Here is a 99,292-nt window from a genome sequence, read left to right as displayed (position 1 = left end):
TTGGCCGCACCGCGGCACATATTCTGGGGTTAGATGTGATCGCGATTGAGCGCCCCGGCTATGGGGCCAACCCATTGGAAAAAGACATGGACCCTGTGGACCGGGCGATGCGTCAGGCCAAACGCGCTATGGATCATGCGGGTTGGAAAAAAGCAGTGATTATGGGGCAAGATATTGGCACCCATTTCGCCTTTGCCTTCGCCCGCACATTCCCGCAGCACAGCATGGCATTGATCTCCGGGGCCACCACCCCGCCCATGGGTGGCATGGATGACACCGAACATATGCCCAAGCTGCACCGGGTAAACGCCTGGGCCGCACAAAAAATGCCTGCCTTTATGCACTGGATCGTCAATGTGGGCATTGGTCAAATTCAGAAAAAGGGCGTGGACATCATCCCGCAATTATTATTTGCAGATGCAGAATTTGACCGGGATCGCTTAAGCCAAGCCAAATATCTTGCGGCGCTTGAAACAAGCTTTGCGTTGGTCACCGCCCAACAAGGCTTGGGCTTCACTGACGATATGCGCCTGACCAATTTCGATTGGTGGGATTGGCTGGATGATCTGGACCTGCCCGTGCATTTGTTCCATGGGCAACAAAGCCAAACCGTTGCGCAAGCGGCAGTTGAAAAAATGGCTCAAAGATTGCCGCAAGCCCAATTGCATCTGGTTGAAGATGCGGGCCATTCAATGCCCTTCACCCACGCCAATTTGCTTTTGCGACAGGCATTGCGCGCAGGCATTTTAAGCGGGTTCTGACCCCATTTTTCATAATCTATACCAAATGGTAGTGTTGGAAAAAATTATTGTCTGCTAGCGCAAGACAAAAGGAGAGATTTGATGTGGGATTTTAGTTTTTCAAAGTCGATGGGATTGATGCGGCAAACCGCACCCTTCTTGCTGTTTCGGATGGCGGTCTATTTTATTGTCGCCGTTTCTATCGTGCTGATCACCGGCACCGGGGCGGGCATTGGCTATGGCGTCGGCTTTATGGGTGATGCCGATTTTCAAGGCACCACCACTTTTTGGGGTGGCGGCATCGGCTTGGCACTCACCTTAGGCATCATCTTTTTCCTGCGTGAATATACGCTCTATATGGTCAAAGCTGGCCATATCGCGGTGATGATCGAAGCTTTGGACGGGCGCGAATTGCCACAAAATCAGGTCGCCTACGCGCAAACCATCGTGAAAAACCACTTTGGCAAAGCCTCAATTTTGTTCGGCATCGACCAATTGGTGAAAGGCGTGATCAACGCCATCACCGGACTTTTGCAAGGCCTGATGTCTTTGCTGCCTATTCCAGGATTGGACCGGATTATGGGCGTGGTGCGCGCTTATCTTAAAGTGGCCGTTGGTCTGCTCGACGAAGTGGTTTTGGCGCATATCTTACGCACAAATGCGGAAAACCCTTGGCATGGCGCGCGCGAAGCATTGGTGCTTTATGGACAAAATGCAAAGCCAATGATGATCAACGCTGCATGGGTCACCATGTTTGTTTATCTGCTGTCCTTCCTTGTGTTTTTGGTGATGTTGGCCCCTGCCGGGTTGGTGGTCTATTTAATGCCTGGCGCATGGTCTGCTGGTGGCATTGTGTTTGCCATTCTGTTCGCATGGGCGGTCAAAGCCGCCTTGATCGAACCATTCGCCATCGCCTGTTTGCTGCAAGCCTTTTTCAAGGTCACCGATGGGCAAGTGCCGAACCCTGAATGGGAAGAGCGTTTGGAAGGCGCATCCAAGAAATTCAAAGAATTGGGCAATAAAGCCGCAGGCTGGGCTGGCATGGGTCCGAAAGACCCGCAACCAGAACCAACCAAGCCCGCCTAGGGAGGAAAAATGAAAAAACTTGCCATGATCACCATTGCCAGCTTGGCAATGGGCGCTACCGCTGTGTCTGCACAAGAGGCGGGCCGCACCATTATTGTGATGGACGGTTCCGGCTCCATGTGGGGGCAAATTGAGGGCGTACCAAAACTGCAAATTGCACGCGAAGCTGTGGCCGATCTGTTGCCGCAATTGGAAGCAGACCGGGCTTTGGGCCTCGTCGCCTATGGCCACCGTCGCCGGGGCGATTGCAGCGACATTGAGGTGTTGGTGCAACCTGCCTTGGGCCAATCTGAAGCGATTATTGATGCCGTCAATGAAATGCGGTTCCAAGGTAAAACACCGCTTTCCGCCGCGGTGCGACAAGCTGCCGAGGCGCTGCGCTTTTCTGAAGAGCCAGCGACCGTTGTGCTTGTGACCGACGGGCTAGAAACCTGCGCAGCGGACCCCTGTGCCCTCGGCATCGAGTTGGAGGAAGCAGGCATTGATTTCACCGCGCACGTAATCGGTTTTGGATTGAGCCAAGCAGAAGGCGCGCAAGTTGCCTGTTTGGCGCAAAATACGGGTGGTCAATATGTGTCCGCGAAAGACGCCGATGGCCTGACCACCGCACTCAATCAAACCGTTGGGCAAACAGCCGAGCTGGCTGAGCCTGAGCCAATTGATCTGCCTACCGCGAAACTAACGGTAGATAAGCAAAGCACGCCGATCACCACAGCCATTGAAGTAAGTTGGGACGGGCCAAATGCTGAAGATGATTTCATCGACATTGTCTCGGCCAAAACGCCTGAACAAGCTGGCCTCGACTTTATCTATACGGCCAACGGCAATCCGCAATTGTTCAAAATGCCCGCCACGCCCGGCGACTATATTTTGCGCTATCGTTGGACAGGTCGCGCTGGCTGGGACACGATTGCCACCCTCGCCATCACCGTAACTGAAGCTGAATTTGTGCTCGACGCACCACAATCCGCCGAACAGGGGGAGATGGTCGACGTGACATGGAAAGGGCCAAACAACGCCGATGATTATATCGACACGATAGAGCGTGGGGCCACCCGCACCGATGGTGAAGTCACCTATGCTTGGGCCCGCGATGGCAATCCGGCCCAATTGCAAATGCCTATTACACCGGGCGAATATGATCTGCGCTATGTGGTGCAAGGCGAGCAAGGTCGCTCTGTTGGTTTGGTCGTGCCCCTCACGGTTTTGCCAACAACGGCAAATTTGGTGGCGCCTGAGCAGGTGAGACCCGGCGATGAGTTTGAAGTGCAATTCAACGCGCCAAACACCTCTGGCGACTGGGTCGATATTGTGACCCCCGGCTATGAAGAGTTTAGCGGCGAGATCACTTATTTCTATACGGAACACGCCCAAAATGGTGTGGGCCGCCTTACCGCCCCCACTGAAGAAGGCACCTTTGAGTTGCGCTATGTGTTGGAAGGGCGCGATGGCCGCATTGTGCTTGTGCGCAAACCGCTCATCGTCACTGCAAGTGCCGACGACACAACATTCTCAGAATAGGAACCAAGATGATGAAGATGAAAATTTCAGCCCTTTGCTCATTCATTCTACTCACCAGCGCCGCTGCCATAGACGCGGCGCCGATTGTGCCGCAAGACGGATTGTGGCGCGGCGATGCCACAGGTGGCAGCGTGGAAGATTGCAACCCCATGATGGAAAATATGTTGCAAAATAATGGTGCTTTCACCCAGAAAGGCGAAACACGCCGCATCGAATGGGGCGGCAAATTTGACCCGAATTCAATGAATATTTTCAACGAAGAAGGCGCACCCATGGCATGGGAAAGCACAGGCGAGAACAGCTATAAGGGCAAGATTTTTGATGGCTCAAGCTGCGCCAATGCTGACACCAGCAGCTGCACCCGCGTGGGCGCAACCGTGACCATGCAATTGATCTCCCCCACCAAAATTGAAGGCACCACATTGGTGGAGCTGGGGACGTTGATGGGCGACACCGAAGCAATGGCCGCGCTCAAGCAAATGGGCATGGCCGATTGCAAAGTGAATGTCACTTATGACGTGCAACGCGTTGGCGACTAAAGCAAAGGCGGCCTTGGGCCGCCTTCTTACTATATTGGCTGTGTGGTGCGTTTGAGATAATCAAGCGCGTCCGCACTGACTTGATCTATCAAAAGCTCAAAACACTTTTGATGATAGGCGTTTAGCCAGTCGCGCTCGGTCTCGGTCAAACGTTCTGGCAACACGGCGCTGGTTTCGATGGGCATGTAGCTTAGGGTCTCAAAGCCGTAGAAACCGTCACCTAAGTCGATGATCTCAAACAGGTTTTCGATGCGGATGCCATATTCTCCGGCCACGTAGTAACCGGGTTCGATGCTCAGCACCATGCCGGGCACCAATTCCACATCGTTGAAGGCGCGGCCGATGCGTTGGGGTTGTTCGTGGACGGAAAGATTGTGGCCGACCCCGTGGCCCGTGCCGTGATCATAGTCTTTTTTGATTGACCAGAGCGGCGCACGGGCGATGGCGTCGATGTGATGGCCGAAAGATTTTTGCGGAAATTTGAGCGTCGCCAGCGCCAAAAATCCACGTAAAACTCCAGTATAATTTTCGCAAAACTCAGGCGAAGTTTTACTAAAATTATAGGTGCGGGTGCTGTCGGTTGTGCCGTCAGCAAATTGACCGCCGGAATCGTGCAAATAAATCTCATTTGGGTCGAGCGCACGATTGGATTGTTTGGTGACTTTATAGTGGCACATGGCACCGTTCGGCCCAGCCCCGGAAATCACATCAAAGCTGAGTTGTTCAAAGCCAGGCAGTTGCGCACGCAGCTGTTCGATCTTTTGCGTCACCTCCAGTTCGGTGACGGGATCCCCCGCTGCAAAGCGTTCAGCGACATTCGCGTGCAACCATGCGCCCAACTCGGTCCAGGCAATGCCATCGCGCTTGTGACAATCGCGCATCCCGCCCAGCTCGGTGGCGTTTTTGATCGCTTTGGTCAGGGTGATGGCGCTACGGCCATGTTTGATCTGGCTGCTCTCGCCCGCCGCGAATTGCACAGCCACGGGGGTGAACAAGGGATCAAACCCTAAGACTTTGTCGCTGGCCGTATGGTTCGCAATGGCCGGCAAAAACCGTTCTGGTGCGCAAATTTCAACGCCATCCAGTTCGAAGTCAGTCAAGTCCTGTGGCACCTTTTGCGGATCGACAAACCATTGCACAGCCCCTTCGCGATCCAAAGTCAGGAACGAATTGATAAAGGGGTTATAGGCAATATCACTGCCGCGAATGTTCAGGAGCCACGCAATATTGTCCGGCTGATTTTCCACCAGCACATCAATGTCTTGCGCCACCAGATGCGCTGCAATGCGTTGCCGTTTGATGGCGGAGTGTTCGCCGCTCATTTGTTCGCCAAATGGGCGCGCTTTGTCAGCGACGGCGGCGGGACGATCAGTCCAGAGCTGGTCGATGATGTTGTCTTCCGTGGCGATCAGATGATTGTGCGACTCTGCCGCCGCTTCGGTCAGTTCTTGATGCCAACTGGCGGGGATATGCATGGGGTCAAAGCCGATGCGCAGGCCGCGCTGCTCTGTGGTTTTGAGCCAATCGGCCAACGGCTGGTCATGCAAATGACGATAAGAGAACAAGCCCTCGGGACATTGCTCGCGCACCTGCACCGTGTAGCGGCCGTCCACAAACAGGATCGCCTGATCCTGCGTGATCAGCGCCAACCCTGCGGAGCCGGAAAAGCCTGTGGCCCACATGAGGCGCTTGTCGCAATCGGCGACATATTCAGCCATATGGGCATCAAAGCGCGGTACAATCAGCGCATCCAAATCTTGGCGTTTCAGTGCGTCACGAATATCGCTCAGGCGCTTCGCTTGGGGGGAGCTATTCAACATGGGAAGACTTTCATTCAATCGGATCACGATGGTGACACGCCACTTGACCCTTTGCCGGGTCGCCCTTCAATAGCGGCAATGTGGTTTTGCACACATCTGTTGCGAGAGGGCAGCGCCCATGAAAGGCGCACCCGGTGGGAATGTTGAGTGGGCTGGGCAATTCGCCTTTGAGGGGAATGGCGTTGCCCTTATCGTCTGGGTCGAGCGAAGGGGCCGCACTCAACAAAGCTTCGGAATAAGGATGGCGCGGCGCGGCAAACAATTCTTTCGCCGGGCCGATTTCTACAACGGACCCGAGATAAATCACCGCCACCCGATGCGACACATGTCGCACCAAGCGCAAATCATGCGCCACAAACAAAACGGTCAGCCCCAATTCTTCCTGTAAACCAAGCAGCAAGTTCACCACTTGCGCCTGCACCGACACATCGAGGGCGGAAACCAGTTCGTCGGCGATTAGCACTTCCGGCTCAACGCTCAGCGCGCGGGCGATGGCGATACGCTGGCGCTGGCCACCGGAAAATTCGTGCGGAAATTTGTCTGCTGCATCTTGCGGCAGGCGCACCAGCTCCAGCAATTCGGCAATGCGGGCGGGGATGTCGCGTTCGGCGCGCATTTTGTGGACACTCAACGCCTCGCGCAACATGTCCCCCACCCGCATCCGGGGGTTCAAAGAAGAATAGGGATCTTGAAAGATCATCTGTACCCGGCGGTTATAGTCGCGCTGGGCCTTGCCTTTGGCATTGAGAATGGTCTCGCCATAAAACTCAATCTCACCTTGCTGCGGTTGATAAAGCCCGGCCAACACCCGCGCCAAGGTGGATTTGCCACACCCGCTTTCGCCCACAATGCCAAGCGTCTCCCCTTTTTCCAACCGCAGCGAGACGCCATTGAGCGCCTTCACTTTTTGCTGCGGCCGCCGCATCACCACATCTGCCAGGGAACGATTTTTGGCAAAATGCAGCACGATATTTTCAGTTTTGAGAACTGGTGTGGATAGCGTTTGGGTCATGATTGCCCCCCTGCCCCATCGGGCGCTTGGGTGGGATTGAAACAGGCGACTTGATGCTGGGTGCCTTCAAGCGGCGGCTTTGTTGTTGCGCAAGCGTCCACAGCATGGGCGCAGCGCGGGGCAAAGGCGCAGCCTTTTGGCAAGTTCATCAGGCTGGGCGGCGTGCCCGGCAACGAAAAGAGCGGGGTGCGCGGCTCGACATTTTCTGGCACCGACTGCAGCAGGCCCATGGTGTAACGATGCAACGGGTTGCGCAGCACATCGCGGGTGCTGCCCTTTTCCACCAGCTTGCCGCCATACATCACCGCCAGCCGATCACAGGTTTGTGCCGCGACACCCAGATCATGGGTCACCAAAATCACCGACATGCCCAGTTCTTGCGACAGGTCCAAAATCAACTTCAGAATTTGATTTTGAATGGTCACATCAAGCGCGGTGGTGGGTTCATCCGCCAACAGCAATTTTGGTGATGAGGCCAAGGCAATGGCGATCATCACCCGCTGGCGCATCCCGCCGGAAAATTGATGCGGATAATCATTCAAGCGTCGCGAGGCATCGGGAATGCCCACCAATTCCAACAATTCGATGGCGCGATGCTGCCGTGCTTTTTTGTCCAGCTCGGTATGGGCCACCAAATTTTCTTTGATCTGCACGCCCACGGTTAGCAATGGGTTGAGCGAGGACATTGGCTCCTGAAAAATCATCGCAATATCTTTGCCGCGAATTTTGCGCATTTGCGCTTCGGGCTTGGTGACCAGATTTTCGCCTTGCCACATCACTTCGCCCGTCACTTCGCCATAGCGCCGTGCCAGCCCCATGATGGACTGCAGGGTGATGGATTTGCCCGAACCACTTTCGCCCACAATGCCCAGCACTTCGCCTGCCGCGAGATCAAAACTAACCTCATCGACTGCACGGAGTTTTTGGCCACCAACATGGAAGGACGTGCTGAGATTTTTGACCGAAAGAAGGGGTGAATTTGATTGTGTCATATCTGTCCCCTATCCCCGTGGCCGCATCAGATCGGTGATGCCGTCACCCACCAGTGAGAAGCCCAACCCGGTCAACACGATGGCAATGCCGGGCATCAGGCTGAGCCACCATGCGGTGGTGATGAAATTGCGCCCTTCGGCAATCAGAACGCCCCATTCAGCCTGTGGCGGTTGCGCGCCCAAACCGAGATAGCCAAGAGAGGAGCCGAGCAAAATGGCCAGCGCCATATCGGTCATCCAATAAACAATCACCGGGGTGATGGCGTTGGGCAGCAAATGGCGGAAAATAATGCGGCGATCGGAATAGCCCATCACCTTGCCCGCCGCCGCATAGTCATTTGCCATCTGGCCCATAATTTCGGCACGCATCAGCCGTGCATAATAAACCCAACCCACAAGGGTGATGGCGATATACATATTGGTGAGGCCCGGCCCCAACACGGCGACCACGGCGATCACCAACACCAAAAAGGGAAAGGTGATGATCGCATCGACGCAGCGGCCAAAAATCATATCGGCCACGCCGCCATAATAGCCCACCAACGCGCCAACAAAAATGCCGATGGCCAAGCAAAAGATGGTGGCGAACAGTGCCATTTGCATATTGACCGAATAGGCCCAGATCACCCGAGAAAAAGTGTCTCGCCCCAAATTGTCGGTGCCAAAACAATGCAGCGCCGAAGGCGGTTGCTTGATTGCCGTGTAATCAAACACATTCGGATCGTAAGGCGCGAACAGATCTGGAAACAGCGCCAGCGAAATCGAGCTGATCAGAATAAAAAGGCCAAGCAAAAAGCTGGGGCGCTGAAGCGCCACCAATTGCGATTTACGCGGCAAGCGGAAAAGAAGTTTTTTGACCATTTACGCCACCCGCAATCTGGGATCGAGCCAAGCCTGGATCATATCCGTGAGCAAAAAGATGATGGAGACGAGCACCGCGAAAGTGAGCGTGAGGCCCTGAATGAGTGGATAGTCGCGGGCAAAAATGGCATCGAGCATCAAACGGCCTACGCCGGGCACCGCAAACACAGTTTCGGTCACCAAGGTGCCGCTCATCAAATTGCCGATGGATAGGCCCAACAGGGTGACAGTGGAGATCAGTGCATTGCGCAACACATGGCGGCCCAGAATGATCCGCTCCGGCAAGCCTTTGGCGCGGGCGAACTGCACATATTCCGCATCCACCACTTCTATCACCGAAGAACGCAAATTGCGCATGATGATTGCCGAGGTGTAGAGCGCCACGGTGAGCGCGGGCAAAAGCAAATGATACATATGTTCAAGAAATGTCGTGCCATATCCGCCCACTGGAAACCACCGCATGCGCGCGGCCAAAAAGGTGAGCAACAGCAAGCCAATATAAAAAACCGGGGTGGATAGCCCCACCTGAAAGATGGAGCGAATGCTGGTGTCGACCCAACTGTTGCGGTTCAACGCGGCGACAAAGGCCAACGGCCCGGCGATCAACAAGGAAAACAACACCGCATAAAGCGTGAGGAATCCTGATGCGGGCAAACGCTCAATAATCACTTGAGTGACCGGCGCTTTCAGCAAGATGGAATCACCCAAATTGCCAGTGAAGACATTTTTGACAAAGATGCCAAACTGCACCCAAAGCGGTTGGTCTAATCCCAATCGCTGGCGGATTTGCTCAAGCTGTTCGGCGGTGGCTTTTGCATCGGCCATGGCAATGGCCGGGTCGCCCGGCAAGGCGCGCACCAGCAAAAAGATGATCACCATCACGATCAGAAAAGTCGGGATGATTTGCAGCAACCGCGAAAAGAAGTAGGAAATGGTCGACATAGCTGTTCTCAAAGGACATGTGAGCGCCAATGCGCCCACATGCCAAGGTTAGGGTCAGGTGGATAAAGACCCATAGGAGGAGGCCCTAACGTTCGATCCAAGTGGACGCGAACTCATTATTGCCCAATGGGGTTTGCACATAGCCCTGCACATCAGCGGACAAAGCGACCGCAAATGGCGTTTCATACATAAAGAGCAATGGCGCTGCTTCATTGTAGATCGCCTGCATCCGCGCATATTGCTCGGCGCGTTTTGCTGGATCCATTTCCACATTGGAGGCTTCATAAAGGCTGTTGAACTCTTCATTGTTCCAGCCTGTGCCCACAGCTTTTGCCGTTGGGTAATAGCCCAACCAGCCTGCTACCTGCGCCGGGTCGTTCACATCATTCACCCAGCCATAGGTGTGGATGTCAAACTCGCCCGAGCGGTTTTTCGCGCCCCGGGTTGGCCCATCGACCTGTTCCACATTCAAATCAATGCCGATCTGTGACCACATTTGCTGCAACGCGCTCAAAATGATTGCATCGTCAGCCGAGCCTGCCAGAATGGTCAGGGTCAATTCGGTGCCATCCGGCACGCCCGCCTCGGCAATCAAAGCTTTGGCTTTGTCCAAATCATATTGATAAATCGGGCCATTATCAGTGGCCAATTGGGTGGTGGACGCCATCAGGCCAGATGAAACTGGCTTGCCCGCCCCTTGCAGCACCAATTGTACCAAAGCTTCCTTATTGGTGGCATAGTTGAGTGCCTGACGCAGCATCACATCTGCCAGCGGATTGGCAGAACCGTCGGCACGGGTTTCGCGGGTATTGATCGGTGAATAGATGATGCGGGTGGACGGGAACAGCTCCATATTGATGTTCTCATCCGCTTCCAATTCACCAACGCGGGCAAACGGGATAAATTCAGCCGCATCGACTTCACCAGCCTGCAGCTTCAAAATGCGGGTCGCATCATCAGGGATCACAAGGAAGTTGATGCCATCCATATAAGGCAAGGGCTCACCGTCTTCACCATCGCGCCAATAATGCGGGTTCGCGCCAAATTGCATCAAGGTGCCGCGCTGATGGGATTTCATCATGAAGGGACCGGACCCGACAAAGCCGTCAATCGCGATGCTTTGGGCTTTTTCCTGATCCGTTTCGCCGCTGGCCGCCTCAAACGCATCAGCCGAAACAATGGCCGTGTTGAACGTGGCCAACATCAACACAATGGTTGGGTCTGGCTGGTTCAGACTGATGGTGATTTGGTTGTCATCAGAGGTCACCTCTTCAATGGAGCTGAGCAATCCGGCCCATGGGCTGAGATCGGCATCCGAAGCACGGGTGAGCGAAAAGACAACATCTTTGCCCTCAATCGGTGTGCCATCAGAGAACTTGATGCCATCACGAAGGGTCAGCGTCACGCTTTGCCCGTCTTCGGCCACATCATAGCTTTCGGCCAAGCCAGCGGTTACGGTTTTGCCGTCCGCCTCGGTGCGCAACAAGGTGTCGTAAAGGTTGGTGACCATCCAAATATCTGGATTGCGGTCAGCGTAAATCGGGTCGATCAGCGTGGAATCATCATAGCGCGCAAAGGTCAAAGACCCGCCGCGTTCAATGGCCATGCTGGGTACTGCTGAAAACATTGCGGCGGCAGCTACAGTCGCCATCAATAGTTTTTTCATCCTAGTTTCCTCCCTCAGAGATGAATTTTACACTATTGCAGATTGTATCCAATCCAAACTGCTATCTGATTATAATTTAGTCAAGCTAAAATTTATTTTAGTAAAACTTAAGGGGTTGTGTTTGCGTGCGCAGCCATGCACATTGGCGCATCGATTTATTTACGCCGATGTTTGAAAGGCCTGTCCCGTGCAAGATGCCCGCCCTGAACCCAGCAATGAAGAAATTGGCTTTGCCATCAGGCGGCGGCGCAAAGCGCTGGGCAAAACGCTTGTGGAAGTGGCAGAGGCAACCGAGCTGACAGTTGGTTTTATTTCGCAAGTGGAGCGCGGCATCAGTGCGCCTTCCCTCTCCTCATTCATGCGGATTGCTCGGGTGCTCAACACCTCAATTGAGCAATTGCTGAATGTGAGTGAGCCGTTTGAACCGCTTACCAAAGCTGAGCACCGCCAAAGCTACAGCTTGGGCGAAAATGGACGCTGGTATGAAAAGCTGGGGCCGGGCTTTTCCGGCGCGCTTTTTTACCCCTGCATCATCCACCGCCCGCCTGGGCATGTGGCTGAGATGATGCAACATAAAGGCGAAGTGTTTTGCTATTTGATTTCCGGCGAGCTGGAATATCATCTGGGCGACAAGATTTTTGAAATGAAACCCGGCGACACGATCCATCACGACACCAGTGAAAAGCACTTTTCGAAGGTCGTGAGCGATGAGGAAAGCGTGGAACTTTGGGTGAGTTCCCACCCCATGACCAGCCATTAAATCTTAAAATCAAAACACCCACAAAACAGATTGACCGATCCAATTATATCAATTATTCATGATATATGGATATATCACAATCAACCCAGGCATTCGCCGCCCTCAGCCAAGCCACACGGCTCGAAGTGTTCCGCCTGCTGGTGAAGGCCGGCGACGACGGTCTTATGGCCGGGGAAATTGGCGAAAAGCTGCAGGTCAAACAAAACACCATGTCGGCCAATCTTTCTGTGTTGCTAAATGCAGGCTTGGTGAAGAATAAGCGCGAAGGCCGCACCATTCGCTATTATGCGGATATGGACGGGGTCACCGCCATGCTTTCCTTTTTGCTGGAAGATTGTTGCGGCGGCCAGCCGCAATTGTGCCAGCCCTTTATTCAACAAATCACCTGTTCAACGGACAATTGTAATGACGCGTAAAGCTGCTCACATTCTCATTCTGTGCACGGGCAATTCTGCCCGTTCTATTTTGGCTGAAGGACTGATCAACCATCTTGGCGCCCCAGATTTCGTTGCCTATTCCGCCGGATCACAGCCCAAGGGCGAACCACACCCGCAAGCGCTCAAAACACTCGAAAAGCATAAGATCAACACAGGCTTTGCCCGGTCTAAAAGCTGGGACGAGTTTGCCGGAGCCGACGCGCCAGCGCTCGATTACATCATCACCGTTTGCGACAATGCGGCGGGCGAAACCTGCCCGATTTGGCCCGGCAAACCAACCACAGCCCATTGGGGCATTCCTGACCCGGCAGACGTCACCGCGCCGCCAGAGGCAGTGGAGGCCGCATTTGATATGGCCTATGCCCAATTGCACGCGCGCATTTCGCGCTTCTTGGCACTGCCATTCGATCAACTCGATCCAACTGCCCTAAAGCAAGAAATGATGGCCATCGGCCAAATGGAAGAGGTGGCCTAGATGTCTACACAAGATCAAAGCACCGTGCCCGGCGGCATTGGTACATTTGAAAAATATCTCTCCATCTGGGTGGCCCTCGCCATCATCGCCGGCATTGGCCTTGGTCAAGTGATGCCCGGTTTGGTGCAATTTCTTGCACAGTTGGAAGTCGCGAAGGTCAATCTGCCTGTGGCCATTTTGATTTGGGCGATGGTCTATCCGATGATGGTATCGGTCGATTTCAGCTCCATCAAAGATGTGGCGAAAGAACCGAAAGGCCTAGCGATCACCTTGGTGGTGAACTGGCTGATCAAGCCCTTCACCATGGCGATTTTAGGCGTTGCCTTTTTCAAATATATTTTTGCCGCCTTCATCACCCCTGCCGAAGCGGATAGCTATATAGCCGGGCTGATTTTGCTGGGCGCTGCCCCCTGCACCGCCATGGTGTTTGTGTGGTCACACCTCACCAAAGGCGATGCGAACTACACACTGGTGCAAGTCAGCGTCAACGATCTGATCATGATCTTCGCCTACGCCCCCATTGTGGCGGTGCTGTTGGGCGTCACCAATATTCCCGTGCCGTGGGACACGCTGGTGTTGAGCGTGGTGCTTTATGTGCTGGTGCCGCTTGTGGCGGGTTATCTCACCCGTAAAGCGCTGATCGCCCGCGCCCACAATGTCGCCGCCGTCGATGCGTTCACCGCCAAACTCAAGCCCGCTTCCATCGCCGGGCTGTTGGCCACTGTGGTGCTGTTGTTCGGCTTTCAGGGCGATGTCATTTTGGCCAACCCGCTGCTGATCCTGTTGATTGCCATTCCGTTGCTTTTGCAATCCTACGGCATTTTTGCTCTGGCCTATTTGGCCGCGTGGAAAATGAAGGTACCCTTTCGCATTGCCGCCCCTTGCGCCCTGATCGGCACCTCCAACTTTTTTGAGTTGGCGGTGGCCGTGGCGATCGGCTTGTTTGGCCTCAATTCCGGCGCAGCGCTGGCAACGGTGGTCGGCGTGCTGGTGGAAGTGCCTGTGATGTTGTCGCTGGTGGCTTTGGCCAACCGTACAAAGCAACATTTCCCCGGATAGCAAAACCATGACGGACAAAAATCTTGATATGCCCAATCTGATCGCCGACCAGTTGCACCCGATTGACCACAGCCAATTGTTCGCGGCGCAACCCGCCCATCCGGTACGCGTATTGATGCTCTATGGCTCCTTGCGCCAACGCTCCTTCTCACGGCTTTTAACCGAAGAGGCCGTGCGGATTTTGGAAGCTTTGGGCGCCGAGGTGAAACTCTTCAATCCCAAGGGTCTGCCGTTGGTGGATGAAGACAATGTCGAGCACGAAAAAGTGCAAGAACTGCGCGAGCTGTCACTCTGGTCAGAAGCGCAGGTCTGGTGCTCGCCGGAACGGCACGGCAATATGACCGGGCTGATGAAAACACAGATCGACTGGCTCCCCCTCGCCCCCATTGGTGGCGTGCGCCCCACCCAAGGCCGCACTTTGGCATTGATGCAAGTCTGCGGCGGCTCACAGAGTTTCAACACCGTCAATCAAATGCGGGTGCTGGGCCGATGGATGCGCATGATCACCATCCCCAACCAATCCTCGGTTCCCAAAGCTTTCAATGAATTTGACGAAACGGGCCGCATGTTCCCCTCCCCCTATTACAATCGGGTTGTGGACGTGATGGAAGAATTGATGAAATTCACCCTCCTCACCCGCGGCACTGCCGCCTATCTGGTGGACCGCTATTCCGAGCGGGTGGAAAGTCGTGAGGAGCTTTCACAGCGGGTCAACATGAAGGCAATATAGCCTACTGCCTCGCCTGCGGCCAAGCCGACAGATCGGGTTGGATTGCATCCAGCTTTTTCATCTCATCAAAGATTTGCTCGCGGACCCAGCGGTGGGCGGGGTTGTTGGTGGAACGTTTGTGCCAGACGCCGACAATTTTAACGACGGGGACATGCATGGGCGGCACAAAGATATCGAGCTGCATTTGATCAGCCCATTTTTGGCCCAGCTGCCAGGGGATCAGCGCGATCATGTCGCTTTCGCTTACCACCCGGCAGACGCCTGAAAACACCTGCAAGGTCATGCCCACTTTTCGCGTGCGGCCAAGTTTTGCTAAAGCGGCATCGCCCATGGCGGACGAGTTGCCTTCTGGGGAAAACAGCGCATGGCGCAGGCCGCAGAATAAATCCAGCGGCATCATTTCGCCTGCTTTGATGTTGGCTTTTTGAAGCGCAGGATGATTTCGTCTTGCGATCACGGCAAAAGCTGAGTGAAACAGAAACTCTTTCTCCGCCCAATTGCCCACAGGCTCATCTGGGATTAACGCCAAATCGGAACTGCCCTGCTCCACCGTTTGAACATAGCGATGGGGCACCAAATCGATCAGTTTGGGCTGGATGTTTGGTGCAGCGCTTGCCATGTCGTTGGCGAGGATTGGCATCAAAAGTTCTGCGAAAAAATCAGATGCGGCAATACGGAAGTCCACATGCTCTGCCGCTGGGTCAAAAGATTTCGGCTGCGCGAACAGTGCCTCGAGCCGATCCATTTCCTCCCGCAAGGGTAACGCAATTTTTTGCGCATAGTCGGTGGGCACCAAACGGTTGCCCCGGCGAATAAACAATTGATCATCAAGCGTGTGGCGCAAGCGCGAAAGCGCACTGGACACTGCGGATTGCGACAAGTTCAGTTTTTGTGCCGCCTTCACTGTGGATTGCTCGCGCAACAGCGCGTCCAACACCCGCATCAAGTTCAGATCAAAAGTCGCGAAATTCATGTGATCAATAACCTAAATAAGCAAAATCAATTTGGCTTATTTTAGCGCCAGTTTTATCAATTGAGCAATGGGAGAGCTCTGGTTCAGAAAATGGAGGAGGAAGAATGAGAGATTTATCAAAATGGTTTTTTGCCGCAGGCGCGCTTTGTGCGTTGGCGGGCATGGCGTGGGGCATTCAAATGTCCGCCACCCATGATCACACACTGTCGCCCGCCCATGGGCATTTGAACTTGATCGGTTTTGTGACGCTCACAATTTACGGCATTTATTACGCGCTTACGCCTGACGCTGCCCAATCAAAACTCGCCTCCATCCATTTGGGCATCAGCCTTTTGGCGGTGATTCTGTTGGTGCCGGGCATCGCCATGGCCATCAGTGGCGCGGGTGAAACATTGGCCAAGGTGGGTTCCGTTGTCACGATCGCCACAATGGGGCTGTTCATCTTTATGATCCTGCGCCATGGTGTAGGTGCGAAACAATAGCCAACCGAAAGGACAGACAAATGAGCCCAAAAATCAAAGTTTATCACATACCCGTTTGTCCTTTTTCGCAACGGCTTGAAATCTTGCTGACCCTTAAAGGTCAGCGAGATGCTGTTGAATTTCACGTGGTGGATATCACCAAACCGCGCGACCCTGAATTGCTGGCCAAAACCCGAGGCACCACCTCCCTCCCCGTTTTAGAAACGGCGAATGGTGACATTTTGAAAGAAAGCCTGGTGATCCTGCGCTATCTTGATGAGGTGGTGGGGGACACCCAAATTCGGCAGCAAGATCCACTGCGTCATGCGGTTGAAAATATGCTGATTGCCTTTGAAGGTCCGTTGACCATGACGGGCTATATGATGGTGATGAATCAAAAGCCGAATGATCGGCAAGGCTATGTCGATAAAATGCTTCAACATTACCGCAATTTGAATGATTTTCTCGCTCATCATAGCCCAAACAACACCTATTTGTTTGATGAGTTTGGGCTGGCGGAAGCCGTTTATACCCCGCTCTTTATGCGCTTTTGGTTCCTTGATTATTATGAGGAATTTGACATTCCGCTGACGGACGAATTTGCGCGCCTGTTGAAATGGCGCAATGCTTGCGTTGCCCATGAAGCCACCCAGCAAGTGAGCCGCGAAGAGATTGTGAAACTGTATTATGATTATGCGCTTGGCGCAGGCAATGGTGCCTTGCTTGAAAGTCGCGAAAAATCCAGCTTCGTGTTCACGCCGGATTGGCGCGAGCGGCCTTGGCCACCTAAGGATAAATATAACCACCTCGCCAGCGATCAGGAGCTAGGCTTAACCGGCTAATTTTTGCGTCAGCAACTTCGTGGCTTCATCCGATAAGAGCTGCGCCAACACGGTGCCCTTTTGGCTGGCTGTGTTGCGGTGCGGCTCGATCAGCGCAATATTGCGAAAAGCACGATCCACCTTTACGCGCCGCAATTGCACATCCGTGCCGCGCTGCGCCTCTGTCTTGGTGTAAATCTCGGGCAAAAGCGCCACGCCAACCCCCGCGGCAGCCATGGCGCGGATTGCGTCCAAACTGGTGCCCTCATATTCGTCCGACAAATAGCCGCCAACTTGCCCGGCCAATCCGGCCACAATGTGCGACAGGCGGTGTTGCGGGCCTAAAGTCAAAAAGGTGCGATTGGCCAGCTTTTCCAAACCGATAGGGGCGCTACTTTTTGCCAGCGGATCATCAAGCGCCAACGCAGCCCATAGATGCTCTTTAAACAAGGGCGTCGCCAAGCCAGAAGCATGATCTTCTGGCGTTGAAATGATCATATCCAACCGTCCCGACCGCAATCCTTCGTCCAAATCTCGGGTGCTTTCTTCGCGCACCACCAGCCGCAAATCTTGGTAATCGGAATGCAAGCGTTTGACCACATTGGGCAGCAGATAGGGGCTGATGGACGGCAAAACACCGAGTCGCAACCGGCCCTCAAATGCGCCACCGCCGCTGGCCGCTGCGCGCAAATCTGCCATATCGCGCAAAATCAAACGTGCCCGCCGCACAATTTCGCGCCCCTCTTCGGTTGGCGTGGCCCCGCGCCGATCGCGGTGAAAGAGCGCTACGCCCAGATCAGCTTCCACTTCTGCCAATTGCGCAGAAAGGCTTGGCTGACTGACATGTAATTTGGCCGCCGCCGCGCCAATTCGGCCCACATCGGCAACCGTCACAATATATTCCAGCTGGCGGATGGTTGGCCGTATCATAGCTTCATCCTATGAATGTTAACGTTTATATATATTTGTATTTATAGTCAAACTCCGTCAAGAGCAATGCCGGTTTAGTCCTGCAGCGTCTTGAAAGGAGCTTTAATGTCCATCTCCGTTGAAATGTTGGCCAGCAATTTGATGGCCCCCACAATCTTGTTTTTTGCGCTCGGCTTGGTGGCCGCTTTTGCCCGCAGCGATTTATCTATTCCCGAGGGTGCTGCAAAGGTCATGTCTATTTATTTGCTCTTGTCCATTGGGTTTAAGGGCGGCGTGAGCGTGGCAGAAAGCGGCATTTCTGGCCAATTGCTCGCCAGCTTGGCCGCCGGAGCGCTCTTGTCCCTCTTGCTGCCCGTTTTGGCCTATGCGCTGCTGCGCGCCATCACCAAACTGGACCGGATCAACGCTGCCGCTGTGGCGGGGCATTATGGCTCAATTTCCATCGTCACCTTCGTCACCGCCGCCAGCCTATTGGAAACCAGTGGCATTGAAAGCGAAGGCTATCTGGTGGCTGTTGCTGCGATTATGGAGGCCCCCGCCATCATATCTGCCCTGTGGCTCGCCGCGCGAGACAAAAGCCAAACCAAACTGGACACGGGCCTAGCCCGGCATATTTTGGCCAATGGCTCCATTGTGTTGCTGGTCGGCGCGTTTCTGATCGGGGCAATCACTGGCAAGCCCGGCTTGGCGCAAATCGAGCCCTTTATCGTGCTGCCCTTCACCGGCATCCTCTGCCTCTTCTTGCTGGATATGGGACTTTCTGCTGGGCGGAGCTTGCTTTCAAATCGCGGCGATCTCTCTGTGGGCCTTTTTGCGTTTGGTGTGCTGATGCCCTTGCTCGGTGCTTTGATCGGTTGGATCGTGGCCCAACCGATTGGGCTATCCACCGGCGGCACATTCCTTTTCATGGTGCTGAACGCGTCAGCCTCCTACATCGCCGTACCCGCCGCCATGCGGCTTGCGCTGCCGCAATCAAAATCAGGGATCTATCTGTCCCTTTCCCTCGGCGTGACCTTCCCCTTCAACCTCACCATCGGCCTGCCCATCTACCTCGCCCTCGCCATGGTATAACAAATTTGCAGGCGCCATCTGTGGCGCCTGCTCTGTTTGATTGAACCAACAAATGCTAGCCTAAGCACAGAATCGGCGCGGAATGGCAAAAATTTCGATCTGCTTTGTTCCAAAGCAACTCGCGGCCGTAGGCCGCGAAAATTAGCGCTCGCCTCCAGGGAGGCACTCATATTTGTGTTGAAGAAATAGGCGTGACGCCGTGTTTGGCGCCAGAGCAATGGCTTGAGCATATGACGCTCTTGCTTCATCAACACGGCCTAGCTTAGCCAACATATTGGCCCGCGCTGCGTGCAAAGGCTGAAAGCCTTCTAGCTGTTCTGCAAGCTGATCAAGCTTTTGCATCGCAATATCGACATGGCCAATTTCAGCCAAAACAACCGCCCAGTTTAGGGCAACGATTGGCGTGGGCTCGAATGTCCAAAGCGTCTGATAGAGCAGTGACATTTGCACCCAATCTGGTGTTGGCCTCATCATATGGCAATCCGCAATGGCAGCCTTAATTTGGAATGGTCCCGGATGTTGCCGGGCAATCGCTTGCTGTAAAATTGCCTGCCCTTCATTCAACTGATCGGCTTGCCAAAGCCGATCATTTTGGTCTTCGATCGGTACATTTCTACCTTCGGCATCTACTCGCGCAGGCTTGCGAGCTTGCGTAAGCAACATGAGCGCCAGCGCCCCCTCAATCTCAGGATCTTCCGGCTGTAACTGCGCCAACAGTCGCAAAAGAAAAATGCCTTCGCGGCAAAGGTCTCTCGCTTGGTCTTCCTCATTCACATATCCCGTTGTGAAAATGAGATAGAGTGTCGAGAGCACAGTATCCAAGCGATCCGCCCATTGGTCGCGATCAGGGATTGCATAGGCAATACCCTTGGATTTAATCTTGGCCTTAGCCCGCGTTAGCCGCTGGCCCATCGTTTGTTCATTGTCTAAAAAAGCTGCTGCGATCTCGCGCGTGGTTAAATTGCAAACGGTGCGCAATGTAAGCGCCACCCTAGATTTTTCCTCTAATGCAGGGTGGCAACAGGTAAAGATAAGTCGGAGACGTTCGTCCGGAATCTGCTCCGGCGTTTCGGGCTCGGCATAGTCGAGACTGATCTGGCCTAAATTATCCGCTTTTTGTGCTTCGCGCGATTTTGCACGTATACGGTCAATGCCCTTATTCAGCGCAACCTTCATCAACCAAGCGGTTGGTACATTTGGAATACCCGATCTCGCCCAATGGCCGAGCGCGGAAATCACCGCATCCTGCAGCGCATCTTCTGCCAACTGAAAATCATCAAAGCGAGAAATTAAGCCTGATAAAAGCCGCCCCTTATCGCGGCGCATGACCTCATCGATGGCCTTTTGCACGGCAATAGCTTTTGGGGCGACATTTTTCATATAATTATCCCGCCGGGTTGTAATCCATGAGCGGGCGCACTTCGATGGTACCAAAATGTGCTGAGGGAATAAGAGCCGCATATTTCAGCGCCGCATCTAAATCAGGCACATCAACCACATAATAGCCGCCCAAATGCTCGCGCGTCTCGGCAAATGGCCCGTCCATGGTTTCAACTTTTCCTGATTTGATGCGCAGCGAAGTTGCGGCTTCAATGCCCTGCAAACCTTCGCCTTCACACAACACACCATCAGCCTTCATTTGCTCGTTCGCGGCAAAGAAACCGGCCATCATCTCATCAAACTCTGGCGTGCCATATTGTGGTTCTTGTTGCGGGTTGTTGTAGATCAACAGCATATATTTCATGGAATGAACTTTCTTATTTTCTTCTGTTATAGGCCCAGCAAATTAACGCCAAGGCAAACCATGGCGTTCAGAGCAGCAAGGATGTTCGTGCCATTACCAACATATCTTAGAGGGTGCCCAGCATTGTTGATCTTCAACCCAAATGGGTGCGCCAAACGGCCAATAACCAGAAGCACACCAGAAATGTGAAGATAGATTGCTGGCGCGCCCATACCTTCAGCAAGGATCATCAAAATCAGAATAAAGCCCGACCATTCAGCACAATTGCCATGTTGGCGGATACGCTGCAGTAAAGCTTGATCGCCACCATCACCAATGGACTGACCAAGTGTTGACCGCATCGAGGTCACACGAAACCAAAGGGCTAGCCAAATCAAAGTAACAATCAACGCGTAAATTGGGGTAGTTGAGAACACCATCATATTTCCTTTCAAATGAGTGGTTCATGCCCCAAGGACGTCTGCACTTTTGATTTTTCGACATGGATCCAAAATTTTTTTGAACTTTTTGCAATGACTTGAACACAAACACACCCGTAGCGGCGTGGGCGTCCAGTTATCATACGTTTGTATAATAGCCAACTGTTTGTTTATAAATGATTTTTAGTATTGTGGCGCGCGAGATCGTTTAGTTTGTGCAATTGCCGCCTGCCAGCCAATGCCCACCACCAACCCTGCCACCACAAAGCCCACAAAGGCGGCGAGATTTACGTCGACCATGGTGAACAGAAATGTGGACACAACGCCTAAACAGAGTGAGGCGACGATGGTGCGGGGCATTTTGTGCGGCACAAAGAACGTGGCCCACACAGCGGGCAAGAAAGCGACAAGGGCGCTGAAAGCGGCGATGACGCTTTGCAGCATATCGCCCAACAACCAGGCCAGAAGGCCGATAAACACAAACAGCGCAGCGACCAGCAGGCGCAGTTGCGGCACTTGCAATTGGCTGCGTTGGGCCCCGCTCATTAGGGGCATGATGAAAGTGTCGATGGTGGACATGATCACCGCGATCAGCAAAATATCGGCCAACCAGGGCGCACTTTCCGGCATCAGCGCGCGCAAGGTGCCGCTCATGTCGCCGATGAGTGTGGAATTCACCCCAAGCCAATAAATGATCAAATAGCAGATGCCGCAAAGCGGCGCGCCGATCAAAAAGCCCCAGCGGGCCACATTCAAATCTTTCGCCACCACCATGCGCTGCCAATTGTCCACGGCTAACACGGCGCTGACAGGGATAAACAACCACACGCCCACCAGAAGTGGCCAGCGATAGGGCCCCAAATCCCAAAAAGGCGCTTGCGGCGTGGTTACGGCACCAAAATTGGCCAGAAACAAAGCGACCATGCCGCCAACGATCAATAGCGCTTGGAAAATATCTGTACGGGTGGCCGCGCGATAACCGCCAAAGGCGGTGTATCCTCCGGTCACCAATGTGGAGAGCAAAATTGCTTGCCCCGTGCTCAAGGTGAAAATCGAGCTGAGCAAGGCGGCCAGTGCCAACAATTGCACGGCGGCCCGCAACAAAAACACCGAAGCAATCGGTAACCACACGCCAAAAGGATGTTTGATATTGTGCGCCAGCACGATCAAGTCCACCAGGCCCGATGCACCATATTGTTGGGCGAAACGTTGTACAAAGGGCGCCAAGAATGCGCAAAGAAATAGACCCAACATATAGGCAAGCGCAAGCGACAGGCCGATGACTAGGCTGGCTTGCGAAAACAACATGATGGCCACAAAAGTGCCCACACCCATATTGCCGCAAACAACGCCTGCAAGGGTGGCCGCAAAGCCGCTTTGGCCATCATTAAAAATATAGGCATTGCGGCTGATTTGCCGTGCGCTCAGCAAGGCATAAGCCAATGGCCCAATCAACGCCGCGGCCAAAATCAGCCCAAACCAAAATTGACTATTCATTCAAACCTGTCCCCATCGCCGCCACCTTATGCGAAAACAGGAACGTGCGTCTAGCCAGCCCAAACGCTAACCCAGACAAAATCTGGGCAGGTTGATGCCAATAAACTTTTCGATCCACCCCATTTGGGGGAGGCCAAGTCCCCTCACCTGCGGCATGGAGAAAGCGCGGGGGCATTTGCATAAAGGGAAATTATGACCAATCTCATCATTGGCATTGTCATTCTGATTGGCGGCTATATCTATTTGCAAAATCGGCTTGCCGCCGCGAAAAACGCGGTTTCAAACGCATATGCTGGCATTCAAATACAATTGAAACGGCGGCATGACTTGGTGCCTGCTTTGGTGGATGCGGTGCGCAGCGCCATCAAACATGAAGAAAATTTGTTCGACCAAATCTTGGCGGTCCGACAAGAGGCAGTGACAGCGCTTGACCAAGAAATTGAGAAGGTCGAATTAGCAGAAGCAAGCCTAACCCAAGGCTTGCGCGACTTTTTTGCCTATGCCGAAGATCACCCCGAAATCACCGCCACGCAAAACATTTCTGAATTGCAAAAGCAGTTGGAAGAAACCGAAGATCAAATCGCAGCATCGCGACGGCTCTATAATGGTAATGTTGAGCGGTTTAATACCCAATTGGATGCGATCCCATCAAATTGGGTGGCGCAAACAATGCGGTTGGAGAAAGCCCCATTTTTTGGCCTCAGCGCCAAAGACGCGAAATCAGCAGCTCAAATGCCCAAAATTGATCTGCCTGGTGCCCAATCATGAACGAACCTCGCACCCATTGGGACCCGATTGAGGGTCAAATCAGCATCGAAACGCCCGAGCTTTCCACGATCAAGCAAGGCATTGCTTTGCCCATGTGGCTGAAGCGGATTTTGCCGCTCGCTGCTGCGCTCAGCTTTGTTGGCGTCATCATTGAGGGCTTGGTGATGGGCAGTTTCCCCATTTACAGCACGGTGGCAGCCACCGTTTTTATGGGGGCCTTTTTGCTGGCCGATCATTTTGAAAATGAACATGGCCGCAAAACCATCAGGCGGGTCAAAACGGCACAAAGCCAAAATTGGAGCTATACGCCCAAATTAATGGAACGGCGACTAAACTATGTGGCGACAAGCACCAGCGATGGTGTTGATCGCCGGGCCACATCTGCTAAGTCCGAGCGGGCCGAAAAGATTGAGGCCGAAGTGCCCGAACTCACCAAAGTGCAAGTGGGCGCTTATGTTGGGGCTTATTTTGACGGGGAGTTTTGGGGCGACAGTCGCGAGGACCATTTGCCCTTTTGGCTGGCCATCGGTTCCATGCAAATGGAAGCGGGCTTAGCGGCAAATCCGGCGCTACGCCGCGATAATTTTGGCGGCCAAGGGGGATTTGGCCAGTTTTTCAGCCTACTCGGCGCCTACAAAATTGACCGTAAAACTGGCGTGCGCGTGGTGATCCAGCCCGAAAATATTCTGCATAAGGGGCCGTTGGATCGCGACATCAAAACCGAAAGCATGGAATTCAATGATCGGTTTAAAATTTCGGGGCGCTATTTGGACCAACGTCAAGCGCAACAGACCCCCGATTTAGAAGTGATGCGCATTTTAACCCCCGCCACTCAAGACGCCATGTTGGCGCTTAATCATCGCTATCACAAGGTGGGTTTTGTGCTGGATGATGACGTGCTGTATTTCATGGCGCAGGATAAGTTGGTGGGCAAAAATGCCATGCCCGACCGCATTGATGAATTGCTGTGCGAGCTATCACGCGAATTTGAAAGCGCCAAATTGGGCATCAAACCCTACATCGAATAAGCCTCACCACAGATTTACGCGCGGTTGCAAATGTGAATTTTGCGACTAATTTCGCGCGCCCTCTTCAAACCAAAGGTCACTCATGCCAAATTGGCGCCGGAGGACATGTATGGATTATCGTCTTTTGCCCCAAAAGTCGGGGCCAACCCTAATGTTTCGTCAGTGGAAAGCCCGCGGCAGCAACGTAGAACGTGCTGTATTTGTGGGCCATTCTCAACCCACCCATTCGGGCATGTTGGGGCCATTGGCTGAAGGGTTTCAGCGCCAAGGCTGGCATGTTTTTTCCGGCGACGTGCGCGGCCATGGCCGCAGCACCGACGATACGCAAATTCTGGGTCATTTACCCGCCAAAACCGGCTGGCAAGATGCGGTCACCGATATGCGCCATTTTTTAGAAAAGAGCTTCGAGCAAATTGCGTGGGAAAACCGCATGGTGGTGGTGCCGAACATCACCGCCCTGCTCACCCTTGAAGTGATGAAAGACTGGCCGGATCTCGCCAAACACATTGTGTTGATTTCGCCGCCGCCAAATCAAAAAACGCTCGCCCTGTTCGGCAAAGCCTTTGCCATGGCCCGAATGCGGATGCGAAATGCGGATGCGCCTGACGAACAACCGCTGCATCACCTTTATGCCTTCTTGGGCAGCCATTTGAAAGACCGCAGCCACCCGGCCGACGTGATGAGTTCGGACCGTGCATTAATCCAAAAAGTGGTGAACGACCCTTATGGCTGGCCAATCCCGACCCCCGCCTATTGGTCGAACATATTTGAAGGCATGCTCACATCATGGCGCTGGCCGAAAGACGCCAAGATGAAACCGGGCACACGGTGTTTGATGATGTTTGGCGGCGAAGACGCCATGTTGCGCGATGGCGGTTTTCTCGCCCCGATCGAGCGGTTTTTACATCAAATCGGCATTGATGATGTGGCCTCAGAGCGTGTGAATGGTGCGCGTTCCGCTCTGTTTTTGGAAGAAGATAAATATCAGATCAGTCAGCGGGTGTTGGATTGGGCCGAAGGCACCCATCGACCGCAGGCGGACCATGAAGAAATGGCCGTTGCCGATTTGGCCAGCAGCATGATCACCCATATGGGCACGGCACAAAATACAGAGCTAGGGGCCAGCGAGTTGGTGGAGCTTTGCTACAACGCGATTGACGATGAAAGCCGCTGGACCGAGGTGATCTATCGCATGATCTATGATGCAGAGCTCGAAGGTGATGTGTCAGAAGAAGATATGCAAGCGCGGATCAGCCAATTAATGCCCCATTGGGAGCGCGCCTTCACCCTCAACCAGCAAGTGATGATGAACGCCACTTTGGGCATTTTGCTGCAAACCGTGGTGGAAAAACTGCAAATCGGCGTGGCGATCTTAGACCGTGATGGCGAGCTGCTGCACGCAAACGAAACCTATCGTTCGCTGCTCAATCATCTCTTCCCTGATTTAGCGGCCCAAGGCAATCAGGATGGTTATGACCATCGGGCCACGCGGCTATTATTGGCCTCTGCCAATGATGAAGAAGCGGGCAAGGATCGCGTGATCATTTTTCAGGAAAAGCCTGTCGGCTTTCAGTTTTACCCTCCTGCCCTGCATCAAACCGGGTTGCAGCGCAAAAAGCCTGCTTCCATTTTAATCGCCCGCAGTGGGGCAGAATCTGGCGAGATCAGCAGCGATAAAAAAGTGTTGGCGGAATTGGCCTATGGCCTAACGGGTAAGGAAGCCGAGATCGCATTGGGCGTGGCGGCGGGCCAAAGCTTGGATGAAATCGCCGAGCAATTGGGCATTTATGTCAGCACCGTGCGCGGCCATTTGAAAAAGAGCTTTCAAAAAGTTGGGGTGCACAGCCAGGCGGAACTTTCCGCCCGGCTTATGTCCGGCCCCATTGGCTGGCTCAAATAATTATCGATTGTTGCAATGCAGGTCTGATTTCAAATCATAAACCCGATGCATTTTGCCCTGCGCCACATTGATCACGCGGTTGCCAACATATCTGCCGTTTGAGCTATCTCTGCAAGTCAGTTTGATCCGTACTTTGCGCTTCACGCTACACCCCACAATTTTATAGGTGATGGTGCCACTCACTTGCTCGCCCGCCTTGATCGTGTCGAAACGCCCGCCATAGGTGATTGGCGCTTTGATGCCGCCTGAGTACCATGTGGCATTCGCGCGGGTGCGCGATTCAATTTTAAACCGAATATCGGTGTCCGTAACGTTTTTAAACACATAGTTTTTAACGCAATCTGCCGCAATGGAAGGCGCCGCAAACCCCAAAAGGGAAAATGCTGTAAAGGCCGCACCCAGTGTCAATTTTTTCATTTGTCTCTCCTCTAACCGCCCCCGGTCTGAACTGAGACCAAACTATTGGCGACAAAGGCATTTGGCCTCTCCCAAATGGGTGAGATTATCGACAAACAATGTAAGAAAATGCCGTACATTGGCCTTGGCATACAGCAGCGATATTCACGGCGCGGGACGTTGTGGTTAGGCCAAAACATGCGGCCTTAGATTTGCGCTGAATAACGCAAATGGGATTTGCCGCAGGCAACCCGCAATTTTCTGAAGAAAAGCCCTTTTGATCCAGACAAACGCTAACGCCAGCGGCCTGTGCGTGAGGAAATTTCGGGTTCTTTATCAGCCAGCCTGCGCAAGGCTTTTCGCTATAGCCTTCGAGATTGGTGAATTCGACGGGATGATCACCCGATGCGGCAGTTTGGTCAGGTTCAAATAAATCAATTTCCTTCTGGCCCGTTTCCGAACCGTCAAACAAATCGATCTCCTTGGTGGGTGCCTCATCACCGTCGAAAAGCTGGATGGCGCTATTGTCGCCATCCTTATCAAGTTGGGCCGGATTTTCCGGCTCGCCGGGTTCGGGAAATGCATCATCAAAATAACGATCAGGATATTTCTGGATGTAAAGATCGGTTGCCTGATCTTGCGTTTCCACCCCCAACAACACCAAGGCATCGCCGGCATCTACTCCCAAACCTTGGCAGCCAAACCCCGCCGCGCATCGCAAATGTTCTGCGCTTTGGGCAAGGGCCATTTGGCCCATGCCAAGCAGAGCGGTGAACATCAGCGGGATTAGCCGGGTCATTGCAATTGCTCAATCGCAAATTGATCGACGAAATAGTGGCTTTCGCCCGGCGCACCGCCATTCCATTGACCAAGGAAGAAACTTGGCTGGCCAGAAAGGCGTAAGCTGGTGATTTCTTCGCTTTCCACTGTCACGCTTTGCGCCGGATTGTCGCCCATGGCGGGCACATTCAGCGTAACCGATGCCGTTAGCTTCCGCCCGCGTCGCTTAAGGGTCAACTTCGCCCCCTCTTCCGCCAACATCTGCAAAATCTTGTCCGCATCCGCGCGTGGCCCGGCACTGCAAATATTGTCAATCACTGGCCCATCAAACAACACGGATTTGAACTGCGTTTTCTCCGGCTTTTCACCCTCAGCACCTGCCACTTTGATCAAAGAGAGATTGATGCTCCGGCCGCAGCCTTTCCATTCGGCCCATAGCAATGCGCCAATCTGATTGGCCGCATTGTCATAGAGCGATAGCCAAGCATGTTCACTGCCCGTTTGAATGGGGAATCGCACCTGCATCGTCAGGTCAAAATCACCTTCCGGCAAAGGCTTATCCAAAATATAGCGATTTTGCGCCTCCGCATGATCGTAGAAATTGTTGCGGCCAAAGGCAGAGACAAATATCTCCCCGGCCCCATTTAAGGCTTTGGCATCGGCCAATTCCTGCTCAATTGACCACGCCGCATCAAGTGCCGGACCATCAAAATTTTCTTCAAAATATTTGTTGGCCACAGGCTCAGGTTCTGGCGCGGGCGCTGGTTCCGGTTCTGCTGGCGCCTCTGTGTCCGCAACGGCTTGCTCCACCGCATCCACAAACTCATCGGCATTGGCCGCAGCATAATAATTGCCATTGCCATTATCCGCGATACATTGCAGCGCCTGTCCTTCTTCCTCGCTCAGGTCAAAGCCAACCACATGCACCCGCGTGTCCACGCCTTGCGTCGCCAAATCAGCCGCCGCCGCACATGGATCGCCGCCACATGTTTCCAAACCATCTGAGATCAACAAGATATTTGCCCGACGATCTGCACTTGGGAAAGCGCCGGCCGCCTCCGCCAACGCACCTGCAATCGGCGTTTTGCCACGCGGGCTTACGCCATCAATAGCAGGGCCCATTTGGCCTGAAGCATGATCCGCAACAGGCATCAAAATTTCTGTGTCAGCACAATCGCCTTCGCGCCGATGGCCATAAGCCATCAAGCCCACGCGGGTGGTGGACGGCAAATCGCCAACAAGGCCCTTGAGCGCCTGCTTGGCGGTGGTGATTTTCGCCACCCCGTCAATCTGCCCCCACATGGACCCGGAGCCATCGAGAATGAAGAGCAAATCGCTCCCCTCACCCTGTTGGCCATTGCCCGGCAAATCCCCTTGCTCCATGCCAACCTGCTCATCAGGATCGTCCATCTGGGCATCCGCCATGTTCAAAGTGGTCTCAGTACCATCATTTGGTGCATATGAAATGCCCATTTCGCGCATCGTCTGCACAAGGGACCAATTATCCGTCTCGCAATAAATATCGCTAATCTGCCATTCTTCCCCCGGTTTCCATTGTACCAAGGTGTAAAGTGTCGACGTGGGACGGCCAAAATTGGTGAAGTTCACCCGCACTTGCGCCGCACCGCGCAACATTGGCAATTCAGGGTCTGGCATGATCTGCAAATCTGCAATTTCAGCATCCTGCCCGCAAAATACCGGATCTGCGCCCAATTGGCCCTGCAGCCCATCAATGGCTAAATCATCGACCATATATTTTTCTGCCGCCTTCGCCTGATTGAGCAATGGCTCATCGCCCGCGATAAAGCGCGTGGAATGATCCGCGAAAAAGAGCCGCACCATCTGCACGGCTCTGTCCATTTCCGCCTCTTGTGCATGCGCTACGCCGCCTATACCGAGGCTCAACGCACTGATGACCAAAAATGATGATGTTTTGTGAATCAAATCTTTTATCATTGGCCCGCCTCAATACGCATTTCTTGGAAAAGTGCCGTGCTTTCGCCCGACCCGGCTTTTTTAAACTGCCCCAACATGAAAAAGGGTTGCCCGAAATTTTCCGTCCGCGCCAAACGGCGCGTGGCAAATTCATAAGCACCAGCAGGCTGGTCGCCTAAAGCGGGCATATTGAGGGTTACCCCGGCATGATATTGAAAGCCCGTACGGGTAAGTCGAAGTTCAAACCCTTCCTCAAACAAAGCCATCAAGGCCTCATCGGCAATCACACGCGGCCCATCGTTGCAAATATTGTCGAGCAATGGCCCATCAAACAGATTGCTGGTGAACTGGGTGACGGCTGGCTTTTCACCTTCAGCAAAGGTCCGCGAGCTTTCCACATGCAGATAAAGCGCAGTGCCGCAGCCCTTTGTGTGGGCATATAATTGCGCCGCGATGTAATTGTCCTCATCTTCGCGCAAGCCAATCCAAACGCTTTCTTCGCCGGTTTTGGTTTCCAACTTGGCGGAAATCTGCATGGTGAAATCACCCTCAGGCAATCCCCCATCAAGGGTGAAAATATTGTCTGCCTCTGCATTGTCCGGTGTGGCCGTGCCGCCATTTTCAAGCACAAAAATCTCGCCGGCTTCCAGCACATATTTGTCCAAATTTTCATTTTGAACCGCCCAAGATGCCGACAAAGCATTCCCGTCAAACGGATCAACAAAGGGAAGCGCCAATGTTTGCGCGGTTTCAGCGCCATTGTCGGCCGCCGCTAACCGCGCCTGTTCTTCCGCTGACATTTCCTCCTGCGCCCCTGCCAAAGACACAAAACCGGAAAATGCCAACGCCACTCCAAGACCAAACGGGGTGCGTTTTGTCATAAATCGCATAATTTAAGCTCCAACTGACCAATAACCCAGCGATAGCAAGCCCCCAGCTTTGCCGCCTCTACCAAATGGTATAGAGAGCGGAGAATGTGAGATGGGGAGAATTGGGTACGGGCCATTTCATCGACTGTGCGCGTCTCGCATTGCGCCAATCAAGGCCTTGTTTGCCGCTTAATCAAGCGTTAACCTTAAATTTCTGGACGGAATCACGAATCTGTGGCAACTTTCTGACGCAAAAACACCGTCAAAGTGATTTTTTACGTCAGAGCAGAAAATGGCAACAGAAGATTTGATTAGCGTCAACCCCAACGAGGAAGATTCCGTCGACAAGATTTTGCGACATGCAGAGATGCTGTCAAACCAGTTGCAAAATCTGCGCGAACGGATGTATCCGCCGCAAGCGCAAAAGTCGCTCCGCCGTTTTATGACGCCAGAAGTGGCCAAACTCACCTCTATTTCAGAATCCAGTTTGCGCACGCTGTCCATTGAGGGCAAAGGCCCTTCCCCTGATCGGCTGGAAAATAATCACCGCGCCTATACGCTGGAGCAAATTAATGAGCTGCGGCAATATTTTGCTGAAAAGAACCCAAATGATGCGCTCACCTATTTGCCGCATCGGCGTGAGGACGAACATCTACAAGTCTTGGCCATCGCCAACTTTAAAGGCGGCAGTGCCAAAACCACATCAAGCGTGCATCTCGCCCATTATTTGGCGCTGCAGGGCTATCGCGTTTTGGCTATTGATTTGGACCCGCAAGCGTCTATGTCGGCCATGTTCGGCACCCAGCCTGAATTTGACGTGGCCAGCAATGAAACCATTTATGCCGCGCTGCGCTATGATGATCAGCAGCGGCCAATCCGTGACGTGATCCGCAAAACCTATTTCCCCGGCCTCGATCTGATTCCCGGCAATATTGAGGTGATGGAGTTTGAATATGACACCCCGCGGGTGTTGGCATTAAATGAAAACAATCACGGTTCGATCTTTTTTGAACGGCTCGACCAGGCGCTGAAGCAAGTCGACGATGATTATGACATCGTTATCTTGGACACGCCGCCTTCCCTTGGCTATTTGACCTTGGCGTCACTTTACGCCGCCACCGGACTTTTGATCACCGTGCATCCGGCCATGATGGACGTGGCCTCTATGAACCAGTTCTTGCTGATGATGGGCGATCTTGTGGGCGTGATCCGCAATGCGGGTGCCACGATGCAAAAAGACTTTATGCGTTATCTGGTGACGCGCCACGACCCCAACGACCAAGCGCAAGCGCAAATTGTTGGGCTGCTGCGCCACCTCTTCGCCACTGATGTGCTGTTGCCCACCGCATTGGAAAGCACCGCGGTTGAAGCCGCAGGTTTGGGCAAGCGCTCCATTTATGAAGTGGAAGCCGGCGAGGTGCAGCGCAACACGTTAAAGCGAGCACGCGAATCCATGGATTTGGTGAATGGCGCGATGCTCGATTTAATTCATGAGGCCTGGGGACGAAAATGAGCAAGCGCAAATCCATCGTTTCAAGCTTTGGCGATTTAACTGGCGACAGTGCCAAACCGAAATCTACCGAGCCAACGCCTGAAGAAAAACAGAAAACGCCCGGCCGCGTAGCCGCTGGCATTATTGGCACCACCCAACGCACGCTTTCTCAACTTCGAGAAGAGCGCGATCAATTGCTGGCAGATGCACAAAGCGCGGACAAAATTATAAAGCTTGATGCAGACAGAATTGACCCCTCACCATTTCAAGATCGCCTGCCTGATGGCGACGCCGCCGCCTTTGCGCAATTCAAGCAAAGTTTGAGTGACGAAGGTCAGCAAGTCCCAATCACTGTGCGGCCGCACCCAGAACATGCAGACCGCCATCAAATCGTTTATGGGCACCGCAGATGGCGCGCCCTGAAAGAATTGGGCCTGCCAGTTAAGGCAATCCTTGTCGATTATTCTGATCGCGACCTTGTGGTGGCGCAGGGCATCGAGAACGCCAACCGCCAAGATCTCAGCTGGATTGAACGGGCGCTGTTTGCAGATGAAATGCACCGCGCCGGGCTAAAGCCAAAAGACATCAAAGCGGCCCTGAGTGTTGACGATGCTCAGCTGTCAAAATTCCGCTATGTCATCAAGCAGGTCGGAACGCCCTTGATCCAATTGATCGGCCGCGCGCCTAGCATTGGCCGCCCACGCTGGATCGAACTGGCCGATTGTTTGAAAAATGGCGCCGACGAAACCCAGCTTTTGGAAACCTTGTCATCTGACAAGGTGCAAAAAAACTTATCCCCGGACGACCGATTCGGCCTTATCATAAAGCTAGCGAGGCCGGGAAAGCCCAGCAAATCTCGGGCACCTTCGCTTTCATTGGGCGAGGTGGGCACCATGCAAAGGGGCAAAAACGAGCTACGGATCAAGCTGAAGAAACAACATCAGGTTGAGTTTGCAGAATTTTTAGAGCGCGAAATGGACGCGCTTTTGGAAAAATATAATCAGCTTCGCAAGGAGCAGTAACACACCTTGTCAACTGACAAGGTATTTGGATGACAACAACCAGGAAAGGAAATTTAAGCAAAGAAAAAGGCCTCCAAACCCCACGGTTCGAAAGCCTTCCTCGATAACTTAAGCACCTATCAAGGAATCACTTTCGGAAAAAAATGTCAAGCATTCATGTTTGGCAAGGTGTATTTCTTTGTCTGAATTTTAAGCCAAAATGAAAAATTTAGGTTGGCGCAAGCCGACGCCGGGCCTTGTGGCTGCAGAAATGCACGCACAAGCCGGCGAGGGGCTTTCTGTACCCAAATCAAAGGCAATCATTGCAGTTAAAAAAGTGGCCGCCCATATCGGCATGAAACCAGCACAATTGATGCTACTCGACATCCTCTTTGCCTTCTCGAAACCGCAAGACTGGGAGCAGGGGCAACGCCCACTCGTTTGGCCGTCCAATCAATATCTGATGGATCAAACAGGCTTTAGCCTGCCAGCGCTTAAACGCCACCTACGCCGTCTAGGCGAACTTGGCCTGATCAGCTTTCACGACAGCCCAAATGGCAAGCGCTATGGCCACCGTGATGCGCAGGGGAACATTGTCGAAGCATATGGCTTTGATTTAAGCCCATTGGCCGCTAGGGCAGGGGAGTTTGAAGCCCTTCACCGAGCCATTATGGCTGAACGGGCCCAACAACAGCAATTACGCAAAGAGCTCACCCGCACCCGCCGCTCCATCCGTGCACGCCTTGTGGAGGCATTAGAGCGGGGCCTTAACGGCCCCTGGCGCCGCATTGAAGCACAATTTCAAACCATTCTAGCCCAAATGCCAAAAGCCACAGGCAGACAAAGCACCCTCGAAACAATTTTGCACAAACTCAGTCAACTCGCGAATGCCATTGAAGCCCATTTCACAAAAGCCCTAAATTTGACAAATAAAGTTTTAGACACAAACAGACAAGAAATCGACAAATCTGCCTATAAAAAGAACCCCAGGCAGCTCAAAAATGAACCCCACATACAAAATACAAATGAATCTCAATTAAGATGTAAAACCGAAACTCGTAAGGCTAAAGAAACGCATAAAAAAAATGGTTTTACCCTAGAAACGTTCGCCCTTGCTTGTCCCAACTATATCGAACTGGCAACAGAGCTTTATGGTCAACTGAGGAGCTGGGAAGATCTCATAAACGCATCTCAACAAATGGGATTAATGATCGGACTTGCACCAGACCATTGGCATCGACTAAAGGAAAAATTAGGTAATTACCCCTCGGCCGTAGCGTTAGGACTGACCTATGAAAAACACATTGATGGTAATGTGAGCAACCCATCCGGCTATCTTTCAGGTATGGCAAAGAAAGCACAGATTGGAGCCCTTCACCTTAACCGCAGCATTTTTGGCCGCACGAAATGCTCACAAAATAACTTGGGTCACTGATATGGGGGCAGCTAAACTTGTTTATCTTTTTGAATTTAAATTTTTTTTTGTTGTAACATCAGTTGCCTGTGTAAATTCATAGGGTGCTCGAAAGGCATAGATCATAGTTAAACTACACCCCCATTCCATCTTTTTTCTCCGTCAGGCTCCATATAATGGCAAAAGAAAAGGCATAAAACATAGTTGGATAATCAAAACCTATGACCATATCGGTAAGTCCCAGCACGATATATAAAATTGGCATTGTCACTGCCCAATAAAGACGTAAACGAAAATAGGGATGTTCTATCGGTGTCTCCCAAAAAATAAGTGGCGAAAACAGAAGAAGAAAATAGAACAGAAGACCAAAGATGCCACCTGCCACAGCGAAATTTGCAATGTCTGAATGGAAGTTAAAAAATCTGTTCTCAGCAGCATACTCTGCCAAAACCGTGTTTCGAGTAACTTCAATAAAACTGTGCCAACCCAAACCAAAGATTGGGTGTTCCAAAAAAGATCGAAAAGCAACTTGCCACATTTGGTAGCGAAGTTCAGTCGAGCGATCCATACTCGTCGCGTTAGCTATTGATTGAAGCCGATCAAGTGTACTTGAAACCAACTCATTTGGATTGAGCCAGTAAACAAGGCCAGATATGAGGCAACTACAAATGAAAAATGCCCCGCAAAGGGGTAGCCACGTTCCTTTCTTCGCTGCCATCACTGAAAATATCGGCGCCGCCAGCAATAGTGGCATAGCCAGCATTGCACCGCGTGATCCTGAATAGGTTACAATCAACCCTGCGGCAAATAGCGCAATGACATAAACACTAAATTTCTGCAGTGTCTTTCCATCCAGCAAAACTATGCATGAGACAAATAGGGCAAGCAACACAGCAACTCGCGCCATTAAGTTCGCACCACCGCCAACAATAGGAGTAATTCTAAATTTTGCCAAATTGATGTGTTCATAGATTGCCCAAGACATACCCAATAGTAGCCCGAATACAGCAAAGCCAATTAGTACAGATAACCACATCTGCGATTTAGAAAATTTCCGGAAACGAAGGTATACACCAACCGCTAGCACGAATCCGATGGTGTTAAATCCGAATTTAATGCTATTAGCACTAACTTCTGACAACGCAAAAAGTACAAAAAAACCAATGGCAACAAGAATCCAAACTTTTTGAAAGTTTGGAAGTTTATCAAATCCCTCGCCTTTCGAGATAACAAGCCAGATCAAGCCGATAATGATCGCTGCGGCTCCCGCAACAGATCCTAAAACGACAGGCAAGGTGAATAAACCCATTGCGAATAGAAAAAGAGCCAGATTTGAAAAATAATATAAAATTGCAGGATCCTTTAGACGCGGTTCGGAATATCTCAAATCGTTGTCGAATCTGACCTGTTATTAACTAACCCTGGTCGTATTGCTATTCTATTTTTTAAGGTGATACATCATCGCCTGACGCAATGTACCCGGACGATTGTAAACGATAAGCTAGCGTTATTGGAATCAATATAATTTGGTAGATAGATCAAATGAAATCTAAAGTAGCATTCCTCACTGGAATTACAGGTCAAGATGGCTCCTATTTAGCAGAGCTTCTGTTAGAAAAAGGGTATGAGGTACATGCAATTATGCGCCGGGCGTCGGTGTTTACGACAAAGCGCATAGATCACCTGTTTAACAATCCGAATCTACATATTTACCATGGTGATTTAGCAGATTCGAGTAACTTGCATCGCTTGATAGCCGATGTCTCGCCACACGAAATTTATAATCTAGGTGCTCAATCGCATGTTGGCGTTTCATTTGAGGTACCAGAATATACGGCGGAAGTGACAGGTATTGGCACCGTGCGATTGTTGGACGCGATCCGTGATTCAAAAGTTCAGTGCAAATTCTACCAAGCGTCCACGTCCGAACTTTTCGGAGGGATTCCTGGTACAGAACCTCAAAACGAGGAAACGCCTTTCTATCCAAAATCACCATATGGCGCCGCGAAACTATATGCATATTGGCTAACCGTAAACTACAGGGAAGCCTATGGAATGTTCGCCTGCAACGGGATATTATTTAACCATGAGTCGCCCCGTCGTGGTCAAACCTTTGTAACCAAGAAGATCACACAGGCAGTGGCAAATATTGCGAAGGGAAAGCAAGAGGTCCTAAAGCTTGGAAACCTCGATGCGAAGCGTGACTGGGGACACGCGAAAGACTTTGTTGAGGCGATGTGGTTGATGTTGCAACAAGATCGCCCTGAAGACTATGTGATTGCGACTGGTGAAACGCACACTGTGCGCGAGTTCGTTGAATGTGCCTTTGCCGAAACCGACGTGAAGTTGGAGTGGCGCGGTGCTGGCGAAGAAGAAGTCGGCATCGATATCAAATCAGGGAAAGAACTAGTTCAGATTGATCCGAGATATTTTCGTCCGGCAGAAGTTGAGCTGCTGCTTGGTGACCCATCGAAGGCGGAACGCAACTTGGGATGGCGCAGAAAAACTTCCTTTAAACAACTTGTGCAAGAGATGGTCAAATATGACTTGAACAACAGCGATTATGGAGGAGTTGAGTGACCATTCAATTTGACGTCACAGATTCACACATAATTACTGGTGCAAAAATTTTTAGGCCTTCAAAATTTGAAGAGGAGCGAGGCAACATATGGACCTCGTATCTGGCTACAGAAATAGATAATCATCTGCCTTCAAACCTAACGTTTTTGCATGATAAATTTTCCACTTCAAACTTCAACGTATTACGTGGCATTCATGGCGATGAAAAAACTTGGAAGTTAGCAACTTGCGTATTTGGCGAAATTCTACAAGTTTTGGTGGACTTAAGACAAGATTCGGCAAGTTTTGGGAAATGGGAAAAAATTGAAATTGACCGCAAATCACCGGCGTCTGTTTTAATCCCACCAGGTGTTGGCAATGCCTACTATGTTAAGAGCGAAAATGCAGTTTACCACTATAAACTGGCATATGATGGTGCATATCTTGATGCACAGGATCAGTTTTCCGTTGCGTGGGATGATGCTTCAATCGGGATTGATTGGGGCCCTATAAGTCCAATTCTGTCAAATCGGGACAAAAATGCTCCTTCATTTAAAAAATATTACACCTGAGGCAGCTTCATGAAGTCGATCTCTTTGATCACGACATCGTTTAACAGTGCTGAGACAATCTTGGACACAATTCACTCTGTTAACTTACAAAAATATTCCGAGATTGAGCACATTGTAATAGATGGTGGATCCAAGGATGCCACGCTGGACATTGTACGGCAATTTGGTCAGCGGATAACGAAGGTCATTTCCGAACCAGATAAAGGCATTTATGATGCTTATAACAAAGGCATAGATCAGGCATCTGGTGACATAATAGGCTTCATTAATTCAGATGATTTTTATTGTTCTGATCATGTAATTGATAATGTTGCATGTGTATTCGAAGATCCTGAAATAGATGCTTGCTACGCAGATCTTGTATATGTAAATCCAGAACATGTTGAAACTGTAGAAAGATTTTGGAAATCAAAACCGATTACCAAACGAAATCTACAAAATGGCTTTATTCCTGCACATCCAACCGTTTTTGTGAGAAAAAGTGTTTATGACAAGGTCGGCAAGTTCGACCTAAATTATAAATATGCGGCAGACTATGAAATGCTTCTGCGCATGTTTCACGAATTCCAGATTAAGTCGGAATATGTTCCGCAGGTCTGGGTCAGAATGCGATCCGGCGGTCACACAGGCGGAAATTATAAAAGCATATTGGATCAAAATGAAGAGATCCTGCAGGCGCGACGTAAAAGAGACATTCGGTGCACTTCAGCCAAGTTTTATGGGTTAAAAATTATTGATCGGGTCGCCCAAAGATTGCGTGCACCTTTTGTGAACGCACCAAACATCGAGCTGATAAGGTAGACTTATGATCGGAAGCGATCGAGTATTAGCGATAATTCCTTCTCGCAGCGGTTCGAAAGGGCTAACGGATAAAAACATCCGACCGCTCGAGAACAAACCACTGCTTGCTTGGCCGATTGAGGCAGCGTGCTCCTCGCGATATGTTGATTATGTTTTGCTGTCTACAGATAGCGAGGCATATGCGGAAATTGGGCGCAAATTCGGCGCTTCAGTGCCATTTTTACGTCCAGATGACTTGGCAACAGACACTTCTCCTTCTGCCGATTTTATCTGCCACGCTTTAGAATATTTGGACGATAAAGAAGCGGCATTTGATTATATTGTTCTGTTGGAGCCAACGTCACCTCTTACGACGGCGCAGGACGTCGACGACGCACTTGAAACACTTGTGAACAATAAAAATTCGGCAGATGCTGCAGTGGGGATATCCGAGACAGTATCGCAACACCCGGCATTTGCCGTGAAAAAATCCAATAACAATAAGATTGAGCCATTTTTGGGTGAAACATTCGCCACACTTCCGAGAAGGCAGGATATTGAGCCTGTTTTTGCCTTGGATGGCAGCATCTATATTTCAACAGTCGAAGCGTATTTGGAAACAAGAACCTTTTGTCACGAAAGGACGCTAGGCATTGTTTCTAAAAGACATCAGATTTTCGAAGTTGATGATGAGATTGATTTTGTCTGCATCGAAGCTGTGTTGCGTCATCTAAACAGGCCTAAATCAAAAGGAGAGATGAATTGAAAAAGTGTACAAGATGTTTGGTGCCAGAAACGGTGGACACAATCTCCTTTGATGAAGAGGGTGTCTGCAGTGTGTGCAGACAGGTGGAGTTCAAGGAAGATAAAATTGACTGGTCAAAGAGAGCGGAAGAGCTAGACGCTCTAATTGATGAGTACAAAAATAAGGGGCTTTATGATTGTATTGTGCCCTTTAGCGGCGGCAAAGATAGTGTATTCCAGCTTTGGTATATCGTGAAAAAGCTTAAGCTTAAGCCTTTAGTTGTCCGATATAACCATTGGGGGTATCGTCCGAAAGTCCAAGAAAACAACACGATGGTTTTCAAAAAACTCGGTGTTGATGTTGTTGAGTTGACCCCGAATTTTCATGTTGTTCGTGAATTGATGTTGGAAAGTTTCAAGCGGCGGGGCGATTTTTGTTGGCACTGCCATACCGGCATCTACGCTGGGGTAATGCATATGGCCCTTCGCTTTGAGACGCCTCTATTGTTTTGGGGGGAGAGCACCGCTGAATATCATAGCTGGTATACCTATGAGGAAATGGAGGAAATCGACGAGAAACGATTTAACCGCCTAATGAATCAAGGCATGACTGGTGACGATATGTATGAATTTTTGGAGGGACGTGTCGAAAAACGCGACCTCTGGATGTTCAACTATCCAAAGCGTAAAGACTTGATGCGCCTGAAGGTGCGTTCAGTATGTCTTGGAAATTATATTAAGTGGGATACCAAGGCCAATGTTGAAATCATTGGAAAAGAACTAGGCTGGTATGGGCATGAGGTTGAAGGCGTTCCACCCGAGTATCACTATGAAAAGGTTGAATGCACATTCCAAGGAATGCGAGACTATTCCAAATTTGTTAAGCGTGGATATGGACGGGCAAATCATTTGCTTTCGATAGACATTCGAAACGGTCGTAAAACACGCGAAGAGGCGTTGGAAATTGAGCAAAAGTACGATGGCAAGCGCCCTGCCTCCATGGATTGGTTCTTAAAAATTATCGATATGTCAGAGGAAGAGTTTTATAGCACTCTTGAAACACATCAGGTTTATCCATGGAAATTTGATCGTGGAAATGCAGAGATCGGGCCAACTCCCTATGACTTTGATCAATGGGATCGTACTGATCTATCGGACATCCCGCTTGGAAAACAGGCGCCTGAGGATGACTCCTCCGAGAAATAGGCGAAGACGTGATTGTTATAGTTGATTACGGAATGGGAAATATACGTTCCCTTTATAATGCCCTAGATTTTTGTTTTGCGGATGTAAATGTTACGAGCAACACAGAGGAAATTGCGGCGGCCGACAGAATAATTTTGCCTGGAGTTGGTGCATTCGGCGATGCAATTCGGGCAATTAGAAATCTTGGATTAGAGGAAGTCTTAACCCATCAGGCTCTTGTTGTGAAAAAACCAATCTTGGGCATCTGTTTGGGGATGCAGCTATTTGCCAAAGACAGCCAAGAATATGGGGCGGAAAAGGGACTTGGCTGGATTGACTCGCAAGTCGAATACATGAAGCCAAGTGCCCAAGTTAAGGTTCCGCAGGTGGGTTGGAATCAACTAAAAATTGTTGGGTCAGATTGGCTATTCCGCGGACTGCCCAGTATTCAGAATGATGTCTATTTCGTCCATTCGCTACACATGGTTTGTAATGATAAAACAGACTTAGCCGCCACGACTTATCACGGCGAAGAGATAACAGCGGCAATTGCAAGAGATAACCTAGTTGCAACACAGTTCCACCCGGAAAAAAGCCAAGACAATGGTATACAGATACTGAGAAATTGGTTGGAGCGTGAATTTTAGTGCTAAAAAAAAGAATAATACCAAAATTTCTGGTTTCCAATGGCAGGTTGGTGAAAGCGGTAAGATTTTTTGATAACTGGCGCGAAGCCGGTAGTCCGGTCTCAACCGCAAAAGTCTATGACAGCTATGGCGTAGATGAAATGATCTTTCTAGACATCAACGCTTCGACAACCGGGAACCTGATTGATCATACAATTATCGAGGACGTTTCAGAGGAAATCTTCATGCCTTTCGCTGTCGGCGGGGGTGTTAGAAACCTTGAGCAGATTAGGCTGTTGTTGTCCTCAGGCGCTGACAAAGTCTGCATAACATCTGCTGCAACTGAAAATCCCGATTTTGTTTCGCAGGCCGCCAAGCGATTTGGTGACCAATGTATTGTCGTGAATATCGATTATAAAACAACGGAAGATGGGTGTTTCATCTACAAGAATGGCGGCAGGGACTGCATGAAAGTTGACCCCTTAGATTGGGCCTTAAAAATGGAAGAGGCTCACGCAGGGGAGATTATCATCAACTCGATTGATCGAGATGGAACAATGTCAGGTTATGATTTGGATCTGATTGCTAAACTATCCGATCGTTTGGAAAAGCCCTTGATTGCGTCCAGCGGCGCAGGCAGTCTTAAACATTGTATCGATGCATTCGAAGCTGGTGCGTCGGCAATCACAATCTCATCGATGTTCCTGTTCACTGACCATAGTCCTATCAAAGTTAGGAGCTATTTGGGGGGGAACGGCATTGACGTTCGGCGCCAATCGGGAAGTCGTTCTTAGAGAGAAAGGTCGGCAAAATGAATAGTCTCGAGACCAGCCTATCTACTCGCGAATTGGCTGAGTATGTTGCTGGGCAACTTAATCAATTTTTTCCCGACAACAAACCGACCAGCACAATTGAAATTATGCCCTTTGTTCAGCGTGCACTTAAAAGGTTGGAACACTGCTTTTCAAGAATTGATAACAAGTATTTTTTTGATGGAAAGAAAGTCTATTTCAATCATCTGCACGGTGATCAATATGCGATGTGGCTTTACTTTTTATCCAGTGAAATATTTAGAACAGAGCAAGATTTGAAACTGCCGAGCAAGATTTTTTTACTCAACAAGTCCCTTCATGGGTGCGATATCTTTTTTGAGGTGGAGCTTCCATCGGTATTTTTGCTGGTACATCCGTTGGGAACGGTACTAGGTCGCGGAAACTACGCTGATTATTTTGTCGCATATCAAAGATGTAGCGTTGGCAGCAATCATGACATATTTCCTACCTTTGACCAGCATGTCACATTGCGCCCAGGGGCGACGGTTCTTGGCGATTGCCGTATCGGACATAATGTTCAGGTTGCTGCCGAAACTTTGTTAGTCGATAGGGCCGTTGACGCAGAAAAAACCGTGATGGGACGCCCGGGCTATCATGTGGTTAAAAACAACAGTGGCATTAATCCGGTTTGGCGACATACCAGCGAGATTTAGATGAAAAAAACGAGTGCTATTCACAACCATTCACTTCGCGAAAGACTTCATCGAGTTATCCCTGGAGGCGCGCATACATATTCACGAGGTGATGATCAATTCCCGAGTATGGCACCCGCGTTGCTCAAGCGCGGCAAAGGGGCCTATGTTTTCGATATGGATGAAAACCGGTTTCTGGATTACGGAATGGCACTCCGTTCTGTGACAATTGGCTATGCCGACGAACGCGTAAACAGTGCAGCAATCGCTGAGATTGAAAATGGTGTTGGGCTTACGCGCGCATCAATGACAGAGTTGCAAGCCGCAGAGCGTTTGGCTGATGTTGTGCCATCAGTGGAAATGGTTAAGTTTGCAAAGAACGGTTCTAACGCAACAACAGCAGCTTTAAAAATCGCGCGTGCATATACTGGGCGAGACTATGTTTGCATACCAAAACAACACCCGTTTTTTTCCTTTGATGATTGGTTTATTGGAACCACAGAAATTAAGCGCGGAGTGGATCGCGACAGAGCATCCAAGACCCTGACTTTTGATTTCAATGATCTTGCCTCGCTCCAACGACTGTTTGATCAATATCCTGACCAAATTGCGGCTGTAATGTTGGAGCCTACAACTCATGTTACGCCAGCGTTCTTGTCGGACCATGATCGAAATTGGCAAGAAGTGACCTATGATAAGGCTGGGGTGAAATGTCCAAGTTTTCTGACACAAGTGCGCGAGTTGACGTCTTCGCAGGGCTCCCTCCTCATTTTTGATGAGATGATAACAGGGTTTCGTTGGCACCTATCCGGTGCCCAAGAGTTTTTCGGTGTGGAGCCGGATCTTTCTACGTTCGGCAAGGCGATGGCTAACGGGTTTGCACTAGCGGCCGTGGGGGGGCGTAGTGAGATCATGGAAGTTGGTTCGATTGACAAGCCAAACATGGAGCGAACATTTTTGCTGTCCTCAACGCACGGAGCCGAGATGCCAGCACTTGGTGCGTTCTTAGCGGCTTCAAAGATTTGCGAAGAAGAAAATGTGCCTGCGCATATTTGGAATTTTGGGCTCAACCTCAAAAATGGATTGAACAATTTAGCGAATGAATACGGGCTTGGTGAAAATTTTGAGGTTGAGGGGCCACCGGTAGCGCTGAACTATGTCACCCGAGATAAAGAAGGTGCACCCTCTGCAGGGTTCCGGACGCTATTTGCGCAGGAGATGCTGAAAAAGGGTGTTTTGATCCCTTGGATTTCCATTTCACTTTCGCACGGCGAAGAGGAGTTGGAATTTACATTAAGCGCCGCTAGAGAAGCGTTTGAAATTTATAGAAAAGCTGTTGATGCGGATAGCTTTGAGGATTATCTGGCTGGTCCGCCGATAAAACCAGTATTTAGGAAGTATAATTAATGCGCTTTGATGGTTCGGAATTTGAGGGAAAAACTGTCGTAATTACAGGCGGAGGAGGTATTCTCGGCCGTGAATTTTGTAAGGGCTTTTCAAGTGTTGGAGCAAAAGTCGTTGCATTAGACTGCGATCTAGAGAGCGCCCAAAATGCGGTGGATAATTTGGATGGGCAGGCGCTTGCGTTGCAATGCAACATTTCTGACGCTGCTTCCGTAAAAGAAGCTCTGGAAGACATTGCGATTTTTTCGAACAACATCGATGTTTTAATAAACAATGCTGGTTCAAAGTCACAAGATGTAAGGGCATTCTTCGAGCCCTTTGAAAGCTATTCGCTGCAAACCTGGCGTGAAGTTATGAGTGTGAACATCGATGGGATGTTCCTCATGTCGCAAGCTGTTGGAAATAGAATGCTGAAGCAGCAAGAAGGTGGAGCGATCGTCAATGTTTCTTCGATATATGGCCTCGTGAGTCCGGATCCCCGTATCTATGAAGGATCCCAATATCTTGGTGGAGAGATCAACAGCCCAGCCGTCTATTCTGCATCGAAAGCTGCAGTCGTCGGTCTAACAAAATGGCTCGCGGTGCATTGGGCAGAGAAGGGGATACGCGTAAATGCGATCGCACCTGGCGGGGTTAGTAGCGGTCAAAACCAAGAATTTGAGCAAAAATACTCAAGTCGCGCGCCCATCAACCGAATGGCGAAAGCAAAAGAGATGGTGGCACCGACGATGTTTTTAGCATCGAGTCATTCGAGTTATGTAACTGGACAGGTTTTGGCTGCCGATGGCGGCTGGACAGCTTGGTAGCGGCCGATGATGGTCGTATCGCTTAAATTTGCGGATGTCGCTGCTCGCTCCGGATTCGTAATTATTGCCACTTATTCACTGAGCCTTGCTGACGCAGGGCGGTTTGGTTTTTTTGTAACAATATTGGGAATTTTCAGCTTTGCAATTGGCTATGAACGTTATATCGATCTCCAGCGAAAAGGCGTGTCGACCAGCAATGATAATTTTGATTATAATGCCTTTCAGACAATAAGGTTTTTTCTCTCAAACTATATAATAGTGGCGCCGGTATTTGGCGTATTGCTCCTTATTTCTAACTTCGAGTTATCTGTTGTCATTTGTGGTATTTTTATTGCGCTGGTCGAAACATTTCTAAATTTTTCGTACCACATGGCGATTATTTCAAAACGTTACATACCTCTAATGCTGGTTTCTGTTGTCCGAAATCTAGTTTTGCTTTTGGCAATTGTATTTTTCACATTCTGGGAACCAAATAGTACAGGATTTCGAGAACTTGTGTTCATATGGGCAATTATCTCCGCAGGTGCAATCTGTCTGTCATTAGCGTATTGGGCAAGATACATGTTGCCAAATGTTCTTAGATTGGCTGCCAAAAATGCTCCTAAGACAAGCATAAGAGACCACTATCTTATATCATGGCATCACTTTGTAATCGGCTTGATTGCCATAATAACTCTACAGGCAGATAGGCTAATTGCTGGCGCAATTCTTTCGGCCGAGGCATCTGGAATATATTTTAGGCACATCATAATTATATCTTTAATATATCAAGCATTTAACATATTTTCATACAATAGGACCGCTCCAAAAATATATGCAATGTCTGAAAATCATGGAAATAGTGAAATAGAAAAAAGAATATCAGATGAGTATATATTAATAATGATCATGTTGATGATTATGTCTGTGTCAATAATTACGATGTTTTATTGCTTTCGAGACATTTCTGCAGATTATCAAATTAACGTTTTCTTTGCCTTAGGGCTGGTTTTGGTGTCAGCTATTAGAATGCGTGCAGATTTAAACAATCTTCTGTTTAACTCCCGCCGCAAAGAGAATATCACTGTTCGTCTGCAAGGAATTGCATTTGTCGTAGGATTAATCTTGATGCCGAGCTTGGCTATTTACCTTGGTATCCCCGGTATTATTATCGCCAGCGTAGCCGTGGCTCTGGTGTACCTTCTTCTCAGCAGTCGTGCGGTCAATAACTTGGAGAAGGTGTAGCGATGAATGTTCTAATCTATTCAATTCACCGCACTGAAGCGTGGTGGCGCCATATTGGTAAAAACTTAGGATTTGAAAACAGCTTTGTTGTTTCTGACTTAAGGGGTGAGGGGGACTTTTGCGTTGTCGATGCGTTCAACGCTCGGACGGAATATCATTATCGAGAGAAATCAGCATTTAACGACCTGCTGACAGAAGATGAGATTGACGACGTGATTGCGCGTTGCCGCCTACTCAGATTTCTACCGCGGCGGCGCGCTGTTTCAATGATTTTAGCGATGTCTGATGCATTTTCCGATGTATTGCAGAAGTCAAACCCGGCCGCGATCCTTAGTTTCCCGATTGACCGATACGTCTCAGATGTTCTGAAACGCGTTGCACAAAAACGAAATATTCCATTTTACGAGTTAACGGCTTCTGCCTTCCCCGATATGGCGATGTTGATGCAACGAGGAGATTTGGTTTCAACCGAAGAAGATCCGACCCCAGAATTGGTCTCAGAAAGGGTTAAGGAAATTGTCGAACCTTTGTTTTTGCCTTCCTATGTTTCAAACTCGAAGTCGTTTGGCAAAATTCAGTTTTTGAGAACATTTTTATATTTTAGAGCGCGGGCAATTGCATTCAAAGCAATCTCAATCTGGAAAAGAGACAGGTTTAATCTTCATTATCTGGATGCTCAGAGTTTTCTCGGTCATAAACCTAAAATTACCGACATCCGAATCCTTGATTTGACTGACGATGGTTGGGAAGAACAATTAACACGTTTTCCTAAAGAAAAGCGCGTGTTTTTCGGGTTACAACTTTTTCCTGAGGCTTCGATCGACTATTGGATTGAAGATAGGGATTTGATCGCTCACGAGCGTTTGATTTTCGAGGCTGTGAAGGCATTTTCTGAAGCTGGATATTTGGTTTTAGTAAAAGATCATCCGCTTCAATTTGGATTTAGACAAAAAGAACTTATTGAAAAGATTCTGAAATTTGAAAACGTGTGTTTTCTGCCGTATGAAGTCAGCGGAAATCATGTGCTTTCCCATTGTGGAGTAAGCTTTACCTGCACGGGAACACTTGGGCTTCAGGCCGCATTGATGGGCATCAAATCGATTGTCACTCCAAATTATTATTCAAATTCACAGGACTTCATTCTAATTGAAGACTTTGACCAGGTTAAACAGCTTCCCAAGACCGTTGAAGCGACGCCGGACGTGGCGGATTTGGAAGAGCGTCGGAATCGCATCGTGTCGAATTTGCTAAGCGGAAGTTTCGTCGGTGAATTTTTCTCATTCGAAGGCTTTTCAAAACAGCCACAATATTCAGACGTAGCACGTTTTGCGCAAAGTGTTGGCCAGCGCCTGAAAGCGTTGATTGAATGAAAAAGCTAACCGCTGGAATCTGCTAATATGTCAAAAAGAAACGCAATATTTATTACTGGCGCGAATGGCTGTGTTGGCCGAGCGATGATGCATGGGTTCGTCAGTGCCGGTGCCAAAGTATTTGCAGGCACCCGCGCAGGAAACAGTGCAGATACTGAAATGATAAGTTATGTTCGAATGGGGACATTGCCCGATTTGAATGACCTGACGAGCGTATTGGGTGAAACCGATACCGTCGTACATTGTGCGGGTTTGGCCCACATCAAGGCAGGCGAGGATGAGGAACTTCTTGATCGGTTTAGAGAGGTAAACGTAAACGGAACAGTCAAATTGTTGCGTCAGGCCGCAGCGAGTGGCGTTAGACGTTTCATTTTCATTTCGAGCATAGGCGTGAATGGTGAACAAACACATGGTGTGCCATTTCGCCCGGGAGATATGCCTGCTCCTCAAGCTGCATATGCTATTTCAAAGTTTGAGGCTGAACAGGAAATTCTGGCCTTGTCATCAAAGTTGAACATCGAGGTTGTTATCATTCGCCCTCCAATTATTGTTGGTGCACCTCCGGTCGGTAATATAAAAACAATCGCCAATTGGATTTCCAAAGGATTTCCAATTCCATTTGGCCAGTTGACTGAGAACCGAAGATCGTACGTAAAGCTTGATACCTTGTTTTCTCTCGTAAAAACTTGTGCCTATCATCCCAGCGCGCCAGGGAATATTTTTCTTGTGTCAGAACAAAACCCGGTTTCCACATGTGGGCTTGTTGAGCAAGTTGCAGATTTGGTGGATCTACGAGCGAGAATGTTGCCCCTGCCTATTTTGTTTTTACGCGCTATATTGTTGGCCATGGGCAAAACAAAATTGCTGAATCAGCTAACTGGCGATTTAGAGGTTGATTGCAGCCTCACCGAAAAAGTATTGGGCTGGACGGCGTCCAGAAACCCAAAGGAGAATTGATGCGCACTTATATAATTGCGGAAGCTGGAGTTAATCACAACGGAAGTGAACGGCTTGCCAAGATGTTGATTGAGGGAGCGGCGAATGCTGGTGCCGATGCAATTAAGTTTCAAACATTCTCGGCCGAAAAACTTGCTGGCAAAAATGCGCCCAAAGCCCAATATCAACAGGACACCACGGGTGAGGGGTCTCAATTTGAAATGCTCAAGGCATTGGAGTTTGATAACGCCACTTTTGAAAGACTAATCGTTCATTCGAAACAGTGTGGCATTGAATTCCTATCGACCCCCTTCGATATCGATGCTGCAAAATTTCTGGTCGAAGCAGGCATGAAGCGAATTAAAGTGCCTTCAGGTGAGCTGATAAATCACAAATTTCTTCGAGAGTTGGCAACATTTGGTAAGCCAATGATTTTGTCGACAGGAATGGCAACCTCAGGTGAAATTCATGAGGCGGTAGCGGTAGTCAAAGGTGTACTTGAAGATTCAGGTTTGACAACTCCACTAGCAGAATTTTGTACAATATTGCATTGCACATCAAACTATCCGACCGCGCTAGGGGATGTAAATTTGCTGGCGCTTCAGACGATTGCCAAACAAACGGGCCTCCCGGTCGGATATTCGGACCACACGCAAGGAACACTTGTTAGTGTGGGGGCGGTTGCTTTGGGAGCGTCTATTATCGAAAAGCATTTTACGCTCGATAGAAATATGGAGGGGCCAGACCACCAATCCTCTCTGGAACTGCCTGAGCTTACTCAAATGGTGGACCAGATAAGAGATATTGAACGCGCTCTAGGTTCAGACGTGAAACAGCCGACGCAGTCTGAAATTGAGATGCGTATGCTTGCGCGCCGAAGTATTAAAGCAAAAAGAAACTTGGAAGCCGGCGAAATTTTAGATGAGACGATGATCGATATTCTACGCCCCGCAGATGGAATTGAACCAAAATATTTTGATGCAGTTGTGGGCCGTACACTTCTAAGCTCAGTGGCGGCGGGTGAAAGTTTGCAATGGGATAATCTAAGCGGGCCGATCCTGGATGCTTAAGATACTCTATGTTTCTGGCACACGCGCCGACTTTGGATTGATTAAAGGTACACTTTCTCGATTACATCGAGACGATGAATTGGACCTAGGGGTTGTTGCGACGGGAATGCACCTCGTCTCCAGCTATGGGGAAACGTTGCGCGAAATAGTTGCAGAGGGCTTCGACATTGTTGCAAAGGTGCCGGTTGAACTTGCACCGTCAACTGGAGCAACGATGGCGATAGCGATTGGAGAGATGACTTCCAATTTTGCGAAGATCTTTGAGCGGCATAATCCAGATATTGTGTTAATTTTGGGAGATCGTGGTGAAATGTTGGCAGCAGCTATTGCTGCCATCCATCAAGATATTCTGGTCGCGCACATTCATGGCGGAGAGCGGTCAGGAACGATAGATGAACCCGTTCGGCATGCAATCTCAAAGCTCTCTCATTTGCACTTTACTTCCACAAAAGAAGCAGCGCAGCGACTTTTGAGTATGGGAGAAGAGACAGAAAAAGTCTTTGTAACAGGTGCGCCAGGGCTAGATGAAATTTATGATCATCGATCAACCTCTCGAATTGATCTTTGGTCAAAGTATGGCTTAAAAAGTGGAATTCGTACCGCTTTAATGGTGTTTCACCCGGTTACGCATGAAATGCGAAATGCTGACACTCAAACAATAGAAATTTTAAATGCTTTGCGCAAAGGACATTGGCAAGTTGTATTGGTGGAACCAAACGCCGATGCCGGAAGCGACGCAATTCGCGCGGCCCTCGATGGCGCCAATGACAAACGCATCATTAGGCTCAAACATATACCGCGCCATGACTTCTTGAGCTTCATGGAACATGTCGAAGTGATGGTTGGAAATTCAAGTGCAGGAATAATCGAGGCAGCAAGTTTTGGCACACCAGTCATTAATGTGGGGACTCGACAATCATTGAGAGAGCGCAACAGTAATATTATGGATGTTGAGCCAAGCGAGGATGAGATATTTTCAGCTTTGGAAGCGATGGGCGAAAAAGGAAAATTTGAAGAAAAAAACATATATGGCAATGGAGAAGCCGGCCGAAGGATACACCAGCTACTAAAGTCAAAGTTTTATTCTGTGCGGGATCACCCTAAAATGTTGAGTTATTAATGATTTACTTATTTGGCACGGGCGGACATGCGAAAGTAGTGTATGGCGCAATTTTGATGCATGGAAAAAACAGCGAACAAGTGTCCTTTGTCGATGAAAAATTGGAAAGAGTTGGCGGTTCCTTTCGCGAACATGAAATTCTTGGACCTGGAATACCCGATGATCTTGCAGATAATGGATTTCACGTAGCGATTGGAGATAACACGTCCAGACAAAACTTGGCACTTAGATGCCTTGAAAAAAATGGACGCTTTGTTGCTGTGTGCTCGCCATCAGCAATGATTGACAACACCGCTTGTATTCAAGAGGGAAGTTTCATTGCTTGTGGTGCTGTTGTATCCGCTGATGCGGAAGTAGGGGCGGGCAGTATAGTGAATCACAATTGCGTGGTTGATCATGATTGCAAAATGGGCCGCTTCAGTCATATCGCACCGGGCGCCATTCTAGGGGGCAATGTTGTTGTCGGCGATAGGACATTAGTGGGCGCGGGTGCTGTCGTTCTGCCAGGAATAGAAGTTGGCTCAGACGTGATAGTTGGTGCTGGATCCGTTGTGACGAAGCACGTTCCAAATCGCGCAATATGGATCGGGGCTTCACAAGCTTCATGAACAAGGAATTTTGATGCAAAAATACTGTGTTACAAACACAATGACTCTTCGAAAAGCACTCGAGGTGATTGATCAGCACGGAAAAGGCATCGCAATTTTAGTCGATGATGATGGGCGTGTAGAACGGACAGTGACGGACGGTGACCTCCGGCGTTTGATATTGTCGGGTGTTTCGTTGGAAGACGAGATGTCAATGTTGCCACAACAAAATTCCACAATCGGTGATCAAACAACTACCCGAAAGGATGCATTGGCACTAATGGATGCTAAAGGGTTGGATCACCTGCCAATCGTGGATGCCAATGGACATCTTGTCGATTTGTATGATCGGCGTACCTTAAGTAAACGAATATTTCTCTCCGCGCCACATATGGGAGAATTGGAGCGGACCTATATTGACGATGCATTCAAAACAAATTGGATCGCCCCGCTTGGACCAAATGTAAATGGTTTTGAACAAGAAATTTGTGACTATTTAGGCTGCAAGGCGGCGGCAGCTACCTCGTCCGGAACAGCAGCACTCCATCTCGCCTTGGTCGTGCTAGGGGTGGAGAGGGGCGACGTCGTGTTTTGTTCGAGCTTGACGTTTGTCGCTTCTGCAAATCCAATCTTATATCAAGGTGCTGAGCCCGTTTTCATCGACTCCGAGCTTGAGAGCTGGAATATGTGCCCCCGGGCATTGGAGCGCGCGCTGCTAGCAGCCAAATCCGAAGATCGGCTTCCGAAAGCGATCATAGTCGTCAATCTCTACGGCCAGAGCGCAAATATTGATGCGTTGTTGGACGTCGCCAATCAGTTTGGAGTTCCTATTATTGAGGATGCTGCCGAGTCGTTAGGCGCAAAGTATAAAGGACAGCAAAGCGGCACCTTTGGAAAGCTGGGGGTCTATTCATTTAATGGCAACAAGATCATCACAACATCAGGTGGTGGAATGTTGGTATCTGACGATGAAGACCTGATATCGAGAGCGCGGTTCCTGTCTACACAGGCAAGGGAACCTGAAGTTCATTATGAGCATCGCGTCGTGGGATATAACTACCGCATGAGCAACATTCTTGCAGGGGTGGGACGCGGTCAGTTGCGTGTTTTGGACGAGCGTGTTGCAAAACGTCGCGAACTTTTCGATTTATATGTTTCTGAGCTTTCAGACCGATCGGAAATAAGTTGGATGCCCGAGCCGAATTGGAGCTTTTCAAATCGGTGGCTATCTGTTTGTACAATTGATGCATCGAAGTCTGGCGTCGCACTTCGCGAATTGTTGGCTTGTCTTGATGGTGAATTGATTGAGGCTCGCCCGGTATGGAAGCCGCTGCATCTTCAGCCCCTGTTTGAGAAATCCAAAATGTATTCTGCTGGAAACAAAAATGTGTCTGAAGAATTGTATAATACGGGTATTTGCCTGCCCTCCGGCACTTCTATGAAGGAGGAGGATATTGCGAGAGTGTGTTTGAACTTAAGACGGTGCCTAGATGCTTAAACGTGCATTTGACATAATTTTGGGCAGCATTTTCCTTGTCGTTTTGATTGTTCCAGGAATAATCATTGCCGCTTGGGTGAAGTTTACGTCTGAAGGGCCAATATTGTTTTGGTCGGAACGGGTAGGGAAAGACAACCGATTGTTCTACATGCCAAAATTTAGAAGCATGTATATTGGGACGCCAATTGTTGCAACGCACAAACTCGCTGATGCGGATTACATGGTTACCCCGGTTGGTAAGTTTTTGCGTCAAACCTCATTGGATGAACTACCACAGTTATATTCAATCCTAAGTGGTAAGATGAGCTTTGTGGGCCCGCGTCCCGCGCTGTTCAATCAGGACGACCTTATTAAACTTCGTACAGAATGCAATGTGCACACACTCAAACCAGGACTGACTGGATGGGCGCAGATAAACGGTCGGGATCATATATCGATTGAAGGGAAAGTGGACCTAGACCGCTACTATCTCGAAAATATGTCGCTGATGTTAGATTTTAAAATTATACTTTTAACAAGTATTTATGTGTTGAAACGGTCAGGAATAAGTCACTAACAAGCGCGAATGATTCCACCTATTTGCTATGGCATTGTCAGTGGTGTGCGACGATCTAATGACAGACCAAAGTAGGTAGGAAATATGCGGGTTCATCCAGCTTTATTGATGATAGTGGTCTGGGGATTGGGTGGCCTCGCATTTATCGTTTTGCCATATGAATTTTTAACCAAAAAGTTCTCCCTTTATGGGGCCTTAATTTTGGTGCTGTTCATTGCCACATTTTGTATTGGTTCCATATCTTCACATCGATTGGCGCCCAAAAAGATTCAACCTTCGCGGCCTCCAAGTTCGACCAGTAAGATTGGATTGTTTCTTGCGACCATTTCAGCGGTTGCATCAATTTGCCTAGCTATTGACTTGTTTTTTTTCCAAGAATTCGGCTTTAACCTAAGCGAAGCTTACAGCAATAGGTCTGGTCGTGCGCAGGCCGTGTTGCAAGGGGAGGCATTGTCAAGTTCCTTGTTTTTTAAGTTTGGATTTCTGACATACCCCGTAAGCTACGTTTATCTTGTCTGGAGTATTATTTATTCAAAGCGGACGCCTATTTGGTTGATCGTTGCTTTCGGCATATTGCCTGCGATTTTAGCGGCAATGGTGTTGGGGGGGAGAACGTCGATATTTTCTACGATGCTGTACTTCTTGCTAGCTGTCTTGACCAGAGGGGCGATGGAAGCTGCAGGTAGAAAACGTGGGTGGAAGAAGTATGACTTTTTACCTAAAGGATTGATTTTACTAGCAATTGCCTTGTTTGTAGTGGGCGTCATATATTTTGTAAATGTATTTATCGTGCGCGCATCATTTGTTGGCGGCACTGATGAAATGCTGAAATTAGCAGGTCAAAATTGGGGTGTAACCTTTAATGAAGATGCTGCGAACAGAATGGAATCGATCTTCGGCGTAAAGAATACATATCTAATATTCGTGTTTAGCTGGTATTACACACAGGGTGAGTTGATTGCCAGTATCATCTTCTCTGAATATTCAGCCGGACCAATGTTGGGTTCGTATGGCGTCGATGTAATCGCTGCTTTTTGGCGGCAAATTGACATTGGATTTATGCCGAACAGCAATGAAGGCTTGATCGAAATTGGAACCTATGGATTCTTCCCTTCAGCTTTCGGCTCTTTATATGTGGACTTCCTCTTTGGAGGATTGTTGGTCACTTTCTTTTGGGGATGGGCCAGCGGATATGTCTTTCGGAATGCTAGGCGAGGCGACGATACAAGGTGGCGGTTAATCACCCCCTTCGTCACATTTGGAATCCTGTTAAGTTTGGTCAATACCCCTATCGGATTTAGTAATGGGTTTATCACGTATTTTTGGCTTTTTGTTTGCTTTTTAGGCAGCAAACGCTAGTCGATACCCTGTTGCTCGATAGCCCGGTGTGTCGCTCCCTGGGAGTTTGCTTGGGGCAGCAGTGCGAGTTGTACGGCCGCCCCCACCATTCTAAGCACTGATCAGCCACGGCGTGTAGCGTGGGTCGGTGGCCATGCGGTTGGCGATTTGATCGATTTGCGGGCTCAGTGGCTGCAAAGGGGCGCGGGTGGGGCCGGCGGCGATGCCGCGGGCGTGCATGATGGCTTTGATGCCAGGCAAGACGCCGATTTCGAGTAGGTCAGTGACAAATTGTTGGGAGATGGATTGAAGCTCCTGGGCCTTGGCCAAGTCGCTCGCTTTGATGGCATCATTCAGCGCAGCATAGAGTTTGCCCATCACATTATAGGTGGACCCAATCCCGCCATCGGCGCCCAAAGCGCCTGCACTGAGATAGATTTCATCAAAACCGAAATAAACAATTTTGTCCGGGTGTGCTGCTTTGAGCTGGCTGAATTTAAACAGATCATTTGAGGTGAACTTCATGCCTGCAACGTTGGGCAAGGTCAAAATCTCCGACAAGACGGGCAGGGGTAGCGGACGATTGGTCCGCACCGGCACTTCATAAACGATCATCGGCAGATCGGTCGCTGCCGCGAGGTCGCGGTAATAAGCGATAATCTCACCGTCAGTAAACGGATAGGCATGTGGGGGCAAAGCCGAGAGACCATCAAATCCCAACCGGGCAGCATTTTTGGCCAACGCAATAGAATCGCGCAAATTTGGCGCGCCTACATGAGCAATAAGTTTTTGCTTCTGATTTTGGGCGGTTTCGGCAACAATTTGTTGTTGGTCTAACAATTCGTCCACGTTGAGCAGACCAGATTCGCCACTGCTGCCCCCAACATAAAGACCATCTAAACCTTGATTGAGCACTGCTTTTGTCACGGATTTCTGCCGCTCAGCACAATAGGCTTGATCGTCGTTCATCGCTGTGATGAGGGCCGCATACATGCCGCTCAGTTGGGTTTTCATTCTAACCTCCAAATTATCAAGGCCATTTGCGCAAATTCGCGCCACTCGACCATTTTGCTATTCCAAATATATCTAAATCACAAGTTTTAGTTTGACAATTATTTTATTTGGTAATACCAAAAGTAAAAATTGGTAAGGCAAAAGCTTGCGGCCAGATGTGCAACGGCGTATCTATCAGAGCATCAGCTTGCCAAATAAGGAGGAATAGATGCCTTTACGGGATATTGAACATCAGCACAAAGATACGCGTCGTGCCGCCGACGTGATTGCTGATGCTTTGATCAGTGAAATTCGGGAGGGGTACATCGCGCTTGATGATGCCTTGCCCACGGAGCGTGACCTATGCGATCGCTTCTCCGCTTCTCGCCCGACCGTGCGCGAAGCCCTGGCGCAAATGCAAATGCGCGGATATGTTGAAACTGGCTCTGGCCGGCGCCCCCGGGCAGCGCGACCATCCATTCAAACCGTTTTGCAAACTACTGGGTTGCACCTACGCGAAATTTTGGGCGATGCAGAAAGCGGTGCGCATTTGGAGCAGATGCGTCAGTTCATTGAAGCTGGGGCGGCGCGCGAAGCCGCGCTTAAAGCTGACAACGTTCAAATCACCAAACTGCAAGCCGCATTAGAGAATAATTACAAGTCAATCGGCAGCAGCGATTTTGCCGAAACAGATATTGCGTTTCACCGCGCGATTGTTTCGGTGCTCGGCAACCCGATCATTCTCAAACTGCACGACATGTTTGTGAGCGCATTGTTGGCCGGGCGCGTGCCTGCAGCGGACCCTATCAAATATGACACGATGGCCTATGAAGAACATCGGTCGATCTACCAAGCAATTTTGGATGGCGATGTGGTGACTGCCACCAATATTATGGATCGGCACCTTGCACGATCTTATCGGGCGCGACTGAGCATGCCCAAATCAACACTCACCGAACCCAACACCGAATTGGCGGCCAAGGGGCCGTCCTCATAAATTGGCAAGCATCGTCTTTGCCAATCATCACTAATGGAGGAAATGATGAAATTGATCACCAAAACATTGAGCGGGCTAACCGCAATTTTGATGGCAACGACGAGCATTCAAGCGGCTGAACTCACCTTTGGCATGCAAGACAATGAAGTCTCAAACGTATATCAAGGCGCAGTTGCCTTTAAAGAAAAGCTGGAGGAAGTTTCCGGTGGGGAAATGAGCGTGAAGCTGTTCCCATCAGCAACGCTTGGCGATTTCAAAGCCATGGTCGCGCAGGTGCAAGCTGGCGAACTGGACATGGTGATGACCGGCTATCCGGACATGAGCTACATCATTCCTGAACTTAAGCTGATTGGCGCCCCGTATGTGGTTAAAGATTATGACCATTTGAAAGAGATCATCGCCGGGCCTTGGGGCCAGGAAATGGACGCCAAGTTCCAAGATCAAGGCGTGAAGCTGTTGGATGTTTGGTATTATGGCACGCGCCAAACCACAGCCAACAAGCAAATCGATTCCATCGCTGATATGGCAGGCCTGCGGATGCGGACACCAAATGTACCATTCCTGATTGCCTATGCTGAAAATGTGGGCGCAACTCCTGCGCCGGTGGCGTTCCAAGAAGTTTATTTGGCACTGCAAACCAACCAGGTCGATGCCCAAGAAAACCCATTGCCAACAATTGACGCGATGAAGTTTTATGAAGTGCAGGACTATATCGCACTGACCAATCACTTTGTGGCTTCAGCCGCCATCCAGATTTCTGCGGACAAGTGGAATGGCATGAGTGACCAAGAAAAAGCATGGGTTTCTGAAGCTGTGCTTGCAGGCGGTGAAGTGTCGAATGAAATCACATTCAATGCTGAAGCCAATTTGATCGACAGCTTTAAGGAAAAAGGCCTGACCATCACAGAGCCGGACCTAACACCATTCCGCGAAGCCATGAAGCCATATTACGAAGAACTCGAAGCAGAGTTTGGTGAAGGCGCCATTGCAAATGTGATCGGTAACTAGTCAGACCATCACAACTCCTTAAATGCCTCAATTGGGGGTGGAGCGATCCATCCCCAGTTTCAACAAAGCGAGACGCCATGAAGAAGCAGCGCGAATATAGTTTAGAAGGCACCATCGCCACCTTGTTTTTTGTGGCGCTGATTTTAGTTGTGCTTTTGCAAATTCTCGGCCGCACCAACTTGGTGCCCGGTCCGGTTTGGACGGAAGAAGTTGCACGGTGGCTTTGGGTGTGGATGGCGTTTTTCGCGATCCCAGAAGTGGAGCGCCAAAACGCACAATTGCGCATGGACTTTTTGGCAGAAATGCTGGCGGAAAAGATCCGCGGCGTTCTCTATTTGCTGATCGATCTCGTTTATTTCTGCATCATGGTCAATCTGAGCTGGATTGGCTACAAAACCGTGTTGCGCACATGGAACAATGAAAGCGTGACCTTGCCCACATCAGATGCGCTGCTTTATGCGTCTGCTTTCCTCGCCTCCTTCCTTGTTCTTTATCGCATTGCGCGCCGCATTTGGGCGCAGCTGCAAACCCTTCAAGCCAAAGGAGACACAAAATGATTTTGGGTATCATCGGTCTTGCTTGGCTATTTATGGTGCTGGTTGGCGTGCCCATCGGCATTGCCATGATCTTTGTTTCCATGGGCTATTTTTATTATACCGGCATGGGCCTCACCTTCGCTGTGCAACGCATGGTTGATGGGCTCAATAGCTTTCCCATGCTAGCTGTGCCGCTGTTTATTCTGGCCGCTGCCATTCTCAATTCGTCGCGTATCACCCACCATTTATTCGGGTTTGCCCGCGCGTTGGTTGGGCACATTACGGGCGGGTTGGGCCACGTCAATGTGTTGGCATCGTTGTTCTTCTCCGGCATGTCCGGCTCTGCATTGGCAGATGCTGGCGGCTTGGGCAAAATGGAAATCGAGGCCATGCGCGACGCTGGCTATGATGAGGAATTTGCCGGATCTGTGACCGCCGCATCATCAATGATCGGCCCCTTGGTGCCCCCATCAATCACCATGGTGCTTTATGGCGTGGTGTCAAACACCTCAATCGGCAAATTGTTTTTGGGCGGCATTGTACCAGGCGTAATGTGCGCGATCGCGCTTATGCTGATGGTGTATTTCATGGCGAAACGCCGTGCCTATCCCACGGATTCACGCAAAAACTATCGCGAAATTGGAACATTGTTCGTCAAGTCTCTGCCCGCTTTGTTGACACCAGTTGTCATTGTCGGTGGCATTTTTTCAGGCTATTTCAGCCCGACGGAAGCAGCGGCGATCACGGTACTATATGCGATCTTGATTGATGTGATCTTTTATCGCGAGCTCACCATAAAACGCTTGTGGACGGCGCTTTATGAAACCACCACAACATCGGCAGGCATTGCCACCATCATCGCTGGTGTGAGCTTGCTCGGCTATGTGTTGGCCCGCGAACAAGCGCCGCAACAAATTGCACAATTGTTTCTCTCAATTGCCGACGACCCCATCAGTTTTTTGATTGCCGTCAATTTGATGATCTTTGTGCTGGGGTGTTTGATTGAAAGCCTGGCCATCCTGCTGATCGTTGTGCCCATTCTGGTGCCAATTGCCCTCAGCTTTGGGATTGATCCTGTGCATTTTGGCATCATCATTGTGCTGAATTTGATGATCTCAATCCTAACGCCCCCCATGGGCATGGCCTTGTTTGTGGTGGCCCAAGTGGGCAATATACCTTATCTGAAATTGGCTAAATCAATTCTGCCGTGGCTGTTGCCACCAATCATCGTGCTGATTTTGGTGTGCATCTTCCCCGTTTTGGCCACTGGCCTGCCAAACTTGATGGGTTAATACATGTCTGTTTTAGAGCAAATGCGTGGCGGTATCGTTGTGTCCTGCCAACCAGTTGATCATGGCCCAATGGACCACCCGCAAATTGTAGCGGCGATGGCCCAAGCAGCAATTGCTGGCGGAGCCAAAGCAGTACGCATTGAAGGAGTTGAGAATGTGCAAGCCGTGCGGCCGCATCTCACGGCCCCCATCATCGGCATTGTGAAACGCGATTTACCAAATAGCCCTGTGCGGATTACACCTTTTTTAGAAGATGTAATAGCGCTGGCCGACGCGGGGGCGGACGTCATCGCCTATGATGGAACGGATCGAACACGACCACATTCCACTGCCGACCTTGCTGCTGGAATTGTGGCACAAGGCAAGGTAGCCATGGCAGATTGCGGCGAGTTGAGCGATGGGCGACGCGCCACCGAAGAAGGGGCTCAAATTTTGGGCTCCACCCTTTCGGGCTATTTGGGTGAGCATTTAGCATCAGACCAGGACGTCCCCGATTACGTCATGGTGCGCAAACTTAAGCGGCTCGGCTTGTTCACCATGGCTGAGGGACGATACACCTCACCAGCACGCGCCCGTGAAGGATTTGTGCACGGGGCAGACGCCGTGACCGTCGGTACGGCGCTGACGCGGCTCGAGATCATGACAAGCTGGTTTAGTGCAGAGGCGCCAAATGGATAAAAGCTTGGAAGGGTTTGCCCTTGATCTTGGCGGCACCAAGCTCGCCGCTGCCCGCTTTTCAAAAAACCAACTGGTTGAAAAAGCTCAAATCCCAACGCAAGCCGACGCGCCATTTGAAGACCTGTGCGCGGCCATGGAAAAATTACTCGCCAATCTCGGCTTTCGCCATGGTGATCGTTTGGGCGTTGCGTTAACAGGCTGTGTTGATCAGAGCGGCCTATGGTCTGCTGTAAACGGCGAGACATTGCCGCAGATCAAAAATATCGATGTGCGCAACGCGCTTCAATTGCGGTTTGGCGACCGTGTGTCGCTTATAAATGATGCCGCGGCTGCAGCCTGTGGCGAAGCCCATTTTGGGGCAGGGCGCAACATCTCGCGTTTCGGATACATTACCATTTCAACAGGTGTTGGCGGTGGCATAGTTCTCGATGGACAGCCCCTGATCAGCCCCAATGGATTGGCAGGTCATATTGGCTTTATGCGCTCTCCACTCGGCGATCAAATGTGCGGCAGCGGCCGGTTTGGCACCGTTGAAAGCGTTGCAGGCGGCCGTGCCTTAGCCGCCGCGGCAGCAGCGCTCGGCCACGAGGAGTTTGACGCCAAAGCCATCTATGCCGCCCATCAAGACGGAAGCCAATGGGCCAGCCAACTCATTACCCGCGCCGCCCACGCCATCGCCATCCAAATCGCTGACCTCACCAGCATCTTCGCCCTCCAACGCATCGCCATCGGCGGATCAATAGGCCTAGCCGACGGCTTCATCCAGCTTATCACCGATCAGCTAGCGACGGAGCCAACCATCTTCCAACCCGAACTCCACCCCGCCAAACTAGGCAACGACAGCCCACTCTTCGGCGCACTTTGTGTTGGGTGATTGGGGGCTAGCTTGAGCCATTTTGCGATTTGTTGCAAACATTTAAGCGCGTAATATATCTTATGGAACTTATGAATTGATTGTAAATCACTCAACCTTCAACCAATAGCGGGTGTAGCGGCGTTCGCCGGTGCGGCTTAGGGCGTCTTTTTCTACGAGATCGGCGAGGTCGCGCGTTGTGGTGGCGCGTGTGGCGCCGGTGATTGTTATATAATTGTCGGCGCTCAGGCCACCCTTGAAACCGCTTGGTCCCTCTCGAAACATGCGTTCAATGACTTTGCTTTGGCGCTCATTGAGCTGGCCTTGTAGGCGGTCATAGAGTTTGGTTTTGGCCAACAAAAACTCGATTAAATTTTGAGAGTAAAGCTGCGCTTCCAGAATGGTGCGGGCGAAATAGTCGATCCAGCCTGTGATCTCGAGGCCCTTATTGTAGCGTTCGAGATGTTGGTAATAGCTTTTGCGGTTGCCCTCGATCGTTTGCGACAGCGCCAGCAAGGTGGGCTGGCCAATCGCCTGCGATAGCAACTTTTCTGAAAGGGCCCGGCCAATCCGCCCATTGCCATCCTCAAAGGGGTGAATGCATTCAAAATAGAGATGGGCGATGGCGGCATTGGTCAACGGGGTTGCCGTTGGCAGATCATTGAACCAAGAGATATAGCGGGCCATTTCCTCGGGCACCTGGTCAGATGGTGGGGCCTCGAAATGCACTTTTGGGGCATAGACCGCACCGGAGACAATTTGCATCGGCTCTTCATGCTGGCGAAAGCGGCCGATGTCTGAAAGATCACGTCGCCCCGCGGTCAACATGCGATGCCAGTCCCTCAATTTTTCTGCTGAAAGAGGCGCTTCGAATGTTTTGTAAAGATCCACCATCATTTCGGCGATCCCCTGCTCCGCTGGCGAAGCGCGCCCTTGTTTGGTATCAAGGCCGAAATTGCGCTTAACTGAGGATTGAACGGAATCCCGGTTTAAATACTCGCCCTCAATTTCAGATGTCTTGACCGCCTCGGTGCTGATCAGATCAACAATGAGTTCGTTTTTCGGGTCATTTTGGATATGTTTGAGGGTGCCCAACGTAATGCCAGCCTGATGTTGGAACTGCGCTTCAAGTTCTTTCAGCGCCTCCGCATCATAGGTGAAGTTGGGCCAATTTTTATGCTGCCAATTCCAGTGCATGAGTGATAGAATTCCTTTCTATAACTCACAATAGCACATATTTTTGATGTATAGAACGTGTTTCTATGCCTCAAAGGCGGCGTCAAAAGTCACCTTGCGCGGAAATAATGCCATTTATCGCCTGCTGTACAATCTCTTCAGGCGGCGCCCACGGGTAGCTGCTCACGGTAATCAGATTTTGCGCAATGCCATTCAACGTACAAATCAACAGCTCTGACTTTAGCCGCACAAGGGCCTGCGCTGAGGGGGACGGAAATATCTCGGCCAAGCAGCGCCGGAAAATGTCGAACCGCGCCAAAGTATCTGCATGTTCAATAAAGCCTTTAACATCTGTTTGTTGAATGCCCTTGGACATAAAAACCAAAAAATAATGCTCCCGATTGTCCAGCCAATATTTGACATAGCCCAGTGCCGCCACACGCAATCTTTGCTCCGGGCTTTGCGCCTGCTCTATCTGAATCTCTAACTGATCAAACAAGTCGGCAAATATTTGAACCCAAATTTTGCTGAGAATTTCGATCTTTCCGTCGAAATATCGATAGATTGTCATCGCCGTCAGGTCAGCTTCCTTTGCGATTTTGCGCATCGAAATTGCCTCAAAGCCATCCCTTTGGAAAAGCCGCAGCGCACAAGCAGCAATGTAATCTCGGGTGCGCTCAATATCTCTATCTGTGAGGGCTGGGCGGCCCTTCGCGGGTTTTGGGCTCTTGGGAATGGTCTTTGCTCCTTTGGCGAATTCAACAATATTGACACCAATGCTGCTATTAAATTATAACGCGTTATATTTTAATGCAATGGCAAATGTGAATTGATCAGAGGAAAGACACAAAATGGAAATGGCAGCAGACACATCTGAACTGGGCAAGCGAGAGCTTGGCTTGATGCGAACGCTTTTTATTGTCGCGGCCATTTGGAACTTTGCCGGGGCCATTCCGGGCTTAACGGACACGGTTGCAATGTTTGAGCGTGAGTTCGGTAGCGCCCTCACAAATCCGGTTATGATCGCTATTTATCGCGGTGCGTGGGGCACTGCATTCCTATATGGCATAGGATTTTTGCTGGTCGCTTATAATCCGGTGCGCCACACCGGGATCGTTATGATCGGCGGGTTGGGCAAGGCGCTTTTTGCGCTGAATTTGCTGTTTATGTTTTTAAACGGTTGGACGTCAAACTTTGCAATGGTCGTTATTTTGGGCGATGTGGTGTTTGTCATGCTTATGCTCGCCTATTTCTGGCGGCTCAAAAAGCTGGGTCACAAACTGATTTGATCTGCTGCCCATAAAAATGCCGGGACGGTCACCCCTCCCGGCATCAAAAATCTAGCACTGTCAAAACTGCTTAGTGCACCAGCATAATGGCAATTTTGCAGGCGCGGATCATCTCCATGGTAGTGGAGCCGATAAACAATGAGCGCAAGCGCGAGTGGCTAAAGGCGCCCATCACCAGCAATTGATAATCTTCATTATTGGTCATATCCGCCAAGGCTTTGTCGGCATCGCCGCTCAGCAGTTTTTGCTCTGTGTTGAGCCCGGCCGCCTTCAACTTTTCGGTTGCCGCATCAAGGGCAGATTGCACTTTGTCAGAAGGCTTGCCCACATAGGCGAGCGTGATCTCAAGTCCCTGATAAAGCGACGATGTGGCCACCAAATCAATTGCCTTCAATGATGATGCGCCGCCATCGAAGGCCACCAGCACTTTTTTCACTGGGGTAAAGGCACGGTTGGCCACCAGCACAGGCTTATGGCTGGCGCGGATCACTCGTTCCAGATTGGAACCCAAATGACCAGAGGCCATTTTGTGCGCTTCGCCACGTTTGCCCACTACGATCACATCGCCCGTTTCTTCTTTGGCGGCGATGGTTTCCACCAAATCGCCTTGCCGCAAGCGGGTTTGCACTTCAATGTCGCCATCGCCTTGGATGATGGTTTTGGCATCCTCAAGAATGGCCCGGCCATGCTCCTGTGCCAGCTTTGAACGCTCCATATCGAGCGCGCTCAGCTTGTCGAGCAACTGCGTGCGCGCGCCCAACACGATGGCACCGCTCAAATCGTCAGACTCTGACGCGGTGCGGCGGCCCATAATGTGATAGACTTTCACCTTTGACGTGGTGCGTTGGGCCATCCACGCTGCATAATGACAGACGCTTTCGGAATAGGCAGACCCATCAACCAGGGCTAAAATGGTTTGGCTTTGCATTATTTTTCTCCCCTAGTGCCCCATCAATTCATCAAGCGCACCCGGCTTATCGTGAATGGCGAGCCGGTCAACAATGGTTTCTGAAGCTGCGTTCAGCCCCACAATGTCCACCTCGGCTCCGTCACGCCGGAATTTCAGCACCGCCATATCCAATGCGGCAACGGATGAAATGTCCCAAATATGGGCACGGCTGACATCGATGGTAACTTTTTCCGGCGCTTCTTTGAAGTCGAAGCTTTTCATAAAATCTTCGCTTGAGGCAAAGAAAAGTTGCCCCTCAACAAAGTATGTCCGGTGGCTGCCATCTTCGGTGATTTCTGTGCGCACGCGGAACAATTGCGCGATCTTCCAAGCGAAGAAAATGCCAGAGAGCAACACGCCCACCAAAACGCCAATGGCGAGATTGTGGGTGTAGATCACAAAGAACACGGTGGCCACCATCACGATGGATGATGATTTGGGATGCTCTTTCAAATTCTTGATCGATGACCAGGAGAATGTGCCAATGGACACCATGATCATGATCGCCACAAGCGCTGCCATTGGAATGATCGAAACGATATCGTCAAGGATCACAACCATCACCAGCAGAACCGAGCCAGCGATAAAGGCCGAAAGTCGCCCACGACCGCCAGACTTCACATTGATGATCGATTGGCCAATCATGGCACAGCCGGCCATGCCGCCAATAAAGCCGGTGGCTGTGTTGGCGATGCCTTGTCCGATACATTCTTGGTTGCGGTCTGAATTGGTGTCGGTCAAATCGTCAACAATTTGCTGCGTCATCAAGCTTTCCAGCAACCCCACAACGGCCACAGCCAAGGAATAAGGGAAGATGATCTGCAAGGTCTCAAAGTTCAGCGGAATGTCCGGGATTAGGAAAACAGGCAATGTGTCCGGCAGTTCGCCCATATCGCCTACGGTGCGCACATCTAGGCCCAAGGCCACTGCTAGAATGGTCAGCACGATAATGGTGACAAGCGGCGACGGCACGGCTTTGGTGATGCGGGGAAACAGGTAGATAATCGCAAGGCCAAGCGCTACCAATAGATAGGTGAGCGGCGGTACCTTGCTGGGGTCAAGTTCGGGCAATTGCGCCATAAAGATCAAGATGGCCAATGCGTTCACAAAACCGGTCATTACCGATTTGGACACAAAGCGCATGACATAACCGAGCTTGAGGAAGCCTGCGCCGATTTGCAACAGACCTGCCAACACAGTGGCGGCAAGCAAATATTGCAACCCATGTTCTTTGACCAAGGTCACCATCAAAACGGCGGTGGCAGCAGTGGCCGCAGAAATCATGCCGGGGCGACCGCCCACAAAAGCGATGATCACAGCGATAGAGAAACTGGCATAAAGCCCGACTTTCGGGTCAACGCCTGCAATGATGGAAAAGGCAATGGCTTCAGGAATAAGGGCAAGGGCCACGACAATGCCTGAGAGAATATCGCCGCGAATGTTGCCGAACCATTGTTGGCGGTAATGAGAGAGATTCAACATGATGATTTTGTACCCATAAGCGCTTTGGCTTATTTGTGTTTGGAGTTCTTTATTCTGATTATCCAGCGGATCGGCGGCTGGAAGAGCCACCTTGGCATCTCACCAAGGTCCAAATGGTTGGGGCCGTTATATTGGTTTGGCGCCTGCCGTCAATCCATTGCGGACGATATCGGCCCCTCATTTCAAAAATATGATATATTTGGCCCCGCACCGAGTGCGGCCTTGTGATTTGGCAGGGTGCAACAGGGAAATATTTTATTTCGCTTGCCAATTGAGCAAAAAAGGCGCATATAGCGCCCACGTTTCGAGCCATCATTGGCTATCTGATCTGCCGGTTACCCGGTTCGTTTGGCTTCCCCTGATTTCTAGAACGTTGCACCCCTTGGGCATGTTGCCCGTGGGAAATTCGCTTGTGCGCCCAATGTGCGCGGAGCTTTCTATATAAGGTATATGCCATGACAATCGGCACTGTTAAATTTTTCAACACAACTAAAGGCTTCGGCTTTATTTCACCGGAAGACGGCAGCAAAGATGCTTTCGTTCATATTTCTGCCGTTGAGCGCGCAGGTCTTTCAGGCCTCGCTGAAGGTCAGAAAGTTTCTTATGAGCTAGAGAGCGGCCGTGACGGCAAGCAATCAGCTGCCAACCTTTCTTTGGTTGACTAAGATGATTTGGGCCGCGCATTCATTGCGCGGCCCTATCTCATTATGAAAGGTCACTCGATGGCCGATAATGCCCGTGAGCGCGCTGAAGAACGTTTCGCTGCGCTACAAAAAAATGCCAAAACATCGCTGACAGAAGCCGAGCAAAAAGCAAAGGCCATTAGCGATAATATCGCACGCCTAAAGGCACTGCGTTTGGCCAAAGAAGCTGCAAAGCCCGCGAAATAAGCGCCCGTCGCTAAAAACTCACATTCATTTCTGTTTGAGAAATCAGCGCTTGTAATAAGCCTTGGCGCGTATTTTCTATATGCTGGGCCATCTGTTCACGCGCACGTTCTGCGTTGCGCGCGCGCAGCGTGTCGACAATCTTTTGGTGATCGCTATTGGTCTCAAAATTCACATCGCGAGCGCGGGTGCCCATATATAAAAAGCGGGTTCCCTCTTCCAAGTGCCGCATAATCAGCGCGTGCAATCGCGGGTTTTTTGATCCTTGGGCGATGGCGGCGTGGAACATTTGGTTGCGGGCCACAAAGCCCTTGGTGCTCATCCCCTCCCCCATTACATATTCTGCCTCGGCCAGTTCCTCCAAAACAGATAGCTCTTCAGCATTAATATGCGTGGCGGCCAGCGCCGCGGCGGCACCTTCCAATATGGCGCGTACGGCAAACAGATCATTCATATCCTTCACCGTGACCGGGGTCACCCGATAGCCGCGGCGGGGAAAAGCTTCCATCAAGCCTTCAAGGCACAGGCGACTCATGGCTTCGCGCACCGGTGTTTTGCTCATGGCGAGCTGTTCCGCCAGCTCTGGTTCTGACACATCCGACCCGGGCGCCAATTCGCACGTGATCACCTTTTCACGCAGCGCCATATAGGCTTGCTCGGTCAAAGATGTGGATTTTTTCGGTTTTATCTCTTGGTCCATGGGCCCGTCCTGCGCGTCTTGTCTCTCCCTTTTGGCTAATCATTGCACGAAAGTCAAAATAATATGCTTGTGATATATCACGTAATATTTTAAAAGCTGACTCATCGGAGGGCTCAATGGCAAAAATTTTGGTGATCAATCCAAACAGCTCCAAATCGGTGACCAAATCGATGGATGAATGTTTGGCAGAGGTGAATCAACGCACAGCACATCAGGTGGACTGTATCGAGCTGGCAAAATCCCCTCCGGGCATTGAAAATGATGATCATGTGATTGAGGTGGTGCCGCACATTTTGGAAGCGGTGGCGCAAAGCGATGCTGATGCATTTGTCATCGCCTGCTTTTCTGATCCGGGCATTGAAGAAGTGCGTGCGACGACCAACAAACCTGTGTTTGGCATTGCCGAAAGCGCTTACCTTACTGCCCTTGGGTTGGGCAGCGCCTTTGGCATCATCTCCATGGGGCCTTCGTCCATCGGGCGTCACCTTCGCTATTTGGAAAAATTGAAACTTGAAAAGCGCATGGCGGGCGACCGCGCGATCAATATCAGCGTGCCGGAATTGATGGCCAGTGATGTCACCCAGGGCTTGGGTGAAATTGGCGTAACCTTGCGGGATCAAGTTGGGGCAGATGTGGTGATTTTAGGCTGCGCGGGCCTTGGCCTTTATCGCGAGGCGCTGCAAGCGCACCTTCAAATGCCGGTGGTGGACCCGGTGCAGGCTGGCACCATCTTGGCCATCAATGCCCTCGATTTAAATTATGGGAGAACAAGTAATGTTTGATTTGGTGGTGCAAGGCACAGCAATATTGCCGGAAGGCGTACGCGATAATGTGTGGATTGGCGTGAAAAACGGCAAAATCGCTGCAATCGGTGAAGGCGATGCGCCCGAAGCGAAAGAGCAGCACAAGGTCACCAATGGTGTGATCCTGCCCGGCGTGGTGGATGGTCAAACCCATGCGTGTTCCTATGGCGGCTTGCCCGGCATTGAAAGCACCACCCGCTCGGCCATTGCTGGCGGCGTGACCACTCTTGTGGATATGCCTTATGACAATCCTGATCCGCTGAACACCGAAGCGCGGTTGGACGATAAAGTGCGCACGATTGAAGATGTCGCTCATGCGGATATGGCGCTTTATGCTACCGTCGCCCCCGGGCAAGATGTGAGTGAAATTGGCGCACTAATTGATGGCGGCGTGGTCGCCTTCAAAATTTCGACGTTTGAAAGTAACCCCACCCGTTTCCCGCGCATTCAAACTCCACAAATGGTTGAGATTTTTGAAGCGTTGGCGCCGACCGATATTCCGTTGGGTGTGCACAATGAAGATCAGGACATGGTCCATGCCTATATGGCCAAAGCGAAATCTGAGGGCAAAAATGGACTGGTCGCACATTCTGAAAGCCGTCCGGCTTCCGCCGAATTGTCCGCCACAGCGCAATTCTTGGAGCTAGGCGCGGCAGCCCACGCCCACGCACATATTGTGCATCTCACCACTGCACGTGGTTTCCAGCTGGTGGACAATTATGCCTTTGATGGTTATCGCGCCACGGGTGAATTGTGCGTGCATTATTTGTGGTTTGACCCGGAGATTGATGGCGAGGAACTGGGCGCGAAAATGAAGGTGAACCCACCTATCCGCCCCGGTGAAATTGACGTTTTGTGGGAAGAGATTTTGGCGGGCCGCGTCGGCTTTATCAGCTCTGACCATTCAAGCTGGCCGATCGACAATAAGTTTACCCCCTCCATCTTTGATGCGGGTGCCGGCATTCCCGGCCTCGAAACCTTGTTGCCCTGTTTTTACACCGCCGCTGAACAACGCGGTTTGGACGCAGCCTCGCTAACAGCAGAAATGTTGTGCGAACGCCCGGCCCGCTTTTTCGGCATCTGGCCGCAAAAGGGTGGCATTCAATTGGGAGCGGATGCAGATTTCGCCATTTTGAAAAACGAGCCGCAAATTTGGGATTCAGCCAATGCCCATGATGATCTCAATTGGAGCCCATTTGATGGCCGCACCTTCAGCGTGACGGTGGACCGCACTTATTTGCGCGGCCAATTGGCGTGGGATGGCGAAAAAGTCTGCAACGCAGCAGGCGATGGCAGCTATGTGCGCCGTGGTGACAGCAATTGGTTTGAAGATTAAGACACGGGCGATTTCGCCTGCGAGAAACTTGACTAAAGTTAGGAGTTAAACATGGATTTTGGAATTAAGGGCAAAGTGGCCTTGGTGTTGGGCGCAGGCGGTGGCCTTGGCGGCGCAATGGCCAATTCTTTGGCGAAAGAAGGGGTGAAAGTGGCCCTTGGCGACATTAATCTGGACGCTGCAGAAGCCAACGCCAAAGCCATTCGCGACAATGGCGGCGACGCCATCGCGCTTGAATGGGATCTGAGCAAGCTCGATCAAATCGACACCAATATTTCGAAAATTGAATCTGAGTTGGGCTCAGTGGATATTTTGGTCAACAATACAGGCGGCCCAAAGCCAAGCACTGTTTCCGGCCAAGCGCCAGACCTGTGGCGCGAAAGCTTTGACATGATGGTTATGTCCGTCATCGCGATCACAGATCGCGTGTTGCCGGGCATGAAAGAGCGCGGTTGGGGCCGGATCATCACCTCAACATCGTCAGGCGTTGTGGCGCCTATTCCAAATTTGGGCCTTTCTAACGCGTTGCGTTTGTCATTGGTGGGCTGGTCCAAAACTTTGGCCCGCGAAGTGGGCAAAGATGGCATCACCAGCAACATCATTTTGCCGGGCCGCATTGCCACGCCACGCATCAGCTTTTTGGATGAGCAAAAGGCGAAGCGCGAAAATAGAAGCGTTGAAGAGGTTTCGGCTGAAAGCGTTGCTGCCATCCCTGTTGGCCGCTATGGCGACCCGAAAGAATATGGCGATGCCGCCGCCTTTTTGGCCAGCGACAAAGCCAGCTATATCACAGGCAGCACCATCCGCATTGATGGCGGTCTGATCGCGAGTGTTTAATCATTTTGGCGCGGCTCTCTGCCGCGCCATTTTCTAACCTGTCGCTGAATAAATCCAATTTTTGCAGATAAAATTTATTTATTCCCATTTTTTTGAATTCTTTTTTGCAGCAAATCAGAACACCTAAATTTTTCAATTTGACGCGCCAGATGCGGTTCAAAATTTCGAGAATTCTGACGGTGACAAGAAATGCCATCTCGTTTCGTTATTGATGCTTCATGAGCAAAGTCAAAAACCGGAATTACATCTAATTTATAATGATAAATAAGCGCCAACTACGCGAATTCGCTCAACTTTTTGCAACAATGACGCGCGCGCGTGCGCGCGAACTACAAAGAGATGGTTTGAGCTTAAAATGTCATTAACCGCCCCAAATGGGGTACAAATTCTTTGGTATTTTTGGCGCATGAAAAACAAAAACATGACGGGTGAAAAATCGGTCGCCAGCGCCCGAAACCTTATAAAAACAATGGAATATCGGAAATCGCAAGGGGTGGACAGCGTGGTTTAGGCACGCAATAGTGAGGCAGATCGGCACGTCAATTGCGGCATGTCGGGGTTTAATTTTTTATCCAGAAAGGATGAACAAAGCACAACTTTTTAGGGAGATAGACGTGAAAAAACTCACAAAACGCACACTGGGAGCCCTTGCAGGCGTCAGCGTTATGGCCATGAGCCTTTCTGCTGCACAAGCCGACACATGGCGTTATGCTTTTGAAGAAGCGATGACCGATGTCCAAGGTATTTATGCTCAAAAATTCAAAGAAGAAGTTGAGAAAAACTCAGACCATGAAATTCAGCTTTTTCCGTTCGGTACGCTCGGTGAATCGGCTGACATTATGGAGCAGGCTCAAGCCGGCATTCTGCAGTTCGTAAACCAGTCACCCGGTTTCACCGGTGCGCTGATTCCGGAAGCACAAGTTTTCTTCGTGCCTTATTTGTTGCCAACTGACCAAGCTCATTTGGCGCGTTTCTATAAAGAAAGTAAGGCCATTAATGAGGACTTTGAGGGCCTATATGCCAATCAAGGTCTCGAGCTGCTCTCCATGTATCCTGAAGGCGAAGTGGCCATGACCACGAAAAACCCGGTCAAGTCATGTGATGACTTGAACGAGGTGAAATTCCGTGTGATGACCAACCCGCTTCTGGTGGAAAGCTACAAAGCATTTGGGGCGACCCCAACACCATTGCCATGGGGTGAGGTATATGGCGGCTTGCAGACCAACATCATTCAAGGTCAGGAAAACCCGACCTTCTTCCTTTATTCAACCAAGATCTATGAAGTGACTGATCACATCACTTATGCTGGTCACAACAACTTCACCACCGCCTTGATGGCGAACCAGGATTTTTACAACTCCTTGAGTGAAGAAGAACAGCAAGTGATCGAGGATGCTGCGGACGCGGCGTATGATCACATTGTGACGTACCAGCAAGACTTGGCTGATCAGGAACTTGCGAAGATCAAAGAAGCCAAGCCAGAAATGACCGTCACGGTGCTGAGCGAAGAAGAACGCCAGTGCTTTGTGGATGCTGCTGCAGAAGTTGAAGCCAAGTTCATTGAGATGACTGGCGATAGCGGCAAGGCCATTTTGGAACAGATGAAGGCTGATTTGGAAGCAACAGCTGAATAATCACATCTGAACGCTATATCTGTTCGGCCGACGTGTATGCGCGGCCGGACAGTTCTCGATCTGCGTGGGGGAGAACACGATGAGCGACGAGCACGAGCTTAAGGAGCTTGATTCAGCGCTGCCGGGCTTTTTGGGGGTGATTGATACGGCGATAGGCCGTATTGAATCCTTCTTTTTGGCCATTGGCGTATTGTTGATGGCTCTAAACACCAGCGCCAATGTGGTGGGCCGATATCTTCTCGGCAATTCAATTTTTTTCTCAGAAGAGCTGAACCGAATTCTAATTATTTTGATCACGTTTGCAGGCATCAGCTATGCCGCGCGTCATGGTCGGCATATTCGCATGTCGGCGATTTATGATGCGTTGCCACCGAAATTGCGCAAAACATTGATGGTTCTAATTGCGTTGACGACTGCCTTGATCATGTTTGGGTTGTGTTATTACGCGGTGAACTATATCGGCACACAAGCCTCTCGTGGCCGCGTGTTGCCGTCATTGCAAATTCCTGTGTGGACGATTTTGGTCTGGGTGCCCGTTGGGTTCTTTATGACCGGGGTTCAATATTTGCTGACCGCCATCAAAAATCTAACGTCGAAAGACATCTACCTCTCCACCGCGGTGCTTGAAGGGTATGATGACGGCGAGACGGAAGTCTAAGGGGGGAGATCATGGCTACTATTGTTTTTCTATCGATGATTGTCCTGCTTTTGCTCGGCTTTCCGATGATGGTTCCGTTGATCGTGGGTGCCACGATCGGCTTTTTTATGATGTTCAATGGCTTTGGCCAGATGGAAACCATGGTGCAGCAAATGATGGGCGGTATTCGGCCAGCATCATTGATTGCTGTGCCCATGTTCATTTTTGCAGCCGACATTATGACCCGCGGCCAATCCGCTGGTCGGCTTATCAATTTGGTGATGTCCTTTGTGGGGCACATTAAAGGCGGGCTTGCCGTGTCAACGGCAACGGCCTGCACCATGTTTGGCGCCGTTTCTGGCTCAACACAAGCAACTGTTGTGGCGATTGGGTCGCCCTTGCGGCCTCGCATGTTGAAGGCTGGCTACAAAGACAGTTTCGTGCTGGCTTTGATTGTGAACGCCAGTGACATTGCTTTCCTGATCCCCCCGTCCATCGGGATGATCATTTATGGTGTTGTGTCTCAAACCTCAATCGCTGAATTGTTCATTGCTGGCATTGGGCCAGGTCTTTTGATTTTGGTGCTGTTCTCGATTTACAGCTACATTTATGCGGTGCGCAACAATGTGCCGACCGAAGAGAAAGCCAGTTGGGGCGAGCGGCTCACCAGCTTGCGACAAGCCGTTTGGCCGATGGGCTTCCCGGTCATCATCATTGGTGGGATTTATGGCGGCATATTCAGCCCCACCGAAGCGGCGGCTGCTTGTGTGCTTTATGCCTTTTTCATTGAAGTTGTGGTGTTCCGCACCATGTCGCTTGCTAATGTGTATGAAACTGCCAAATCAACGGGGCTCATTACTGCGGTGGTGTTTATCTTGGTCGGCGCTGGCGCCGCCTTTTCTTGGGTGATTTCCTTTGCCCAAGTGCCACAGGAGATATTGGGCGCCATCGGCATCACGGAGATGGGTCGAATTGAAGTGCTGTTTGTCATTTCGATCGCGTTCTTTATCGGCTGTATGTTTGTGGACCCGATTGTGGTGATCCTGATCCTTGTGCCGGTATTCGCGCCGGTTGTGAAATCACTGGGGTTGGATCCTGTATTGGTGGGCACAATCATTACCCTGCAGGTTGCCATTGGCTCCGCCACGCCGCCATTTGGGTGTGACATCTTCACAGCTATCGCGGTGTTTAAGCGGCCATATATGGATGTGATCCGCGGTACGCCGCCATTCATTTTCATCCTGCTCAGCGTGGCTGTGGCCATGATCTTCTTCCCGCAAATTGCGCTGTTCCTGCGTGATCTGGCATTTGCGAAATAAAGGAGGATACGATGTTTAAATCGATTTTGGTCCCATTTGATGGCTCTCCGGGCGCGGAAAAAGCGCTCAATCAGGCCATCGAGTTGATCCATTATAATCGCGAGGATGACTCCAAACTGAACATCCTGACGGTGTATCGCCACCATTCTATGTTGGAGGCGTCCCTATCGATGGTGCGTCCCAACGAGCCGGGCAATATGGACGATGTGATGCGCGAACATGCCACGGAAGTGGCAGAGCGGGCGAAAGCCATTGCCAAAGATGCAGGCTGCAAAAATGTGCACGCCTTTGTTTCACCCGGTGGAGTAGCGCGAACGATCGTCAAATTCGCGGATAAACATGATAATGATTTGATCGTGATTGGCAGCCGCGGCATGGGCTCGGTGGAAGAATATTTGCTGGGCAGCGTGTCGCACAAAGTGACGGGTCTATCTAAACGTCCTGTGCTGGTGATCTAGGATCAAGTTAATAAGCTTAAGGGCGGCGCACTGCGCCGCCTTTTTTGTTGGTTGCCGGTCGGCAAAAGCCAATCACCATCCTGCGAATTCGGCTACATCCTCGTCGCTGACCAAGCCCGCAGCCGCATCTTGAATAGATTGTGCCAATATTTGCGCGCCGGTTTTTGCTTCGGCTTCAGTCAAAATGAGTGGCGGCGTCAGTTCGAGCACGTTGGAATTCATCCCGACATAATAAAAGACTGCACCAAGCTGCCATGCGCGATAGACGGTTTTTTGCGCCAGTTCCGCATTTGGCGCACCATTTTCATTTTTGACAAGTTCAACACCAATGGCCAAACCCCGCCCCCGTATATCGCCTACTTCTGGCTGCTGCGCCGATGCGCGAGCGATTTCATCCATAAGGATGCCACCGGTGTTCTGCGCTCTTGCAGCAAGATTGTCCGCTTGAATGGTCGTCAGCACAGCCAAGGCGGCTGACGCACTAACAGGATTACCGTGCAATGTTTGCATGGAGAATGCAGGGGCGTGATCCATTATCCAAGAGGGGCCGACAATGGCTGAAATGGGTAAGCCGCCGCCCAGCCCTTTGCCGAACACCACAATATCCGGCACAAAATTCTCATGTTCGAAACAGTGCATAAGTCCAGTCCGCCCGAGGCCAACTTTTACCTCGTCGCAAATCGTCAAGATGCCGTAATGCGCGCACAGTTTTGACAGGCGGGACAAAAAGCCTGCGGGCGGTACGATCAAGCCGCCATCGGCTTGGATAGGTTCCATAAAGAAGCACGCCACTTCATCGCCGGGACAGCTTGTGGCGAGCAGATGCTCGATATGGGCCAACAGGGCCTCTCCGGAGGGATCATCTTCAAACGGGCGAAACGGGTCGGGATAGGGAACCAGCGTGAGCCCGTCGGACTTGGCTACGCCTTCCTGTGCCGTGTGCCCTGAAACGGACATCGACCCCTGTGTGCCGCCATGATAAGCACCCGAAAACGCCATAATGCGCGACCGCCCTGTTGCAGCCGGTACCACCCGTGCGACAGTTTCATTCGCATCACTGCCTGAATGCCCCAGCCATACGCGACGATCATTCGCACCTGGCGTTAGCTTCAACAAAGTTTCCGCCAGTTTGACCGCTGGCTCATTCGTTCCCGAAAGGATTGATGCGCCAGCTTGATTGGCCAGCCCTTGATCGATGGCCGTGCGCATGGCGGGATGGCTATGGCCAAGGCTCGCCGCACCCCATGACGCAGACAGATCTAGCAATTCCCGCCCGCCCTCTTCGATCAGCACACTGCCCGCGCCGCCCGAAACAGCAAGAGGAAAGAACCGCAATTTTTGAAGTGGCGACAGGGCGGCCCCATCGCGCTTATAAAGTGATGTGCTGGTCATGTCTGCTCCAGTCCGTCAAGCTGTTCTGCGCAATCAATAAACCTTGGAATAAAGCGCACACTTTTTGAGGTCGGACAGGTCTTTCACATGTTCGATCTCTTCCCGTTTGAGGGCCAGATAAACTTCGCTAAATTGCGGATCAAACCAGGAGCGCACAGTTTCATTTTGCTCAAACCGATCAAGCGCTTCGCTTAAAGTTTGTGGCAAACGCACATAGCCGCGCTGATGCAATTCATCTTCTGGCAGTTCCGACAAATCTTCTTGTGTCACTTCAGGCATAGGCAATTGATCTTCAATGCCTTGCGCGCCCGCATGTACCAGAGCAGCCATCACCAGATAAGGTGACGCGGCGGCATCGGCGGCGCGGAATTCAAAATTATATTGCTTGGCGCGCTTCTTTTCGTCTTTCGCCGTGATCGGGCAAATGCGTACGGACGCTTCCCGGTCATGATAGCCAAGATTATTGTATGCCGCGCTCCAGCGATGTGGGGTGAGTCGCAAATAAGAGATATCGCTCGGCGCAGTGAGCGCCAAAAAGCTATCGAGATATTTCAATATGCCCGCAATGAAAGAGCCTGTGGTGGCGCTCATGCCATATTCATGATCCGCGTCGTAGGTGGCGGGCTTATCGTCTTTGTTCAAAAAGCTGATATGCACATGCACGCCATTGCCCACCCCATCCGGATCGATGATCGGCACAAAACTGGCATGATGGCCCATGCTGCGGGCCAAGCGCTTTGTCAACTCGCGCAATAATACGGCCCAATCAGCAGCCTTTTTGCCCAGCGCAGGTGCGTTGGTCACTTCAAATTGGCGCGCGCCATATTCTTTCAAAAATGTATCTGGCTCAATGCCTGCGGCTTCCATGGCCGCCACCAAGCCTTCGCCGAACGTGCGGTGATGGGTAAACGCGCCATAATTGAACGCTTCGCCCGGCTGCAGCTCCAAATCGGGCATTTGAAATTCATGCTCGAACGCGGCGTTGACTTGCAGGCCCGCTGCGCGGTCCAAACGATCAAGCGCATTTTGCAGGATCGAACGTGGGCAAAGCCCCCAAGGCGTGCCGTCTAAATTGCGGACATCGCCTAGGGCCAGCCGCTCGGCAGGTTGGCCTTTATCCAGTTCAACTGCAATCTCCGCTGCTTCATCCGGCACAATCACCAAATCGCCCAATGCGCCAAAAGGTGACGGCGCAATGGTGTCAAAACAGGTGATCAAACTGTTGGTGGGCACCCAGCCAATGCCTTTTTTGGCGCGGCCATCGCGTTCGGTCAAAGGATAGGCTTTGCCGCGCACCTGACCTGAAAGATCACATGTGGCAGCGAAAACAAGAGGGCTATTGATCATTTTTACGTCCTTCAAAATTCAAGCGGGCCGCATCCCAAGCTTCGATACGATTGCGGGTTTGGTCCCAATTGGTTTCGGTCACTCGGGCGACAATTGCTTCCACAAGCGCCAAGGTCGCGGCGTAGCTGTCCCAAACCGTGCCGCTATCAATGGGCACAGGCAAAACTTCTTGCGCATCTTTTGAGATGGGCGACATCCATTTGTCGGTGATCAGCACCAGCCGCGCGCCTTGATTGTGCACGGCCCTATGCGCCAGCTCCGCAAGCGATTTTTGATACCGCCGAAAATCGATGGTCACCAAAACATCTTTAGGGCGCATCCGCAGCAAATATTCGGGCCAAACTTCAGGGTCTGAGGGCAAGTGAAACACATTGGCGCGATATTGCCGCAAATGGCGCGACAAATATTGTACGATGGGATCACTCATGCGCCCGCCAATAAGGTAAAGCCCGCGCTTGTCGTCCGAAAGCATGGCGCAAACCCGTTCAAATTGGCTGGCGGAAATCATCTCGCAGGTTTCTTGCAGCAATTGCTCAGCGCGCTGAAAAAATCCTTTCAAATAATCATCCCCTTCCACCTGTCGGCGGGTGGGGTGCAGATCCACAGGCGATTTTTGGCCCTCTTTCAATTCGGCAATCAATTGCTGCTGAAAATCTTGAAAGCCGCCATAGCCGAGCTTGGTCACGAAGCGAGAGATGGTGGGGGCAGAAACATTGGTTTTCTCAGCCAATGTCTGGATTGGCGCCAGCCCCGCAAAGGGATAGTCAGCCAAAATTGCTGAACTTAATTTGCGCTCGTTTGCGGTAAATTCATCCGCCTTTTCGGCGATTTGTACCCGTACTGACATAAAAGTCCTCCCCACATTTGCCATTATCGCAAATGAAAAAAATTCGTCAATCAAAATTTTAACTGTTGACTTTGAAAAATATTTATCAAATCCTAGATGCAACCAATCTGGTGGGGGAGAATAAATGATCACAGCACCAAAGCGCCATATTGTTTTCGCATCTGCGGCGATTTTCCTGGTGATATTGGCCATTGCCGGCCTTGCCAGCTTCGGCTCAGGTGCGCTTGAGCGCACAATGATCGTGTTTCTGATTTCCCTTATCGGGGTGGCCGGGATTGGCGTTTATAGCGGCAATAGCGGCATTTTGAGCTTTGGCCATGTGGGTTTTATGGGCATCGGCGCTTATTGCGCGGCGCTTCTCACCCTGCCCGTGCCACTCAAAACGGCGACCTTACCTAACCTCCCAAGCTGGTTGGCGACCACACAACTCGACTTTGTTTCGGCGACCCTCCTGGCCGTGCTGTTTGTCGGTGTGGTCGCGGCCATTATTGGGGCTGCCATTGGCCGACTGGAAGGTTCCGCCGCTACCATCGCCACGCTGGGCCTACTGATCATTGTGCATGGTGTGACCATTGGCTGGCGCGACGTTACCCGTGGCGCACAAACCTTTTTTGGCGTGCCGCGTGAAACCACGCTTTGGACTGCGGCAATCGCCTGCATCATTGCGCTGATTGTGGCGCGCCTCTATCGAGATTCAGTGTCTGGCTTGCGCTTGCGCGCCGGGCGCGATAATGCCATCGCCGCCAATGCGGTCGGCATCAATATTCAAAAAGAACGCCTCGTTTCTTTTATCGTCAGTGCCATGTTGATGGCATTGGCTGGCTCTTTGTTGGCGCATTTCCTTGGGGCGTTCAGCCCGAAAAAATTCTATTTCACGGACACGTTCTTCTTGCTGTCCATGTTGATTGTTGGCGGCATGTCAACGGTCACAGGCGCCTTCACAGGTGCAGTTGTGATCACCTTGATCACCGAAATTTTGCGCCGATTTGAAAGCGGCTTCACTCTGTTCGGGTTTGAAATGCCCACCATTTTCGGCACCACGCAAATCGGTATTGGCCTGATCATTCTATTCGCCATGTTCCGCAAGGCCAATGGGTTGGCGGGGCTAAAAGAATGGGAAGAACGCATTTTTGCCCGCGAAATTTCACCCCAGAATGCTCCAGCGGCCACGCAGCCGATTGATGAGCGCACCGAGCTGCAAGCAAGTGGACTGGTGATGCAGTTCGGTGGATTAACCGCAGTAAATAACGTTTCATTTAGATTGAAGCCGGGGGAAATTTTTGGCCTGATCGGTCCCAACGGATCTGGCAAAACCACCGTGATGAACATGTTGTCTTGCGTGCTCAAGCCAACCGTTGGCAGCGTGAAATTGGGCGACACTGAACTGATCGGGCGGAAGTCTAATGAGGTGGCCAATTTTGGCATCGCCCGCACCTTCCAAAATATCCGCCTGTTCCCGGATTTGACGGTTTATCAAAATGTGCATGTTGCGGCCTTGTCCACGCGCGGCGGCAAAAATGCGGACGCGCGCACTTATGCGGCGCTTGAGCGGCTGGGTCTTTTGGATCGAGCGGATGAGGATTCCGGCACGCTTTCTTATGGCGATCAGCGCCGGGTGGAAATTGCCCGTGCCCTCGCCTGCGAACCAGCTTTGCTGTTCTTGGATGAACCAGCAGCGGGCATGAACCGCGAAGAAACTGATGATCTGATGGAGACTTTGCGCAAGCTTTGTGCGGAGTTGGGCATCGGCATCCTGATCGTCGATCACGATCTAAAACTGATCAATGAGCTTTGTGACCGCGTCGCGGTCTTAAACGAAGGCAAAATGATTGCTGAGGGGACACCTGCAGAAGTCCGAAATAACCCGGCCGTTGTGGAAGCCTATTTGGGGCGGTCAGCATAGCTGGCTTGCCATAAAAGGAGAGGAAGACATGAAGAAGACTTTGCTGATGAGCAGCATGTTGGCCATGGCCGTAACGGGCAGTGCCTATGCTGAAACACTTAAAGTGGGCGTTGCCACTGCGCAAACAGGCGCGTTGGCACATTATGACGGCCCGGTTGTTGAAGGCTTGCGAATGGGCGTTGATGAAATCAACGCAGCAGGCGGCATTGGTGGCACCCTCAAAATTGAGTTGGTGGAAAAGGATGTGCGGTCGGACGCTGCGCAAACGGCCATCGCCACGCAAGAGCTGGTAGACGCTGGCGTAAAAGTATTGATCCTGCCATGTGATGCGGACCCATCATTGGCGGCGATTTCAATTGTGGGCAGCGCGCAAGTGCCTGCGATTTCCACCTGCGCATCATCACCTACCCTGCCGATGATTGGCGGCGACTATATGTTTGCCAACTTCCCGGGCGACAACGTGCAAGCCACCGTGTCCGCACAATGGGCATATGATCAAGGGATGGAAACGGCCTATATCGTTTATTCGCCGGATACCCAATATACATCTATGCCGCTTTACTTCGCGGATGTGATGGAGTCATTGGGCGGTGAAGTTGTGGGTAAGGACACCTACACACTCGGCCAGCAGGACTTTTCTGCGATTTCCACCCGCATTGCCAATATGGACCCACAGCCTGACGTGGTGATGACATCTGCTTACGAGCCAGATTTCCCATCCTTCATCAAAGCGTTGCGCGCCGCGGGCGTCACCAGCCAAGTGATTGGCTCTGACGGCATTGACAGCCCAACAACATTTGCGATTGGGCCAGCGGCCGACCGTTTGGTGTTCACCACCGCAGGTCACCCAACTGAAAACAGCCCGATGGCTGAGTTTAACGCCAAATATAAAGAGACCTATGGCGAAGAGTCACAAACGGTCTTTAACGCGATTGGCTATGATTTGGCGAAAGTGATTGAGGCTGCAAGCCTTGCCGCTGGGCCAGATGCCAGCTCAGACGAGTTGCGCGATGCCATTGCGAATTTGGAAAATGTGCAGGGTGCAACAAGCCTGATCACTTACAAAGGCACCAACGGTATGCCTGTACGTGAAGTCACATTGATTGGGGTTATGGATGGCGAGCGTCAATTGATTGGCCAGCCATCACCTAACCCAGCCATCATTCCTGCGCCTCGGATGCAGTAAGGCTTAAGGAGCACTGATCATGGTTCAACCGCTATTAGAAGTCCGTTCGCTTGATGTGCGCTATGGCGCGGTCCAGGCGGTTGACGGGATCAATTTCAAAGTTGAGCAGGGCGAGATTATTGCCCTGCTCGGCGCCAACGGCGCCGGCAAATCATCCACCTTGAATGCCATTGCAGGGCTGGTGCCCACCTTTGGCGGCGAGGTGCACTTTGATGGGCAAAATATTACCAATTTGCGGCCCGAAATGTTGCCCGGCTTGGGCATGACATTGTCACCTGAAGGCCGCCGCGTTTTTGGCACATTGAGTGTCGCAGAAAACCTGCAAATGGGTGCGTTCGGCATGAAGGACGCGCAAGAAATTTCTGCCGCTTGGGATCGGGTTTATACGCTATTCCCCATTCTGGCAGAACGGCGCGACCAGTTTGCGGGCACGCTTTCAGGCGGGCAACAGCAAATGTTGGCCGTGGGGCGGGCTTTGATGAGCAATCCCAAAATGTTGCTTTTGGACGAACCGTCCTTGGGCCTAGCGCCCAAAATTATCGAACAGATTTTTGAATTGATCACCACATTGAATGAGCAAGGCGTGACCATTTTGGTGGTGGAGCAAAATGTCTCCATGGCCCTTGAAGTGGCCAACCGCGCCTATGTTCTTGCCAATGGGCAGATCGCCACCTCTGGCGACGCGAAAGAACTAGCCGCCAGCAATAATTTGCAAAATGCCTATTTAGGGGGCGCGTAAAATGGAACTCTTTTTACAACAAACGGTCAATGCCTTCGCGCTTGGTGGCACTTATGCGCTTCTGGCGCTCGGCTTGGCGGTGGTCTTTTCCATTATGGGCCTGATCAATTTCGCCCATGGTGAATTGATGACCATTGCGGGCTATGTGCTCATGTATTGCGGTTTGGCGGGCATTTCATTCGTGTTTGCTGTGCCCCTCGCCCTGTTGGCCTCCACCTTTGCGGCGGTGTTGATGGAGCGGATTGCTTTCCGGCCCGTGCGCAACAGTTCTGGGGCGACCATGTTGGTCACCTCCTTTGCGGTGGCGATGATTTTGCAAGTTTTATTCCAAAACTTCATCTCCGTACGCTCGCAACCGGTCCTATTGCCTGAAGCATTATCCGGCAGCATTGCCATTGGCGGTTTGGTGATCGGCGTCAATAAATTGGTCGCCATCATTTCTACCGTCATTATGCTGATTTTCTTGGATCGCTTCTTGTCCAAACAAAAATATGGCATCGCCATGCGCGCCGCGGCAGAAGATTTCGCCGTCGCCCGCTTGATGGGCATTCGCGCCAACACTGTGATTGCCGGAGCGTTCGCCATTTCCGGCCTGTTGGCTGGTGTTGCCGCCATCCTTTGGGTCAGCCAACGGGCTTCGGTTGATCCGCTTATGGGCTTCACCCCCGTGCTAAAGGCCTTTATCGCCGCCATTTTGGGCGGGTTGGGCAGTCTGCGCGGCGCTGTGGCGGGCGGATTTTTGCTCGGCTTTATCGAGATCTATCTCGCGGCCTTCCTGCCGCCCGCATTGCAAGAATTTAGGGACCCGATCGGCCTTGGCCTCGTGGTGCTAGTCTTGCTGATGCGCCCCAATGGCCTCTTGCCTGCCGCTTCTTTGAAAGCCGAAAAAGTTTAGGAGACGCACATTGACTTTGAATAGACATGCTCAGCGTCTTTTAACTGACGCTGACCCGAACCCCATTGACTTTTTAAACCCTGATGGCGACGCCGATGTGTTGTTGGTGTGCGAACATGCAGGCCAAAAAGTGCCGGAAAAGCTTTTTGGTTTGCAGCTGTCCAACAGCGATATGGACAAGCATATAGGGTGGGACATTGGCGCCGCAGCCGTCACCAAAAAAATGTCAAAGCTGCTCAATGCACCTGCAATTTTGCAACGCTATAGCCGCTTGGTGGTGGATTGTAATCGCCCACCAGAAGCGCCAGACGCCATGCCAGAAATTGCCGACAATGTGCCGGTCCCCGGCAATCAAAATCTAAACGCTGCGGCGCGGCAGCAGCGGATTGATGAGATTTTTTGGCCCTTCCACCATGCGGTTGAAACGGCCATTCACTCCAAGCGTTTTCGCTTGGTATTGTCCATCCACAGCTTCACGCCACAATTGGGCGATGACGCGCGGCCATGGCCCCTCGCCTTTCTTTATCGCGGCGATGCGGCAACGCCGACCCGTTTGGCCAGCTATATTCATCAGGAACAACCAAATCTCGCCATTGGCATGAACGAGCCTTATCAAATTGATGATGAAAGCGACTGGTTCGTGCCGCAACATGGCGAAACCAACAATATTCCCCATTCTTTGATTGAAATTCGCAATGATCAAATCGAAGATGAGAATGGGCAGAAAGTTTGGGCCGCGCAATTGGCGCTGGCCACCACACAATTATTGGATGATATGAAATGACCCCACTTTCCCGTGATATTCCGCTCGAACCGCAACAATCTGGCCTGTTGTTCATCGATGTGCAGAACTTTGCTGCCAAGCGCGACGGGGGCGAGTTCAAAGATTTGAGCGATGCCGCCTTTGAAAAAGACTATGGCTGGTTCTTTGAGCAAATGCAGCAACGGGTTGTGCCCAATATGCGAAAGCTGCAAAAAGCCTTCCGCGCTAAGAAAATGGAAGTGCTATACACCACTATTGAAAGCCTCACCCTTGATGGCCGCGATCGGTCACTGGATTATAAAATCACCGGGTTCAACGTGCCAAAAGGCTCATGGGATGGCAAAGTGATTGATGAGCTTGAGCCAACGGACGATGAGATTGTGTTCCCCAAATCATCATCATCCGTATTTGTGTCGACCCACATTGATTATGTGTTGCGCAATCTGGGCGTAAAGCAATTGGTAATCTCCGGCATCATCACCGATCAATGCGTGGAGAGCGCCATCCGCGATGCGTGCGATTTGGGTTATTTGGTCACTCAAGTGACAGACGCCTGCGCCACTTATAGCCAGGCCCGCCACGACAATTCGTTGAACACCATTAAAGGCTATTGCCGACAGGTGACGACGGATGAGTTGTTGGCCGAAATCGGCTAAGGCATTTCTCAGCCTTCATTGTCAAAATTGCTCATTGACCGGGCGGCCTCACGCCCGGCACTCTATCGGCTATGAATCGTATAATGAAGGCGCACCAATTATGAAAAAACTGATCCTTGGGTTAAACCTTGCGCTAGGCGTGGCCTTTGCCGCCAGTGCAGCAAATGCCTATACGGGCGAGCTTTATCGCGTGTGTGGGCTGGATCCAAATGGCGACAATTATTTGAGCTTCCGCACCTGTGGCAACAGCAGCTGCGAAGAGATCGCGCGCCTCGGCCCCGGCACCTATATGTGGAGCATGGAGCCACAATCGGAAAATGGCTGGCGCGAAGTGGTGCCGATGTTTGGGGTGGCAGATATGTTTAATGCCAATCCAGATGTTGGCTATGTTTATGATCGCTATATTTGCGACGCAGGATAGGCGCGAACGCACAGCTATTCTTAAATTTTGAACATAATTTATGTTCGTTTTGTCGATTTACATGTTCGTTCGAACATTGTAGGTTGCGCGGAACGAAGGAATTGCGTCATGGCTCAGCCCAATCGGGTGGATCACATCTTGGATTTATTGAACCGCGACGGGCAGGTTGATGTCATCAGTCTGGCGCGGTTTTTTGACGTGACCGAGCAGACGGTGCGGCGCGACTTGGCCACATTGTGTCAACGCGGTTTGGCCACCCGTATGCATGGCGGCGCGCGCCGCTTGGCCTCCACCGCGTCATTAAGCTACGAAGCGCGGCGCATGAACAACATCGCTGCAAAAAGCGCAATTGGGCGCAAGGCGGCAGAGCTCATCCCCGATGCGTGCTCGGTCATTTTAAACATTGGCACCACCACAGAACAGGTGGCCAGCGCCCTGACCAAGCATAAAGATTTGCGGGTGATCACCAACAATATCAACATTATTGGTCTGCTCTCGGCTGCGCCGCTGGCCAGCCTTGTGCAGGTGGGTGGCATGGTGCGCCAAAGCGATGGGGCCGTGGTGGGCGACGACGCAGTTGAGTTCATCTCTCGCTACAAGGCCGACTATGCGGTGATTGGCGCATCTTCCATCGATGATGATGGGGCAATTCTTGATTTTGATGCCCGCGAAGTGGCGGTGGCGCGCGCCATTTTGCGCAATGCCCGCACCCGCATTTTGGTGGTGGATCAATCTAAATTTGAAATCAACGCGCCGGTGCGGATTGCCGATATTGGCGAGTTAGATTTTATCGTGATGGATGGTGCCCCTTCGGCAGCCTTTGCGCAGGCGGCGGAAGCAGCGGGCACCCAAATAATAAGTGCAGGATAGGTTATGACCGAGCAATATTCCAACAAGCCGTATGACATGTTCGTAATTGGCGGCGGCATTAATGGCTGCGGCATTGCCCGCGATGCAGCGGGGCGCGGCCTTTCTGTCGCCTTGGCGGAGATGAATGATTTGGCGTCCGCCACGTCCTCAGCCTCCACTAAATTGTTTCATGGCGGCTTGCGCTATCTGGAATATTTTGAAATTCGGTTGGTGCATGAAGCCTTGCTCGAGCGTGAAAATCTTTTGGTTGCGATGCCGCATATTTCATGGCCGATGCGCTTTGTACTGCCTTACCATCCGGATATGCGGTTTGAGTCAGAAACGCCAACCTCCAAATTGCTTTCAACCATCATGCCTTGGCGCAAGGGCCAACGTCCCGGTTGGCTGCTGCGGTTGGGTCTATTCATGTATGACAATATGGGCGGCCGCAAAATCTTACCGGTCACCAAAACCCTTAAGCTCGATCGGGTTAAAGAGGGAACCCCGCTCAAACCCAAATATAAAACCGCCTATGAATATTCTGATTGTTGGGTGGAAGATTCGCGCTTGGTGGTGCTCAATGCCCGCGACGCTCAATCGCGCGGCGGCAATATTATGACCCGCACCAAAGTCATCAGCGCCACATCGTCAGGTGGCATTTGGACCGTGACCACTAAAGATCAAAATAGTGGTGAGACGCGCACATATCAGGCCAAAATGCTGATCAATGCCAGCGGTCCGTGGGCAGAAAACATTATCCATAATGTGGCCGACATGCGCACAAATGAAGGGGTGCGTTTGGTGCGCGGCAGCCATATTGTTACGAAAAAACTATATGATCACGACAAGGCCTATTTCTTCCAAGGGGAAGATGGGCGGATTATTTTCGCCATCCCTTATGAAGAAGATTACACCTTGATCGGCACCACCGATGAAGACCACGAGGACTTGTCTGTCACGCCAGAATGCACGCCAAAAGAACAGGACTATCTGTGCAAGTTCGCTTCGAACTATTTTGAAAAACCAGTAACCCGCGACGATATTGTGTGGACCTACTCTGGCGTACGCCCGCTCTATGATGATCATGCCAGCTCCAGCACAGCGGCCACGCGCGAATATGTGCTTAAACTGAATGAAAGTGCCGATGCGCCAGCGCTCAACATCTTTGGCGGTAAAATCACGACCTATAGACGCTTGGCAGAATCCGCCATTGCCAAATGCGCACATTTCTTTCCGCACCTGAAAGAGGAATGGACTAAGCGCGTTCCCCTGCCCGGCGGTGACTTCCCTCATGATGGCCGCGACCAATTGATCGAAAGACTTTTGACCAACAGCCCATTTCTCGATGAGAAAACAGCGCGGCGTCTGGTCAAAGCCTATGGCACGGATGTGTTCCATATTTTTGAACATGTGACGGATGAAATTGACGCTGGCGAGGCATTTGGCCATGGCATTTATGGCTGTGAACTAGATTGGGCAGTGGACAAAGAGTGGGTGCAAACCGCCGAAGACTATTTGTGGCGCCGCACAAAAATGGGTTTGCGCACCACCGATGAAGAGGTGCAGAAAATCGAAAATTATATCGTGTCAAAACGCGCATAATGATCGCCTGCCCTCAAAACCTCATATTTTGATCGAAATTTTTGTGTTCTTTTGTTAAGGCCTTAACGGCTCTTGGCTAGGTTGTGAAAAACTCGGCCAATGGGTCGGGCCTATCTGTCGAAATATCTCACATCTTTCAAGGTTACTTTATCCATATGCGCCAAGCGCCGTCTGATCTTGTTCACGGAATTTATCAATCACTGGTGGATGGTGGCACATGGCCCGAATTGCTCTTGGGCTTAGCTGATCACGTGACGCCGCTTGAAACCGTGCACGACGTGTCAGCCGCAGAATTAATGGATCATTTTGATCGGGCCGACGCTCTTCATGTGCAAATGAACAGTTCAACAGAGCCCGTGCAAGATACATTGCGGCACACAGGGCCAGAAATTTGCCTTATCGACCATGCTGGCGTCGTCACGCATAATACGGCAGGCGCAGTTGGCGCGAAAATCGATCGTGCGTTGCGCACAAGGCTTGCGCAATGCGAAGCCAAAGGCACTGTCGATAGCTGGGTGGAAAGCCATAATGACCATTCGCGTGTCTATGTGTTGGTGCCAAAAGCGTTGGCCACCCAAATGGGCATGTCCCACGCTGATGCGCAAATATTGCTCACCCGCGATGTCGATTTGGGGTTGGTTGTTGATCAATTTAGCACCCAGCATGAATTGACCCGAGCAGAGCGCCAATTGCTTGGCCGGTTTTTGCACAGCACTGATTTACGTCAGGCCGCAAAAGAATGCGACATTACTTATGAGACCAGCCGGAAATATCTTAAATCAATTTATTCAAAATCTGGGTATGGCACGCAGGCAAAATTGATCCGCGCCTTGTTGTTGCATCCGCTTATGATGCTGCCAACGGCCAAATCAAACACAGGCCCAATCAGTGCGCCACGCCGCCTGAATATTTTGTCCAATGGCCACCCCTTCCGCTATTTCACTCTCGGTCCAGAAACGGGACGCCCCATCTTTTACATTGACGGTATTCGTGGCGGCACGCTGGACTGTATTGGCGGTGTTGACGAGGTGAACGCCGTTCTCAAGGCAAAAAACATCCGTTTAATCGCAAATTGCCAAGCCTACAGTTCAAAACCAAAACAAGGTGCAGTGTGGCAAACATTCGCGCAATTTGGCGATGATCTGGCGCTTTTGTTTGAGGAACTGGGGGTAAGCGATTTGCCCATCCTGTCCCATGGTTATGGTGCAAGCACGGCGCTTGGCTTAGCCCATGCGCGTCCAGACTTGTTTTCTCGGCTCATGCTGGTTTCCGCCAGCTGCCCCGAATATAAACATCCAAACTGGCGGGAGATGGATTTTTCCTACCACCTCATTCATGTGGTGGCCCGCAAATGGCCGCAAATGCTCGATCGCATTATGCCGTTGCTCGCCCGTTCCATGCGCAACGATATTGACAGGTTTAACGCGAAAAGCGCGCAAGTGGCCAAATGCGCACATGAGCGCGCCATATTTACCTGCCCGCTTTTTCTCGAACGGTCACGCCGTTTGATGGACAATTTTGATAAGGAGGAAGTTGGCAACTTCATAGAAGAGATCAAGCTCCATGCCGCGCCAGTCACCTATGATCTCGCGGCCATTAATGTGCCGATCAAATTGTTTCATGGCGATGCAGATATCAACGCGCCACTTGAAGGCGCACAATTTTTGGCGGCGCAACTCCCAAATGCAACTCTGCACATTTTGCCGGATATGGGCCACCATATGATGGTTGCCGAATGGGACCGGATGTTTCCGCTCGCACTTGATCCGCCAACCCAGAGCTTTGCACCGCCCAAGGCTGACCGTCGCGGCTGTCTTTTCGCTAACAGTTAGTTTCGGCAATAGGTTGGTTGCCAAACGCTATGGAAACCGTCCCCTCACACGCTATTTTTAAATTCGATACAAATTGGTCCCAAATGGGGATTGTTGCAGTTTAGCAGGCATGGAACACCTCACCTCACAAGCCAATTTCTCAAAGCAATTTCGGCTGCTTTTTTGATTTTTGACTGTGCACGGTGATGGGAACAAATTTTGAAACGCCTACTTCAATCTTTAGCTTTAATCTTCTTAGTTCTGTTCGCATCAAATGTATTTGCGATCCAAGCCAATGCACAGGATACAACCCCGCCAAGGGTTCAATCCATAACGCTGCATGATCCGGTTTCACCCTATACAACAAATAATGTGTTCACATGGAAAGTAACATTCACGGAAGATGTGACCGGTGTGGATGTGGGAACCGGCAAACCATATCTATATGGTGCGCTTTCGAACTCCATGACTGGCTCCGTGACACAATTGTCCCCCAGCGTATATCTATTTACCCGCACCGTCCCTTTTGCGACCAAAACAGTTGATGGGATAGTGAGAATGGAAGTCAATCCCACTCATTCGGTCGTCGATTTGGCGGGAAATTCAATGGTAGACGTAACGGTGATCGACGGTTTGCAATCAACTTACTATTATGATGTTAACCCGCCTGACGTGACACTATCGACCTCTTTGTCCTCGCCAACTGATGCTTCAACAATTCCCATAGAAATCGACTTTGATGAGACCGTAACTCACTTTAATGTTTCGGATATTCAGTTGAGCGGCACGGCTACTTCTATCGCTGGTTTTGGTGGCAGCGAAGCGGCCTATTGGGCTAATGTGGTTTTGTCCGGCGAAGGGCCATATTCAATCAGCATACCGGCCAGTCGAGCAAATGATTTCGCTGGAAACGCCAACAATGCGTCAAATGTTCTATCTGGTGTAAGAGACCTTACGGCACCGGTTATAAATGTTCCCACACAAATCTTTCAAGCAACGGATCCCGGCAAGGACACAGCTATTGTGACCTTCCCGCTCAACGCAGAGGATGCCGTTGATGGCCCGGTGGCGACCACAGTCACGACGTCCCCAACGACAGGTTTGAATTCCGGCGATGTATTCCCACTCGGCACCACTACGGTCACGGTCTTCGCGGAAGATGCTGCGGGCAACTCTGATACAAAGCAATTTACAGTCATTGTAGGTGATGCTGAGCTTCCAACGTTCTCCTCAACCCAAGGCAATATCAACATCAATATTCCCTTTGATGAGAGCTCTGCGATTGTGACCTACCCAACACCGACTGCCACAGACAATGTTGGCAGCCCCACCATAACGCGCACCAGCGGACTTGCTTCTGGTAGCGCCTTCCCAGTTGGCACAACAACAATCACCCACCGCGCAGAAGACATAGCAGGCAATTTCGCTGACCAGAGCTTTGATGTGGTCGTCACCCACATCCCGCCGGGTTCACTTGAAGTGCGCGTAAATTCGGTCGATGACGGCAATGTGGCTCTCTCTTCATCTGCCCCGGCATTCAATCAAACCATAAATGTATCTGGTGGCAGTGGTAGCACAGGACAGATGCAGGTGCGATCTGGGAGCTATTCAGTGGCCTATGCCCTACCCGCAGGCTTTATCTTAACCAGCTCAAGCTGCGATAATACCGACGGCCAAGTGCTCCCAAGTCTCAATAAAATTGAGGTTGATCTTGTGTCCGCCCAAAACATTGTTTGTACGCTCGACATGTATAACGCCGCGGGCGAAACATCTACCCAAGTGCAGAACTTCATCGATGGCCGTGCCCGCCAGATTATCAGCAACCAACCGCGCCAAAACCGTCGGCTGGGCAGAATTCAAGGTAATGCAGCGCAACCCGGCGGTTTCAATTTATTCGGGTTTCAAGCACCAAACGCTGGCCATATGCCTGTGGCGGTTAATGTCGCCAGCGATGCGATTGAACTTAATTACCCAACCGCCCAAACTGGTCAACAACGGCAAGATTGGGATGCATGGGCAGAAGCGACTTTCAGCCGCTTCGAAACCGATATTGATGCGGGCAACTTTGCCACTTTGCATATGGGTTATGATTATCTGCTCAGCCCCACCAGCATCATCGGCATTGGTGCTTCAATAGATTACACGCACGCCAACCTGACGGGTAGCACTGGCTACACCAACGGGTTTGGCTTTATGGTCGGGCCTTACTACACGGGCGAAATCAGCGAAAATCTTTATCTCGACATCACCGCAAAGATTGGCCGCTCCTTTAACCACATCTCAACAGCCGGCACGGCAGAAGATCAGTTCGGCGCCACACGTGGCCTGCTCAATGCGTCATTGTTTGGCGAAGTTGAATTGGACCAGCTCACCGTGCGGCCAGATGTTGGCCTGAACTATTTCTATGAACGCACCGATGCTTTCGTGAACAATTTGGGCCTTACCATTGCAGAACAGGAAACGCGATTAGGCGACCTAACCTTCGGCACCACCTTCGCTTGGTCGCAGCCTTTAGAAAATGGATGGCACCTGACCCCATATGTCGCCCTCAACGGAATTTGGACCTTCGACTCTGCCACCGCAAACGGGGCCAACACCATTGGCGAACAATTACGCGCCAAAACCGAGTTCGGCCTCACTCTAAATGGCAACGCCAATCAGTCCTTCGACCTAAGCATCGCTTATGACGGCATCGGCGACCCCAACTATCAAGCTTTAAGCGCCAAGTTTGGGCTGTCCGCTGGTTTTTAAATCTAAAACACAAACTACAACTCAAAAAAGGACGTAAAACTTATCGCAGCAGCCAAATAGTAGCCCATCGTAAAGTCTAATCAGGATTCGGATCTGCGCCCTAGATCCCAATCACAACATCACAACACGAATGCGCAACAATCGCTTGGTTCACGCCACGATTGCCTCACCGATTTGAGGGCATCTCTGAGTGATGGTTAGTCTTTCGTTGCCCAATTCAGTCAATTGTTATCTATCGACTTGCATTCAAAATCTTATGCTTTATGAGGTGGGCAAATCGGTACTCAATGATTATCCTGTGCCGAATTTAGGGCGGCATAATAATGATAAACAAATTTTTGACCTTTCTTTTTGGTCTCAATCGCTGGACAAAACGGACCATCCAAGTCGCGGTTGATATCATCTTGATTGCGTTCAGCTATTTGCTCGCCATGATGTTGCGCCTTGATGGCATTTGGTTTGCCGCCTATCCCGACCGTTGGACCATCCTGCTCCTTGTTATCCCTGCGAGCATTTTGCTTTTTGCCCGAATCGGTTTCTACCGCGCGGTCATTCGCTATATTGGTGGCCAAGCTTTATTGACAATTGGCACAGGCATATTGGTCTCTGCCGCCATGATGCTGGTGTTCAGCCAATTGCTTAGCCTTCAAGTGCCGCGTTCGGTACCAGCGATTTACGCATTTATCGCCTTCATTCTCATTGGTGGCGTCCGGTTCATGTTGCGTGCTCTTTATTTTCAGCAGCGCGCTAAGCTCAACGACAATGTGTTGATTTATGGTGCCGGTGAATCCGGCCGACAGCTCCTGAACGCGCTCAAGCAAGGCGCAGAATATCAGCCGGTTGCATTTATTGATGACGCAAAGGAGTTTCATGGCACCGAAGTGGGCGGAATTCCAGTCCATGGGCCAAACCGAATTGGCGACTTGATACAGCGGTTTGGCGTTAAGGCGATCCTGCTTGCCTTGCCGAGCGCGCCTGTAAGTGCGCGGAAAGCGATTATTTCTCGGCTGGAACCTTTTGAAATCCAAGTGCGCACCATTCCTGGTATGCGAGATTTGGTGTCCGGAAAAGCGGATATTGGCGATCTGCAAACAGTGAAACCAGATGATTTGCTGGGCCGCGACCCCATTCCGCCACAACAAAATCTATTGTCGGCAAATATTACGGGCAAAATCGTGTTGGTTTCCGGTGCTGGCGGATCGATCGGCAGTGAACTTTGCCGGCAAATTCTGGTGCAAAAACCAAAAAGATTGGTGCTGCTTGAAGTCTCAGAATATGCGCTTTATCGCATTCAAGACGAGCTGGAAAGCGACAAGAGAGCAAAAGACATTGAGATTTCGCCTGTTTTAGGGTCTGTCCAAAATCACAATCGCATCGAAGCGATTTTGAAGCGTTTCCAAGTTGAAACCATCTACCACGCCGCCGCATACAAACACGTCCCTTTGGTCGAACAAAATGTTGTGGAAGGCATCCGCAACAATGTTTTTGGCACAGATACGATTGTGAAAGCGGCGATTGCCGCCAATGTCGGCTCCTTCATTTTGATTTCGACAGACAAAGCCGTGCGGCCGACCAATATTATGGGGGCCACCAAACGGGTTGCAGAATTGATCTGCCAAACCTACGCCAACCAATCGATAGAAACTCGATTTTCAATGGTGCGGTTTGGCAATGTATTGGGGTCTTCAGGCTCCGTAATTCCGCGCTTTCAGCAACAAATTGACAAGGGCGGACCAGTAACCGTCACACACCCTGAAATCAATCGCTACTTTATGACCATTCCAGAAGCGGCCCAACTGGTGATCCAAGCGGGTGCCATGGCCAAAGGCGGCGAAGTTTTTGTGTTGGACATGGGCGAACCTGTAAAAATCGTCGACCTTGCCCAACGCATGATCCGGCTGCAGGGTCTTAAGCCGATCATTGTAACAGATGATCGAGAGGCCAAAAAAGCGGGCGAAATTGAAATCAATTTTACGGGTCTTCGTATTGGCGAAAAGCTCTATGAAGAGCTCCTGATCGGTGAAAACCCGACCGCAACAAGTCATGAGCGGATCATGTGCGCACAAGAGCATCACCTCACCGCAAGTGAACTCGACACACTCCTCAAGTCACTGTTTAACGCCTGTGCCGACTACGACCTCCCCAAGATCCGTACATTGCTGCAAGATGCTAAAATCAACTATCAGCCGAACAACGACATCGGCGACGTAATTTGGCTTCAATCTGAAAAGCGATAAATAGCTCTTTGTGTGCATTTACGCCGCACTGACAAACAAGCCCGCATAGGTTGCTGTCTTTAAGCGGCTAAAAAGGGCTTACAATTTGTGCAATCCGGCCTATTCTGCTGTTTTGATTTTCAGCTGAATTTGGCTATGTACAAGATTTACCAGCAAATTATTGATCAGGTCGCGCAAAAGATTGATGCGCCGAAGCAGGTTCAAGATGAGCAGATCAAAGCTGCTTTGCTGGATGATCTGGTGCATCGTTTGGAAGATATTGAAGAAGGGGATGAACCCGCCCTTTTGCTGATGGATCGACGCGGCTTGGTCAATTCTGCCAATGGCCGGGCGCTGCGCATTTTGCCCATTGAAGTGGGGCAGCATGTGCATCCCAGCGAATTTGAGCCCAATCTGCCCGATACGGGGCAGCAAGATCAAAACCTGCCCACCTTGCTACGATTTCATGGATGTGAAGATCAAAAGCTGATCTTTGCGGGCCAATGGCTGGGCAGTGGCCAGCGGCTGTTGCTTACCGAAATTCGGGCTGGTCTTTCGCCGTTGCTCGCGCAACCACTGGAAGATATTTATGGGCTCACCCCCACTGAGCAACATATCTTGAATGATCTGGTGAAGGGCATGGATGCGCAAGCCATTGCCGACCATGCCGACCGAAAAACCAGCACGGTGCGGCAGCACATAAAATCCATTCTGAACAAAACCAACGCCCGTTCACAGGCGCAATTGGTGTCGATTGTCGCCTCGGCGGGCACCATGCTCGACCAAATTGCACTGCGGCAGGATTTGACTGAAGGTACACCGATTACCCTCAATCACGATCATTTGGATGGTGATTGGGTGCCTTATCGGCGGTTTGGCCTTGCAGGCGGTTGCCCGGTTTTGTTTTTCCACGGCGCCTTTTTCGGCATTATGCCGCAAGATATTGGCCGCACCGCGGCACATATTCTGGGGTTAGATGTGATCGCGATTGAGCGCCCCGGCTATGGGGCCAACCCATTGGAAAAAGACATGGACCCTGTGGACCGGGCGATGCGTCAGGCCAAACGCGCTATGGATCATGCGGGTTGGAAAAAAGCAGTGATTATGGGGCAAGATATTGGCACCCATTTCGCCTTTGCCTTCGCCCGCACATTCCCGCAGCACAGCATGGCATTGATCTCCGGGGCCACCACCCCGCCCATGGGTGGCATGGATGACACCGAACATATGCCCAAGCTGCACCGGGTAAACGCCTGGGCCGCACAAAAAATGCCTGCCTTTATGCACTGGATCGTCAATGTGGGCATTGGTCAAATTCAGAAAAAGGGCGTGGACATCATCCCGCAATTATTATTTGCAGATGCAGAATTTGACCGGGATCGCTTAAGCCAAGCCAAATATCTTGCGGCGCTTGAAACAAGCTTTGCGTTGGTCACCGCCCAACAAGGCTTGGGCTTCACTGACGATATGCGCCTGACCAATTTCGATTGGTGGGATTGGCTGGATGATCTGGACCTGCCCGTGCATTTGTTCCATGGGCAACAAAGCCAAACCGTTGCGCAAGCGGCAGTTGAAAAAATGGCTCAAAGATTGCCGCAAGCCCAATTGCATCTGGTTGAAGATGCGGGCCATTCAATGCCCTTCACCCACGCCAATTTGCTTTTGCGACAGGCATTGCGCGCAGGCATTTTAAGCGGGTTCTGACCCCATTTTTCATAATCTATACCAAATGGTAGTGTTGGAAAAAATTATTGTCTGCTAGCGCAAGACAAAAGGAGAGATTTGATGTGGGATTTTAGTTTTTCAAAGTCGATGGGATTGATGCGGCAAACCGCACCCTTCTTGCTGTTTCGGATGGCGGTCTATTTTATTGTCGCCGTTTCTATCGTGCTGATCACCGGCACCGGGGCGGGCATTGGCTATGGCGTCGGCTTTATGGGTGATGCCGATTTTCAAGGCACCACCACTTTTTGGGGTGGCGGCATCGGCTTGGCACTCACCTTAGGCATCATCTTTTTCCTGCGTGAATATACGCTCTATATGGTCAAAGCTGGCCATATCGCGGTGATGATCGAAGCTTTGGACGGGCGCGAATTGCCACAAAATCAGGTCGCCTACGCGCAAACCATCGTGAAAAACCACTTTGGCAAAGCCTCAATTTTGTTCGGCATCGACCAATTGGTGAAAGGCGTGATCAACGCCATCACCGGACTTTTGCAAGGCCTGATGTCTTTGCTGCCTATTCCAGGATTGGACCGGATTATGGGCGTGGTGCGCGCTTATCTTAAAGTGGCCGTTGGTCTGCTCGACGAAGTGGTTTTGGCGCATATCTTACGCACAAATGCGGAAAACCCTTGGCATGGCGCGCGCGAAGCATTGGTGCTTTATGGACAAAATGCAAAGCCAATGATGATCAACGCTGCATGGGTCACCATGTTTGTTTATCTGCTGTCCTTCCTTGTGTTTTTGGTGATGTTGGCCCCTGCCGGGTTGGTGGTCTATTTAATGCCTGGCGCATGGTCTGCTGGTGGCATTGTGTTTGCCATTCTGTTCGCATGGGCGGTCAAAGCCGCCTTGATCGAACCATTCGCCATCGCCTGTTTGCTGCAAGCCTTTTTCAAGGTCACCGATGGGCAAGTGCCGAACCCTGAATGGGAAGAGCGTTTGGAAGGCGCATCCAAGAAATTCAAAGAATTGGGCAATAAAGCCGCAGGCTGGGCTGGCATGGGTCCGAAAGACCCGCAACCAGAACCAACCAAGCCCGCCTAGGGAGGAAAAATGAAAAAACTTGCCATGATCACCATTGCCAGCTTGGCAATGGGCGCTACCGCTGTGTCTGCACAAGAGGCGGGCCGCACCATTATTGTGATGGACGGTTCCGGCTCCATGTGGGGGCAAATTGAGGGCGTACCAAAACTGCAAATTGCACGCGAAGCTGTGGCCGATCTGTTGCCGCAATTGGAAGCAGACCGGGCTTTGGGCCTCGTCGCCTATGGCCACCGTCGCCGGGGCGATTGCAGCGACATTGAGGTGTTGGTGCAACCTGCCTTGGGCCAATCTGAAGCGATTATTGATGCCGTCAATGAAATGCGGTTCCAAGGTAAAACACCGCTTTCCGCCGCGGTGCGACAAGCTGCCGAGGCGCTGCGCTTTTCTGAAGAGCCAGCGACCGTTGTGCTTGTGACCGACGGGCTAGAAACCTGCGCAGCGGACCCCTGTGCCCTCGGCATCGAGTTGGAGGAAGCAGGCATTGATTTCACCGCGCACGTAATCGGTTTTGGATTGAGCCAAGCAGAAGGCGCGCAAGTTGCCTGTTTGGCGCAAAATACGGGTGGTCAATATGTGTCCGCGAAAGACGCCGATGGCCTGACCACCGCACTCAATCAAACCGTTGGGCAAACAGCCGAGCTGGCTGAGCCTGAGCCAATTGATCTGCCTACCGCGAAACTAACGGTAGATAAGCAAAGCACGCCGATCACCACAGCCATTGAAGTAAGTTGGGACGGGCCAAATGCTGAAGATGATTTCATCGACATTGTCTCGGCCAAAACGCCTGAACAAGCTGGCCTCGACTTTATCTATACGGCCAACGGCAATCCGCAATTGTTCAAAATGCCCGCCACGCCCGGCGACTATATTTTGCGCTATCGTTGGACAGGTCGCGCTGGCTGGGACACGATTGCCACCCTCGCCATCACCGTAACTGAAGCTGAATTTGTGCTCGACGCACCACAATCCGCCGAACAGGGGGAGATGGTCGACGTGACATGGAAAGGGCCAAACAACGCCGATGATTATATCGACACGATAGAGCGTGGGGCCACCCGCACCGATGGTGAAGTCACCTATGCTTGGGCCCGCGATGGCAATCCGGCCCAATTGCAAATGCCTATTACACCGGGCGAATATGATCTGCGCTATGTGGTGCAAGGCGAGCAAGGTCGCTCTGTTGGTTTGGTCGTGCCCCTCACGGTTTTGCCAACAACGGCAAATTTGGTGGCGCCTGAGCAGGTGAGACCCGGCGATGAGTTTGAAGTGCAATTCAACGCGCCAAACACCTCTGGCGACTGGGTCGATATTGTGACCCCCGGCTATGAAGAGTTTAGCGGCGAGATCACTTATTTCTATACGGAACACGCCCAAAATGGTGTGGGCCGCCTTACCGCCCCCACTGAAGAAGGCACCTTTGAGTTGCGCTATGTGTTGGAAGGGCGCGATGGCCGCATTGTGCTTGTGCGCAAACCGCTCATCGTCACTGCAAGTGCCGACGACACAACATTCTCAGAATAGGAACCAAGATGATGAAGATGAAAATTTCAGCCCTTTGCTCATTCATTCTACTCACCAGCGCCGCTGCCATAGACGCGGCGCCGATTGTGCCGCAAGACGGATTGTGGCGCGGCGATGCCACAGGTGGCAGCGTGGAAGATTGCAACCCCATGATGGAAAATATGTTGCAAAATAATGGTGCTTTCACCCAGAAAGGCGAAACACGCCGCATCGAATGGGGCGGCAAATTTGACCCGAATTCAATGAATATTTTCAACGAAGAAGGCGCACCCATGGCATGGGAAAGCACAGGCGAGAACAGCTATAAGGGCAAGATTTTTGATGGCTCAAGCTGCGCCAATGCTGACACCAGCAGCTGCACCCGCGTGGGCGCAACCGTGACCATGCAATTGATCTCCCCCACCAAAATTGAAGGCACCACATTGGTGGAGCTGGGGACGTTGATGGGCGACACCGAAGCAATGGCCGCGCTCAAGCAAATGGGCATGGCCGATTGCAAAGTGAATGTCACTTATGACGTGCAACGCGTTGGCGACTAAAGCAAAGGCGGCCTTGGGCCGCCTTCTTACTATATTGGCTGTGTGGTGCGTTTGAGATAATCAAGCGCGTCCGCACTGACTTGATCTATCAAAAGCTCAAAACACTTTTGATGATAGGCGTTTAGCCAGTCGCGCTCGGTCTCGGTCAAACGTTCTGGCAACACGGCGCTGGTTTCGATGGGCATGTAGCTTAGGGTCTCAAAGCCGTAGAAACCGTCACCTAAGTCGATGATCTCAAACAGGTTTTCGATGCGGATGCCATATTCTCCGGCCACGTAGTAACCGGGTTCGATGCTCAGCACCATGCCGGGCACCAATTCCACATCGTTGAAGGCGCGGCCGATGCGTTGGGGTTGTTCGTGGACGGAAAGATTGTGGCCGACCCCGTGGCCCGTGCCGTGATCATAGTCTTTTTTGATTGACCAGAGCGGCGCACGGGCGATGGCGTCGATGTGATGGCCGAAAGATTTTTGCGGAAATTTGAGCGTCGCCAGCGCCAAAAATCCACGTAAAACTCCAGTATAATTTTCGCAAAACTCAGGCGAAGTTTTACTAAAATTATAGGTGCGGGTGCTGTCGGTTGTGCCGTCAGCAAATTGACCGCCGGAATCGTGCAAATAAATCTCATTTGGGTCGAGCGCACGATTGGATTGTTTGGTGACTTTATAGTGGCACATGGCACCGTTCGGCCCAGCCCCGGAAATCACATCAAAGCTGAGTTGTTCAAAGCCAGGCAGTTGCGCACGCAGCTGTTCGATCTTTTGCGTCACCTCCAGTTCGGTGACGGGATCCCCCGCTGCAAAGCGTTCAGCGACATTCGCGTGCAACCATGCGCCCAACTCGGTCCAGGCAATGCCATCGCGCTTGTGACAATCGCGCATCCCGCCCAGCTCGGTGGCGTTTTTGATCGCTTTGGTCAGGGTGATGGCGCTACGGCCATGTTTGATCTGGCTGCTCTCGCCCGCCGCGAATTGCACAGCCACGGGGGTGAACAAGGGATCAAACCCTAAGACTTTGTCGCTGGCCGTATGGTTCGCAATGGCCGGCAAAAACCGTTCTGGTGCGCAAATTTCAACGCCATCCAGTTCGAAGTCAGTCAAGTCCTGTGGCACCTTTTGCGGATCGACAAACCATTGCACAGCCCCTTCGCGATCCAAAGTCAGGAACGAATTGATAAAGGGGTTATAGGCAATATCACTGCCGCGAATGTTCAGGAGCCACGCAATATTGTCCGGCTGATTT

Annotated in this window: 96 protein-coding genes and 1 other annotated feature; of the genes, 69 read left to right on the top strand and 27 right to left on the bottom strand. The window is 50.9% G+C overall.

All coding sequences use genetic code 11. From position 1 onward, the window contains the following. From ACP15Y_RS16850 to ACP15Y_RS16835, 4 genes are all read left to right on the top strand, one after another. Positions 1-761 (top strand): alpha/beta fold hydrolase (locus tag ACP15Y_RS16850; RefSeq protein WP_424984280.1); only part of this gene is annotated, 761 nt, incomplete at its 5' end. Between the two features lie 81 nt (positions 762-842). Next, complete coding sequence (locus ACP15Y_RS16845) at positions 843-1,826, top strand: hypothetical protein (protein ID WP_424984189.1); 984 nt, start codon at positions 843-845, stop codon at positions 1,824-1,826. 9 nt (positions 1,827-1,835) lie between these two features. Continuing rightward, positions 1,836-3,347: a vWA domain-containing protein gene (locus ACP15Y_RS16840; RefSeq protein ID WP_424984188.1), complete on the top strand. Its 1,512-nt coding sequence runs from the start codon at positions 1,836-1,838 to the stop codon at positions 3,345-3,347. Between the two features lie 8 nt (positions 3,348-3,355). Continuing rightward, a complete protein-coding gene (locus tag ACP15Y_RS16835; protein ID WP_424984187.1) occupies positions 3,356-3,886 on the top strand; it encodes a hypothetical protein in 531 nt (176 codons plus the stop codon). Between the two features lie 29 nt (positions 3,887-3,915). Here ACP15Y_RS16835 and ACP15Y_RS16830 read toward each other — a convergent pair whose 3' ends face one another. From ACP15Y_RS16830 to ACP15Y_RS16805, 6 genes are all read right to left on the bottom strand, one after another. Further along, positions 3,916-5,706 carry an aminopeptidase P family protein gene (locus ACP15Y_RS16830; protein WP_424984279.1) on the bottom strand — a complete coding sequence of 597 codons (1,791 nt, stop codon included), beginning with the start codon at positions 5,704-5,706 and terminating at the stop codon, positions 3,916-3,918. Positions 5,707-5,716: 10 nt separating this feature from the next. After that, positions 5,717-6,718, bottom strand: coding sequence for an ABC transporter ATP-binding protein (locus ACP15Y_RS16825; protein ID WP_424984278.1), 1,002 nt, complete (start codon positions 6,716-6,718; stop codon positions 5,717-5,719). Further along, positions 6,715-7,710, bottom strand: coding sequence for an ABC transporter ATP-binding protein (locus ACP15Y_RS16820; protein ID WP_424984277.1), 996 nt, complete (start codon positions 7,708-7,710; stop codon positions 6,715-6,717). The genes ACP15Y_RS16825 and ACP15Y_RS16820 overlap by 4 nt, the downstream gene beginning before the upstream one ends. Positions 7,711-7,719: 9 nt before the next feature. Continuing rightward, positions 7,720-8,571 (bottom strand): ABC transporter permease, encoded by an 852-nt coding sequence (locus ACP15Y_RS16815; protein WP_424984276.1) that lies wholly within the window; start codon positions 8,569-8,571, stop codon positions 7,720-7,722. Further along, positions 8,572-9,513 carry an ABC transporter permease gene (locus ACP15Y_RS16810; RefSeq protein ID WP_424984275.1) on the bottom strand — a complete coding sequence of 314 codons (942 nt, stop codon included), beginning with the start codon at positions 9,511-9,513 and terminating at the stop codon, positions 8,572-8,574. A gap of 85 nt (positions 9,514-9,598) precedes the next feature. After that, positions 9,599-11,179 (bottom strand): ABC transporter substrate-binding protein, encoded by a 1,581-nt coding sequence (locus ACP15Y_RS16805; protein WP_424984274.1) that lies wholly within the window; start codon positions 11,177-11,179, stop codon positions 9,599-9,601. Positions 11,180-11,366: 187 nt separating this feature from the next. Between ACP15Y_RS16805 and ACP15Y_RS16800 the strand changes: the two genes are divergently transcribed. The 5 genes from ACP15Y_RS16800 to arsH all read left to right on the top strand — a co-directional run bounded on the left by ACP15Y_RS16800 (position 11,367) and on the right by arsH (position 14,640). Beyond that, positions 11,367-11,939, top strand: coding sequence for a helix-turn-helix domain-containing protein (locus ACP15Y_RS16800; RefSeq protein ID WP_424984273.1), 573 nt, complete (start codon positions 11,367-11,369; stop codon positions 11,937-11,939). Between the two features lie 65 nt (positions 11,940-12,004). Then, entirely contained in the window at positions 12,005-12,355 is a 351-nt protein-coding gene (locus ACP15Y_RS16795) for an ArsR/SmtB family transcription factor (protein WP_424984272.1), read from the top strand. Beyond that, a complete protein-coding gene (locus tag ACP15Y_RS16790) occupies positions 12,345-12,851 on the top strand; it encodes an arsenate reductase ArsC (RefSeq protein ID WP_424984271.1) in 507 nt (168 codons plus the stop codon). The genes ACP15Y_RS16795 and ACP15Y_RS16790 overlap by 11 nt, the downstream gene beginning before the upstream one ends. Continuing rightward, complete coding sequence (gene arsB, locus ACP15Y_RS16785) at positions 12,852-13,910, top strand: ACR3 family arsenite efflux transporter (RefSeq protein WP_424984270.1); 1,059 nt, start codon at positions 12,852-12,854, stop codon at positions 13,908-13,910. 7 nt (positions 13,911-13,917) lie between these two features. Next, positions 13,918-14,640: an arsenical resistance protein ArsH gene (arsH, locus tag ACP15Y_RS16780; protein WP_424984269.1), complete on the top strand. Its 723-nt coding sequence runs from the start codon at positions 13,918-13,920 to the stop codon at positions 14,638-14,640. 1 nt (position 14,641) lies between these two features. Here the strand turns inward: arsH and ACP15Y_RS16775 are convergent, their stop codons facing one another. Further along, a complete protein-coding gene (locus tag ACP15Y_RS16775; protein ID WP_424984268.1) occupies positions 14,642-15,613 on the bottom strand; it encodes a LysR family transcriptional regulator in 972 nt (323 codons plus the stop codon). Between the two features lie 104 nt (positions 15,614-15,717). On the opposite strand from ACP15Y_RS16775, the gene ACP15Y_RS16770 reads away from it, so the two are divergent. Next, a complete protein-coding gene (locus ACP15Y_RS16770; RefSeq protein WP_424984267.1) occupies positions 15,718-16,095 on the top strand; it encodes a hypothetical protein in 378 nt (125 codons plus the stop codon). Positions 16,096-16,115: 20 nt separating this feature from the next. After that, positions 16,116-16,916, top strand: coding sequence for a glutathione S-transferase family protein (locus tag ACP15Y_RS16765; protein WP_424984266.1), 801 nt, complete (start codon positions 16,116-16,118; stop codon positions 16,914-16,916). Here the strand turns inward: ACP15Y_RS16765 and ACP15Y_RS16760 are convergent. Next, positions 16,905-17,825, bottom strand: a complete 921-nt coding sequence (locus ACP15Y_RS16760; RefSeq protein WP_424984265.1) for a LysR substrate-binding domain-containing protein — start codon at positions 17,823-17,825, stop codon at positions 16,905-16,907. The two genes, ACP15Y_RS16765 and ACP15Y_RS16760, sit on opposite strands and share 12 nt — an antisense overlap. Before the next feature lie 105 nt (positions 17,826-17,930). Between ACP15Y_RS16760 and ACP15Y_RS16755 the strand changes: the two genes are divergently transcribed. Further along, a complete protein-coding gene (locus ACP15Y_RS16755) occupies positions 17,931-18,896 on the top strand; it encodes a sodium-dependent bicarbonate transport family permease (RefSeq protein WP_424984264.1) in 966 nt (321 codons plus the stop codon). Positions 18,897-19,037: 141 nt separating this feature from the next. On the opposite strand, the gene ACP15Y_RS16750 is transcribed toward ACP15Y_RS16755, so the two are convergent. The 4 genes from ACP15Y_RS16750 to ACP15Y_RS16735 form a co-directional block, all read right to left on the bottom strand. Continuing rightward, the gene (locus tag ACP15Y_RS16750) at positions 19,038-20,276 is read right to left on the bottom strand and encodes an RNA polymerase sigma factor (protein ID WP_424984263.1); all 1,239 of its coding nucleotides are present in this window, start codon (positions 20,274-20,276) and stop codon (positions 19,038-19,040) included. A 4-nt stretch (positions 20,277-20,280) separates the two neighbouring features. After that, positions 20,281-20,640, bottom strand: coding sequence for a YciI family protein (locus tag ACP15Y_RS16745; protein ID WP_424984261.1), 360 nt, complete (start codon positions 20,638-20,640; stop codon positions 20,281-20,283). 26 nt (positions 20,641-20,666) lie between these two features. Then, the gene (locus ACP15Y_RS16740; RefSeq protein ID WP_424984260.1) at positions 20,667-21,059 is read right to left on the bottom strand and encodes an MAPEG family protein; all 393 of its coding nucleotides are present in this window, start codon (positions 21,057-21,059) and stop codon (positions 20,667-20,669) included. Positions 21,060-21,242: 183 nt separating this feature from the next. Then, positions 21,243-22,556: a sodium:solute symporter family transporter gene (locus ACP15Y_RS16735; RefSeq protein ID WP_424984259.1), complete on the bottom strand. Its 1,314-nt coding sequence runs from the start codon at positions 22,554-22,556 to the stop codon at positions 21,243-21,245. Between the two features lie 192 nt (positions 22,557-22,748). Between ACP15Y_RS16735 and ACP15Y_RS16730 the strand changes: the two genes are divergently transcribed. The 3 genes from ACP15Y_RS16730 to ACP15Y_RS16720 all read left to right on the top strand — a co-directional run bounded on the left by ACP15Y_RS16730 (position 22,749) and on the right by ACP15Y_RS16720 (position 26,252). Continuing rightward, positions 22,749-23,324 carry a LemA family protein gene (locus tag ACP15Y_RS16730; protein WP_424984258.1) on the top strand — a complete coding sequence of 192 codons (576 nt, stop codon included), beginning with the start codon at positions 22,749-22,751 and terminating at the stop codon, positions 23,322-23,324. After that, the gene (locus tag ACP15Y_RS16725) at positions 23,321-24,352 is read left to right on the top strand and encodes a hypothetical protein (RefSeq protein ID WP_424984257.1); all 1,032 of its coding nucleotides are present in this window, start codon (positions 23,321-23,323) and stop codon (positions 24,350-24,352) included. The genes ACP15Y_RS16730 and ACP15Y_RS16725 overlap by 4 nt, the downstream gene beginning before the upstream one ends. Positions 24,353-24,461: 109 nt before the next feature. Next, positions 24,462-26,252 carry a serine aminopeptidase domain-containing protein gene (locus ACP15Y_RS16720; RefSeq protein WP_424984256.1) on the top strand — a complete coding sequence of 597 codons (1,791 nt, stop codon included), beginning with the start codon at positions 24,462-24,464 and terminating at the stop codon, positions 26,250-26,252. Here the strand turns inward: ACP15Y_RS16720 and ACP15Y_RS16715 are convergent, their stop codons facing one another. From ACP15Y_RS16715 to ACP15Y_RS16700, 4 genes are all read right to left on the bottom strand, one after another. Beyond that, entirely contained in the window at positions 26,253-26,669 is a 417-nt protein-coding gene (locus tag ACP15Y_RS16715; RefSeq protein ID WP_424984255.1) for a hypothetical protein, read from the bottom strand. An 85-nt stretch (positions 26,670-26,754) separates the two neighbouring features. Further along, positions 26,755-27,447: a hypothetical protein gene (locus ACP15Y_RS16710; protein WP_424984254.1), complete on the bottom strand. Its 693-nt coding sequence runs from the start codon at positions 27,445-27,447 to the stop codon at positions 26,755-26,757. Beyond that, entirely contained in the window at positions 27,444-29,384 is a 1,941-nt protein-coding gene (locus tag ACP15Y_RS16705) for a vWA domain-containing protein (RefSeq protein ID WP_424984253.1), read from the bottom strand. Before ACP15Y_RS16705 ends, ACP15Y_RS16710 begins: the two co-directional genes overlap by 4 nt. Further along, entirely contained in the window at positions 29,381-30,253 is an 873-nt protein-coding gene (locus ACP15Y_RS16700) for a hypothetical protein (RefSeq protein WP_424984252.1), read from the bottom strand. Before ACP15Y_RS16700 ends, ACP15Y_RS16705 begins: the two co-directional genes overlap by 4 nt. Positions 30,254-30,524: 271 nt before the next feature. Here ACP15Y_RS16700 and repA point away from each other — a divergent pair, with 271 nt between their 5' ends. The 3 genes from repA (at position 30,525) to repC (ending at position 34,160) form a co-directional block, all read left to right on the top strand. Next, a complete protein-coding gene (gene repA / locus ACP15Y_RS16695; protein ID WP_424984251.1) occupies positions 30,525-31,745 on the top strand; it encodes a plasmid partitioning protein RepA in 1,221 nt (406 codons plus the stop codon). After that, positions 31,742-32,746, top strand: a complete 1,005-nt coding sequence (gene repB, locus ACP15Y_RS16690) for a plasmid partitioning protein RepB (protein WP_424984250.1) — start codon at positions 31,742-31,744, stop codon at positions 32,744-32,746. The genes repA and repB overlap by 4 nt, the downstream gene beginning before the upstream one ends. A 199-nt stretch (positions 32,747-32,945) precedes the next feature. Beyond that, positions 32,946-34,160 (top strand): plasmid replication protein RepC, encoded by a 1,215-nt coding sequence (gene repC, locus ACP15Y_RS16685; RefSeq protein WP_424984249.1) that lies wholly within the window; start codon positions 32,946-32,948, stop codon positions 34,158-34,160. Positions 34,161-34,272: 112 nt separating this feature from the next. Here repC and ACP15Y_RS16680 read toward each other — a convergent pair whose 3' ends face one another. Further along, on the bottom strand, positions 34,273-35,526 hold the full coding sequence (locus tag ACP15Y_RS16680) for an O-antigen ligase family protein (RefSeq protein ID WP_424984248.1): 1,254 nt from the start codon (positions 35,524-35,526) through the stop codon (positions 34,273-34,275). Between the two features lie 155 nt (positions 35,527-35,681). Here ACP15Y_RS16680 and gmd point away from each other — a divergent pair, with 155 nt between their 5' ends. The 19 genes from gmd (at position 35,682) to ACP15Y_RS16585 (ending at position 54,000) form a co-directional block, all read left to right on the top strand. After that, positions 35,682-36,719, top strand: a complete 1,038-nt coding sequence (gmd, locus tag ACP15Y_RS16675) for a GDP-mannose 4,6-dehydratase (RefSeq protein WP_424984247.1) — start codon at positions 35,682-35,684, stop codon at positions 36,717-36,719. After that, positions 36,716-37,270: a dTDP-4-dehydrorhamnose 3,5-epimerase family protein gene (locus ACP15Y_RS16670; protein WP_424984246.1), complete on the top strand. Its 555-nt coding sequence runs from the start codon at positions 36,716-36,718 to the stop codon at positions 37,268-37,270. Before gmd ends, ACP15Y_RS16670 begins: the two co-directional genes overlap by 4 nt. Before the next feature lie 9 nt (positions 37,271-37,279). Further along, positions 37,280-38,071: a glycosyltransferase family 2 protein gene (locus ACP15Y_RS16665; protein ID WP_424984245.1), complete on the top strand. Its 792-nt coding sequence runs from the start codon at positions 37,280-37,282 to the stop codon at positions 38,069-38,071. 4 nt (positions 38,072-38,075) lie between these two features. Next, positions 38,076-38,816 (top strand): cytidylyltransferase domain-containing protein, encoded by a 741-nt coding sequence (locus ACP15Y_RS16660; protein ID WP_424984244.1) that lies wholly within the window; start codon positions 38,076-38,078, stop codon positions 38,814-38,816. Continuing rightward, on the top strand, positions 38,813-40,000 hold the full coding sequence (locus ACP15Y_RS16655) for an N-acetyl sugar amidotransferase (protein ID WP_424984243.1): 1,188 nt from the start codon (positions 38,813-38,815) through the stop codon (positions 39,998-40,000). Before ACP15Y_RS16660 ends, ACP15Y_RS16655 begins: the two co-directional genes overlap by 4 nt. An 8-nt stretch (positions 40,001-40,008) precedes the next feature. Continuing rightward, complete coding sequence (hisH, locus tag ACP15Y_RS16650; RefSeq protein ID WP_424984242.1) at positions 40,009-40,626, top strand: imidazole glycerol phosphate synthase subunit HisH; 618 nt, start codon at positions 40,009-40,011, stop codon at positions 40,624-40,626. Beyond that, a complete protein-coding gene (hisF, locus tag ACP15Y_RS16645) occupies positions 40,626-41,399 on the top strand; it encodes an imidazole glycerol phosphate synthase subunit HisF (protein ID WP_424984241.1) in 774 nt (257 codons plus the stop codon). The genes hisH and hisF overlap by 1 nt, the downstream gene beginning before the upstream one ends. Before the next feature lie 17 nt (positions 41,400-41,416). Continuing rightward, the gene (locus ACP15Y_RS16640) at positions 41,417-42,091 is read left to right on the top strand and encodes a hypothetical protein (protein WP_424984240.1); all 675 of its coding nucleotides are present in this window, start codon (positions 41,417-41,419) and stop codon (positions 42,089-42,091) included. Continuing rightward, complete coding sequence (locus tag ACP15Y_RS16635) at positions 42,092-43,477, top strand: glutamate-1-semialdehyde 2,1-aminomutase (protein WP_424984239.1); 1,386 nt, start codon at positions 42,092-42,094, stop codon at positions 43,475-43,477. Further along, the gene (locus tag ACP15Y_RS16630; protein WP_424984238.1) at positions 43,477-44,280 is read left to right on the top strand and encodes an SDR family oxidoreductase; all 804 of its coding nucleotides are present in this window, start codon (positions 43,477-43,479) and stop codon (positions 44,278-44,280) included. The genes ACP15Y_RS16635 and ACP15Y_RS16630 overlap by 1 nt, the downstream gene beginning before the upstream one ends. 6 nt (positions 44,281-44,286) lie before the next feature. Next, a complete protein-coding gene (locus tag ACP15Y_RS16625; protein ID WP_424984237.1) occupies positions 44,287-45,504 on the top strand; it encodes a hypothetical protein in 1,218 nt (405 codons plus the stop codon). Between the two features lie 2 nt (positions 45,505-45,506). Then, complete coding sequence (locus ACP15Y_RS16620; RefSeq protein WP_424984236.1) at positions 45,507-46,874, top strand: hypothetical protein; 1,368 nt, start codon at positions 45,507-45,509, stop codon at positions 46,872-46,874. Positions 46,875-46,901: 27 nt separating this feature from the next. After that, positions 46,902-47,831, top strand: a complete 930-nt coding sequence (locus ACP15Y_RS16615; RefSeq protein WP_424984235.1) for an NAD-dependent epimerase/dehydratase family protein — start codon at positions 46,902-46,904, stop codon at positions 47,829-47,831. After that, positions 47,831-48,880: an N-acetylneuraminate synthase gene (gene neuB, locus ACP15Y_RS16610; RefSeq protein ID WP_424984234.1), complete on the top strand. Its 1,050-nt coding sequence runs from the start codon at positions 47,831-47,833 to the stop codon at positions 48,878-48,880. The genes ACP15Y_RS16615 and neuB overlap by 1 nt, the downstream gene beginning before the upstream one ends. Then, the gene (gene neuC / locus ACP15Y_RS16605) at positions 48,873-50,000 is read left to right on the top strand and encodes a UDP-N-acetylglucosamine 2-epimerase (protein WP_424984233.1); all 1,128 of its coding nucleotides are present in this window, start codon (positions 48,873-48,875) and stop codon (positions 49,998-50,000) included. Before neuB ends, neuC begins: the two co-directional genes overlap by 8 nt. Beyond that, positions 50,000-50,608 (top strand): acetyltransferase, encoded by a 609-nt coding sequence (locus ACP15Y_RS16600; RefSeq protein ID WP_424984232.1) that lies wholly within the window; start codon positions 50,000-50,002, stop codon positions 50,606-50,608. The genes neuC and ACP15Y_RS16600 overlap by 1 nt, the downstream gene beginning before the upstream one ends. A 13-nt stretch (positions 50,609-50,621) precedes the next feature. Next, positions 50,622-52,085 carry an aminotransferase class I/II-fold pyridoxal phosphate-dependent enzyme gene (locus ACP15Y_RS16595; RefSeq protein WP_424984231.1) on the top strand — a complete coding sequence of 488 codons (1,464 nt, stop codon included), beginning with the start codon at positions 50,622-50,624 and terminating at the stop codon, positions 52,083-52,085. Continuing rightward, positions 52,078-52,641, top strand: coding sequence for a sugar transferase (locus ACP15Y_RS16590; protein WP_424984230.1), 564 nt, complete (start codon positions 52,078-52,080; stop codon positions 52,639-52,641). Before ACP15Y_RS16595 ends, ACP15Y_RS16590 begins: the two co-directional genes overlap by 8 nt. An 84-nt stretch (positions 52,642-52,725) precedes the next feature. Beyond that, on the top strand, positions 52,726-54,000 hold the full coding sequence (locus ACP15Y_RS16585) for an oligosaccharide repeat unit polymerase (protein ID WP_424984229.1): 1,275 nt from the start codon (positions 52,726-52,728) through the stop codon (positions 53,998-54,000). 90 nt (positions 54,001-54,090) lie between these two features. On the opposite strand, the gene ACP15Y_RS16580 is transcribed toward ACP15Y_RS16585, so the two are convergent. After that, complete coding sequence (locus ACP15Y_RS16580) at positions 54,091-54,993, bottom strand: N-acetylneuraminate lyase (RefSeq protein WP_424984228.1); 903 nt, start codon at positions 54,991-54,993, stop codon at positions 54,091-54,093. 208 nt (positions 54,994-55,201) lie between these two features. Between ACP15Y_RS16580 and ACP15Y_RS16575 the strand changes: the two genes are divergently transcribed. From ACP15Y_RS16575 to ACP15Y_RS16550, 6 genes are all read left to right on the top strand, one after another. Next, on the top strand, positions 55,202-55,969 hold the full coding sequence (locus ACP15Y_RS16575) for a FadR/GntR family transcriptional regulator (protein ID WP_424984227.1): 768 nt from the start codon (positions 55,202-55,204) through the stop codon (positions 55,967-55,969). Between the two features lie 45 nt (positions 55,970-56,014). Then, complete coding sequence (locus ACP15Y_RS16570) at positions 56,015-56,977, top strand: sialic acid TRAP transporter substrate-binding protein SiaP (protein WP_424984226.1); 963 nt, start codon at positions 56,015-56,017, stop codon at positions 56,975-56,977. Between the two features lie 77 nt (positions 56,978-57,054). After that, on the top strand, positions 57,055-57,534 hold the full coding sequence (locus ACP15Y_RS16565) for a TRAP transporter small permease (RefSeq protein ID WP_424984225.1): 480 nt from the start codon (positions 57,055-57,057) through the stop codon (positions 57,532-57,534). Further along, the gene (locus ACP15Y_RS16560; RefSeq protein ID WP_424984224.1) at positions 57,531-58,805 is read left to right on the top strand and encodes a TRAP transporter large permease; all 1,275 of its coding nucleotides are present in this window, start codon (positions 57,531-57,533) and stop codon (positions 58,803-58,805) included. The genes ACP15Y_RS16565 and ACP15Y_RS16560 overlap by 4 nt, the downstream gene beginning before the upstream one ends. Before the next feature lie 3 nt (positions 58,806-58,808). Continuing rightward, entirely contained in the window at positions 58,809-59,483 is a 675-nt protein-coding gene (locus ACP15Y_RS16555; RefSeq protein ID WP_424984223.1) for an N-acetylmannosamine-6-phosphate 2-epimerase, read from the top strand. Next, entirely contained in the window at positions 59,476-60,357 is an 882-nt protein-coding gene (locus tag ACP15Y_RS16550; protein WP_424984222.1) for an ROK family protein, read from the top strand. The genes ACP15Y_RS16555 and ACP15Y_RS16550 overlap by 8 nt, the downstream gene beginning before the upstream one ends. A gap of 87 nt (positions 60,358-60,444) precedes the next feature. On the opposite strand, the gene ACP15Y_RS16545 is transcribed toward ACP15Y_RS16550, so the two are convergent. Then, complete coding sequence (locus ACP15Y_RS16545; RefSeq protein ID WP_424984221.1) at positions 60,445-61,533, bottom strand: Fic family protein; 1,089 nt, start codon at positions 61,531-61,533, stop codon at positions 60,445-60,447. Positions 61,534-61,615: 82 nt separating this feature from the next. Continuing rightward, on the bottom strand, positions 61,616-62,158 hold the full coding sequence (locus ACP15Y_RS16540) for a TetR/AcrR family transcriptional regulator (protein WP_424984281.1): 543 nt from the start codon (positions 62,156-62,158) through the stop codon (positions 61,616-61,618). Positions 62,159-62,363: 205 nt separating this feature from the next. Between ACP15Y_RS16540 and ACP15Y_RS16535 the strand changes: the two genes are divergently transcribed. Then, on the top strand, positions 62,364-62,801 hold the full coding sequence (locus tag ACP15Y_RS16535; protein WP_424984220.1) for a hypothetical protein: 438 nt from the start codon (positions 62,364-62,366) through the stop codon (positions 62,799-62,801). Between the two features lie 70 nt (positions 62,802-62,871). On the opposite strand, the gene ACP15Y_RS16530 is transcribed toward ACP15Y_RS16535, so the two are convergent. Continuing rightward, positions 62,872-63,729, bottom strand: coding sequence for a universal stress protein (locus ACP15Y_RS16530; protein WP_424984219.1), 858 nt, complete (start codon positions 63,727-63,729; stop codon positions 62,872-62,874). Between the two features lie 12 nt (positions 63,730-63,741). Beyond that, positions 63,742-65,232: a SulP family inorganic anion transporter gene (locus ACP15Y_RS16525; RefSeq protein ID WP_424984218.1), complete on the bottom strand. Its 1,491-nt coding sequence runs from the start codon at positions 65,230-65,232 to the stop codon at positions 63,742-63,744. A gap of 56 nt (positions 65,233-65,288) precedes the next feature. Further along, positions 65,289-65,346 (bottom strand) — a sequence feature (sul1 is cis-regulatory element that is thought to sense ions involved in sulfur or methionine metabolism; They are found in Alphaproteobacteria). Between the two features lie 341 nt (positions 65,347-65,687). Here ACP15Y_RS16525 and ACP15Y_RS16520 point away from each other — a divergent pair. Together ACP15Y_RS16520 and ACP15Y_RS16515 are read left to right on the top strand one after the other, a co-directional pair. Beyond that, on the top strand, positions 65,688-65,897 hold the full coding sequence (locus ACP15Y_RS16520; protein ID WP_424984217.1) for a cold-shock protein: 210 nt from the start codon (positions 65,688-65,690) through the stop codon (positions 65,895-65,897). Positions 65,898-65,954: 57 nt separating this feature from the next. Next, positions 65,955-66,122: a hypothetical protein gene (locus ACP15Y_RS16515; protein ID WP_424984216.1), complete on the top strand. Its 168-nt coding sequence runs from the start codon at positions 65,955-65,957 to the stop codon at positions 66,120-66,122. 10 nt (positions 66,123-66,132) lie between these two features. Here ACP15Y_RS16515 and ACP15Y_RS16510 read toward each other — a convergent pair whose 3' ends face one another. Further along, on the bottom strand, positions 66,133-66,819 hold the full coding sequence (locus ACP15Y_RS16510) for a GntR family transcriptional regulator (RefSeq protein WP_424984215.1): 687 nt from the start codon (positions 66,817-66,819) through the stop codon (positions 66,133-66,135). 116 nt (positions 66,820-66,935) lie between these two features. On the opposite strand from ACP15Y_RS16510, the gene ACP15Y_RS16505 reads away from it, so the two are divergent. From ACP15Y_RS16505 to ACP15Y_RS16475, 7 genes are all read left to right on the top strand, one after another. After that, positions 66,936-67,601, top strand: a complete 666-nt coding sequence (locus ACP15Y_RS16505; protein ID WP_424984214.1) for an aspartate/glutamate racemase family protein — start codon at positions 66,936-66,938, stop codon at positions 67,599-67,601. Next, positions 67,594-68,958 (top strand): dihydroorotase, encoded by a 1,365-nt coding sequence (locus ACP15Y_RS16500; protein ID WP_424984212.1) that lies wholly within the window; start codon positions 67,594-67,596, stop codon positions 68,956-68,958. The genes ACP15Y_RS16505 and ACP15Y_RS16500 overlap by 8 nt, the downstream gene beginning before the upstream one ends. Before the next feature lie 51 nt (positions 68,959-69,009). Continuing rightward, positions 69,010-69,795 carry an SDR family oxidoreductase gene (locus ACP15Y_RS16495; protein ID WP_424984211.1) on the top strand — a complete coding sequence of 262 codons (786 nt, stop codon included), beginning with the start codon at positions 69,010-69,012 and terminating at the stop codon, positions 69,793-69,795. Positions 69,796-70,409: 614 nt separating this feature from the next. Then, positions 70,410-71,429, top strand: coding sequence for a TRAP transporter substrate-binding protein DctP (gene dctP / locus ACP15Y_RS16490; protein ID WP_424984210.1), 1,020 nt, complete (start codon positions 70,410-70,412; stop codon positions 71,427-71,429). Between the two features lie 79 nt (positions 71,430-71,508). Continuing rightward, on the top strand, positions 71,509-72,087 hold the full coding sequence (locus ACP15Y_RS16485) for a TRAP transporter small permease (RefSeq protein ID WP_424984209.1): 579 nt from the start codon (positions 71,509-71,511) through the stop codon (positions 72,085-72,087). An 11-nt stretch (positions 72,088-72,098) separates the two neighbouring features. Beyond that, positions 72,099-73,385: a TRAP transporter large permease gene (locus tag ACP15Y_RS16480; protein ID WP_424984208.1), complete on the top strand. Its 1,287-nt coding sequence runs from the start codon at positions 72,099-72,101 to the stop codon at positions 73,383-73,385. Positions 73,386-73,396: 11 nt separating this feature from the next. After that, positions 73,397-73,843, top strand: coding sequence for a universal stress protein (locus ACP15Y_RS16475; protein ID WP_424984207.1), 447 nt, complete (start codon positions 73,397-73,399; stop codon positions 73,841-73,843). Positions 73,844-73,915: 72 nt separating this feature from the next. Here the strand turns inward: ACP15Y_RS16475 and ACP15Y_RS16470 are convergent, their stop codons facing one another. From ACP15Y_RS16470 to ACP15Y_RS16460, 3 genes are read right to left on the bottom strand one after another with little or no spacing between them, the layout of a single operon-like run. Continuing rightward, complete coding sequence (locus tag ACP15Y_RS16470; protein WP_424984206.1) at positions 73,916-75,235, bottom strand: aspartate aminotransferase family protein; 1,320 nt, start codon at positions 75,233-75,235, stop codon at positions 73,916-73,918. 33 nt (positions 75,236-75,268) lie between these two features. Continuing rightward, positions 75,269-76,582, bottom strand: coding sequence for a glutamine synthetase family protein (locus tag ACP15Y_RS16465; protein WP_424984205.1), 1,314 nt, complete (start codon positions 76,580-76,582; stop codon positions 75,269-75,271). Next, positions 76,572-77,429 carry a MurR/RpiR family transcriptional regulator gene (locus ACP15Y_RS16460; RefSeq protein ID WP_424984204.1) on the bottom strand — a complete coding sequence of 286 codons (858 nt, stop codon included), beginning with the start codon at positions 77,427-77,429 and terminating at the stop codon, positions 76,572-76,574. Before ACP15Y_RS16460 ends, ACP15Y_RS16465 begins: the two co-directional genes overlap by 11 nt. A 124-nt stretch (positions 77,430-77,553) precedes the next feature. On the opposite strand from ACP15Y_RS16460, the gene ACP15Y_RS16455 reads away from it, so the two are divergent. From ACP15Y_RS16455 to ACP15Y_RS16380, 16 genes are all read left to right on the top strand, one after another. Beyond that, positions 77,554-79,332, top strand: a complete 1,779-nt coding sequence (locus ACP15Y_RS16455) for a branched-chain amino acid ABC transporter ATP-binding protein/permease (protein ID WP_424984203.1) — start codon at positions 77,554-77,556, stop codon at positions 79,330-79,332. 28 nt (positions 79,333-79,360) lie between these two features. Beyond that, a complete protein-coding gene (locus ACP15Y_RS16450) occupies positions 79,361-80,518 on the top strand; it encodes an ABC transporter substrate-binding protein (protein ID WP_424984201.1) in 1,158 nt (385 codons plus the stop codon). A gap of 19 nt (positions 80,519-80,537) precedes the next feature. Further along, positions 80,538-81,257, top strand: coding sequence for an ABC transporter ATP-binding protein (locus ACP15Y_RS16445; RefSeq protein WP_424984200.1), 720 nt, complete (start codon positions 80,538-80,540; stop codon positions 81,255-81,257). Position 81,258: 1 nt separating this feature from the next. After that, the gene (locus ACP15Y_RS16440; RefSeq protein WP_424984199.1) at positions 81,259-82,152 is read left to right on the top strand and encodes a branched-chain amino acid ABC transporter permease; all 894 of its coding nucleotides are present in this window, start codon (positions 81,259-81,261) and stop codon (positions 82,150-82,152) included. 10 nt (positions 82,153-82,162) lie between these two features. Further along, a complete protein-coding gene (locus ACP15Y_RS16435) occupies positions 82,163-82,936 on the top strand; it encodes an N-formylglutamate amidohydrolase (protein WP_424984198.1) in 774 nt (257 codons plus the stop codon). Further along, positions 82,933-83,571, top strand: coding sequence for an isochorismatase family cysteine hydrolase (locus ACP15Y_RS16430; RefSeq protein WP_424984197.1), 639 nt, complete (start codon positions 82,933-82,935; stop codon positions 83,569-83,571). The genes ACP15Y_RS16435 and ACP15Y_RS16430 overlap by 4 nt, the downstream gene beginning before the upstream one ends. Positions 83,572-83,671: 100 nt before the next feature. Continuing rightward, positions 83,672-83,992 (top strand): hypothetical protein, encoded by a 321-nt coding sequence (locus ACP15Y_RS16425; protein ID WP_424984196.1) that lies wholly within the window; start codon positions 83,672-83,674, stop codon positions 83,990-83,992. Between the two features lie 108 nt (positions 83,993-84,100). Further along, positions 84,101-84,862: a DeoR/GlpR family DNA-binding transcription regulator gene (locus tag ACP15Y_RS16420; RefSeq protein ID WP_424984195.1), complete on the top strand. Its 762-nt coding sequence runs from the start codon at positions 84,101-84,103 to the stop codon at positions 84,860-84,862. Between the two features lie 3 nt (positions 84,863-84,865). Beyond that, entirely contained in the window at positions 84,866-86,443 is a 1,578-nt protein-coding gene (gene glpD, locus ACP15Y_RS16415) for a glycerol-3-phosphate dehydrogenase (RefSeq protein ID WP_424984194.1), read from the top strand. A 155-nt stretch (positions 86,444-86,598) separates the two neighbouring features. Further along, positions 86,599-88,275: a serine aminopeptidase domain-containing protein gene (locus ACP15Y_RS16410; protein ID WP_424984193.1), complete on the top strand. Its 1,677-nt coding sequence runs from the start codon at positions 86,599-86,601 to the stop codon at positions 88,273-88,275. A gap of 537 nt (positions 88,276-88,812) precedes the next feature. Next, positions 88,813-91,005, top strand: coding sequence for an HYR domain-containing protein (locus tag ACP15Y_RS16405; protein WP_424984192.1), 2,193 nt, complete (start codon positions 88,813-88,815; stop codon positions 91,003-91,005). A 323-nt stretch (positions 91,006-91,328) separates the two neighbouring features. After that, a complete protein-coding gene (locus ACP15Y_RS16400; protein ID WP_424984191.1) occupies positions 91,329-93,242 on the top strand; it encodes a polysaccharide biosynthesis protein in 1,914 nt (637 codons plus the stop codon). A gap of 135 nt (positions 93,243-93,377) precedes the next feature. After that, positions 93,378-94,925, top strand: coding sequence for an alpha/beta fold hydrolase (locus tag ACP15Y_RS16395; protein WP_424984190.1), 1,548 nt, complete (start codon positions 93,378-93,380; stop codon positions 94,923-94,925). 81 nt (positions 94,926-95,006) lie between these two features. Further along, positions 95,007-95,990, top strand: a complete 984-nt coding sequence (locus tag ACP15Y_RS16390) for a hypothetical protein (protein ID WP_424984189.1) — start codon at positions 95,007-95,009, stop codon at positions 95,988-95,990. 9 nt (positions 95,991-95,999) lie between these two features. Next, complete coding sequence (locus ACP15Y_RS16385) at positions 96,000-97,511, top strand: vWA domain-containing protein (protein ID WP_424984188.1); 1,512 nt, start codon at positions 96,000-96,002, stop codon at positions 97,509-97,511. An 8-nt stretch (positions 97,512-97,519) separates the two neighbouring features. Then, positions 97,520-98,050, top strand: coding sequence for a hypothetical protein (locus ACP15Y_RS16380; RefSeq protein WP_424984187.1), 531 nt, complete (start codon positions 97,520-97,522; stop codon positions 98,048-98,050). Between the two features lie 29 nt (positions 98,051-98,079). Here ACP15Y_RS16380 and ACP15Y_RS16375 read toward each other — a convergent pair. Then, the coding region (locus ACP15Y_RS16375; RefSeq protein ID WP_424984186.1) for an aminopeptidase family protein P at positions 98,080-99,292 on the bottom strand (1,213 nt) is incomplete at its 5' end.

Source organism: Maritalea sp. S77, from assembly GCF_049801075.1.
Lineage (GTDB): Bacteria > Pseudomonadota > Alphaproteobacteria > Rhizobiales > Devosiaceae > Maritalea.
The sequence above is the reverse complement of the archived record's forward strand: the minus strand, read 5'-3'. Positions and strand labels throughout refer to the sequence as shown.

Bases quoted from the DNA above. Each gene is read 5' to 3' on its own strand.
- ACP15Y_RS16390 (WP_424984189.1), top strand. From the start codon at position 95,007: ATGTGGGATTTTAGTTTTTCAAAGTCGATGGGATTGATGCGGCAAACC.
- ACP15Y_RS16470 (WP_424984206.1), bottom strand. From the start codon at position 75,235: ATGACCAGCACATCACTTTATAAGCGCGATGGGGCCGCCCTGTCGCCA.
- ACP15Y_RS16665 (WP_424984245.1), top strand. From the start codon at position 37,280: ATGAAGTCGATCTCTTTGATCACGACATCGTTTAACAGTGCTGAGACA.
- ACP15Y_RS16500 (WP_424984212.1), top strand. From the start codon at position 67,594: ATGTTTGATTTGGTGGTGCAAGGCACAGCAATATTGCCGGAAGGCGTA.
- ACP15Y_RS16440 (WP_424984199.1), top strand. From the start codon at position 81,259: ATGGAACTCTTTTTACAACAAACGGTCAATGCCTTCGCGCTTGGTGGC.
- ACP15Y_RS16600 (WP_424984232.1), top strand. From the start codon at position 50,000: ATGATTTACTTATTTGGCACGGGCGGACATGCGAAAGTAGTGTATGGC.
- ACP15Y_RS16530 (WP_424984219.1), bottom strand. From the start codon at position 63,729: ATGCAAAGCCAAACCATTTTAGCCCTGGTTGATGGGTCTGCCTATTCC.
- ACP15Y_RS16595 (WP_424984231.1), top strand. From the start codon at position 50,622: ATGCAAAAATACTGTGTTACAAACACAATGACTCTTCGAAAAGCACTC.
- ACP15Y_RS16710 (WP_424984254.1), bottom strand. From the start codon at position 27,447: ATGACCCGGCTAATCCCGCTGATGTTCACCGCTCTGCTTGGCATGGGC.
- ACP15Y_RS16545 (WP_424984221.1), bottom strand. From the start codon at position 61,533: ATGCACTGGAATTGGCAGCATAAAAATTGGCCCAACTTCACCTATGAT.
- ACP15Y_RS16575 (WP_424984227.1), top strand. From the start codon at position 55,202: ATGCCTTTACGGGATATTGAACATCAGCACAAAGATACGCGTCGTGCC.
- ACP15Y_RS16405 (WP_424984192.1), top strand. From the start codon at position 88,813: ATGGAAGTCAATCCCACTCATTCGGTCGTCGATTTGGCGGGAAATTCA.
- ACP15Y_RS16425 (WP_424984196.1), top strand. From the start codon at position 83,672: ATGAAAAAACTGATCCTTGGGTTAAACCTTGCGCTAGGCGTGGCCTTT.
- ACP15Y_RS16480 (WP_424984208.1), top strand. From the start codon at position 72,099: ATGGCTACTATTGTTTTTCTATCGATGATTGTCCTGCTTTTGCTCGGC.
- ACP15Y_RS16810 (WP_424984275.1), bottom strand. From the start codon at position 9,513: ATGTCGACCATTTCCTACTTCTTTTCGCGGTTGCTGCAAATCATCCCG.
- ACP15Y_RS16820 (WP_424984277.1), bottom strand. From the start codon at position 7,710: ATGACACAATCAAATTCACCCCTTCTTTCGGTCAAAAATCTCAGCACG.
- ACP15Y_RS16795 (WP_424984272.1), top strand. From the start codon at position 12,005: ATGGATATATCACAATCAACCCAGGCATTCGCCGCCCTCAGCCAAGCC.
- neuC (WP_424984233.1), top strand. From the start codon at position 48,873: ATGCTTAAGATACTCTATGTTTCTGGCACACGCGCCGACTTTGGATTG.
- ACP15Y_RS16580 (WP_424984228.1), bottom strand. From the start codon at position 54,993: ATGAAAACCCAACTGAGCGGCATGTATGCGGCCCTCATCACAGCGATG.
- ACP15Y_RS16450 (WP_424984201.1), top strand. From the start codon at position 79,361: ATGAAGAAGACTTTGCTGATGAGCAGCATGTTGGCCATGGCCGTAACG.
- ACP15Y_RS16805 (WP_424984274.1), bottom strand. From the start codon at position 11,179: ATGAAAAAACTATTGATGGCGACTGTAGCTGCCGCCGCAATGTTTTCA.
- ACP15Y_RS16830 (WP_424984279.1), bottom strand. From the start codon at position 5,706: ATGTTGAATAGCTCCCCCCAAGCGAAGCGCCTGAGCGATATTCGTGAC.
- ACP15Y_RS16635 (WP_424984239.1), top strand. From the start codon at position 42,092: ATGAAAAAAACGAGTGCTATTCACAACCATTCACTTCGCGAAAGACTT.
- gmd (WP_424984247.1), top strand. From the start codon at position 35,682: ATGAAATCTAAAGTAGCATTCCTCACTGGAATTACAGGTCAAGATGGC.
- ACP15Y_RS16585 (WP_424984229.1), top strand. From the start codon at position 52,726: ATGCGGGTTCATCCAGCTTTATTGATGATAGTGGTCTGGGGATTGGGT.
- ACP15Y_RS16765 (WP_424984266.1), top strand. From the start codon at position 16,116: ATGAGCCCAAAAATCAAAGTTTATCACATACCCGTTTGTCCTTTTTCG.
- ACP15Y_RS16505 (WP_424984214.1), top strand. From the start codon at position 66,936: ATGGCAAAAATTTTGGTGATCAATCCAAACAGCTCCAAATCGGTGACC.
- ACP15Y_RS16700 (WP_424984252.1), bottom strand. From the start codon at position 30,253: ATGCGATTTATGACAAAACGCACCCCGTTTGGTCTTGGAGTGGCGTTG.
- ACP15Y_RS16755 (WP_424984264.1), top strand. From the start codon at position 17,931: ATGTCCATCTCCGTTGAAATGTTGGCCAGCAATTTGATGGCCCCCACA.
- ACP15Y_RS16535 (WP_424984220.1), top strand. From the start codon at position 62,364: ATGGAAATGGCAGCAGACACATCTGAACTGGGCAAGCGAGAGCTTGGC.
- repB (WP_424984250.1), top strand. From the start codon at position 31,742: ATGAGCAAGCGCAAATCCATCGTTTCAAGCTTTGGCGATTTAACTGGC.
- ACP15Y_RS16825 (WP_424984278.1), bottom strand. From the start codon at position 6,718: ATGACCCAAACGCTATCCACACCAGTTCTCAAAACTGAAAATATCGTG.
- ACP15Y_RS16455 (WP_424984203.1), top strand. From the start codon at position 77,554: ATGATCACAGCACCAAAGCGCCATATTGTTTTCGCATCTGCGGCGATT.
- ACP15Y_RS16590 (WP_424984230.1), top strand. From the start codon at position 52,078: ATGCTTAAACGTGCATTTGACATAATTTTGGGCAGCATTTTCCTTGTC.
- ACP15Y_RS16775 (WP_424984268.1), bottom strand. From the start codon at position 15,613: ATGAATTTCGCGACTTTTGATCTGAACTTGATGCGGGTGTTGGACGCG.
- ACP15Y_RS16615 (WP_424984235.1), top strand. From the start codon at position 46,902: ATGTCAAAAAGAAACGCAATATTTATTACTGGCGCGAATGGCTGTGTT.
- ACP15Y_RS16750 (WP_424984263.1), bottom strand. From the start codon at position 20,276: ATGAAAAATGTCGCCCCAAAAGCTATTGCCGTGCAAAAGGCCATCGAT.
- repC (WP_424984249.1), top strand. From the start codon at position 32,946: ATGAAAAATTTAGGTTGGCGCAAGCCGACGCCGGGCCTTGTGGCTGCA.
- arsB (WP_424984270.1), top strand. From the start codon at position 12,852: ATGTCTACACAAGATCAAAGCACCGTGCCCGGCGGCATTGGTACATTT.
- ACP15Y_RS16845 (WP_424984189.1), top strand. From the start codon at position 843: ATGTGGGATTTTAGTTTTTCAAAGTCGATGGGATTGATGCGGCAAACC.
- ACP15Y_RS16715 (WP_424984255.1), bottom strand. From the start codon at position 26,669: ATGAAAAAATTGACACTGGGTGCGGCCTTTACAGCATTTTCCCTTTTG.
- ACP15Y_RS16485 (WP_424984209.1), top strand. From the start codon at position 71,509: ATGAGCGACGAGCACGAGCTTAAGGAGCTTGATTCAGCGCTGCCGGGC.
- glpD (WP_424984194.1), top strand. From the start codon at position 84,866: ATGACCGAGCAATATTCCAACAAGCCGTATGACATGTTCGTAATTGGC.
- ACP15Y_RS16410 (WP_424984193.1), top strand. From the start codon at position 86,599: ATGCGCCAAGCGCCGTCTGATCTTGTTCACGGAATTTATCAATCACTG.
- ACP15Y_RS16525 (WP_424984218.1), bottom strand. From the start codon at position 65,232: ATGTTGAATCTCTCTCATTACCGCCAACAATGGTTCGGCAACATTCGC.
- ACP15Y_RS16705 (WP_424984253.1), bottom strand. From the start codon at position 29,384: ATGATAAAAGATTTGATTCACAAAACATCATCATTTTTGGTCATCAGT.
- ACP15Y_RS16835 (WP_424984187.1), top strand. From the start codon at position 3,356: ATGATGAAGATGAAAATTTCAGCCCTTTGCTCATTCATTCTACTCACC.
- ACP15Y_RS16555 (WP_424984223.1), top strand. From the start codon at position 58,809: ATGTCTGTTTTAGAGCAAATGCGTGGCGGTATCGTTGTGTCCTGCCAA.
- ACP15Y_RS16445 (WP_424984200.1), top strand. From the start codon at position 80,538: ATGGTTCAACCGCTATTAGAAGTCCGTTCGCTTGATGTGCGCTATGGC.
- ACP15Y_RS16475 (WP_424984207.1), top strand. From the start codon at position 73,397: ATGTTTAAATCGATTTTGGTCCCATTTGATGGCTCTCCGGGCGCGGAA.
- repA (WP_424984251.1), top strand. From the start codon at position 30,525: ATGGCAACAGAAGATTTGATTAGCGTCAACCCCAACGAGGAAGATTCC.
- ACP15Y_RS16560 (WP_424984224.1), top strand. From the start codon at position 57,531: ATGATTTTGGGTATCATCGGTCTTGCTTGGCTATTTATGGTGCTGGTT.
- ACP15Y_RS16790 (WP_424984271.1), top strand. From the start codon at position 12,345: ATGACGCGTAAAGCTGCTCACATTCTCATTCTGTGCACGGGCAATTCT.
- ACP15Y_RS16640 (WP_424984240.1), top strand. From the start codon at position 41,417: ATGAATAGTCTCGAGACCAGCCTATCTACTCGCGAATTGGCTGAGTAT.
- ACP15Y_RS16510 (WP_424984215.1), bottom strand. From the start codon at position 66,819: ATGGACCAAGAGATAAAACCGAAAAAATCCACATCTTTGACCGAGCAA.
- ACP15Y_RS16565 (WP_424984225.1), top strand. From the start codon at position 57,055: ATGAAGAAGCAGCGCGAATATAGTTTAGAAGGCACCATCGCCACCTTG.
- ACP15Y_RS16430 (WP_424984197.1), top strand. From the start codon at position 82,933: ATGACCCCACTTTCCCGTGATATTCCGCTCGAACCGCAACAATCTGGC.
- ACP15Y_RS16400 (WP_424984191.1), top strand. From the start codon at position 91,329: ATGATAAACAAATTTTTGACCTTTCTTTTTGGTCTCAATCGCTGGACA.
- ACP15Y_RS16770 (WP_424984267.1), top strand. From the start codon at position 15,718: ATGAGAGATTTATCAAAATGGTTTTTTGCCGCAGGCGCGCTTTGTGCG.
- ACP15Y_RS16725 (WP_424984257.1), top strand. From the start codon at position 23,321: ATGAACGAACCTCGCACCCATTGGGACCCGATTGAGGGTCAAATCAGC.
- ACP15Y_RS16745 (WP_424984261.1), bottom strand. From the start codon at position 20,640: ATGAAATATATGCTGTTGATCTACAACAACCCGCAACAAGAACCACAA.
- ACP15Y_RS16520 (WP_424984217.1), top strand. From the start codon at position 65,688: ATGACAATCGGCACTGTTAAATTTTTCAACACAACTAAAGGCTTCGGC.
- ACP15Y_RS16460 (WP_424984204.1), bottom strand. From the start codon at position 77,429: ATGTCAGTACGGGTACAAATCGCCGAAAAGGCGGATGAATTTACCGCA.
- ACP15Y_RS16840 (WP_424984188.1), top strand. From the start codon at position 1,836: ATGAAAAAACTTGCCATGATCACCATTGCCAGCTTGGCAATGGGCGCT.
- ACP15Y_RS16465 (WP_424984205.1), bottom strand. From the start codon at position 76,582: ATGATCAATAGCCCTCTTGTTTTCGCTGCCACATGTGATCTTTCAGGT.
- ACP15Y_RS16395 (WP_424984190.1), top strand. From the start codon at position 93,378: ATGTACAAGATTTACCAGCAAATTATTGATCAGGTCGCGCAAAAGATT.
- ACP15Y_RS16550 (WP_424984222.1), top strand. From the start codon at position 59,476: ATGGATAAAAGCTTGGAAGGGTTTGCCCTTGATCTTGGCGGCACCAAG.
- arsH (WP_424984269.1), top strand. From the start codon at position 13,918: ATGACGGACAAAAATCTTGATATGCCCAATCTGATCGCCGACCAGTTG.
- ACP15Y_RS16660 (WP_424984244.1), top strand. From the start codon at position 38,076: ATGATCGGAAGCGATCGAGTATTAGCGATAATTCCTTCTCGCAGCGGT.
- ACP15Y_RS16735 (WP_424984259.1), bottom strand. From the start codon at position 22,556: ATGAATAGTCAATTTTGGTTTGGGCTGATTTTGGCCGCGGCGTTGATT.
- ACP15Y_RS16740 (WP_424984260.1), bottom strand. From the start codon at position 21,059: ATGGTGTTCTCAACTACCCCAATTTACGCGTTGATTGTTACTTTGATT.
- ACP15Y_RS16515 (WP_424984216.1), top strand. From the start codon at position 65,955: ATGGCCGATAATGCCCGTGAGCGCGCTGAAGAACGTTTCGCTGCGCTA.
- ACP15Y_RS16815 (WP_424984276.1), bottom strand. From the start codon at position 8,571: ATGGTCAAAAAACTTCTTTTCCGCTTGCCGCGTAAATCGCAATTGGTG.
- ACP15Y_RS16630 (WP_424984238.1), top strand. From the start codon at position 43,477: ATGCGCTTTGATGGTTCGGAATTTGAGGGAAAAACTGTCGTAATTACA.
- ACP15Y_RS16570 (WP_424984226.1), top strand. From the start codon at position 56,015: ATGAAATTGATCACCAAAACATTGAGCGGGCTAACCGCAATTTTGATG.
- ACP15Y_RS16495 (WP_424984211.1), top strand. From the start codon at position 69,010: ATGGATTTTGGAATTAAGGGCAAAGTGGCCTTGGTGTTGGGCGCAGGC.
- neuB (WP_424984234.1), top strand. From the start codon at position 47,831: ATGCGCACTTATATAATTGCGGAAGCTGGAGTTAATCACAACGGAAGT.
- ACP15Y_RS16720 (WP_424984256.1), top strand. From the start codon at position 24,462: ATGGATTATCGTCTTTTGCCCCAAAAGTCGGGGCCAACCCTAATGTTT.
- ACP15Y_RS16730 (WP_424984258.1), top strand. From the start codon at position 22,749: ATGACCAATCTCATCATTGGCATTGTCATTCTGATTGGCGGCTATATC.
- ACP15Y_RS16760 (WP_424984265.1), bottom strand. From the start codon at position 17,825: ATGATACGGCCAACCATCCGCCAGCTGGAATATATTGTGACGGTTGCC.
- ACP15Y_RS16380 (WP_424984187.1), top strand. From the start codon at position 97,520: ATGATGAAGATGAAAATTTCAGCCCTTTGCTCATTCATTCTACTCACC.
- ACP15Y_RS16420 (WP_424984195.1), top strand. From the start codon at position 84,101: ATGGCTCAGCCCAATCGGGTGGATCACATCTTGGATTTATTGAACCGC.
- ACP15Y_RS16620 (WP_424984236.1), top strand. From the start codon at position 45,507: ATGAATGTTCTAATCTATTCAATTCACCGCACTGAAGCGTGGTGGCGC.
- ACP15Y_RS16385 (WP_424984188.1), top strand. From the start codon at position 96,000: ATGAAAAAACTTGCCATGATCACCATTGCCAGCTTGGCAATGGGCGCT.
- ACP15Y_RS16625 (WP_424984237.1), top strand. From the start codon at position 44,287: ATGATGGTCGTATCGCTTAAATTTGCGGATGTCGCTGCTCGCTCCGGA.